107 protein-coding genes and 2 pseudogenes (1 of these 109 running past the window's edge) are annotated in these 114,194 nt (G+C 70.7%); 63 read left to right on the top strand and 46 right to left on the bottom strand.

Annotated features, from left to right (window positions below; translation table 11 throughout):
* The first annotated feature begins 142 nt into the window (after positions 1-142).
* Complete coding sequence (locus OO69_RS25320) at positions 143-1,507, top strand: FAD-dependent oxidoreductase (RefSeq protein ID WP_033283050.1); 1,365 nt, start codon at positions 143-145, stop codon at positions 1,505-1,507.
* 89 nt (positions 1,508-1,596) lie between these two features.
* On the opposite strand, the gene OO69_RS25315 is transcribed toward OO69_RS25320, so the two are convergent.
* Both OO69_RS25315 and OO69_RS25310 read right to left on the bottom strand, forming a co-directional pair.
* A complete protein-coding gene (locus OO69_RS25315) occupies positions 1,597-2,154 on the bottom strand; it encodes a dihydrofolate reductase family protein (protein ID WP_033283049.1) in 558 nt (185 codons plus the stop codon).
* A 74-nt stretch (positions 2,155-2,228) separates the two neighbouring features.
* Positions 2,229-3,149: a sigma-70 family RNA polymerase sigma factor gene (locus tag OO69_RS25310; protein ID WP_033283048.1), complete on the bottom strand. Its 921-nt coding sequence runs from the start codon at positions 3,147-3,149 to the stop codon at positions 2,229-2,231.
* Positions 3,150-3,187: 38 nt separating this feature from the next.
* On the opposite strand from OO69_RS25310, the pseudogene OO69_RS48900 reads away from it, so the two are divergent.
* Positions 3,188-4,073: pseudogene (locus OO69_RS48900) on the top strand (DUF1152 domain-containing protein).
* On the opposite strand, the gene OO69_RS25300 reads toward OO69_RS48900, so the two are convergent.
* Positions 4,012-5,226, bottom strand: a complete 1,215-nt coding sequence (locus OO69_RS25300) for a DUF2306 domain-containing protein (protein WP_234444524.1) — start codon at positions 5,224-5,226, stop codon at positions 4,012-4,014. The pseudogene OO69_RS48900 and the gene OO69_RS25300 sit on opposite strands and share 62 nt — an antisense overlap.
* Positions 5,227-5,314: 88 nt before the next feature.
* Positions 5,315-5,845, bottom strand: a complete 531-nt coding sequence (locus OO69_RS25295) for a PadR family transcriptional regulator (RefSeq protein ID WP_033283047.1) — start codon at positions 5,843-5,845, stop codon at positions 5,315-5,317.
* Positions 5,846-6,106: 261 nt separating this feature from the next.
* Between OO69_RS25295 and OO69_RS25290 the strand changes: the two genes are divergently transcribed.
* From OO69_RS25290 to OO69_RS25280, 3 genes are all read left to right on the top strand, one after another.
* Positions 6,107-6,538 carry a hypothetical protein gene (locus OO69_RS25290; RefSeq protein ID WP_051801192.1) on the top strand — a complete coding sequence of 144 codons (432 nt, stop codon included), beginning with the start codon at positions 6,107-6,109 and terminating at the stop codon, positions 6,536-6,538.
* 274 nt (positions 6,539-6,812) lie between these two features.
* A complete protein-coding gene (locus OO69_RS25285; RefSeq protein WP_234444523.1) occupies positions 6,813-8,006 on the top strand; it encodes a hypothetical protein in 1,194 nt (397 codons plus the stop codon).
* A 162-nt stretch (positions 8,007-8,168) separates the two neighbouring features.
* The gene (locus tag OO69_RS25280) at positions 8,169-9,440 is read left to right on the top strand and encodes an alpha-L-fucosidase (RefSeq protein ID WP_033283045.1); all 1,272 of its coding nucleotides are present in this window, start codon (positions 8,169-8,171) and stop codon (positions 9,438-9,440) included.
* Between the two features lies 1 nt (position 9,441).
* Here OO69_RS25280 and OO69_RS25275 read toward each other — a convergent pair whose 3' ends face one another.
* The gene (locus tag OO69_RS25275; RefSeq protein WP_051801191.1) at positions 9,442-10,239 is read right to left on the bottom strand and encodes an AraC family transcriptional regulator; all 798 of its coding nucleotides are present in this window, start codon (positions 10,237-10,239) and stop codon (positions 9,442-9,444) included.
* A 156-nt stretch (positions 10,240-10,395) separates the two neighbouring features.
* Between OO69_RS25275 and OO69_RS25270 the strand changes: the two genes are divergently transcribed.
* From OO69_RS25270 to tgmB, 3 genes are all read left to right on the top strand, one after another.
* Positions 10,396-10,692: a YkvA family protein gene (locus OO69_RS25270; protein ID WP_033283044.1), complete on the top strand. Its 297-nt coding sequence runs from the start codon at positions 10,396-10,398 to the stop codon at positions 10,690-10,692.
* Positions 10,693-10,856: 164 nt separating this feature from the next.
* On the top strand, positions 10,857-11,048 hold the full coding sequence (gene tgmA / locus OO69_RS25265; RefSeq protein WP_033283043.1) for a putative ATP-grasp-modified RiPP: 192 nt from the start codon (positions 10,857-10,859) through the stop codon (positions 11,046-11,048).
* 16 nt (positions 11,049-11,064) lie between these two features.
* Positions 11,065-12,051 (top strand): ATP-grasp ribosomal peptide maturase, encoded by a 987-nt coding sequence (gene tgmB / locus OO69_RS25260; RefSeq protein ID WP_033283042.1) that lies wholly within the window; start codon positions 11,065-11,067, stop codon positions 12,049-12,051.
* Between the two features lie 43 nt (positions 12,052-12,094).
* Here tgmB and OO69_RS25255 read toward each other — a convergent pair whose 3' ends face one another.
* The gene (locus OO69_RS25255) at positions 12,095-13,252 is read right to left on the bottom strand and encodes a serine hydrolase domain-containing protein (RefSeq protein ID WP_033283041.1); all 1,158 of its coding nucleotides are present in this window, start codon (positions 13,250-13,252) and stop codon (positions 12,095-12,097) included.
* A 201-nt stretch (positions 13,253-13,453) separates the two neighbouring features.
* On the opposite strand from OO69_RS25255, the gene OO69_RS25250 reads away from it, so the two are divergent.
* Entirely contained in the window at positions 13,454-15,493 is a 2,040-nt protein-coding gene (locus OO69_RS25250) for a SpoIIE family protein phosphatase (RefSeq protein ID WP_033283040.1), read from the top strand.
* A gap of 4 nt (positions 15,494-15,497) precedes the next feature.
* Here OO69_RS25250 and OO69_RS25245 read toward each other — a convergent pair whose 3' ends face one another.
* Positions 15,498-15,965, bottom strand: a complete 468-nt coding sequence (locus OO69_RS25245) for a membrane protein (RefSeq protein ID WP_033283039.1) — start codon at positions 15,963-15,965, stop codon at positions 15,498-15,500.
* Positions 15,966-16,109: 144 nt separating this feature from the next.
* Here OO69_RS25245 and OO69_RS25240 point away from each other — a divergent pair, with 144 nt between their 5' ends.
* Positions 16,110-17,078, top strand: coding sequence for a GlxA family transcriptional regulator (locus tag OO69_RS25240; RefSeq protein ID WP_033283077.1), 969 nt, complete (start codon positions 16,110-16,112; stop codon positions 17,076-17,078).
* A 5-nt stretch (positions 17,079-17,083) separates the two neighbouring features.
* Here the strand turns inward: OO69_RS25240 and OO69_RS25235 are convergent, their stop codons facing one another.
* The 4 genes from OO69_RS25235 to OO69_RS25220 form a co-directional block, all read right to left on the bottom strand.
* Positions 17,084-17,326, bottom strand: coding sequence for a DUF5133 domain-containing protein (locus tag OO69_RS25235; protein ID WP_033283038.1), 243 nt, complete (start codon positions 17,324-17,326; stop codon positions 17,084-17,086).
* A gap of 74 nt (positions 17,327-17,400) precedes the next feature.
* Positions 17,401-19,170 (bottom strand): ABC transporter ATP-binding protein, encoded by a 1,770-nt coding sequence (locus OO69_RS25230; protein ID WP_033283037.1) that lies wholly within the window; start codon positions 19,168-19,170, stop codon positions 17,401-17,403.
* Between the two features lie 107 nt (positions 19,171-19,277).
* Entirely contained in the window at positions 19,278-20,135 is an 858-nt protein-coding gene (locus OO69_RS25225) for an aldo/keto reductase (RefSeq protein ID WP_033283036.1), read from the bottom strand.
* Positions 20,136-20,439: 304 nt separating this feature from the next.
* Positions 20,440-20,934 carry an FBP domain-containing protein gene (locus OO69_RS25220; RefSeq protein ID WP_033283035.1) on the bottom strand — a complete coding sequence of 165 codons (495 nt, stop codon included), beginning with the start codon at positions 20,932-20,934 and terminating at the stop codon, positions 20,440-20,442.
* Positions 20,935-21,005: 71 nt separating this feature from the next.
* Here OO69_RS25220 and OO69_RS25215 point away from each other — a divergent pair, with 71 nt between their 5' ends.
* From OO69_RS25215 to OO69_RS25205, 3 genes are all read left to right on the top strand, one after another.
* The gene (locus OO69_RS25215) at positions 21,006-21,581 is read left to right on the top strand and encodes a TetR/AcrR family transcriptional regulator (protein ID WP_033283034.1); all 576 of its coding nucleotides are present in this window, start codon (positions 21,006-21,008) and stop codon (positions 21,579-21,581) included.
* 123 nt (positions 21,582-21,704) lie between these two features.
* Positions 21,705-23,075: an SGNH/GDSL hydrolase family protein gene (locus OO69_RS25210; RefSeq protein WP_234444522.1), complete on the top strand. Its 1,371-nt coding sequence runs from the start codon at positions 21,705-21,707 to the stop codon at positions 23,073-23,075.
* A gap of 293 nt (positions 23,076-23,368) precedes the next feature.
* Positions 23,369-24,256, top strand: coding sequence for a Gfo/Idh/MocA family protein (locus tag OO69_RS25205; RefSeq protein WP_033283033.1), 888 nt, complete (start codon positions 23,369-23,371; stop codon positions 24,254-24,256).
* Positions 24,257-24,281: 25 nt separating this feature from the next.
* Here OO69_RS25205 and OO69_RS25200 read toward each other — a convergent pair whose 3' ends face one another.
* From OO69_RS25200 to OO69_RS25190, 3 genes are all read right to left on the bottom strand, one after another.
* The gene (locus tag OO69_RS25200; RefSeq protein ID WP_033283032.1) at positions 24,282-24,632 is read right to left on the bottom strand and encodes a hypothetical protein; all 351 of its coding nucleotides are present in this window, start codon (positions 24,630-24,632) and stop codon (positions 24,282-24,284) included.
* Between the two features lie 135 nt (positions 24,633-24,767).
* Positions 24,768-25,658, bottom strand: a complete 891-nt coding sequence (locus tag OO69_RS25195) for a GNAT family N-acetyltransferase (protein WP_033283031.1) — start codon at positions 25,656-25,658, stop codon at positions 24,768-24,770.
* A 225-nt stretch (positions 25,659-25,883) separates the two neighbouring features.
* On the bottom strand, positions 25,884-28,301 hold the full coding sequence (locus tag OO69_RS25190; protein ID WP_033283030.1) for a GH92 family glycosyl hydrolase: 2,418 nt from the start codon (positions 28,299-28,301) through the stop codon (positions 25,884-25,886).
* 362 nt (positions 28,302-28,663) lie between these two features.
* Between OO69_RS25190 and OO69_RS25185 the strand changes: the two genes are divergently transcribed.
* The gene (locus OO69_RS25185) at positions 28,664-29,866 is read left to right on the top strand and encodes a beta-1,3-glucanase family protein (RefSeq protein WP_033283029.1); all 1,203 of its coding nucleotides are present in this window, start codon (positions 28,664-28,666) and stop codon (positions 29,864-29,866) included.
* A 44-nt stretch (positions 29,867-29,910) separates the two neighbouring features.
* Positions 29,911-31,026, top strand: coding sequence for a PP2C family protein-serine/threonine phosphatase (locus OO69_RS25180; protein WP_051801190.1), 1,116 nt, complete (start codon positions 29,911-29,913; stop codon positions 31,024-31,026).
* 3 nt (positions 31,027-31,029) lie between these two features.
* On the opposite strand, the gene OO69_RS25175 is transcribed toward OO69_RS25180, so the two are convergent.
* From OO69_RS25175 to OO69_RS25165, 3 genes are all read right to left on the bottom strand, one after another.
* On the bottom strand, positions 31,030-33,279 hold the full coding sequence (locus OO69_RS25175; RefSeq protein ID WP_033283028.1) for an MMPL family transporter: 2,250 nt from the start codon (positions 33,277-33,279) through the stop codon (positions 31,030-31,032).
* A gap of 98 nt (positions 33,280-33,377) precedes the next feature.
* Entirely contained in the window at positions 33,378-33,818 is a 441-nt protein-coding gene (locus OO69_RS25170; protein ID WP_019056942.1) for an Lrp/AsnC family transcriptional regulator, read from the bottom strand.
* A 23-nt stretch (positions 33,819-33,841) separates the two neighbouring features.
* Complete coding sequence (locus OO69_RS25165) at positions 33,842-35,191, bottom strand: transaminase (protein ID WP_033283027.1); 1,350 nt, start codon at positions 35,189-35,191, stop codon at positions 33,842-33,844.
* A 191-nt stretch (positions 35,192-35,382) separates the two neighbouring features.
* Here OO69_RS25165 and OO69_RS25160 point away from each other — a divergent pair, with 191 nt between their 5' ends.
* The 12 genes from OO69_RS25160 to OO69_RS25105 all read left to right on the top strand — a co-directional run bounded on the left by OO69_RS25160 (position 35,383) and on the right by OO69_RS25105 (position 46,454).
* Positions 35,383-36,078, top strand: a complete 696-nt coding sequence (locus OO69_RS25160) for a TetR/AcrR family transcriptional regulator (RefSeq protein ID WP_051801188.1) — start codon at positions 35,383-35,385, stop codon at positions 36,076-36,078.
* Between the two features lie 7 nt (positions 36,079-36,085).
* Positions 36,086-36,877 carry an SDR family NAD(P)-dependent oxidoreductase gene (locus tag OO69_RS25155; RefSeq protein ID WP_033283026.1) on the top strand — a complete coding sequence of 264 codons (792 nt, stop codon included), beginning with the start codon at positions 36,086-36,088 and terminating at the stop codon, positions 36,875-36,877.
* Between the two features lie 20 nt (positions 36,878-36,897).
* On the top strand, positions 36,898-37,938 hold the full coding sequence (locus OO69_RS25150) for an NAD(P)-dependent alcohol dehydrogenase (protein WP_033283025.1): 1,041 nt from the start codon (positions 36,898-36,900) through the stop codon (positions 37,936-37,938).
* A 223-nt stretch (positions 37,939-38,161) separates the two neighbouring features.
* The gene (locus OO69_RS25145) at positions 38,162-39,583 is read left to right on the top strand and encodes an ATP-binding protein (protein WP_033283024.1); all 1,422 of its coding nucleotides are present in this window, start codon (positions 38,162-38,164) and stop codon (positions 39,581-39,583) included.
* Positions 39,580-40,002, top strand: a complete 423-nt coding sequence (locus tag OO69_RS25140) for a roadblock/LC7 domain-containing protein (RefSeq protein ID WP_033283023.1) — start codon at positions 39,580-39,582, stop codon at positions 40,000-40,002. The genes OO69_RS25145 and OO69_RS25140 overlap by 4 nt, the downstream gene beginning before the upstream one ends.
* Complete coding sequence (locus OO69_RS25135) at positions 39,999-40,361, top strand: DUF742 domain-containing protein (protein ID WP_033283022.1); 363 nt, start codon at positions 39,999-40,001, stop codon at positions 40,359-40,361. Before OO69_RS25140 ends, OO69_RS25135 begins: the two co-directional genes overlap by 4 nt.
* Positions 40,333-40,956, top strand: a complete 624-nt coding sequence (locus OO69_RS25130) for a GTP-binding protein (RefSeq protein WP_033283021.1) — start codon at positions 40,333-40,335, stop codon at positions 40,954-40,956. Before OO69_RS25135 ends, OO69_RS25130 begins: the two co-directional genes overlap by 29 nt.
* Positions 40,953-42,179, top strand: coding sequence for a cytochrome P450 (locus OO69_RS25125; protein WP_033283020.1), 1,227 nt, complete (start codon positions 40,953-40,955; stop codon positions 42,177-42,179). The genes OO69_RS25130 and OO69_RS25125 overlap by 4 nt, the downstream gene beginning before the upstream one ends.
* Positions 42,176-43,402 (top strand): cytochrome P450 family protein, encoded by a 1,227-nt coding sequence (locus OO69_RS25120; protein ID WP_033283019.1) that lies wholly within the window; start codon positions 42,176-42,178, stop codon positions 43,400-43,402. Before OO69_RS25125 ends, OO69_RS25120 begins: the two co-directional genes overlap by 4 nt.
* A gap of 199 nt (positions 43,403-43,601) precedes the next feature.
* Positions 43,602-44,222 (top strand): L-threonylcarbamoyladenylate synthase, encoded by a 621-nt coding sequence (locus tag OO69_RS25115; protein WP_033283018.1) that lies wholly within the window; start codon positions 43,602-43,604, stop codon positions 44,220-44,222.
* 123 nt (positions 44,223-44,345) lie between these two features.
* A complete protein-coding gene (locus tag OO69_RS25110) occupies positions 44,346-45,101 on the top strand; it encodes a dienelactone hydrolase family protein (RefSeq protein WP_033283017.1) in 756 nt (251 codons plus the stop codon).
* 216 nt (positions 45,102-45,317) lie between these two features.
* Positions 45,318-46,454, top strand: a complete 1,137-nt coding sequence (locus OO69_RS25105) for a glycoside hydrolase family 64 protein (protein WP_051801194.1) — start codon at positions 45,318-45,320, stop codon at positions 46,452-46,454.
* A gap of 61 nt (positions 46,455-46,515) precedes the next feature.
* Here OO69_RS25105 and OO69_RS25100 read toward each other — a convergent pair whose 3' ends face one another.
* On the bottom strand, positions 46,516-48,699 hold the full coding sequence (locus tag OO69_RS25100; RefSeq protein WP_033283015.1) for a M4 family metallopeptidase: 2,184 nt from the start codon (positions 48,697-48,699) through the stop codon (positions 46,516-46,518).
* Positions 48,700-49,148: 449 nt separating this feature from the next.
* On the opposite strand from OO69_RS25100, the gene OO69_RS25095 reads away from it, so the two are divergent.
* From OO69_RS25095 to OO69_RS50330, 7 genes are all read left to right on the top strand, one after another.
* Positions 49,149-50,453, top strand: a complete 1,305-nt coding sequence (locus OO69_RS25095) for an extracellular solute-binding protein (protein ID WP_033283014.1) — start codon at positions 49,149-49,151, stop codon at positions 50,451-50,453.
* Positions 50,454-50,460: 7 nt separating this feature from the next.
* Positions 50,461-51,372: a carbohydrate ABC transporter permease gene (locus OO69_RS25090; RefSeq protein ID WP_033283013.1), complete on the top strand. Its 912-nt coding sequence runs from the start codon at positions 50,461-50,463 to the stop codon at positions 51,370-51,372.
* Positions 51,369-52,256 carry a carbohydrate ABC transporter permease gene (locus OO69_RS25085; RefSeq protein WP_033283012.1) on the top strand — a complete coding sequence of 296 codons (888 nt, stop codon included), beginning with the start codon at positions 51,369-51,371 and terminating at the stop codon, positions 52,254-52,256. The genes OO69_RS25090 and OO69_RS25085 overlap by 4 nt, the downstream gene beginning before the upstream one ends.
* Positions 52,257-52,335: 79 nt before the next feature.
* Complete coding sequence (locus tag OO69_RS25080; protein WP_199811020.1) at positions 52,336-53,466, top strand: ROK family transcriptional regulator; 1,131 nt, start codon at positions 52,336-52,338, stop codon at positions 53,464-53,466.
* A gap of 34 nt (positions 53,467-53,500) precedes the next feature.
* The gene (locus OO69_RS25075) at positions 53,501-55,027 is read left to right on the top strand and encodes a GMC oxidoreductase (RefSeq protein ID WP_033283010.1); all 1,527 of its coding nucleotides are present in this window, start codon (positions 53,501-53,503) and stop codon (positions 55,025-55,027) included.
* Positions 55,028-55,075: 48 nt separating this feature from the next.
* Positions 55,076-55,687, top strand: a complete 612-nt coding sequence (locus OO69_RS25070) for a nucleoside deaminase (protein ID WP_033283009.1) — start codon at positions 55,076-55,078, stop codon at positions 55,685-55,687.
* Complete coding sequence (locus OO69_RS50330) at positions 55,684-56,610, top strand: sugar phosphate isomerase/epimerase family protein (protein ID WP_078652558.1); 927 nt, start codon at positions 55,684-55,686, stop codon at positions 56,608-56,610. The genes OO69_RS25070 and OO69_RS50330 overlap by 4 nt, the downstream gene beginning before the upstream one ends.
* Positions 56,611-56,714: 104 nt before the next feature.
* Here OO69_RS50330 and OO69_RS25060 read toward each other — a convergent pair.
* Positions 56,715-59,444, bottom strand: a pseudogene (locus OO69_RS25060) (BTAD domain-containing putative transcriptional regulator); the annotation flags it as partial.
* Positions 59,445-59,607: 163 nt separating this feature from the next.
* Between OO69_RS25060 and OO69_RS25055 the strand changes: the two are divergent.
* The 4 genes from OO69_RS25055 to OO69_RS25040 all read left to right on the top strand — a co-directional run bounded on the left by OO69_RS25055 (position 59,608) and on the right by OO69_RS25040 (position 62,835).
* Entirely contained in the window at positions 59,608-59,991 is a 384-nt protein-coding gene (locus OO69_RS25055) for a hypothetical protein (RefSeq protein ID WP_158713417.1), read from the top strand.
* 113 nt (positions 59,992-60,104) lie between these two features.
* Positions 60,105-61,349 carry an MFS transporter gene (locus OO69_RS25050; RefSeq protein ID WP_033283006.1) on the top strand — a complete coding sequence of 415 codons (1,245 nt, stop codon included), beginning with the start codon at positions 60,105-60,107 and terminating at the stop codon, positions 61,347-61,349.
* Positions 61,350-61,430: 81 nt separating this feature from the next.
* Positions 61,431-61,613: an antitoxin gene (locus OO69_RS25045; protein ID WP_019056963.1), complete on the top strand. Its 183-nt coding sequence runs from the start codon at positions 61,431-61,433 to the stop codon at positions 61,611-61,613.
* A gap of 154 nt (positions 61,614-61,767) precedes the next feature.
* Positions 61,768-62,835 (top strand): MHYT domain-containing protein, encoded by a 1,068-nt coding sequence (locus OO69_RS25040; RefSeq protein WP_033283005.1) that lies wholly within the window; start codon positions 61,768-61,770, stop codon positions 62,833-62,835.
* Between the two features lie 70 nt (positions 62,836-62,905).
* On the opposite strand, the gene OO69_RS25035 is transcribed toward OO69_RS25040, so the two are convergent.
* Positions 62,906-65,194: a zinc-dependent metalloprotease gene (locus tag OO69_RS25035; RefSeq protein WP_033283004.1), complete on the bottom strand. Its 2,289-nt coding sequence runs from the start codon at positions 65,192-65,194 to the stop codon at positions 62,906-62,908.
* 87 nt (positions 65,195-65,281) lie between these two features.
* Between OO69_RS25035 and OO69_RS25030 the strand changes: the two genes are divergently transcribed.
* A complete protein-coding gene (locus tag OO69_RS25030; protein ID WP_033283003.1) occupies positions 65,282-66,787 on the top strand; it encodes a metallophosphoesterase family protein in 1,506 nt (501 codons plus the stop codon).
* 72 nt (positions 66,788-66,859) lie between these two features.
* Positions 66,860-67,888 carry an LLM class flavin-dependent oxidoreductase gene (locus OO69_RS25025; RefSeq protein ID WP_033283002.1) on the top strand — a complete coding sequence of 343 codons (1,029 nt, stop codon included), beginning with the start codon at positions 66,860-66,862 and terminating at the stop codon, positions 67,886-67,888.
* Between the two features lie 8 nt (positions 67,889-67,896).
* Here OO69_RS25025 and OO69_RS25020 read toward each other — a convergent pair whose 3' ends face one another.
* Together OO69_RS25020 and OO69_RS25015 are read right to left on the bottom strand one after the other, a co-directional pair.
* On the bottom strand, positions 67,897-68,877 hold the full coding sequence (locus tag OO69_RS25020) for a TauD/TfdA dioxygenase family protein (RefSeq protein WP_033283001.1): 981 nt from the start codon (positions 68,875-68,877) through the stop codon (positions 67,897-67,899).
* A 141-nt stretch (positions 68,878-69,018) separates the two neighbouring features.
* Positions 69,019-69,576 carry a HEAT repeat domain-containing protein gene (locus OO69_RS25015; protein ID WP_033283000.1) on the bottom strand — a complete coding sequence of 186 codons (558 nt, stop codon included), beginning with the start codon at positions 69,574-69,576 and terminating at the stop codon, positions 69,019-69,021.
* A gap of 148 nt (positions 69,577-69,724) precedes the next feature.
* Between OO69_RS25015 and OO69_RS25010 the strand changes: the two genes are divergently transcribed.
* Both OO69_RS25010 and OO69_RS25005 read left to right on the top strand, forming a co-directional pair.
* Positions 69,725-70,555 (top strand): aldo/keto reductase, encoded by an 831-nt coding sequence (locus OO69_RS25010; protein WP_033282999.1) that lies wholly within the window; start codon positions 69,725-69,727, stop codon positions 70,553-70,555.
* Positions 70,556-70,654: 99 nt separating this feature from the next.
* Positions 70,655-71,089 carry a cupin gene (locus OO69_RS25005; protein WP_033282998.1) on the top strand — a complete coding sequence of 145 codons (435 nt, stop codon included), beginning with the start codon at positions 70,655-70,657 and terminating at the stop codon, positions 71,087-71,089.
* Between the two features lie 10 nt (positions 71,090-71,099).
* Here OO69_RS25005 and OO69_RS25000 read toward each other — a convergent pair whose 3' ends face one another.
* From OO69_RS25000 to OO69_RS24990, 3 genes are all read right to left on the bottom strand, one after another.
* A complete protein-coding gene (locus tag OO69_RS25000; RefSeq protein WP_033282997.1) occupies positions 71,100-73,433 on the bottom strand; it encodes a SpoIIE family protein phosphatase in 2,334 nt (777 codons plus the stop codon).
* A 64-nt stretch (positions 73,434-73,497) separates the two neighbouring features.
* Entirely contained in the window at positions 73,498-73,965 is a 468-nt protein-coding gene (locus OO69_RS24995) for a peroxiredoxin (protein ID WP_033282996.1), read from the bottom strand.
* On the bottom strand, positions 73,962-74,342 hold the full coding sequence (locus OO69_RS24990; protein ID WP_033282995.1) for a DoxX family protein: 381 nt from the start codon (positions 74,340-74,342) through the stop codon (positions 73,962-73,964). The genes OO69_RS24995 and OO69_RS24990 overlap by 4 nt, the downstream gene beginning before the upstream one ends.
* Positions 74,343-74,461: 119 nt before the next feature.
* On the opposite strand from OO69_RS24990, the gene OO69_RS24985 reads away from it, so the two are divergent.
* From OO69_RS24985 to OO69_RS24925, 13 genes are all read left to right on the top strand, one after another.
* Positions 74,462-75,079, top strand: coding sequence for an HAD family hydrolase (locus tag OO69_RS24985; RefSeq protein ID WP_033282994.1), 618 nt, complete (start codon positions 74,462-74,464; stop codon positions 75,077-75,079).
* 46 nt (positions 75,080-75,125) lie between these two features.
* Complete coding sequence (locus OO69_RS24980; protein ID WP_033282993.1) at positions 75,126-76,292, top strand: acyl-CoA dehydrogenase family protein; 1,167 nt, start codon at positions 75,126-75,128, stop codon at positions 76,290-76,292.
* The gene (locus OO69_RS24975; RefSeq protein WP_033282992.1) at positions 76,293-77,060 is read left to right on the top strand and encodes an SDR family NAD(P)-dependent oxidoreductase; all 768 of its coding nucleotides are present in this window, start codon (positions 76,293-76,295) and stop codon (positions 77,058-77,060) included.
* Between the two features lie 195 nt (positions 77,061-77,255).
* On the top strand, positions 77,256-78,056 hold the full coding sequence (locus OO69_RS24970; protein WP_033282991.1) for a FadR/GntR family transcriptional regulator: 801 nt from the start codon (positions 77,256-77,258) through the stop codon (positions 78,054-78,056).
* A gap of 82 nt (positions 78,057-78,138) precedes the next feature.
* The gene (locus tag OO69_RS24965; protein ID WP_033282990.1) at positions 78,139-78,939 is read left to right on the top strand and encodes an enoyl-CoA hydratase/isomerase family protein; all 801 of its coding nucleotides are present in this window, start codon (positions 78,139-78,141) and stop codon (positions 78,937-78,939) included.
* A gap of 2 nt (positions 78,940-78,941) precedes the next feature.
* Positions 78,942-79,913 carry an acyl-CoA dehydrogenase family protein gene (locus tag OO69_RS24960; protein ID WP_033282989.1) on the top strand — a complete coding sequence of 324 codons (972 nt, stop codon included), beginning with the start codon at positions 78,942-78,944 and terminating at the stop codon, positions 79,911-79,913.
* Complete coding sequence (locus OO69_RS24955; RefSeq protein WP_051801187.1) at positions 79,910-81,049, top strand: acyl-CoA dehydrogenase family protein; 1,140 nt, start codon at positions 79,910-79,912, stop codon at positions 81,047-81,049. Before OO69_RS24960 ends, OO69_RS24955 begins: the two co-directional genes overlap by 4 nt.
* A gap of 15 nt (positions 81,050-81,064) precedes the next feature.
* Positions 81,065-82,663 (top strand): FadD3 family acyl-CoA ligase, encoded by a 1,599-nt coding sequence (locus tag OO69_RS24950; protein ID WP_033282988.1) that lies wholly within the window; start codon positions 81,065-81,067, stop codon positions 82,661-82,663.
* A 16-nt stretch (positions 82,664-82,679) separates the two neighbouring features.
* Positions 82,680-83,891, top strand: coding sequence for a CaiB/BaiF CoA transferase family protein (locus tag OO69_RS24945; protein ID WP_033282987.1), 1,212 nt, complete (start codon positions 82,680-82,682; stop codon positions 83,889-83,891).
* The gene (locus OO69_RS24940; protein WP_033282986.1) at positions 83,888-84,724 is read left to right on the top strand and encodes an enoyl-CoA hydratase/isomerase family protein; all 837 of its coding nucleotides are present in this window, start codon (positions 83,888-83,890) and stop codon (positions 84,722-84,724) included. Before OO69_RS24945 ends, OO69_RS24940 begins: the two co-directional genes overlap by 4 nt.
* Positions 84,721-85,875: a thiolase family protein gene (locus OO69_RS24935; RefSeq protein ID WP_033282985.1), complete on the top strand. Its 1,155-nt coding sequence runs from the start codon at positions 84,721-84,723 to the stop codon at positions 85,873-85,875. The genes OO69_RS24940 and OO69_RS24935 overlap by 4 nt, the downstream gene beginning before the upstream one ends.
* A gap of 11 nt (positions 85,876-85,886) precedes the next feature.
* Positions 85,887-87,035 carry an acyl-CoA dehydrogenase family protein gene (locus tag OO69_RS24930; protein ID WP_033282984.1) on the top strand — a complete coding sequence of 383 codons (1,149 nt, stop codon included), beginning with the start codon at positions 85,887-85,889 and terminating at the stop codon, positions 87,033-87,035.
* Positions 87,036-87,081: 46 nt separating this feature from the next.
* Positions 87,082-87,807, top strand: coding sequence for an SDR family NAD(P)-dependent oxidoreductase (locus OO69_RS24925; RefSeq protein WP_033282983.1), 726 nt, complete (start codon positions 87,082-87,084; stop codon positions 87,805-87,807).
* A gap of 1 nt (position 87,808) precedes the next feature.
* Here OO69_RS24925 and OO69_RS24920 read toward each other — a convergent pair whose 3' ends face one another.
* Both OO69_RS24920 and OO69_RS24915 read right to left on the bottom strand, forming a co-directional pair.
* The gene (locus OO69_RS24920) at positions 87,809-89,059 is read right to left on the bottom strand and encodes an amidohydrolase family protein (protein WP_033282982.1); all 1,251 of its coding nucleotides are present in this window, start codon (positions 89,057-89,059) and stop codon (positions 87,809-87,811) included.
* Positions 89,053-90,087: a CoA transferase gene (locus tag OO69_RS24915; RefSeq protein WP_234444521.1), complete on the bottom strand. Its 1,035-nt coding sequence runs from the start codon at positions 90,085-90,087 to the stop codon at positions 89,053-89,055. The genes OO69_RS24920 and OO69_RS24915 overlap by 7 nt, the downstream gene beginning before the upstream one ends.
* A gap of 70 nt (positions 90,088-90,157) precedes the next feature.
* Here OO69_RS24915 and OO69_RS24910 point away from each other — a divergent pair, with 70 nt between their 5' ends.
* A complete protein-coding gene (locus OO69_RS24910) occupies positions 90,158-91,147 on the top strand; it encodes an enoyl-CoA hydratase/isomerase family protein (protein WP_051801186.1) in 990 nt (329 codons plus the stop codon).
* Between the two features lie 68 nt (positions 91,148-91,215).
* Here OO69_RS24910 and OO69_RS24905 read toward each other — a convergent pair whose 3' ends face one another.
* From OO69_RS24905 to OO69_RS24875, 7 genes are read right to left on the bottom strand one after another with little or no spacing between them, the layout of a single operon-like run.
* Entirely contained in the window at positions 91,216-91,944 is a 729-nt protein-coding gene (locus OO69_RS24905; RefSeq protein ID WP_033282981.1) for an enoyl-CoA hydratase-related protein, read from the bottom strand.
* Positions 91,941-93,236, bottom strand: coding sequence for an amidohydrolase family protein (locus tag OO69_RS24900; protein WP_033282980.1), 1,296 nt, complete (start codon positions 93,234-93,236; stop codon positions 91,941-91,943). The genes OO69_RS24905 and OO69_RS24900 overlap by 4 nt, the downstream gene beginning before the upstream one ends.
* A 26-nt stretch (positions 93,237-93,262) precedes the next feature.
* Complete coding sequence (locus OO69_RS24895; protein WP_078652557.1) at positions 93,263-93,580, bottom strand: hypothetical protein; 318 nt, start codon at positions 93,578-93,580, stop codon at positions 93,263-93,265.
* Positions 93,546-93,929 carry a hypothetical protein gene (locus OO69_RS24890; protein ID WP_033282979.1) on the bottom strand — a complete coding sequence of 128 codons (384 nt, stop codon included), beginning with the start codon at positions 93,927-93,929 and terminating at the stop codon, positions 93,546-93,548. Before OO69_RS24890 ends, OO69_RS24895 begins: the two co-directional genes overlap by 35 nt.
* Entirely contained in the window at positions 93,926-94,633 is a 708-nt protein-coding gene (locus tag OO69_RS24885; protein WP_033282978.1) for an ABC transporter ATP-binding protein, read from the bottom strand. Before OO69_RS24885 ends, OO69_RS24890 begins: the two co-directional genes overlap by 4 nt.
* Positions 94,630-95,340 carry an ABC transporter ATP-binding protein gene (locus tag OO69_RS24880; protein WP_033282977.1) on the bottom strand — a complete coding sequence of 237 codons (711 nt, stop codon included), beginning with the start codon at positions 95,338-95,340 and terminating at the stop codon, positions 94,630-94,632. Before OO69_RS24880 ends, OO69_RS24885 begins: the two co-directional genes overlap by 4 nt.
* A complete protein-coding gene (locus OO69_RS24875) occupies positions 95,321-97,435 on the bottom strand; it encodes an ABC transporter permease subunit (RefSeq protein WP_033282976.1) in 2,115 nt (704 codons plus the stop codon). Before OO69_RS24875 ends, OO69_RS24880 begins: the two co-directional genes overlap by 20 nt.
* A gap of 210 nt (positions 97,436-97,645) precedes the next feature.
* On the opposite strand from OO69_RS24875, the gene OO69_RS24870 reads away from it, so the two are divergent.
* The 4 genes from OO69_RS24870 to OO69_RS24855 are packed head-to-tail and all read left to right on the top strand — an operon-like array spanning position 97,646 to position 100,764.
* Positions 97,646-98,041 (top strand): nuclear transport factor 2 family protein, encoded by a 396-nt coding sequence (locus tag OO69_RS24870; protein WP_033282975.1) that lies wholly within the window; start codon positions 97,646-97,648, stop codon positions 98,039-98,041.
* Entirely contained in the window at positions 98,038-99,153 is a 1,116-nt protein-coding gene (locus OO69_RS24865) for an acyl-CoA dehydrogenase family protein (RefSeq protein WP_234444520.1), read from the top strand. Before OO69_RS24870 ends, OO69_RS24865 begins: the two co-directional genes overlap by 4 nt.
* Before the next feature lie 2 nt (positions 99,154-99,155).
* Positions 99,156-99,941: an acyl-CoA dehydrogenase family protein gene (locus tag OO69_RS24860; protein ID WP_033282974.1), complete on the top strand. Its 786-nt coding sequence runs from the start codon at positions 99,156-99,158 to the stop codon at positions 99,939-99,941.
* A gap of 19 nt (positions 99,942-99,960) precedes the next feature.
* Entirely contained in the window at positions 99,961-100,764 is an 804-nt protein-coding gene (locus OO69_RS24855) for an acyl-CoA thioesterase (protein ID WP_033282973.1), read from the top strand.
* An 86-nt stretch (positions 100,765-100,850) separates the two neighbouring features.
* Here the strand turns inward: OO69_RS24855 and OO69_RS24850 are convergent, their stop codons facing one another.
* The 3 genes from OO69_RS24850 to OO69_RS24840 are packed head-to-tail and all read right to left on the bottom strand — an operon-like array spanning position 100,851 to position 104,224.
* The gene (locus OO69_RS24850) at positions 100,851-101,612 is read right to left on the bottom strand and encodes an SDR family NAD(P)-dependent oxidoreductase (protein ID WP_033282972.1); all 762 of its coding nucleotides are present in this window, start codon (positions 101,610-101,612) and stop codon (positions 100,851-100,853) included.
* A gap of 55 nt (positions 101,613-101,667) precedes the next feature.
* Positions 101,668-102,816: a thiolase family protein gene (locus OO69_RS24845; protein ID WP_033282971.1), complete on the bottom strand. Its 1,149-nt coding sequence runs from the start codon at positions 102,814-102,816 to the stop codon at positions 101,668-101,670.
* Positions 102,809-104,224: a class I adenylate-forming enzyme family protein gene (locus OO69_RS24840; protein WP_199811015.1), complete on the bottom strand. Its 1,416-nt coding sequence runs from the start codon at positions 104,222-104,224 to the stop codon at positions 102,809-102,811. Before OO69_RS24840 ends, OO69_RS24845 begins: the two co-directional genes overlap by 8 nt.
* A gap of 66 nt (positions 104,225-104,290) precedes the next feature.
* On the opposite strand from OO69_RS24840, the gene OO69_RS24835 reads away from it, so the two are divergent.
* The 3 genes from OO69_RS24835 (at position 104,291) to OO69_RS24825 (ending at position 106,129) form a co-directional block, all read left to right on the top strand.
* Positions 104,291-105,052 carry an SDR family NAD(P)-dependent oxidoreductase gene (locus tag OO69_RS24835; RefSeq protein WP_033282969.1) on the top strand — a complete coding sequence of 254 codons (762 nt, stop codon included), beginning with the start codon at positions 104,291-104,293 and terminating at the stop codon, positions 105,050-105,052.
* A gap of 5 nt (positions 105,053-105,057) precedes the next feature.
* A complete protein-coding gene (locus tag OO69_RS24830; RefSeq protein WP_033282968.1) occupies positions 105,058-105,819 on the top strand; it encodes an SDR family NAD(P)-dependent oxidoreductase in 762 nt (253 codons plus the stop codon).
* A 127-nt stretch (positions 105,820-105,946) separates the two neighbouring features.
* Positions 105,947-106,129, top strand: coding sequence for a hypothetical protein (locus tag OO69_RS24825; protein WP_033282967.1), 183 nt, complete (start codon positions 105,947-105,949; stop codon positions 106,127-106,129).
* Between the two features lie 52 nt (positions 106,130-106,181).
* On the opposite strand, the gene OO69_RS24820 is transcribed toward OO69_RS24825, so the two are convergent.
* The 9 genes in view from OO69_RS24820 to OO69_RS24780 are tightly spaced (at most 35 nt apart) and all read right to left on the bottom strand, a layout consistent with a single transcriptional unit that may run on beyond the window.
* The gene (locus OO69_RS24820) at positions 106,182-107,015 is read right to left on the bottom strand and encodes an SDR family oxidoreductase (protein WP_033282966.1); all 834 of its coding nucleotides are present in this window, start codon (positions 107,013-107,015) and stop codon (positions 106,182-106,184) included.
* Entirely contained in the window at positions 107,012-107,467 is a 456-nt protein-coding gene (locus tag OO69_RS24815) for a VOC family protein (protein WP_033282965.1), read from the bottom strand. Before OO69_RS24815 ends, OO69_RS24820 begins: the two co-directional genes overlap by 4 nt.
* Positions 107,464-108,522, bottom strand: coding sequence for a CaiB/BaiF CoA transferase family protein (locus OO69_RS24810; protein ID WP_033282964.1), 1,059 nt, complete (start codon positions 108,520-108,522; stop codon positions 107,464-107,466). The genes OO69_RS24815 and OO69_RS24810 overlap by 4 nt, the downstream gene beginning before the upstream one ends.
* Complete coding sequence (locus OO69_RS24805; protein WP_033282963.1) at positions 108,519-109,475, bottom strand: LLM class F420-dependent oxidoreductase; 957 nt, start codon at positions 109,473-109,475, stop codon at positions 108,519-108,521. Before OO69_RS24805 ends, OO69_RS24810 begins: the two co-directional genes overlap by 4 nt.
* Positions 109,476-109,506: 31 nt before the next feature.
* Complete coding sequence (locus OO69_RS24800; RefSeq protein ID WP_033282962.1) at positions 109,507-109,905, bottom strand: cobalamin B12-binding domain-containing protein; 399 nt, start codon at positions 109,903-109,905, stop codon at positions 109,507-109,509.
* On the bottom strand, positions 109,905-111,506 hold the full coding sequence (locus OO69_RS24795; protein ID WP_033282961.1) for a methylmalonyl-CoA mutase family protein: 1,602 nt from the start codon (positions 111,504-111,506) through the stop codon (positions 109,905-109,907). Before OO69_RS24795 ends, OO69_RS24800 begins: the two co-directional genes overlap by 1 nt.
* Entirely contained in the window at positions 111,503-112,930 is a 1,428-nt protein-coding gene (locus OO69_RS24790; RefSeq protein WP_033282960.1) for a FadD3 family acyl-CoA ligase, read from the bottom strand. The genes OO69_RS24795 and OO69_RS24790 overlap by 4 nt, the downstream gene beginning before the upstream one ends.
* Complete coding sequence (locus OO69_RS24785; RefSeq protein ID WP_033282959.1) at positions 112,927-114,105, bottom strand: amidohydrolase family protein; 1,179 nt, start codon at positions 114,103-114,105, stop codon at positions 112,927-112,929. Before OO69_RS24785 ends, OO69_RS24790 begins: the two co-directional genes overlap by 4 nt.
* A gap of 35 nt (positions 114,106-114,140) precedes the next feature.
* On the bottom strand, positions 114,141-114,194 hold the final stretch of the coding sequence (locus OO69_RS24780) for an AMP-binding protein (RefSeq protein WP_033282958.1). It continues 1,485 nt past the right edge of the window; the window shows 54 of its 1,539 coding nt (coding positions 1,486-1,539); the start codon falls outside the window, past its right edge; it ends in the stop codon at positions 114,141-114,143.

The raw sequence follows: 114,194 nt of genomic DNA, 5'->3' as shown, positions 1-114,194 counted from the left end.
GACAGCCGACCCATGCGTCAAGCTTCGACACCCCATAAGTCGGCCTTATGAGGTCATAGACCGGACCCGCATACCGACTTAGGCATGCCTTAGTTTAGGCTTCCCGTCGAGTCGCTTGTTTTCGCTCGAAGGGAACCTGATCATGCCGCGCCCCCTGCGGGTAGCCATCGTCGGAGCCGGCCCCGCCGGGATCTACGCCGCCGACGCCCTGCTCAAGTCCGAGGTGGCCGCCGAACCCGGCGTGTCCATCGACCTCTTCGAGCGGATGCCCGCGCCCTTCGGCCTGATCCGGTACGGCGTCGCCCCCGACCACCCGCGCATCAAGGGCATCATCAACGCCCTGCACCAGGTCCTCGACAAGCCGCAGATCCGGCTCTTCGGCAACGTCGACTACCCCACCGACATCAGCCTGGACGACCTGCGCAGCTTCTACGACGCGGTGGTCTTCTCCACCGGCGCCACGGCCGACCGCGAGATGTCCATACCGGGCATCGAGCTCGACGGTTCCTACGGCGCCGCCGACTTCGTCTCCTGGTACGACGGCCACCCGGACGTCCCGCGCACCTGGCCGCTGGAGGCCGAGAAGGTCGCCGTCCTCGGTGTCGGCAACGTGGCTCTCGACGTGGCCCGCATCCTCGCCAAGACCGGCGACGAGCTGCTCCCGACCGAGATCCCGCCGAACGTCCACGAGGGCCTCAAGGCCAACAAGGCGCTGGAGGTCCACGTCTTCGGGCGCCGCGGCCCGGCGCAGGCGAAGTTCTCCCCGATGGAGCTGCGGGAGCTGGACCACTCCCCCAACATCGAGGTCATCGTCGACCCCGAGGACATCGACTACGACGAGGGCTCGATCACCACGCGTCGTAGCAACAAGCAGGCCGACATGGTCGCCAAGACCCTGGAGAACTGGGCGATCCGCGATGTCGGCGACCGCCCGCACAAGCTGTTCCTGCACTTCTTCGAGTCCCCCTCCGAGATCCTCGGCGAGGACGGCAAGGTCATCGGCCTGCGCACCGAGCGCACCGCCCTGGACGGCACCGGCAACGTCAAGGGCACCGGCGAGTTCAAGGACTGGGACGTCACCGCGATCTACCGCGCGGTCGGCTACCTCTCCGACAAACTCCCCAAGCTCCCCTGGGACATCGACTCCGGCACGGTCCCCGACGAGGGCGGCCGGGTCATCCAGGAGACCGGCGAGCACCTCCAGTCGACGTACGTCACCGGCTGGATCCGGCGCGGCCCGGTCGGCCTGATCGGCCACACCAAGGGCGACGCCAACGAGACGATCGCCAACCTCCTCGACGACCACGCCAACGGCCGCCTGCACACGCCCGTTTCGCCCGACCCGGCGGCCGTGGACGCGTTCTTCGCCGAGCGGAACGTCCGCTTCACCACGTGGGACGGCTGGTACCAACTCGACGCCGCCGAGAAGGCGTTGGGCGAGCCGCAGGGCCGCGAGCGCGTGAAGATCGTCGAGCGTGAGGACATGCTCCGGGCGAGCGGCGCGTAAGCCTCACCCCCGCACACGCGTAAGCCTCACTCCCGCACAGCTGACACCGAAGGGCCCGGCGGTACGTACCGCCGGGCCCTTCGCGCACGTCAGCGCGCCGCCCTCCCGTACCGCGCGAACACGGTGTGGGCCGTCCTCTCGATCTCCTGGCACTCCAGGTGGAGGGGCGGACCGCCCGCCGGGAAGAGCCGTTCGCCGGTGCCGAGGACCGTGGGGAAGGTGATCAGGCGGTACTCGTCGACCAGGTCCTCCGCCATCAGCGTGCGGACGACGGGCAGGCTGCCGATGACGATCACATCCCGCTCCTCGCGCTTCACGGCGTCGACGAGGTCGCCGTCGAGGACGCTCGAATTCGCCCACGCCGACACATCGGTGAGGGTGCGGGACGCGACCAGCTTCGCCCCGGCGTTCATCCGCGCGGAGAACTCGTCGTCGCGGGCCGGCCACAGCCGCGAGAACGCCTCCCAGGTCCTGCGGCCGAGCAGCATGACCCCGCCGTCGAGGGCGCTGCCCAGCCGGAACTTGTCGCCGTCGATCTCCTCACGGCCGTAGCGGAAGATCCAGCCGCCGTCCGGGGTGCCGTCGGACCCGTCGGGGTCGGAGACGATCCCGTCCAGGGTGGTGAACTGGATGACGATGACGCTCATGATGGATGTCCTTTCGGTCGGTGCTCACCGGTACGTACCGGTGGCGTCGGCCGGACTCATCGCGGCGAGCGGGGTCAGTTCGAGGAAATCCGTCCTGGCAGGTCGAAGGCGACCAGCACCTGCGGATCGGTGAAGACGACATTGCGGGTGATGCGGTCGCCGGTGACCGCGAAGACCTGGAGGCTGTGCAGCCGATGCCCGCCCGCGGGGTCCTGTGCGTACGCGGCCAGCGTGGGCTGGCCGTTGGCGACCAGGCGCCTCAACACCCAGTCGGTACCGCGGAGTTCGAAGACCCGCCGCATGAACGCGCCGTAGTGCCCGGTACCCCGGAACCAGAGCGGGACCGGCGGCATCTCCAGGACCACGGCGTCGGCCAACAGCCGTACCAGGGCGGGGACATCGGCCGCTTCGAACGCCCTCAGGTAGCGGTCGACGACCTCGCGTGCCCCGGGGTCGTCCGGTTCGGCGATCGCGTCGTCGTCGCCGACGTCCGTGAGGGCGGCGCGGGCGCGCTGGAGCGTGCTGTTGACGGCCGGGACGGTGGTGTCGAGTTGGTCGGCGACCTCGGCCGCGCTGAACTGCAGCACCTCGCGCAGCACGAGCACGGCCCGCTGCCGCGCGGGCAGCCGTTGCAGGGCGACGACGAGGGCGAGCCGCATGTCGGCGCGGGCCTCCACGTCGTAGCGCGCGTCGGGGAAGGGCTGGAGCCAGGGGATGTCGGTCGCGGGCGTGAGCGGTGTTCCGGGGTCCTCGCCCGGTGCGCCGAGGCCGGACGGAAGGGGGCGGCGGGCGCGTCCTTCGAGCGCGGTGAGGCAGACGTTGGTGGCGATGCGGTAGAGCCAGGTGCGCAGGGACGCGCGGGCGGGGTCGTACCGGTCGCGGGCCTTCCACGCGCGCAGCATCGTCTCCTGCACCAGGTCCTCGGCCTCGTGGAACGAGCCCAGCATCCGATAGCAGTACGCCACCAGTTCGCCCCGGTACGGCTCGAAGTCCACCCACCCATCATGGCGTACGGGGCTGCTAGCGTCCCCCGGTGTTCTCCCTCCTCGAACCCCCGTTCCTCAGCCGTCTGCGCGACGCCCGCCGGATCCTCGTCGCCGGTGCGGGCGGTGGCTTCGACGTCTACGCCGGGCTGCCGCTGGCCCTCGCGCTACGTGCGGCCGGCAAGGAGGTCCACCTCGCGAACCTGTCCTTCGCCGACCTGTACGGCCTCGACCAGGACGTGTGGGTGGACCAGGACGTCGCCGCCGTACGCCCGGACACGCAGGCCCGGGGCGACTACTTCCCTGAGCGGTCCCTGGCGCGGTGGCTCGACCTGAACGACATGCCGCCCACGGTGTACGCCTTCCCGCTGACCGGCGTGCAGCATCCTGATGCGCGGTGACGAGCACGGCCTGGGCACGCCGGAGGAGGACATGGTCAGCCTCGCGGCGGTGAACGGGCTCGATGAGGTGCCGGTGCGGCTGGTGGCGTGCCTCGGGTTCGGTGTGGACGCGTATCACGGGGTCAACCACGCACTGGTGCTGGAGAACCTGGCCGCGCTGGATCGCGAGGGTGCCTATCTCGGCGCGTTCTCGCTCCCGCGCGAGAGCCGCGAGGGGCAGCTGTATCTCGATGCGGTGACGCACGCCCAGGAGTCCACGCCGGACCATCCGAGCATCGTCAACGGTTCCGTCGCGGCGGCCGTACGCGGGGACTTCGGCGACGTCCGCTTCACCGAACGCACGCGCGGCGGCGAGCTGTTCATCAATCCGCTGATGGCGCTGTACTTCTGCGTGGACGCGCCCGGCCTCGCGCGCCGGAACCTCTACCTCGACCGGTTGGAGCGGACCGCGCTGATCCGCCAAGTGAGCCCGCTCATCGAGGAGTTCCGCGACGAACTGCCCCGGCAGCGGCCACCGCGCACGTATCCCCACTGACCGAGCCGAGCAGCGGGCGTCCGCCCACGCCCGCGGCGAGGGTGCGGGCGGACAGAACACGCAGGCTCACCACGGTGGTCGCCGCGAACGCGAGCATCCCGCAGCCGATGGCGACCCCGGCCGACAGAGCCGTCAACCGGTCGAGCCCCAGGGTGTGTTGGAAGACCGGAGCCGCACCGACCGACAGCACCGGCGCCAGGCACAGCGCCGTCAGGTGCAGCCGCCATTCCTCCCTGGCCCAGAGCCGACCCTCACGTCCGACGCGTCGGGCGTTGACGGCCATCACGGCGTAACTGACCGCATAGGGAAGGAGATAGGCCCACAGCAGTCGCCGTCCGGTCGCGCCGAAGTCGAGACAGGAGCGCGCGATCCACAACAGGGCGACTGCACCGGCGAGTTGCGCGACGGCGAGCACAGGCAGCGGCGCCCAGGAACCCGATACGCCCTCCACCGTCGTACGCCGGTCCCGTGCCCGCGAGGCGATCAGCGCACCCAACACGACCACCGAGCCCAGGTGCATGATCGCCACCTGGTTGATCTGTTCCATGGTCAGGCCGGGCAACAGCCTTGGCAGGAAGCCCCATTCGAGGCGCAGCAGCGGGGCGGTGAGGAGGAACGCGTAGCAGAGGAGCATCCAGCGCTGGTGCAGGTCGGGGAGGCCGCCGATCGCGGCGAGGATGCCGAGGGTGACGCTCATGACGGTGCCGACCAGGAGGGTGGCGAGCACGATCCAGAACGCGGGGCCGCTGAACGCGTCTTGGGGCGCGGTGCGTGCCAGATAGATCCCGGCGCCGGCCATCGAGACGTACACCGTGACCGCGAAGACCACGCCCAGCGTGCGGTGCAGGCGGGTGCGTCGGCGGGCGGCGGTGAGGAGTTGGGCGGGGCCGAGGAGCATGAGGGCGCCGCCGAGGACCGAGTGCACGATCATCGGGACGAGGCTGTGGCGGTAGGGCGCGACGCGGCCCGCGAGGGCGTCGGTGACGTAGCGCGGATTGACGACGTGGCCCATGACCCATTCACCGAAGGCGGGGGCGCCGGGGCTGGCGTACGGCCAGAGTTCGGTCATCGCGATCGGCGCGTAGGCCAGGCACACGACCGTGACCGCGATCATCGTGGCGCGGCGCCAGGTGCTGTTCGTCGGACGGCGCACGGCGGCCCCCTGCCGGCTCAGGGCCTCGGCCCGGCCCTCGATGGTCTCTTCTGGACTATCGAGACGGTAGAGGCGGCTGCCGTCGGGGTCAACGGTCCTGCGTGCGTTCGTCGCGGTGGCGCACCCACTGCCAGAAGTCGACCATCATCCGCTCGTACCGGATGCCGAACTCGAGCGCCTCGCGCTGTCCCGGGGTCAGCAACTCACCCACGCCGTCGGCGAGTTCCTCGTAGCCCTGGAGGGTCTTCTCGTGTTCGCCGAGCTGGGCCGGGGCGAGGACGTCGGGACGGCCGCCGAACCACAGCTTCAGGATGCCGCGCTCCCTGGCCTCGACCGGTACGAACTCCGGGTCGTCGAGCCAGCTCCGGAGGACGGACCGGCCCTGGCCGGTGAGGGTCAGCACCCGGCGGTTGCGGCCGCTCTCCTGCCGCACCTGGGACAGCAGCCCGGCCTCCAGCAGCCGGTCGCACTGGGCGTACACCTGCGCGTGCGGCACCGACCAGAACGGCGCGACCGTGCGCGCGGCCTCCGTCTTCACGTCGTACGGGCTCGCCTCGCCCAGTTTGTCGATGATGCCGAGGACGAGGAAGGAGGAGGTGGTCAGCCGCGCGTCAGACATGCGCCGACGGTATCGCGGTGTCGAACGAATACTTGGGGTCCGCAAATGATGTGAACTGCCCCACGACGGGTAGTTCTTAACTCAGCTAGCCCTTAACTCAGCGCCTCTTCCGCGTGAACACCTCCACTCAAAGGAACTGTGGTCTTGGCTCTCGCGTACCCTGACGCCCCGTCAGCCCGTCGACCCGGGCGTACCTGGACTATTCGCATCACAGGTCACCGCGACCGTACCGCCTCGGTCAGCTGCTCCTCCGGGTGCGGCATGCCCGCCCGGTCGCGCGACATCGCGGCCCTGCGCCGCTTCGCCGAAGCCCATGCGGCGGCCCACGTCAGAGCGGCGACCGTACGCCCCGACGCGGCCTGCGGCTGCCGTCGCCAGCGGTGCGCGGCGCACGAGGGGACCCGGGTCGACTGCTCGGGCTCGGTGCTGCTCGTGCTGCGCCACGATCCCGCGGTCGGCCAGGTGTGGACCCTGGCCGAGGTCTGCGCGGCCTGCGCCTCGCTGATGACGCACACCCGCGTCGTCGGCAAGCCGCTGCCGCGCACCCGGCCGCCGCGCGAGGAGACGGTCGTACCCCTGCAGGCGCCTCCCCCGACGAGCGCCCGTTCGGTACCGGCCGGCTTCAGCGCGCCCCCGCCCGAACCGGGCGCCCCGTCCCGGCCGGGCGCCGCGAACAGGCGCCGGGGACGGTGAGACCCGGCGGCACACGGAAGGGACCCGCCCCGAGCGGATGGTGGGCGGGTCCCGTCCGCTCCACCATTCTGCGGACAGGTCCACGTCAGAGGCACGCGTGAAACCCGGCCGCCCGGAGTGAACGGATCACACCCCGCGCGTAAGCTCGCGCGGTATCCCTGGAAAAACGGGCATACGAGACTCCACGACCCCTGCTCGACCCCCCGCTTGACCCGCCAAGATCTCCGACGGTGATACTGGTGGGTCAGCACCGCCCCCGCCCGCAGATTGGCCTATGTCGAACTCCTCCACAGCTTCGCCCACGATCCCCCACACGGTGTGGCTGGCTCGCGGCCGCCACGTCGGGTCCGCCGACGCCGCGGACGTCGTACGGCGACAGCTGCAACGGCTCAAGGACCGCGAGGTCATCGACGACCACCTGGAACCCGACGAGGACCAGCACGAGAATCCGCGCGAGCGGGTCTTCGAGGCCAGGTGGCGCGTGGAGGGGACGGTGACCGTGCGGGCGCGCCTGACGTTCCCGCCCGCTCCGGAACCGGGTTCGGCCGCTGCCGCCTCCGTCGCGGCCGAGGAACGGGAGTGGCTCCTGGTCGCGGAGGCCGAGCGGGTCTGGGATCCCCGGTGGCCCTCCCCCGCGACCATGTTCTGGCCCGAGGACGCGGATGCCGGCTGGGACCATGTGGCGGTTCCGGGGCTGCGCTTCGGACAGGTCAATCCGCTGCCGTCCGACGAGAAGGAGCTGCGGCGGCTGTTCCGTGGCTGCGCGCAGGACGGCTGGAGCATCCACGTCGTCGTGCACGAGGCGATGACCCCGGACGCGCACGGCCGGAAGCCCCTGGCCCGGCTGCTGCCCGCGAGCCTCCGGCACTGCGTGGTGGAACACCGGGCCACACCCGACCAACTACGGTCCGTCAACTGGGCGTTGCTGCGCGAGTTCGACTTCCAGGTGCCGCGCGGCGGTGCCGTGATCCTGCCGACCAGTCCGGTGGCCCCCTCCTACGACGTGCGCGAGTTCTCGGTGCGCAGCGTCTTCCTCGACGGCTCCGAACCCACCGAACTCGTGGACGTCCTCTGCCGCTACGCCGCCTCCGCGCGCCCCCTGCCGGACGGCGGCCAGGAGGCCGTCACCGCACTGCGCGAGCAGTGGAAGCTGATGACGATGGAGGAGGAACTGGCCCGCGAGCGCAGGCTCGTGGCCATGTACGCCGAGGCGCTCGAAGCGATGACGAAGTCCCGGGACCTGTACCGGGAGTCCGCGGACCGGGCCAACGAGGCACTGGCCGCGCTGCGCGACTCCGCCGGTGCCGTCGTGCCCGGGGCGCCGTCCCAGCCGGGCGGGTCCCCGTTCCAGCGGACGTTCGGTCGACTGAGGGACGCGACGAAGGCACTGCGCCCGGCCGCACCGCCGACCGACAGCGACCACGCCGATCCGCCGAGTGACGGTGATCGCTCGGCCGAGGAGCGGTAGACGGTCGACCTCGGGGCCGAGGCAAACGTCGTCACGCAGATGACCTCCTGGCCCCTCGGTCGCACCGAAGACCTACGCAGCGCAACGCCGATGGTGAGAATCGACCACCAGTGGTGATCACCGCCCACGCGCCCCCCGCACCCGCCGTCCTAACTTGGCGGCATGCCGATGCAACCCTGGTTCCGCGATGCCAAGTTGGGCATCTTCGTCCATTACGGGATCTACGCCGTCGACGGTGTGCCGGAGTCCTGGTCGTTCTACTCGGGCCAGGTCCCGCACGACCAGTACATGCGCCAGCTCGACGGATTCACCGCCACACGGTACGAACCGCGGTCCTGGGCACGGCTGTTCGCGCGGGCGGGTGCCAAGTACGCGGTGCTGACCGCCCGCCACCACGACGGTGTGGCCCTGTGGGACACGGCCCACGGTGACCTGGACGTGGTCCGCCACACCCCGGCGGGCCGCGACCTGATCGGGCCATACGCGGAGGCGCTGCGCGAAGAGGGGCTCAACGTCGGCCTGTACTACTCCCATTCGGACTGGAACCACCCCGACTACGCCAGCACGGCGCACCCCCAGCCGCCCGACGAGGAGATCCGCACCAACCCGTACGCCTCCGCACAGCCCGGCCACGAGGACCCGGCCGCCTGGGCGCGCTACCTCGCCTACCGCGACGGCCAGGTCGGCGAGCTGGTCGACCGCTTCCGGCCCGATCTGTTGTGGTTCGACGGCGAGTGGGAGCGCAGCGAAGAGCAGTGGGGCATGCGGGAGTTGGCGGAGCTGATCCTCGCCGGGAACCCCGACACCGTCCTCAACGCCCGCATGCTCAGCCACGGCGACTACGCGACGCCCGAGCAGGGGGTGCCACTGCAAGCACCCGACGGACCTTGGGAGTTGTGCCTGACGGTCAACGACTCGTGGGGTTTCCAGCACGGGGACGAGCACCACAAGTCGGTGCGCCAGCTGGTGCGTTACTTCACGGAGACGATCGGGATGGGCGGAAATCTCCTCCTCGACGTCGGCCCGAGGGAGGACGGGACGATAACGCCCGCACAGACGGAGCGACTTGAGGGGCTCGGCGCGTGGATCGCCCGGCACTCCGAGGCGGTCTACGGCACGGTCGCCGGTCTGCCCGCCGGGCACCACTACGGCCCCAGCACCCTCTCCGCCGACCGCCGCACGCTGTACCTGGTGTGCTTCGATCCGCCGCGCGAGTCGGTGTCGGTGCGCGGGCTGCGTACGCCCGTCAAGCGGGTCACCGTCCTCGGTACCGGCGCCGAGCTCGGCCACGACGTCATCGGCGGCCTCGGTGACGTGCCTGGCGTGACGTGGATCGACGCCCCGGGTGCGGCCGACGTGGATGAGTCGGCGACGGTCCTGGCGGTCGAGCTGGACGGGGAGTTGGACCTCTACAGGGGTGCGGGTCGGGACTGACTCACGAGGCACCGGCGCGAACTGCCCTGGGGGAAGCCCCCAGTTCGCGTCGGCACGCCTTGTTGAAGGCCTGGAGGTCGCCGATGCCGACGGCGGCCGCGATCGCCGGGATGGACAGGGTCGACTCGCGCAGCAGGTGCCGGGCGCGTTCCATGCGGCGGTGCCGGAGGTAGGCGACGACCGTGGTGCCGGTCTCGGCTCGGAACAGGCGGATGAGGTGGTTGTGCGAGACGCCGGCCGCGTGGGCGACGTCGGGGACGGTGAGTTGGGCCGCCAGGTTCGACTCGATGTGGGCCACCGCGAGGGCGAACGCCGGGTGGGGGCCGGTGGTTCCGCCCGCCTCCGGGGTCGCCAGGTCTGCCACGCGCCACAGCACCGTCCACAACTCCGCTGCCGCGCGTGCGGAGTTGCGCGGCGCCGCCGCGACCGCACGCCGCATCAGGTCGGTCAGCACGGGCGTCTGCGTACCGGCGTCCTGCATCACGGGCACGGTCAACCGCTCACCGGCGGACGGGAGTTCCAGGTGGGCGAAGAGATGCTCCGAGCGGCCCCGGTAGTGGAACCGCACCAGTGCGCCGGGCGGCACCAGGCTCACATGGCCGGGCCTGATCTCGTGCGCCACGCCGTCGACGGTCAACTCGGCCTCGTAGGCGTACAGATGGAGCTGCCAGAGGTCGGGCAGCCGGAACACGTCGCGCGGGCTCACCGTGCCGTGCACGCCGACCCCCAGACTGGCCACGCGTGGTGGGGCGTCGAGGCCGATCCGTACGTGGGTTCCAGGGCCGTTGATCGCGCTCACGGTGAAAACGTACCAGCGCCTGACAAGGGGTCAACGGCTGTCAAGGCTCTTCGAGGCGTTCGGGTGTGATGTTCCCCTCGTCGGCCATACCGGGGCCGTAACAGGGCATCCGGATAGGGCACATGCCGTGCGGCCGGACCGGGAAAAGGGGCGCCAGTGGACTCGACCACGACCGTGATCGTCATCGTCGCGGTGCTCGCGGTGATGCTGCTCGCCGTGGCCGTCGGAGTGTTCGTGCGGCTCGTCCGTACCCGGCGCTCGATGAAGCGCGCAGGGCTTCCGACCGGCCCCAAATGGGTTTTCTGGGGTGCCGTCCTCTACTTCGTGCTGCCCACCGACCTGATGCCCGATCCCGTGTATCTGGACGACATCGCCGTCCTCCTCCTCGCTCTTCGCACGATGCGCAACTCCCTCGGGGAGCAGGAGAAGGGGCTGCCGGGCGAGCTCGACTGACCCCGGTACGCGTGGCGCGCTCCTTACTTTGACTACGCAGAGTAAGGAAACCATTCACTCGTTCGATTCGTATAAGTCTCTGGAAGCAGACGGAAGTCAGCGGGCCAAGCGACCTCGCAGGGTGGCCACCGCTTGCACGAGGCAGTACCGACGAGGGAGAGACGATGCAACCGTTCGCGCTCAACTACGCTCGCCCGGCAGCACAGTTGGAGCTCACCGCTCCGTACAGCTACGACTCCGGACTGCAGTTGAACGTGCTCGCCGACGGACGGGTCGCCGCCCATGATCTCGCTCTGCTGAGAGAACTGGGGACCACTACGTCCACCGCGGGATCGAAGACTCACTTCGACGACTGAACACGGAACGACGAAAATGACCGTCCTGGTCCTTACCTGCGAAGAGGACGTCACAGCGGACATGGTGGTGGTCCACCTCCACGCGTCCGGCGTCCCCGTGGTCCGGATCGATCCCGCCGACCTCACCGGCGGGGTCGCGCTGTCCGGGGAGTACGTGCACGGAGCCTTCCGCGGTCATCTGTCCGCCGGGGGGCGGCTGGTGAGCGTGAGCGGACTCCGGTCCATCTGGGTGCGCAGACCGGGCACTCCGGCGACCCGCGCGCCCCAGCCCTCCGCGTGGCTGACCGAGGAGGCCTCCCAGGCGCTCTACGGCATGCTCCGCGGCTCCGGCGCCCGCTGGATGAACCACCCCGACGCGTCCCGCCGCGCCCGGCACAAGCCCTGGCAGCTGCGCCACGCCCAGCACAGCGGCCTGCCCGTGCCGGCCACCCTGATCACCACGTTCCCGCAGGCCGCCCGCGAGTTCTCGCGGCGCTTCCCGGACCTGGTGGTCAAGCCGGTCTCCGGCGCCCATCCGCAGGATCCGCCCCGCGCGGTGCCGACGAGCCGGGTCGCGCCGGACACCGACTTCGCCGCCGTCGCGTTCGGCCCGACGCTGCTGCAGCGCCGGGTCGCCAAGCGCGCGGACATCCGGCTCACCGTGGTGGGCGACCGGATGCTCGCCGCCCGTACGGTGACCGCCCCCGACGCCGACCCCGCCGAGGTCGACGTCCGTTTCGCCGCCTCCGCGCAGCCCTGGCGCCCCGTCGAGGTCCCGCCGCGCATCGCCGAGGCCGTCCTGACGTACATGCGCGATGCCGAACTGGCCTACGGCGCCTTCGACTTCGCCGAGGACGGCGACGGCACCTGGTGGTTCCTGGAGTGCAACCAGTCGGGCCAGTTCGGCTTCGTCGAGGCGGAGACCGGCCAGCCGATCGCCCGGACCATCGCGGAGTGGCTGGCCCTGCCCGCCGCCTCGGAACGGGAGGGCCTGGTCAACGGGTCGGACAGCGCGGTCGGTTGAGCAGTAACGGTTCGCCTGAGGCGGAAGGGGCGAGTGCCCCGGCTCAGGAGTGGCGCTCCGCCCCGTATGTCCCCAACAGGCTGCACACGGCGTCCTCTTCGACCGCGCGCACCTTGGCCAGGAGTTCCGGGTTCCCCGCCTGGTTCACCTGAGTTGTCAATGAGAAAGTGAGCGAGCGCCGACCGTCGGGGGTGGCCGCGATCAACTGTGTGTAACCGAGGGTGTTCCCGGTATGTCCGAGTACGACCCCGCACCGGGTGTCGTAGCGGAAGAGCGCGAGTCCGGCGCTGTTGCGGCCGGGCCCGGCCGGTTCGGAGGCGCCGGGAACCCAGTGCCGCTGCTCCCGCACGACCGCCTTCGAGGTGAGGGCCCCGGCGGCGTAGCCACTGATGAACGCCGTCAGGTCGCGGGGCGAGGAGGTGATCCCGCCCGAGGCCCACACACCCGACATGCCGATCGCCTCGCTGACGTCCTCCGGTCCGGACGCTCCGCCGACGACGTATCCGTGCATGTACGGCTCCGGCATCTCGTACCCCTGCGGCAGGCTCGTGTCGCGCAGCCCCAGCGGCTTGTACACGTCCCGGCGCAGCAGGTCCTCGTAGCGCGTGCCGGTCGCCGCCTCCGCCATCAGCGCTACGGCGATGTTGTCGGAGTTGGAGTAGCGGTACTGCGAGCCCGGCGTGAAGCGCAGCGGTTCGCCCGCCACGAAGTCGAGCAGGCGCCGCGAGTCGAAGTGATGGTGCGGGTCGGCCTGGAGGAGGCTGCGGAAGCGGGTGCTCTCGCTGAAGTCCGGGAGACCGCTGGTGTGTTGGAGCAGCTGGCGCAGGGTCACCTTCCGCCAGGCCTTGGGCTGGTGGGGCAGCCGGGCGCCGATCGTGTCGTCGAGGGCGAGCCGGTGCTGCCGTACGAGGCTCAGGGCCACCGCTCCGCTGAACGCCTTGCTGGTGCTCGCGGTCCGGGTGTGGTCGTTCGGTTCGAGCGGGCGGCCGGTGGTGATGTCGGCGGTGCCTGCGCGCAGGACGCGTTGGTGGTCGCCGTCGCGGAGGACGACGATCACGCCGGGCGGACCGTCGGGGGCGGCGACCAGGTCGTCGAGGCCGCGCTGGAGGGAGTGGTCGTCGGCCGCGGCGGGCGAGGCGGGGACGAGGGATCCCACGCAGGTGGCGACCAGGAGGGAGACGAGGCGGAGCGGCAGGGGCATGGAGTGTCCTGGGGGCTGTGGGGTCGGGGCACGACCAGAATCCGGGGGTCCGTCGGCGTCCGCGCGGGCGTGTGCTCCATACGGCCCCCTTCGCCTGTTCACCTCGCGCGGTGTTGCCCCGCGGGGCGGGCTGTGCCGTAATCGGATGACCCGTGGTGCGGATCTTGGCGGCGCCGTGCCGCGCCGGAAGGAGCGGCTGGGATGGACGCTTACGGTGCCGGGGACGGTGTCCCGGCCGCCCCGGGCGGGCTGCTGGACCTGTTGCGGGTCGCGGCGATGGTCCTGGACGCCGGCGGGTACATCGGGCTGTGGAGTCCCGAGGCGGAGCAGTTGCTCGGCTACTCCCCCGAGGAGGCGCTGACCCAGCGCGCGGACCGGCTGCTGGTGTCGCCTGACGACCGGGTCAGGGCGCGCGAGCTGTTCGCGCAGGTCGGTACGGGTGCCCGCTGGGCGGGGGTGTTCCCGCTGCTGCACCGGGACGGCACGGAGCGGCTGGTGGAGTTCCGCACGATGCGGCTGCGCGACAGCCACGGTCAGCCGCACCTCCTAGGACTGGCGGCGGACGCCACGACGGTACGGGGTGTGGAGCGGGACCTGGCGCTCTCCCACAGCCTGGTGCGGCAGACGCCGGTGGGCATCGCGGTGTTCGACACCGATCTGCGGTGGGTCGGGGTCAACCCGGCCCTGGAGCGCATCAACGGCGTACCGGAGGCGCAGGTCGTCGGGCGCCGGGTCGGTGAGGTGCTGCCCGGTCTCGACGTCGCGGCCATCGAAGCCCGGATGCGGCACGTGCTGATCACCGGCAAGCCGCTGCTCGACCAGCAGACCGTGGGCCGGACCGCGGCCGACGTCGTGGACCGGGCGTACTCGGAGTCGTACCACCGCATCGAGGACGCGCAGGGCCGGGTGCTCGGGCTGGCGATGGCCGTCCTGGACGTCACCGAGCGGGAACAGGCGGCGGCCGAGGTCGCGCAGGCGCGCCAGCACCTGTCCGTCGTGGCGGAGGCCGGGGTGCGGATCGGGACGACCCTGGACCTCCAGCAGACCGCGCGGGAGTTGGCCGACGTGGCGGTCCCGCATGTGGCCGACCTGGCCGCCGTCGACGTACTCGAATCGGTCGTCACGGACGGCACGATCACCCCGGTGACCGAGGACGCGCAGGTCGAGTTCCGCGCGCTGGCCGTCGCCGCCGGTTACCTGACCGACGCGATCCACGCGGCGGACCCGGTGGGCGAGTTGGCCACCTACGGCCCCAACCGCATCATCACCCAGTGCGTCCGCGAGGCCGGCCCGATCCTCGTCGAACGGGTCGACCCGCCGACGATGCGCCGCATCGCCCGGGACGGCCGCGCCGCCCAGACCCTGCGCACGGCGGGCGTCCACTCCTACCTGGCCGTCCCGTTGATGGCCCGCGGCGAGGTCCTCGGCACGCTGAGCCTCTACCGCACCGTCAACGAGCGCCCCTTCGACGAACAGGACCGCGTCCTCGCCACGGAACTCGCCGCGCGCGCCGCGATCTGCATCGACAACGCCCGCCTCTACGGCCGCGAACGCACCACCGCGCTGACCCTTCAGCGCAGCCTGCTGCCACCGGCCCCGGCCCGCCAGGAGGGCCTGGACATCGCGGCGCGCTACCTCCCGGCGCTGAGCGAGGTCGGCGGCGACTGGTACGACGTGCTGCCACTGGGACCGGGCCGTACCGGGCTCGTCGTGGGCGACGTGATGGGCAAGGGCGTCCAAGCCGCCGCCATCATGGGCCAGTTGAGCACCGCGACCCGCGCGCTGGCCCGACTCGACCTCCCACCCGCCGAGTTGCTGCACCACCTCGACGACCTCACCGGTTCCCTCGGCGACGCGATCGCGACCTGCGCGTACGGCGTCGTCGACCTCGGGCGCGGCACCTGTGAGTTGTCCAGCGCCGGGCATCTGCCACCCGTGCTGATCCATCCCGACGGCAACGCGGAGCTCCTCGACATCCCCGGCGGAGTCCCGCTCGGCGTCGGCGGCGTGGACTTCGGAACCGCCGAAGTCGACTTCACCACAGGCGCGTTGCTCGCCCTCTACTCCGACGGGCTGGTGGAGAACCGAGGCGAGAACATCGACGTGGGCCTGCACGCGCTGACACGGCTGTTGCAGAGCTCCCGCCGCCCCCTGGAGCAGACGAGCGACATGCTCCTCAACGCGCTGCGCCCGGAGCCCGACGACGACGTGGCGCTCCTCCTGGTCCGCGTCACCGGCTGACCGGTCAGGCGCCCGTGGTCGAGCCCGGGCGAATGATCATGAGGACGGTGACGGTGGCCCACAGGAGGTTGAAGATGCCGGTGAACATGGCGAGTTGAACGGTCCCGGAACGCTCCACGGCCTGCTGTGCGCCGAGTTGCTCCAGGAGTTCGTCCTGGCGGGGCAGCACGAAGGCGATCAGGATGCCGGCCGCCACCGCGGTGAGGGTGATGGAGGCGATGAGCCAGCCGCTGCCCAGGACGCCCATCGCGGAAGCGGTCGCGAAGCCGAAGAGGGGCACCGCCAGCCCGACCGCGCCGTAGACACGGCAGATGCGATGCAGCAGTCGTACGGTCGTCACGCCCGCGTCGGGGCCGTCCGCGCCCGTGAGAGCGCGGCGGGCCGCCGGTGGGAACATGCTGGCGGCGACGGTGACGGGGCCGACCGCGACGATGGCGGCCAGGACGTGCAGAGTGAGAAGGATCTTGGTCACCGGCTCAGATTAAGGACGGTCGGCGCAGGAACACAGGGGCTGAAACGACAGCTTCCAACGGATTTCCGCCAACCCCTCTCAACAGGCAGCTACGCCAAAAGGCCATGCAGAATGCTTGGCGGGAATCCGTCTATCGTGGTGTTCATGCACACCGTCGCGATCCTCGTTCTCGATCATGTGGTGCCGTTCGACATGGCGACCCCGATGGAGGTGTTCGGCCGTACCCGGCTGCCGGACGGGCGGAACGCCTACCGGGTGCGGGTGTGCGGCGAGACGCCGGAGGTGCGGACGGACGGGTTCGCGCTGCGGGTCGATCACGGGCTCGAAGCACTGGCGGACGCCGACACCATCATCGTCCCGGGCCGCTCGGAGCGGGCCGCGCCGCCCTCCCCCCGGGTGCTGGCGGCACTGCGGGAGGCGGCAGCGGCGGGGACGCGGATCGTGTCCATCTGCGTGGGTGCCTTCGTGCTGGCCGAGGCCGGGCTGCTGGACGGGCTGCGCGCCACGACGCACTGGGTCGCCGCCGACGCGTTGGCCCGGTCCTACCCTCTGGTCGAGGTGCAACCGGACGTGCTGTACGTCGACAACGGACAGATCCTCACCTCGGCCGGGGCCGCAGCCGGCCTCGACCTGTGTCTGCACCTCATCCGGCGGGACTATGGCTCGGCGGTCGCCGCGGACGCTGCCCGGCTGTCGGTCATGCCGCTCGAACGCGAGGGCGGGCAGGCCCAGTTCATCGTCCACCAGCACCCGCCGGTCCCGCAGGGCTCGACCCTCGAACCGCTGCTCCGGTGGATCGAGGACAACCTCTCCCACGAGGTCACCCTGAGCGCGCTGGCTTCGCGATCGGGCATGAGCGAGCGGACGTTCAGCCGCCGCTTCCGTGAACAGACGGGCAGCACACCGCTTCAGTGGCTGCTGCGGGCCCGCGTGCGACGCGCCCAGTACCTGCTGGAGAACAGCGACCACACCGTCGAACGCATCGCCCAGCAGGCCGGGTTCGGCTCCCCCACCGCGTTCCGCGAGCGCTTCCGCCGGGTGGTCGGGACCAGCCCGCAGGCGTACCGCTCGGCGTTCCACGGCAGGAAGGTGCCCGAAGTCGCCTTCTCCTGACGGATCTACGCCGCGGCGCGGCCGTCCGCGACGACACCACCCGGTGTGCTGCGCGCCGCCGCCAGCAGGGCGTCCGCCTTGACGATGGCCTCCCGGATGCCGGTGGTGCCCATCATCACGCAGAGCGTGTAGACGACGTCGTTCAACTCGGCGGCCGCCTGCGGCCGGTGGCGCTCCGACTGGGAGATGCGCAGCACCGCGTACCGGGTGAGCAGTTTTCTGACGGCCTTCGGGTCCGGCACCAGCACGAAACGCCCCTCTCTCGCTTTTCGCTCCGTGTGCCCAGCCCGCGCCGATCCAACCAAACGGCCGCGAGATCCGGTCAGGCGACCTGCCCGCTGTGCAGCGCCGTGTACGCCCCGCCCCGGCGCAGGAGTTCGTCGTGCGTGCCGACCTCCAGGATCTCCCCGTCGCCCATCACGACGATCCGGTCGGCGCTCCGGACGGTGGACAGCCGGTGCGCGACCACGAAGGTCGTACGGCCGCGCAGCAGCCGCGCGAGGGCCTGCTGGACGAGGGCCTCCGAGCGGGTGTCCAGGGCCGAGGTCGCCTCGTCCAGGATCAGCACCTTCGGGTCGCGGATCAACGCCCGTGCGATGGCGAGGCGTTGACGCTGCCCGCCGGACAGCCGGGCCCCGCGTTCGCCGACCAGGGTCTCCAGGCCCTGCGGCAACTTCTCTACGAACTCAAGGGCGTTGGCGTCCCGCAGCGCCGCGCGCACCGCCTCCTCGTCGGCGTCGTCCATGCCGTAGGCCACGTTGTCGTGGATCGTGGCGTCGAAGAGGATCGACTCCTGGGGGACGACCGAGACGAAGCGGCGGTACGTGCGCAGGTCGAGGGTGCTCATGTCGGTGCCGTCGAGCAGGAGTTGGCCGGTGGTGGGGCGGATGAAGCCGATGACGAGGTTGAGCACGGTGGACTTGCCGGCGCCGGACGCGCCGACGAGGGCGACCGTCTCGCCGGGTGCGACGGTGAGGGTGAAGTCGTGAACTGCGGGCCGGAGTTGCTCGTCGTAGGTGTGACCGACGTGCTGGAAGGTGACGGCTCCGCGGACCTCGGCGACCTCCACCTTGCCCTCGTTGTCCTCCAACTCGGGGGCCTGGAGCACCTCGCCGACCGAACGGACCGATTCCAGGCCCTTGGTGATGACCGGGGCCAGGGTCGTGAGGGAGGTGGTCGAGTTGGTGAGGGTGGTCAGGAAGGCGCTCAGCATGACGACGTCGCCGGCGGTGACGCCCCAGACGCCGTAGTACGACACCAGGGCCGCGCCGGCGAGGACCAGGACGCCGACGACGTTGAGGACGACCCAAGCGAGCGAGCCGAACCGGCCGTTGAGGAGGTCGAGGCGGTTTCCGGAGGTGAGGAGTCGGCGCAGGGTGCCGTCCATGCGGCGCAGCGCCTTGCCCTCCAGGCCGTGGGCGCGGGTGACCGGGATGAGGCGGGTCATCTCCGTCACGCGGGAGGACAGGGTCTCCACCTCGTGGCGGAAGTGCTCGTTGTGGGTGCGCAGTCGTGCCCGCAGCCGGGACACGAGGAGGGCGGCGACCGGTACGACGACGAGGAAGACGGGCACGAACTCCGGTGTGCGGAAGGCGATGATGACCAGGCCGCCGGTGAGCACGGTGATCGCGCCGAGCCCGGTCTCCGCGGTCTGCTGGACCATCTGCTCGACCGTCTCCACGTCCCGTACGACCTTGGCCTGGAGGACTCCGGCGCTGACCCGGGAGTGGTAGCCGATGGAGAGCTGCTGCATGCGGGTGCACAGGGCCGAGCGCAGGTCGGTGCCCATGCGGCGGACGCTGCCGTAGAGGAGGCGGACGTAGAGCACGTGCAGGGGGTAGTTGATCAGCAGGATGAACAGGATGATGCCGGTGCTCGTCCAGAGTCTGCTGACCGGCTGGTGCTGGACGACGGTGTCGATGATGGACGCGGTGATCAGCGGGAGCAGCCAGATGGGGCTGTGCTTGACCGTGAACACGACGACGGCCAGGGCCAGTTGTCTTCGGTCGGCGTGGAAGAGATAGGCGAGGGTGCGGATCGGGTGTTCGTCGCGGTAGCGGTGGTCGAGCGGTTTCTCCGTGGTCGATGCCATCGGTGGTGGTCCTCCCCCTGTGACCGGTCGGCCCCCTGTGACCAGGTGGCGGGCAAGCGCTTTCTGCCCTTGCCCGCCCCTACTACACCTCAGACATCAGGGTCTTCTCAAACGGCGTCCAGCTCCGCGACCTCGTCGGCGGAGAGGGCGAGTTCCGGTGCGGCGGCCGAGTCGCGGATCGTCTCGGGACGGCTGGCGCCCGGAATCGGTACGACGACCGGGGACTTGGCGAGCATCCAGGCCAGGCAGACGCGCTGCGGGCTGACGCCGTGCTTCTCGGCGATGCGGGCGAACGGGGCGTAGGCGGAGCCGAGTTCACCGGCGCGGGCGATACCGCCGAGGGGGCTCCAGGGCAGGAACGCGATGCCGAGTTCGTCGCAGAGGTCCAGCTCCGGCTCGCTGGAGCGGAAGGCCGGGGAGAACTGGTTCTGCACGGAGACCAGCCGGCCGTCGAGGATCTCGTTCGCCAGCCGGATCTGCTCCGGGTCCGCGTTCGAGATGCCGGCCAGGCGGATCTTGCCCTCGTCGAGCAACTCCCGTACCGCGCCGACCGATTCGGCGTACGGGACCCTCGGGTCGGGGCGGTGGAACTGGTAGAGCCCGATGGCCTCCACGCCGAGCCGGCGCAGGGATGCCTCGCAGGCCTCCTTCAGGTACGCGGGGCTGCCGTTCAGGGTCCAACTGCCGTCCCCGGGGCGGAGATGGCCGCCCTTGGTGGCGACCAGGACGTCCGCGCCCCGGTCGTGGGAGGCGAGGGCCTTGGCGATCAGGGTCTCGTTGTGCCCGACCTCGTCGGCGTGCAGGTGGTAGGCGTCGGCGGTGTCGATCAGCGTCACGCCCGCGTCGAGTGCGGCGTGGATGGTCGCGAGGGAGCGTGCCTCGTCCGGCCGCCCCTCGATCGACATGGGCATACCGCCCAGGCCGATCGCACTGACCTCGACGTCACCGATACGGCGGGTGTCCATGCGGGTGCTCCTCCTCCGGCTGTCACGCGGAAACGTGCCGTCCCGCACCGCTGGAGCCCGAACCCGGATCTCGGATCGGGGTCACGACGGGCAGGACGCGCCCTCCAGCCTGTCCGGCCCGGGTCCGCAGGTCCAATAGAAGAAATCGAACGGATCCAGCAGCGGGACTGCTCAATCGGGAGCGCCGAGTAGGGAGGGGGCGATTCGGGACCGGTCGATTCGGGACCGATCGCTTCGGGACCGATCGACCGGGGACTGGTCGACCGGGGACTGGTCGACCGGGGACTGGTCGATCAGGGACCGCTCAGCGGGCGGCGACCCTGGCGATGAACGTCGTGACGTTGGTGACGGTCCGCTGGATCTTCTCCTCCAGGGTGAGCGACTCGGGCAGCCGTGCGCCGACGCCCGCGTCCTTCTTTCCGCGCACGTACAGCGGGCAGGCGAGGTCGCTGCATATGTAGGCGCCCACGGAGTTGCCTTGCTGCCCCGCCTTGCCCGCCCTCGCGGCGGTCATCAGCGAGACGCCTCCGGTGTGGGTGGTCGTGCACATCGAGCACATGCTGCGCCGCGTCCGCCAGGAAGCGGCGCTGGGAGAGCGCAGGGCGATCGCCGTCGGGCGGCCGTCCAGCTCGATCGCGAGGTAGGCCCGGTCGGGGGCCTGGGGGTCCCGCCAGCCGAGGAAGTCCAGGTCGTCCCACGGCCGTTCGACCAGGTCCCGGGGCACGGACAGGCGCTTGGCCTCGCCCTTGGTGCAGTTCACGAAGGCGGCGCGGATCTCCCGCTCGGTCAGTGGTCTCATGAGCGGCACGCTAGTTTGCCTAAAACCTTTAGGCAAATACATAATATCTATCGTCGAACGGGAGGAAGGTTATGGCCAGAGCAGGACTGACGCCGGAGCGGCTGACACTGGCGGGGGCGGAGCTGGCCGACGAGGTCGGCTTCGACCAGGTGACCGTCTCGGCTCTCGCCCGGCGCTTCGACGTCAAGGTCGCGAGTCTGTACTCGCATCTGAAGAACTCCCAGGAACTCAAGACCAGGATCGCCCTGTTCGCGCTGGCGGAACTCGCCGACCGGGTCTCCGACGCGGTGGCCGGACGGGCCGGCAAGGACGCCCTGGCCGCCTTCGCGGACGCCTACCGCGACTACGCCCGGGAGCACCCCGGCCGGTACGAGGCCGCGCGGCTCCGGCTCGATCCCGAGACGGCGGCCGCGAGCGCCGGGGTACGGCACTCGCAGATGACACGGGCGATCCTGCGCGGCTACGACCTGGAGGAGCCGGACCAGACGCACGCGGTCCGGATGCTGGGCGGCGTCTTCCACGGCTACGTCAGCCTGGAGCTGGCCGGGGGCTTCGACCACAGCGCGCCCGACGCGCGCGAGTCCTGGGCGTGGATCATCGATTCGCTCGACGCGCTGCTGCGGAACCGGGCCGCGCCCCGCATCTGACGTGTTCCTGATCCGGCGTCCTCCGCTGCCGGGTCCGAGCTATTCCAGCTCCAGGTCCGGGCCTTTCCACTTCCGGGTCCGACCCCTTCCGGTTCCAGACATCTTGATCAACAGGCTGAGGCGATGAGCACCGAACACGACACGACCACCACCCCCGTCACCACCGGCATGCTGCGCGGCTTCCTCGACGTGGAGACGACCGCGCACGGTCTGCTCCCGCACCGGCTGCCCGCCCGCGCGCGCCGCCAGATCCCCGACGACCAACTCGCCGTGGCCGAGGCACAGCCCTCCGGTGTACGGCTGGTCTTCCGCACCCGGGCCACCACGATCGAACTGGACACGCTGCCCACCAAGCGCGTCTACGAAGGGTTCCCGGCCCCGCCGGACGGCGTCTACGACCTGCTGGTCGACGGCCGTCTCACCGCCCAGGCCACGGTGGCCGGCGGCAACGTGCGCACGATCACCGACATGATGACCCAGGCCTCCGAGTTCACCGAGGGGCAGCCCGGCACCGCCCGGTTCGCCGACCTGCCGGCCGGTGACAAGGAGATCGAGATCTGGCTCCCGCACACGGAGACCGCCGAGCTGATCGCCCTGCGCACCGACGCCCCCGTCGAGAAGGCGCCGGACAACGGGCGCAAGGTGTGGCTGCACCACGGCAGTTCGATCAGCCATGGCTCCAACGCCACGCATCCGACGGCCATTTGGCCCGCTCTGGCTGCCGCCGAGGGCCAAGTGGAGCTCGTCAACCTGGGGTTCAGCGGCAACGCGCTGCTCGACCCGTTCACCGCCCGGGCGATGCGGGACACCCCGGCGGACCTGATCAGCGTCAAGATCGGCATCAACATCGTCAACGCCGACGCGATGCGGTTGCGCGCCTTCACCCCGGCGGTCCACGGCTTCCTCGACACCATCCGCGAGGGGCATCCGACCACACCGCTGCTGGTCGTGTCCGCCATCCTCTGCCCGGTCCAGGAGGACACGCCCGGCCCTCTGATGCCCGACTTCGACGGCGGGACCCTGCGGTTCAGGGCGATGGGCGACCCGGCCGAACGCCCCCTCGGGCGCCTGACACTCACCGTCATCCGCGAGGCACTCGCCCGCGTCGTGGAACAGCGATCGGCCGACGACCCCAACCTCCACTACCTCGACGGCCGTTCCCTCTACGGCGGGGCTCGGCGGGCTCGGCGGGCTCGGCGGGCTCGGCGGGCTCGGCGGGCTCGGCGGGCTCGGCGGGCTCGGCGGGCTCGGCGGGCTCGGCGGGGCAGGATCGCAGCGGTCGCATGGCGGTTCAACTGGGCGGACGCGAGCGGGACTTCGAGGCGGGTGCGCGGGACCAGCGGCTTTCCTCGCCCTCCAACTGCCGTGCCCCGGCCGGGAACCACGCATTGCGGGCGGCGAGTGATCCGCCGCCAGCGGCCTTGCCATGACGCGGGCCAACTGACCGGGCTCGGCGCCCCCAGCCACGACCACTTCCGCATCCGCGGTCCGTAGGCGGCGCAGTCCACCGACCGCCCCAGGTTGGACCGCCAGAGCCTGTCCAGCGGTTCGTGACCCAGACACGGGGCCTCGCCCGCACATCTACGGCGAGTCGGGCCTCGCCAATTTCCTACGACCCGACCCGCCGGCCGCGCCCCAGCCGCAAGGTTCCCGGTGTACCTCTCGGCGACCCCGGTCACGGTAAGGGCTTGCGCACCCGCCCCGTTCGTATGGCACGCTCACCCGCGACCGGCCGGTCGGATCGGCCCCGGTCGCGTCACCAGGTTCGACCGTGGAAAGGCACCGCTATGCGCATCGGACTGCTCGGCACCGGCCCTTGGGCCCAGATGGCACACGCCCCCGCCCTCAGTGGGCACGACGCGTGGGACTTCGCGGGCGTGTGGGGCCGCCGCCCGGACGCTGCCAAGGAGTTGGCCGACCAGCACGGCGTACCGGCCTACGACGATGTCGACGCCCTGCTCGCGGACGTGGACGCCGTCGCCGTGGCGCTGCCGCCGTCGATCCAGGCCGAGTTGGCGGTGCGGGCCGCGCGGGCGGGTCGGCATCTGCTGCTGGACAAGCCCCTCGCGCCGACGGTGGAGCAGGGGCGGGCCGTGGTCGACGCGGTGCGGGAGGCCGGGGTCGCGTCGGTCGTGTTCTTCACCACCCGTTTCCAGCCGGAGACCGAGGCGTGGATCACCGAACAGGCAGCCGCGGAGGGCTGGTTCACGGGTCGGGCCGAGTGGCTCGGCTCGGTGTTCACCAGTGACAGCCCGTTCGCGGCCTCGCCCTGGCGGCAGGAGAAGGGCGCGCTGTGGGACGTGGGCCCGCATGCCCTGTCCGTGGTGCTGCCGGTCCTCGGTGATGTACGCCGGGTGGCCGCCGCCGTACGGGGTCCCGGCGACACGGTCGTGCTGGTCCTGGACCACGTCGGCGGTGCGTCCAGCACGCTGACGCTGAGTCTCACCGCGCCGACCGCGGCGGCGGGAGCCACGGTCGAACTGCGCGGCGCGGCCGGGGTGACCACCCTTCCGGACAGCTCGGGCGACGCGGTGTCCGCCCTGGTGCGTGCCGCCGACGCGCTGGGCGAGGCCGTACGCACGGGTCGGCCACACTCGTGCGACGCGGTCTTCGGACTGCGGGTCACCGAGATCCTGGCCGAGGCAGAGGCGATGGTGGCCAGCGAGCCTGCCTGATCACTCACTCTGCTCAGTCACCTGATCACTCGCCACCGGGCGGCTCCTCGTCCTCGTCGAACGGCTCGTCGCTCCACCGGAACCAGGCCCGCTCCCCCTCGATGTGCAGCAGGAACTCAGGCACGGGCCCGTCCGGCGAGGTCAGCGTCACCCGTCGGCTGATCTCGTCGTAGGCCTCCTCCCACCGTGCCCAGTGCCCGTCGTCGTCCGCCTTCGTCAGGGCCAGTTCCCGCGCGAACAGCTCCTCCACGTCACCGAACGCCGGACCGGCGGTGAACTTGCCCGACAGCCAAGGGAAGTCGGCGTCGTCGATCAGGATCTCCCCGACCGACTCCTCGCCCGTACGCACCTGCCAGACCTCGCCGACAAACCCCATGCCCGCCTCCATCCCGCCGTAGATCGACCTGCCGCCAGCATGGCACCCGGCACTGACAGTCGGCCCGGAACCGATGACAGCCCGGGCCGACCGCCATATGCCCCTACGGATCTACGGGTCTACGAATCGACGCGCCTACCCGACGAAAGTGAAGCTGGCCCGCTCCCGGAGGACCGGATAGCCGACCTCGGCAAAGTGCGCGGCCATCGGGAAGTTGCCCTGGTCCGTGGCCGCCGCGATGAACTCGGCACCGCGCTCGACGAGGTAGTGCGTGCACTCGGCCAGCAGGTCGCGGGCGTAGCCGTGACCGCGCTGTTCCGGTACGACTCCGATGAAGCCGATGCACGGGCCCGACGGGTTGCGGGCCGGGATGTGGATGCCCGCGAGGTCTCCCTCGGGGGTGCGGGCGACCTGCCACCACTCGCGCGGGGACGGGCACCAGCGGAAGAAGTCGATCTCCTCCTGTGCGGCCTTCTCAACTCCCCCTTCTCTGATGGCCCGTTGGGCATGGGCGTCGAGGGTGACGGAGTGGATGCGGCGGAGGGCGTCGAAGAACACCGCATCGTCCGGTTCGGGGGCGAAGACCAGGCGGCCAGGGCGTTCGGGCAGGCCGCATTCCGGGGTCCACCGGTAGATGAAACGCTCGACCAGGAGGTCGTAACCGGCCGCGCGCAGAGCGGTGAAGCGTGCTTCGGCCGCCGCACGGAGTTCGGGGCTGTCGCGCCACCCTGCGGGCAGGTTCAGTTCCACGTCGACGCGCCAGGGGGCGCCGCGCAGGAGTTCGGCCCCGGCCTCCTCCTCGCCCTCGATCAGGTCGAAGCAGTCGACGGCGAGGGGTTCGGTGTCGTTCGGGCCGCCCCACCAGGCGGCGCGTGCGACGACCGTGCCGTCGCGCAGGGCCACCCGCTGCCAGTCGGGGCGCCAGGTCGTCAGCCGGTGTGCGGCGCGGACGCCGAGGGGGTCGGGAAGGGTGTCGAAAAGATGGGCGTCGCTCTCGTCGAGCGCGCGAATGACCAGATCGGTCATGGGTTTCCTCCGGGAGGGGTACTGCGTGGAGCGCTCCCGGTCAGGTCACATGTGGCACACCGGGTCAACGGGGAGGGAGCGCAGGGGTGTTGTGAACCTCATGGCACTCGCCTCCTTCCGTTGGTCTCAGGGCGTGCACGCACACGGTAGGTGGTTGATCTCCAACCCGTCCAACGTATTTCCGGGCCGGCCCGGCGGAGCGGGACTCCGCCGGGCCGGTGTGCGTCACTTCGGGAGATGTCCCGGGTCGGTCGCCCAGCTCGTGTTGGGTTCGGTGGCGAGCCGGAAGTCCAGCCTGCCGCCCTTGAGGGTCAGCCCGGCGCCGGTCCACGCGCGCGTGAGGTCACGGCCGTCGAGGCGTACGGCGTCGACGTACTGGTGGGTGTCGTCGGCGTCGGGCGCGGTGATGACGATGTCCGTACGGCCCGGTCGGTCGACGACCGCCTTCGGGAAGAGCGGTGCGCCGAGCAGCAAGTCTGCGCTGCCCGGGGTGCGCGGATAGATGCCGAGGGCGGAGAGGACGTACCAGGCGGACATCGTGCCGAGGTCGTCGTTGCCGGGCAGGCCCTTGGGACCGGTCCCGTAGGCCGTGTCGAGGATCTGGCGGACGGTCGCCTGGGTCTTCCAGGGCTGGCCGAGGGAGTCGTAGAGCCAGGGGGCGTGGATGTCGGGCTCGTTGGTGGGGTCGTACCGCAGCGCGTCGCCGCCGCGGACCGACCAGGCGCCGTCGGCGGTGTGGAAGAAGCCGTCCAGCCGGGTCGCCGCCGCCTCGCGTCCGCCCATCGCCTCAGCCAGGCCCTGGACGTCCTGCGGGACCATCCAGACGTACGCGGCGGCCGAGCCCTGCGCGAAGCCTTGATCGCTCGCCGGGTTGAACGGGCCCACCCAGGAGCCGTCGAGGTTGCGGGCCTGGATGTAGCCGGTGGCGGGGTTGAAGACGTTGCGCCAGTAGGCGCCGCGCTCGGTGAAGGTCTTCGCCTCGGCGGTACGGCCCAGCAGCTTGGCCCATTGGCCGAGCGCGGAGTCGGCGACCGCGTCCTCCAGGGTCTCGGCGGCGCCGCCCCAGCAGTGACAGGCGTCCTGGGCGGCGTAGTGGGAGGTCATGTACTGGGCGAGGTTGGGGCGTTGGCCCACGCACTGGCCGGGGCAGCCGGCGTCCGACAGCTCGTCCGGGTTGGGGACGGTGGCCTGGTGGACGAGGGAGTCGAAGGCGCCCTTGTAGTCGAAGTTGCGGACGCCCATGGCGTAGAAGGTGGCCAGGGTCGCGGCGGACGGGTCGCCGGTCATGACGTGGGTGGCGCCGCTGATGTGCACCCAGCGGTCCCAGATCCCGCCGTTCTGTTTCGAGAAGTTGTAGAGCGACTGGGCGAAGTCGCCCGCGACGGTGGGCTTCAGGAGGGCGAGGAGTTGGATCTGGGCGCGGTACTGGTCCCAGCCGGAGAAGTTGCTGTACTGCGCCCGCTGTCCGCGCGCCAGCCGGTGCACGACCTGGTCCATGCCCCAGTAGCGGCCGTCCTCGTCACTGATCAGGTTGGGCTGCATGAGGGCGTGGTAGAGCGCCGTGTAGAAGGTCTGGCGGCGGGCGGGGGTGCCGCCGTCGACGCGTACGGTGCTCAGTTCGCGGTCCCACGCGCGGGCGCCGGCCTTGGCGACGTCGGCCACGCGTGCGTGCGGGGCGATCTCCTGGCGCAGGTTGGACTCGGCGCCCCCGAAGCTGACGTAGGAGATGCCGATCCGCATGCGGACATCGTTGTCAGAGGAGGTGTCGAAGCCGACCCAGCCGCCGGAACCGCGTCCCGCGCGGTCGGCGCCGGTGGCGTAACCCTCGCCTCCGGAGGCGGTCGTCGAGCCGGGTGACACCGTGCTGTCGTGCCAGGTGCCGACCGAGGAGAAGGCGCGGTCGAAGGAGGCGCTGAAGTAGAGCTTGTAGTAGCTCTTGCGGTTGTTGACGCCACCGTTGGCGCGGCGCCCGCAGAAGGCTCCCGTGTAGACCCAGCCGGTCACCTTCTGGTGGGCGGTGTCGATGTCGACGTGCGCGTCCTGGCTGCCGTTGAGGGAGTTGGAGACGCGGAAGAGCAGGTTCGCCGGGTGGTCGGCCGGGAACGTGAAGTCAGCTACCCCGGCGCGCTTGCTGACGGCGAGGTCGGCGGTGGCGCCGGAGGCGAGGCCGAGGGTGTAACGCCCGGGGGTGGCCTTCTCGTCTGCGTGCGAGAAGTTCGACGCGTACACGGCGTCCTTGGTGTCGGCCGAGGGGGACGAGGTGACGTCGCCGACGAACGGCATGATCGGTACGTCGCCCGCCGCGCCCGGGTTGCAGCCGGCGCCGTTGACGTGGGTGAGGCTCAGTCCGCGGATGCGGGTGGCGCCGTACTCGTACCCGTTGGCGGCTCCCGTGCTGGTCTGGTCGCCGGTGGTGCTGGTCGGGGACCAGGCGATCATGCCGTACGGGAGGGTGGCGCCGGGGTAGGTGTTGCCGCCGTTGCTGGAGCCGATCAGCGGGTCCACGAGCGAGGACGGCCGGACGGACGGGGCGGTCGCCGCGACGGCGGGGAGCGGGGCGGACGCGGCGAGCGCGGAGGTGACCGCCACGGCCGCGACTCTGACACCGAACCGTCTTGCCGTGCCGAGGAGTTGGTGACGCATGCGTCAGGTCGCCTTTCGAGGAGGGGACGAGGAAGGGACATGGAGACGGAAAAAGACAGGGGGCGTCGCGAGGCTAGGAGGCCGTGCGATGGGAGGGAAGAGGCGCCCGGATACGGGTGATGAAGCACGGGTGAACGCTTCGCCGTGCGCTTAAGTGGCCCTTAAGTGGGGGTTAAGCAACCCATCTCACCACGTCCGCGCAGGTCAACGCGGTGACGGCTTCGTGCAGAACCGTTGGCTCAGCCCCTGGCCGTGCGTAACATCGGGCCTCGGCGGCGGTGTCGACGCACGCTGTGAGAGCGCTCTCAACGCGTCGGCACCGTCCGCTCCGAACAGCCCGACTCGCCCGGAGGTCCCCCCACATGACTCCCCGTCACCAGCGCACGCTCGGCCGCCGCAAGCTCCTCTTCGCCCTCGGCGGCGCGGCGGTGGCCGCTCCCGCCGTCGCCGCGCTCGCACCGCACGCCCTCGCGGACACCAAGTCCATGGAGACCAGCGCGGCTCAGGCGGGCGCCCTCCCGCTGACGCTGGTCAACAACAGCGGCTCGTTCGACAACGCCAACGTGCACGTCTACGTCGTAGGAAACGTGGACGGCAAGCAGGTGCGGGTCACCCCCGACGGGACGATCGCGCCGATCGCGCTCTCGGACAACGGCGCCGACGGTTTCACCGACTACGCGATCAGCCTCAACTCCGGTGCGGAGACGACGATTTCGCTCCCGTACCTGTCGGGCCGCATCTACGTCTCGCTCGGCGCGAAGCTCAAGTTCAAGGCCGTGGCGGACGGCAACGGCAACCCGGCGCTGCAGTACCCGGCCGGCTGGGTGACCTCCGACCCCAACTACGGGATCCTGCACGACTGCGCCGAGTTCACGCACAACGCGTCCGGCATGTTCTGCAACACCACGATGGTCGACATGTTCAGCGTGCCCCTGAGCATCCGGCTGACCGGCGCCCAGGACCAGACGACGGGCACCCTGCGCTCCGGCGGCCGGACCTCGGTGTTCGACGCCGTACGGAAGGTCGAGGCGTTCGCCCCGCTGATCGTGGGCGACACACGGGTCATCGCGCCGGGACACGGCCTGGACGCGGGCCTGTTCTCCGCGAACTACTTCCAGCCCTACATCGACGAGGTGTGGAGCACGTACACCGGCAAGGACCTCACCGTCACCACGAACGCGGGCGCCTTCACCGGGCGGGTGCGCGCCGGCCAATTCACCTTCACCGGACCGGCCTCGGTCTCGTTCGCCAAACCGTCCACCCGGGACGTGCTGTTCTGCGACGGCAATCTGGCCGCCCCGAACGACGGCACCACGGGCCCGGTCGCGGCCGTCCTCGGCGCCGGTTTCAACCGCTCGACGCTCCTGTCGAACCCCGCCCAGCCGACCACCGACGCGTCGAGCTTCTACGCCACCGACCTCACCAACCACTACGCGAATGCGGTCCACGCGGCCACCGCCGACGGCAAGGCGTACGGCTTCGCCTTCGACGACGTGGCGGACTTCGCGTCGTACGTCCAGGACACGGCGCCCACGGGGATACGCCTGACGCTCACGCCGTTCTAGACGCTCGGCGTGCGGGGCCGGTCCCGCCGTAGGAGCGTGGTGGTGTGGCAAAGGTGCGCGTGCCGTCGTTCCGCCGGGTCCGGGAGCCGGCCCGGCGGGGGTGGCTTCGGGGCGCGCCGGCGCCGCGGTGGGTGCGGGTGCTGCCGGGGGCGCTGGTGGTGGGGGTGGGCGTGGCGACGCTGGTCAGCCCGCACTCGCTCGACATCGGCTTCCTGCTGGGCGCCATTCCGCCGCTTGCGGGGCTGTCGTACGGGCCGCTCGCGACCGCGCTGATGGGCGCCGCCACGGTCTGCCTGCTGACCGTCCCGGCGTTCCACCTCAACGATCCCGGCGAGACCGATCTGCTGACCGTGCTGTTCGTCGCGGTGCTGAGCGTGTTCGTGTCCTTCGTGCGCAGTCGCCGTGATGCCCAGCTGGACCTGGAGCGGACGGTCGCCGAGGCGGCGCAGTGGGCCGTCGTGCCGCCGCTGCCGGAGCGGGTGGGGCCGGTGGGGTGCGCGGGGCTGTACCGGGCGGCCCAGCGCGGGACGCTGGTCGGCGGGGACTTCTTCGACGTGCGGGCCGGGCCGTACGGCGTGCGGGCGGTCATGGGCGATGTGCAGGGGCACGGGCTGTCGGCCGTCGCTACGGTCGCGTCGCTGCTCGGGGCGTTCCGGGAGGCGGTGCTCGACCTACCGGACCTGGAGGCGGTCGCCGCGCGCCTGGACCGCAGGCTCGTGGTGGACTCGGCGCGGTCGGCGCACGCGGAGTTGTTCGCGACCGCCGTACTGCTGGAATTCTCGGCGGACGCGGGCGCGGTGCGGATCGTGGCCTGCGGGCATCCCTCGCCCGTGCTGCTGCGCGGCGGCCGGGTCACGGAGATCGACGTCGAGGCGTGGACGCCGCTGGGTCTCGGGCTGTCCGACGCCGGTCCGCTGAGCGGGGTGACCGTCCAACTGCGGCCGGAGGACCAGCTGTTCCTCGCCTCGGACGGGGTGTGGGAGGCACGGGACACGGACGGTTCCTTCTATCCGTTCGTCGAGCGGCTGGTCCAACTCGCCGACGAAAACCCGGCGTTGATGGCGGAGCGGGTGTGGGCCGACCTGCTACTGCACTCCCCGGAGATCCGGGACGACGTGACGATGCTGGTGCTCACACCCCAGGAGCAGTACGGGAGTTGAGGCTCACGCCTGCTGTTCGTGGTCGCCCTCGGCGTCGATGTGCGGCAGGATCCGGTCCAGGAACCGTGGAGTCCACCAGGCGCGGCTGCCCAGCAGGGTCATCACCGCCGGAACCATGAGCAGCCGTACGACAGTCGCGTCGATCAGCACACTGACGGCCAGCCCGAGCCCGAGCATCTTGACCACGATGTTGTCGCTGACGACGAAGGCCGCGAAGACGCTGACCATGATGAGCGCGGCGCAGGTGATGACGCGCGCGGTGATCTCCAGGGCGTGGGCGACGGACGCCTCGGCGTCGCCGGTGCGCAGCCAGGCCTCGTGGACGCGGGAGAGCAGGAAGATCTCGTAGTCCATGCTCAGGCCGAAGATGATCGCGAACATCATCATCGGGACGTAGCTCTCGATGGGGACCTTGCCGGAGACGCCCAGCGCTGGGCCGCCCCAGCCCCACTGGAAGACGGCGACGACGACGCCGTAGGAGGCGGCGATGGAGAGCACGTTGAGGACGGCGGCCTTGAGGGCGACGAGGAGGCCGCGGAAGACGGCGAGGATGATCAGGAAGGCCAGGGCGACCACCACGCCGATGATCAGGGGCAGCCTGCTCGACACGATGTCGCGGAAGTCGACCTGAGCTGCCGTGGTGCCGGTGACGTAACCCTTGGCGGAGGTCCCGGAGACCGCGTCCGGGAGGGTGTTGTGGACCAGGCGGTTGGTGAGGTCGGTGGTGTCGGCGCTCTGCGGGGACTGCTTGGAGTAGACGGTGCCGACGAGGACGTCACCGTCCTTGGTGGTCGTCAGAGGGGTGACCTTGGCGGCGCCCTGCACCCCGTCGAGCGTTTTCTGGGCCTGGCTGGAGAGGTCCGCGCGCTGGGAGGTCGGGACGCCCGTCTGGTCGATGACGATGGTGAGCGGGCCGTTGGAGCCGGGGCCGAAGGCGTCGGTCATCAGGTCGAAGGCGCGGCGGTCCGTGAACGAGGTGGGGTCGGCGCCGTCGCCGATGTGGCCGAGTTGGAGGGAGAACACGGGGATCGCGAGGACGACGACGGCCGCGACACCCGCCGCGAGGAACGTCCACGGCCGGTGTTCCACGCGCTGCGCGTACCGGTGCCAGGTGCCCGTGGGTTCGGTGCCCGGCGCGGCGTCGGTCTCGGCGACCGGGCGGCGCACCCGGTAGCGGTCGATCCGCTTGCCGAGGAGCCCGAGGAGGGCGGGTACGAGGGTGAGCGCGCCGATGACCGCCGACACGACCGTCACGGCCGCCGCGAGCCCAAGTTTGCCGATGAAGGGCACCCCGGAGACGAAGAGTCCGGCGAGCGCGATGATCACCGTGCAGCCCGAGACGAGCACCGCCCGGCCGCTCGTCGCCGTGGCCTGTCCGGCGGCGCGCACGGGATCGGAGCCGTTCATGAGGTTCTGCCGGTGACGGGTGATCAGGAACAGGGCGTAGTCGATGCCGACGCCGATCCCGATCATCGTCGCGAGGGTCGGTGACACGGTCGCGAAGGTGAAGGCCGCCGCCAACAGCCCGAGGCAGGCGAGTCCCCCGATGACGCTGATCAGCGCGGTCACCAGGGGCATGGCGGCGGCGATGACGCTGCCGAAGCCGATCAACAGGACGACGATCGCCACGGCGAACCCGATGAGTTCGCTGATCCGGTCGTCGGCGGTGGGCCGGGCGAGTTCGCCGAGCGGTCCGCCGTACTCGACCTGGGCGCCGGCCGCGCGCAGCGGCTTCACGGAGGTGTCGACGCCGTGGAGGTAGCCGTCGCCGAGGGTGGACGGCTGCACGTCGAAGCGGATGGTGATGTACGCGGTCTTCGCGTCGGAGGAGAGGGGGCCGACGTTCGGGCCGGTGGACGTCGGTGTCTGCGCTCCGGGCTGGGGCAGCGGGTTCTGCACCGACAGGACGTGCGGGAGTTTCTGGAGGTCGCCGACCGTCTCGGACATCTGCGAGTTCAGCGAGGTGAGCTGTTTATCCTTGTCGTGCAGGACGATCTGGCTGCTGTAGCCACCGGCCGCCGGGTCGTGCTCCTTGAGCACCTGCAACCCGTGCTGGGACTGCACGCCGGACAGCGAGAAGTCGTCCGAATAGTCGCCCCCGAAGGACCTGTTGAGGACCTGGAGCGCGGCCAGCGCGACGAGCCAGGCGACGATGACGATCACGAAGTGCCGGGCGCACCACTCCCCCAACCGCCGCAGCACGCCCTTCGCGGCGGTTCCGCCGCCCCCTGCACTGGATTCCGTGGGCGCCATGGCCTCGGCCTTTTCCGCCGGGGGACACATCCGACATCCCCATTAGACGCCCGTGCGATCACCCCGGCATCTCGGGCATGTCGTGACTGCGGCCGAGGTCAGCCCACGTCCCACAGGAACCGGTGCGTGTGGATGCCGAAGTACGGGAACGACCGCACGCTCCGCACCCCTTCGATCGGCCGCACCACATCGTTCACGAAGTCCAGCAGATCCCGGGGTCCAGGGGTGACCACCTCGGCGAACAGATCGAAGCCGCCGGAGGTGAGCACCGAGTACACCACCTCGTCGCGCAGGGCGAGTTGATCGGCCACGGCACGCGGGTCGCCGTCCACCTCGATGCCGAGCATCGCCATGGCCTGCCCGCCCATGGCCATCGGGTCGGTCACCCCGACGACCTGAACTGCCTTGGAATCCAACAGCCGTTGGAGCCGCTGCCGGGCGGCCGACGCGGACAGGCCGACCTTGGGTCCGAGGTCGGCGTAGGCGATACGGCCGTCGGTCTGCAGCTCGCGCAGGATGGCGCGGTCGATGTCGTCCACGTGCGTGTCTCCAACTCCCTGTGTCAGGCGGCCAGTTCGGCGAGCGCGTCGGCGAAGACCCGGGTGTGGGTGTCGACGTCCTGCTCGGTGGTGTCGGGGCACATGAGCGCCATGCTGTGGAACGGGGTGAGCAGGATGCCCCGGTTGGCGAGGTAGAGGTGGAGGAAGTCCTCCAACTCCGGGTCACCGGCGGCCTCGGACTCGGTGCCGGTGCGCGGGGCCGGGTCGGCGAAGCGGTACTCGCTGCGGGCGCCGAGGCGGCTCACCGTCCAGGGCAGCGCGTGGGCGTCGATGCCCTCCTGGACACCGGCCGCGAACCGCTCGGACAGCTTCGCCATGTGCGCGAACGCCCCGTCGGTCAGGACGTGTTCGAGGGTTGCGCGCATGGCGGCGACGGAGAGCGCGTTGCCCGCGAGGGTGCCGCCGACGCCGCCCATGTCGACCAGGTCCAGGTCGGCACGGCCGAGCAGCCGGTCGGCGAGTTCGGCGGAGAGGCCGTAGGCACCGGCCGGGATGCCGCCGCCGATCGCCTTGCCGATGGTGAGCAGATCGGGTTCGAGATCCCAGGCCGCGGTGCAGCCGCCGGGGCCCGCGGAGAAGGTGTGGGTCTCGTCGTTGATGAGCAACGTGCCGTATTTCCTGGTCAGTTCGCGTACGGCGGCCAGGTAACCGGGCTCGGGCAGCACGATGCCGATGTTGGTGAGCGCCGGTTCCATCAGGACGGCGGCGACGTCGCCGTGCGCCAACTCCCTTTCCAGCTGGGCGGGATCGTTGAACTCGGCGACGCGGCTGGTGAGCGTGACGTCGCAGGGGGCGCCGACGTTGCCGGGGCGGGCGGTGCCGTGGCCGTCCGGTCCGACGACGATGAGCGACTCGTCGACGCTGCCGTGGTAGCTGTAGCTGTTCACCAGGATCTTGGGGCGGTCGGTGACGGCCCGGGCGAGCCGGATCGCCCAGCGGTTGGCGTCCGTCGCGGTCAGCGCGAAGCTCCAGCGGGCGAGCCCGAACCGGCGGGTGAGTTCGGCGCCGACCCACTCGGCGTCCTCCGTGGGCAGCATCGCCGTAGCACCGCCCTGTTCGGCGAACCGGCGTTGCACGGCCTCCGCGACGACGGCGGGCGAGTGGCCTGCCATCGCTCCGGTGTCGCCGAGGCTGAAGTCGACGTACTCGTGGCCGTCGATGTCGGTGACGCGGGCGCCCCGGGCGGTGTCGAGGTAGCGCGGGAAGGCACCGGCGGTCTTGTTCATCCAGGTCATCGGCACCCGCCCGAAGAGGTGCTCGGCGCGCGCGTAGGCGGCCTTCGAGCGCGGGTTGAGCCGCTCGGCGTCGGCGCTCTCGCGGGCGAGGAGGTCCTGCAGGCGGGTGCGGTCCATGGGATTCCTCGGTGGCATCGGCGACGGAATGTCCGGACTCTACGGCCGAAAGTGGCGAGTGGACAAGAGATGGCCGCTGAATCGATTGCAGAGACGATCGATTCACGCTCATGTCCCGTTGGGACACAAGTCTCATCGGGTCTCATGTCCCCATGGGACATCACGGGTGTACGGTCGAGGACATGAAGGCAATGGAGTCTCCCGCCGAGCTTGCTGGTGTTCCTGCCGAGCCCGTCGGCACCGCCTCGGTGGACCGCCGGCAGCGCAAGGCGCGGCAGACCCGCAACGCACTGGCAACCGCCGCCGTGGACCTGATCCTGGAGCACGGTCTGGCCGCGACCACGGTCGAGGCGATCGCGGAGCGCGCGGACGTCACGCGGCGCACCTTCAGCCGGCACTTCACCGGCAAGGAGGACGCGGCACTCGACTTCGTCCGGGGCGACGGCGACCGCATCAACGCCCTGCTGCGGACCCGCCCGGCCGCCGAACCGCCGCTGCTGGCCTACCGCAGGGCGGTGCGCGACTGGCTCGCCGACCGGGAGAACCCGGCCTGGCACCTGCGCCCGCGGATGCGGCGGCTGCTGGCCCTGGTGGACCGCGAGCCCGCCCTGTTCGCCGCGTACGAACGCATCCGGGTCGACGCCCAGGAGGAGTCGATCCGCATCCTCGCCGACCGGCTCGGCACCGACGACGTGCGGGATGTCCGCCCGGCCGTCGTGGTCGACGCCGCCGCCGGAGTCCTCACGGCCGCCCTGCGCATCTGGGCGCGCCGCACGGACGAGCACGACTCGGGAGCCGCAGACCTCGCCGCCCTGGTGGAGCGGGCCTACGACGCCCTGATCGGGGAGGCCGCGGACGCGGCGTCCCGGAGCACTACCGAAGAGTGAGCACATCATGAGCACCATCCCCGCCACCGCCCAAGTCACCGACTACGCAACCGAGTTCGCCGGCCGGACAGCCCTCGTCACCGGCGCCGCCTCCGGCATCGGCCTGGCCACCGCCCGCCGACTGGGCGCGGGCGGCGCGAACGTCGTCATCGCGGACTACAACGCCGAGGGCGCTGAGAAGGCCGCCGCCGAACTGAAGGCGGAGGGCGTCAAGGCCGCCGCCGTCGCGCTGGACGTGACGAGCCCGGAGTCCGTCGAGGCGGCCGTGCGCTTCGCCGTCGACACCTTCGGCGGCCTCGACCTGGCCGTGAACAACGCCGGTATCGGCGGCCCGAGCGCGCCGACGGGCGCGTACGACATCGAGGCCTACGACCGGGTCGTCCGCACCAACCTCGACGGCGTCTTCTACTCGCTGCGCCACGAACTCCCGGTCATCGAGGCCGCGGGCCGGGGCGGCGCGATCGTCAACGTCGCCTCCATCCTCGGCTCGACGGGCTTCGCCGGCTCCTCCGCCTACGTCGCCGCCAAGCACGGCGTGGTCGGCCTGACGAAGACGGCCGCCGCCGAGTACGCGTCGAAGAACATCCGCATCAACGCGGTCGGCCCCGGCTTCATCGAGACCCCGCTCCTCCAGGGCATGGACCGGTCCGCCTACGACGGCCTGGTCGCCCTGCACCCCGCGGGCCGCCTCGGCCGCTCCGAGGAGGTCGCCGAGCTGATCGTCTTCCTGCTCTCCGACCGCGCCTCGTTCGTGCACGGCAGCTACCACCTGGTCGACGGCGCCTACACCGCCGTCTGACCCCGGGAAGGAGCCCGACCATGAAGGCACTTCAGTACCGCACGATCGGCGCCGCCCCCGAGGTGGTCACGGTCCCCGACCCCGAACCAGGCCCCGGCCAGGTCCTGTTGAAGGTCACCGCCGCCGGCGTCTGCCACTCCGACATCGCCGTGATGAGCTGGCCCGCCGACAGTTTCCCCTACGACCTTCCGCTCACCCTCGGCCACGAGGGCGTGGGCACGGTGGCCGCGCTCGGCGCGGGAGTCACCGGCGTCGAGGAGGGCAACTCCGTTGCCGTGTACGGCCCTTGGGGCTGCGGCACCTGCGCGAAGTGCGCCGAGGGCAAGGAGAACTACTGCCTGCGGGCAGCCGAGTTGGGCATTCACCCGCCGGGCCTCGGCGCACCGGGTGCGATGGCCGAGTACCTCCTCGTGGACGACGCCCGGCACCTGGTCCCGCTCGACGGCCTGGACCCGGTCGCGGCGGTCCCCCTCACCGATGCCGGCCTGACCCCGTACCACGCGATCAAGCGGACGCTGCCCAAGCTGGTGCCGGGTTCGACGGCGGTCGTCATCGGCACGGGCGGACTCGGCCATGTGGCGATCCAGTTGCTGCGCGCACTGACGTCGGCGCGGGTCATCGCGCTGGACGTGAGCGAGGACAAGCTCCGGCTGGCGCGCCAAGTCGGCGCCCACGAAACGGTGTTGTCCGACGCGCACGCCGCGCAGGCGGTCCGTGATCTCACCGGCGGAATCGGCGCCGAGGCCGTCTTCGACTTCGTCGGCGCGGACCCCACCGTGCGAACGGCGGGCGCGGTCGCGGCCGTCGAGGGCGAGGTGGCGATCGTCGGCATCGGCGGCGGCGCCCTGCCCGTGGGCTTCGGCCACCTGCCCTTCGAGGTCTCGGTCAACGCCCCCTACTGGGGCAGCCGCAGCGAACTAACCGAGGTCCTGGCGCTGGCCCGCTCCGGCGCGGTGTCGGTCCACACGGAGACCTTCACCCTGGACGAGGCTCCGCTCGCGTACGAGCGGCTGCACGCCGGGAAGATCAACGGGCGTGCGGTGATCCTGCCGAACGGCTGACGTACAGCGGCCGACCTCTCAACTCGCTTTCCCCACCCGCCATTTCAGACACATGCCACAGAAGCGAACAGAGGCCGGTCAGTTTCGAAGGGAACTCCTGTTACACCGTGCGAGAGCGGTCGATGACGGTGTGTACTGTGCTCCGGGCACCCCGCCGAGGGGCCCGGACCAAGGCTCGAAGGTCCCAACTCAGCCCTGCCCGACTTCGCTTGGACTCGATTCGATGACCGAATTACCGGACCTGGTGACCGGTGCTCTCGCCGCCGGCACGCTGTCCGCGCTGGCGCTCGGTGCCGGGCTGTTGCGGTCCCGGCGTCAACGCGCCCTGCAGCGACAGGAGATCACCGAGCTGCGGGACCGACTGGACGGTGTTCAGGCGGCGTTGGCGGCCGAGGTCGAGCATCTGGCGCTCCAGCGGATACCGGCCGCCGCCCGGCAGCTCACCCATCCGCGGGTCGCCGTACCGGGGCCCGCGCAGCCGCAGTTCATCGGTTCGCCCATCGGCATCGCCCTCGAAAGCGTGCTGACCTCGGTGCGTTCGGAGCTCACCGCACAGCGCACCCGCATCGACGCCGCCGCGCAGGCCGGGATGCGTGGGGCCACTCGTGAGATCCAGGCCGCGTTGTACCGGTTGCAGGACGCCTTGCGCTCGCTCCAACAGCGTTACGACGAACCCGAGTTGGCGCAGACCCTGTTCATGCTGGACCACGAGAACGAGCAGTCGCTGCGCCGGGCGCAGGTCGCGGCCGTCGTCTGCGGGGCCTGGGTCGGGCTCGCTCGTGAGGAGTCGCACCTCGTCGAGGCGGTCACCGGCGGGCAGGCGCGGCTCGCCGGGTATCACCGGGTGCGGGTGCACAACCACCTCGAAGCCGGTACCGCGCTCGTCTCGCACGCCGTCGAACCGGTCGCGATCATCGTCGCCGAGCTCCTCGACAACGCGCTGCGGCACTCCGCGCCGGACACCGACGTCGTGGTCAACCTGGAGCACGTCCATCACGGTGTCTGCGTCACCGTCGACGACGCGGGGCTCGGGATGACGCAGGACGAGCGCGACCAGGCCGGGCGGATGGTGGCCGGTTCCGGCCCGATCCTGCTCACCGATCTGGGCGACCCGCCGCGCATGGGGTTCGCCGCGATCGGGCGCCTGACCAGGCAGTTCGACCTGAGCGTCGACGTGTCCTCGCCCTCCCCCTACGGCGGCGTCCGCGCGGTCCTGCGCGTCGACAGCCACCTCCTCAGCCGTATCGACCCCGAGCGGCGGCCGCCCGCGGCCGGCGCCCCGCGCTCGACCCGCCGGGCCCCCGCACCCACCCGCACGCCCGCCCCCGCCCACTCCTACGGCTCCGACCGCGACGAACGGGCCGTGGCCGACGCTGCCGGGCATCAGGCCGTACCCGATGCGGGCGGCCTGCCCCGGCGCCGTCGCCGGACCCCGGCCGCCGCACCGGCGGCACCGCTCGCGCCCGAGACACGCCGACCGGAGCGCGGCCCGGAGCAGGCCGCCGCCGCGCTCGGCGCCCTCCAGTCCGGCACCGCCGCCGCGCGCGCCGCGAGCGAGGGCGCCGTAGCCGATGAATCCGTAGCGCTCGACACAGCGGCGCACGACACACATCAGACCGATCACGAGGGGGGAGCGGCCAGATGACCAGCCGCGATGGGGGCGACACGGCATGGGTGCTGGATCCGATCCTGGAGGTGCCGCATGTGGTGGCGGCGGTGCTGCTGACCCGGGACGGGCTGGTGCGGGGGTACACCGACGCGCTGTCCCAGGCCTCGGGCGAGCGGGTGGCCGCGATCACCAGCACGGTGCAGGGGGCGTGCCGGACCGCCGCGGCGGCGTTCGCCGACCGGGAGCGGGCCGAGATCCGGCAGGTGGTCATCGAGTCGGACCTCGGCTATGTGCTCATCGTGCCCACGGATCACGGGACGTGTGTGGCGGCCTACGGCGACACCGAGGTACGGCTGGACCTGCTGGCTCACCGGGTGCACTCGCAGGTGGCGCGGCTGGGTGAGAAGGCGATGGCCGCCGCTCCGCGGGGAGTTGACGGCGGCGCACCGGCATGACGGGCCGCCGCGGCGGCCGTCCTCTCGTTCCCGCGTATCTGTCGACCGGCGGTGTGGCCCGGCCCAGCCGCCCGCACCTGGAGCGGCTGACGGTGCTCAGCGGCAGCGGCGAGCCCGCCCCGGCCGACCTGCCCGCGGCCCAACTCGCCCTGCTGGACGCCCTGTACGGCGGTTCGCTGACGGTGCTGGAGGCTGCGGCCCTGCTGGAGCTGCCCGTGTCCGCGGTGCGGGTGCTGGCCGCCGGTCTGCTCGACCGGAGCCTGGTGCTCGCCCGTGCCCCGATCCCGCCCGCCGAACGCTTCGACCCCGACCTGCTGAAGAGAGTCGCAGATGGCCTACGCGCCCTCAAGCACCACTAGCGGCAGCCCGGCCGGCGGCCTCCATCTGCCGGACACCGCCCGCGAGTTGGTCAAGATCCTGATCGCGGGACCCTTCGGGGTGGGCAAGACGACGCTCATCGACTCCGTGTCGGAGATCCGCCCGCTGCACACCGAGGAGCGGCTCAGCGAGGCGTCTGTCCAGGTGGACGATCTCGACGGGGTGCGGGAGAAGTCGACGACGACCGTCGCGATCGACTTCGGGCGGATCAGCCTCCCGGGCGGGATCGTGCTGTACCTGTTCGGCACACCCGGGCAGGAGCGGTTCCGGGCGCTGTGGGAGGACATCGCGCACGGCGCGCTCGGGGCGCTCGTGCTGGTCGACAGCCGGCGCGTCGACGCCTCGTTCGACGTGCTCGGGCTGGTGGAGGAGAGCGGGCTCCCGTACGCCGTCGCCCTCAACACCTTCCCGGACGCGCCCCGCCACCACACCGAGCAACAGCTGCGCGCCGCCCTGGACTTGGCGCCCGGCACGCCGCTGGTGACCTGTGACGCCCGGGACGCGGACTCGTCCCTCGACGCGCTGCTCGCCCTGGTCCAGCACCTGATCGACCGCGACCCCCCGGAGCACCGGTGACCACTGCTTCCCCCGTCGGCCCCGCCCGTCCCGTCCGGCTGTGGGAGGACGGCTTCGCGCTGGATCCCTACGGCTACTACGCCGCCCTGCGCGCCCAGGGTCCGGTCGGCCGGGCCGAACTCGCCCCGGGCGTACCGGCGTTCGTCGTCACCGAGCGGCGGGCCGCGCTGGAGCTGCTGCGGGACACCGCCACGTTCTCGCACGATCCCCGGCCGTGGGAGACGACGGTCGCCGAGGACTCGCCGGTGCTCGGGATGATGCGCTGGCGGCCCAACTCCCTGTTCGCGGACGGCGCGGCGCACGTCCGCTACCGTGGCGCGCTGATCGACGCCTTCGAGCGGATCGAGCCGCACGACCTGCGCGCCCGGGTGCACCGGGCGGTGCATGTGCTGGTGAGCAGGATCGGGCCGCGCGGACAGGCCGATCTGGTGGGCGAGTTCGCCCGGCCGCTGATGGCGCTGGTCTTCAACAGCCTGTTCGGGCTGCCCGACAGCCAGAGCGAGCGGCTGGACCGGGCGCTGGGCATGATGATGGAGGGCGGCGCCCAAGCGGCCGAGGGCGAGGCCGAGTTCGGCGGTTACGTCCTCGAACTCATCGCCGCCAAGGCGCAGGCGCGCGGCGACGACCTCCCGAGCTGGCTCCTCGACCATCCGGCCGGACTCACCCCGGAGGAGGTCACCTGGCAGGTGTTCCTCACCCTGGGCGCGGGCCACGAGCCGACCGCGAACCTGGTGTCCAACGCCCTCTCCCGCATCCTCGGCACCTCGGTCTACTACTCCACCCTGACGAGCGGCGCCCGCCCGGTCATGGACGCCGTGGTGGAGGTCCTGCACCACGAGACCCCGCTCGCCAACTACGGGATCCACTACGCCCGTTCACCCGTGACGTTCCACGGCGCGTGGATCAGTCCGGCCGTCCCGGTCGTCGTCTCGTACGGCGCGCTCGCGCACTTCGCCGAGCAGGAGGTCGTCACCGGACGGCATCCCAAGGACGCCTCGCACCTGTCGTGGTCGGCGGGTCCGCACGCCTGCCCGGTCAAACAGCACACGCTGCTCATCGCGACGGAGGCGATCGAGCGGCTCACCCTGTGGCTGCCGGACCTCGAACCCGTCGTACCGCGCGCGGAGTTGACCTGGCGCCCCGGCCCCTTCCATCGCTCGCTCACGTCGCTGCCCGTGCGGTTCAGCCCCCGCTCCCCCGACCAGCCAGGAGACCTGTCGTGACCGTGTCCGACCGCATCGCCCTCGACCCGTTCGGCGCCGACATGGCCGCCGAGAGCGCCAAGCTGCGTGCCCTCGGCCCGATCGTGCCCGTCGAACTGCCCGGCGGCATCCCCGCCTGGGCCCCCACCGGCTACGACACCCTGAAGGAACTGATCCTCGACCCGCAGGTCAGCAGGGACCCCCGGCTGCACTGGAACCTGTGGTCGGAGATGGGCGAACACCCGTCCTGGGGCTGGGTGTTGGGCTGGATCGGCGTCGTCAACATGCTCTCCACCTACGGCACCGACCACACCCGCCTGCGCAAACTCGTCGCGCCCAGCTTCACCCACCGGCGTACCGAGGCGATGCGCACCCGGGTCGAGACGATCACCGTAGAACTGCTCGACGCGATGGCGGCCGACGACGCCGAGATGGTCGACATCAAGGCGGCGTTCGCACATCCGCTGCCGATGCGGATCATCTGCGAACTGTTCGGCGTGCCGGACGAGTTGGTGGACGACACGGGTCGGCTGATCGCGGCCATCATGGACACCTCGGACCCGTCCCCGGAGCACGCGGCGTTCGTCCAGCAGCAGATCGGCACGGTCCTGCCCGCGCTGATCGCCCACCGCAGCGAGCACCCCGGCGACGACCTCACCACCGAACTGATCCGGGTCCGCGACGAGGACGGCGACCGGCTCAGCGACGAGGAACTGCTGTACACGCTGCTGCTGGTGATCGGCGCGGGCTTCGAGACGACGGTCAACCTCATAGGCAACGCGATCGTCGCCCTGCTCAAGCGCCCCGAGCAGCTGGCGGACGTACGCGCCGGGAAGATCGGGTGGGACGCGGTCGTCGACGAGACCCTGCGCGTCCACCCGTCCATCGCCTCACTGCCGCTGCGGTTCGCGGTGAGCGACCTCACCGTCGGCGACATCACCGTCCCCGCCGGGGACGCCATCATCACCACGTACGCCGCGGCCGGGCTCGATCCCGCGCACTACGGCCCCGACGCGGACGTCTTCGACGCGGCCCGCGGAGCCGACGACCACCTGTCCTTCGGCATCGGCGTGCACCGCTGCATCGGGGCGCCGCTGGCCCGGGTGGAGGCCCTGACCGCGCTGCCCGCGTTCTTCGACCGCTTCCCGGACGCCCGGCTCGCCGTGGAGGCGGACGAGCTGCGCCAGGTGCCGTCCTTCATCGCCTTCGGCTGGCAGGAGGTGCCGGTACGGCTGCACGGCTGAGCCCCGCACAAGGGTGGAACCGCCCCGCCGCGGCCACGGGGGATGGGCCGCGGGCGGAGCCGGTCCTGCCCGGGTTCGGGGGAGAGACCCGAGCGCTCTCGTCGGATTCCCCTGATTCGCCGGGGTACACACCCGCCGGGCAGGCCGCCCGCACCGTGCCCGCGCGGCGACCCGCGCGGGCACGGCATAAGCTCGGCGGGTGGCCAAGTACTTCGACGTGCATCCGGACAATCCGCAGCCCCGCACCATCTCCCAGGTCGCGGACAGTGTCCGCTCGGGTGCGCTGATCGCGTACCCGACCGACTCCTGCTACGCGCTGGGCTGTCAGCTGGGCAACCGTGACGGCATGGAGCGGATCAAGACGATCCGGCATCTGAACGACCGGCACCACTTCACGCTGGTGTGTCAGAACTTCGCCCAGCTGGGCCAGTTCGTGCACATCGACAACGACGTGTTCCGCGCCATCAAGGCCTCCACGCCCGGGAGTTACACCTTCATCCTCCCGGCGACGAAGGAGGTGCCGCGCCAGCTGCTGCACGCGAAGAAGAAGACCGTGGGCGTGCGCATCCCCGACCACGTCGTCACCCAGGCGCTGCTGGCCGAGCTGGGCGAGCCGCTGCTGTCCAGCACCCTCCTCCTGCCCGACGAGGAGGAGCCGATGACCCAGGGCTGGGAGATCAAGGACCAGCTCGACCACGTGGTGGACGCGGTGGTCGACTCCGGGGACTGCGGCACGGAACCGACGACCGTCATCGACTTCTCGAACGGCGAGGCCGAGATCGTCCGCAAGGGCGCGGGGGACGTCTCCCGCTTCGAGTGACCCCGGTTCCGCTTCGGGTGACCCCGGCGGAGGGGCCGTGGGCAGGCGTGCCACGATGATCGGAACACGCCGCGCCGGGCCGGCTGTCGGCCCGGTGCCCATCCGCAGGGAGGCACCCCCACCATGACCGCCGTACAGGGCACAGCCGTGGACATCCCCACCGAGGACGGCATCGCGGACGCCTATCTGGTGCATCCCGGTGACGAGAGTCCCCGTCCGGCCGTGCTGCTCTACCAGGACGCCTTCGGGCTCCGCCCCCACCTCGAGTCGATGGCCGACCGGCTGGCCGAGGCCGGTTACACGGTCCTGGTGCCGAACGTGTTCTACCGGCACGGTCGCGCGCCGGTGGTGGAGCTGCCCGAGTTCATCGACCCGCACGAGCGACCGGAGATCTTCGAGAAGGTCGGCCCGCTGCTCATGAGCCTGACGCCCGACCTCGTCGAGCGGGACGCCGGCGCGTACCTGCGCTGGCTGGCCGAGTCCCCGTTCGTCGCGGACGGACCGGTCGCGATCACCGGGTACTGCCTGGGCGCCCGGCTCGCGCTGTACACCGCCGGTGCCTACCCGGACCGGGTGGCGGCCGCGGCCGGTTTCCACGGCGGACGGCTGGCCACGGACGACCCGAACAGCCCGCACCTGGCCGCCGAACACATCACCGCAGAGCTGTACTTCGGCCACGCCGACCAGGACTCCTCGCTGCCCGAGGAGCAGATCAAGCGGTTCGAGGACGCGCTCACCGCGGCCGGTGTCCGGCACCGCTGCGAGGTCTACGCGGGCGCGCAGCACGGCTACACGCAGGCAGACACCTCCTCGTACAACGCGGAGGCCGACGAGCGTCACTGGGTCGCGCTGCTCGACCTGCTGGACCGTACGTTCTGACCGTCGGACCGCTTTCACTGATTCAATCCAGGTGCCCACGGCGCGAGTTGCCGTGGGCACCTTTCGTTCAACTCATTGACATGCCCGCGCCTCGGCGCGACCCTGAGAGCGCTCTCACACAGGTACGGACCAATTTTTCGTACACCCCCCACACGGAGGTGAGTAGTGCTCGCCAGACTCCTGCGTCGACTGGGCTCCGCGACCGCGGTGGCCACGATGATCGCGCTGGCCACACCGGTGACGGCGGACGCCGCGGTGCCCGCCACGATCCCGCTGAAGATCACCAACAACTCGGGCCGCGGCGACGCGGTCTACATCTACGACCTGGGCACCAACCTGACCACCGGCCAACAGGGCTGGGCCGACGCCAACGGCACGTTCCACGCGTGGCCGGCCGGGGGCAACCCGCCCACTCCGGCGCCGGACGCGTCGATCGCGGGTCCCGCGTCGGGGCAGTCCACGACCATCCGGATCCCCAAGTTCTCGGGCCGCCTCTACTTCTCGTACGGCCAGAAGCTGGTGTTCAAGCTGACCACCGGCGGTCTGGTGCAGCCGGCCGTGCAGAACCCGACGGACCCGAACCGCAACATCCTCTTCAACTGGTCCGAGTACACGCTCAACGACTCCGGACTGTGGATCAACAGCACCCAGGTGGACATGTTCTCCGCGCCGTACGCGGTCGGGGTGCAGCGGTCCGACGGGTCCACGGCGACCACCGGGCATCTCAAGTCGGGTGGCTACACCAACTTCTTCAACGCGCTGCGCGGACAGCCGGGCGGCTGGGCCAACCTGATCCAGACCCGGTCCGACGGCACGGTTCTGCGAGCGCTCTCACCGACGTACGGGATCGAGACGGGCGCCCTGCCGAGCACGGTGATGGACGACTACATCAACCGTGTCTGGTCGAAGTACTCGTCGTCGACGCTGACCGTGACGCCGTTCGCCGACCAGCCGAACACGAAGTACTACGGCCGGGTGTCGGGCAACGTCATGAACTTCACCAACAGCTCCGGGGCGGTCGTCACGACCTTCCAGAAGCCGGACGCGGCCAGCATCTTCGGCTGCTACAAGTACCTCGACGCCCCCAACGACCTTGTGCGCGGCCCGATTTCGCGCACGCTGTGCGCAGGCTTCAACCGGTCCACGCTCCTGGTCAACCCCAACCAGCCGGACACCACCACGGCGAACTTCTACGTGGACACGGTGACCAACCAGTACGCGCGCAAGATCCACGCGCAGATGGCCGACGGCAAGGCGTACGCGTTCGCGTTCGACGACGTCGGCGCCCAGGAGTCCCTCGTCAACGACGGGAACCCGCAGCAGGCCTATCTGACGCTGGACCCGCTGAGCTGAGAGAGACCGGAACACCCCGCACGCCTGGGGGCGCGTGCGGGGTGCCGGACTTACGGACTGATCAGCTGGTCGTGACGGCGGTGTCGTCGATGACGAAGCTGGTCTGGAGCGAGGAGTCCTCGACTCCGCTGAACTTCAGGGCGACCGTGGTGCCCGCGAAGGCCGACAGGCTGAAGGACTTCGCGACGTACCCGGTGGCCGCGTTGAGGTTGGAGTAGGTGGCGAGGGTGGTCGATCCGGCGGTGACCGTCAGCTTGTCGTAAGCCGTGCTGGTGGTGGTCTCAGCCGTGTCGACGTGGATGTAGAAGGTGAACGTCGTCCCCGTGCAGCCGCTCGGGACGGTCACCGACTGGGACAGCGTGTCGGTGTGGGTCGAGCCGTAGCCGTCGAGCCAGGCCTTGTACGAACCGGTGCGGGCCGCCTCACCGGTGTCGGTGGTGATGACCCCGCTGGTCGCGGTCCAGGTGGTGGCGCCCGACTCGAAGCCCGGGTTGCCCAGCAACTGCGTCGAGGTGCAACTGCCGCCCCCGCCGCTGGAACTCACGGTCCAGGTGAAGGACGCGGTCCCCGTCGCTCCCGTGCTGTCGGTGACGGTCACGGTGGAGCTGTAGGTGCCCGCGGTCGTCGGGGTGCCGGTGATGGCGCCCGTGGAGCTGCTGATCGACAGACCGGCCGGCAGTCCGGTCGCCGCGTACGTCAGCGAGCCGCTGTTGGTGGAGCTGGCCGAGACCTGCAGGCTCACCGCCGTGCCGACGGTCGAGGACTGGCTGCCCGGGTTGGTCACCGTGACACCGCTGGTCGGCACGGTGATGTGGCTGCCGACGTTGATGCCCGCGAAGGCGTTGCCGACTCCCGCGTACTGCGCGGACGTTGTGCCGTACAGGGCACCGGCGGCACTGAGCGCGGCGGTGCGGGCGGAAGCGTAGTTGGTGCTGGACGTCATGTACGTCGTACTGTCCGCGGAGCCGCCGTCCTTGCTCGGCTTGTCCATGTAACGCAGCGGCGTGCCGTCGCCGTTGATGTCGATCTTCTCGCCGATGAGGTAGTCGCCGACGTCGCTGCTGTTGTTGGCGTAGAACTCGACGCCCGTGCCGAAGATGTCGGAGGTCGCCTCGTTCAACCCGCCTGATTCACCGGTGTAGTTGAGCCCGGCGGTGTTGGAGGTGACGCCGTGGCTCATCTCGTGCCCGGCCACGTCCAGCGAGGTCAGCGCGTGGGTGCTGCCGCTGCCGTCGCCGTACGTCATGCAGAAGCAGCTGTCGTCCCAGAAGGCGTTGACGTACGCCGTGCTGTAGTGGACGCGCGAGTAGGCGGCGACGCCGTCGTTCTTGATGCCGCTGCGGCCGAAGGTGTTCTTGTAGAAATCCCAGGTCTCCTGGGCGCCGTAGGCCGCGTCGGCGCCCGCGGTCTGGGTGTTGGAGCCGGCGCCGGTGCCCCACACGTCGTCCGCGTCGGTCATCAGGGTGCCGGTGCCCGACGTGGCGTTGTTGAGGCTGTACGTCTTGTGGCCGCCGCGCGTGGTGTCGTACAGCTGGTACGTCGAACCCGACAGCGTGGTGCTCAGCGAGACCGTGCCGCTGTACTGGGTGTTGCCCGTGCCGGTCTGGATGCCCTCGAAGCGGGAGAGTTCCTTGCCGGTGGTGGCGTCGGTGATGACGTGCAGCTGGCTGGGGGTGCCGTCGTCCTGGAACCCGCCGACGACCGTCTCCCAGGCGAGCTTGGGAGTGCCGGTGCCGGCCCAGATGACCTTGCGGGCGCTGTCGGTGCTCGGCGCCTTGGCGTCGAGGGCCTTCGCGGTCGTCAGGGCCTTGGTCTCGGCGGCCGACTTGGCGACGGACGCGGTGGTCGAGGGGACCGTCAGGGTGTGCTTGTTGTTGAAGGTGGCGCTCACGGTCCCGGTCGCCTCGGCGGCGGGCGGGGTGTGCACCACGAGGTCGCCGCCGAGGACGGGAAGACCGGCGTACGTGCGCTCGTAGCGGGTGTGGACGGTGCCGTCGTTGTCCTTGACGACGTCCTTGACGACCAGCTTCTCCTTGGCGCCGAGGCCGAGGGTGCGCGCGGTCGCCGTGCTGTTCTGGGTGGCGCTCTTCACCAGGGCGGAGCGCTGGGCCGGGGTGAGCTTCGCCTCCAGGCTTCCGGTGAGCAGCGGACTCGGGTGGGGGGAGGCGGGCTTCGCGGTCGCGGGCACCGACTGGATGCCGACGGCCAGGAAGGCGGCGGTGGAGACCAGGGCTCCAACTGCCATCCGCTTACGGGGAATGCGTCTCACTCGTACTCCTCCTGCGACGGCCGCGGGCGCGGCCGGTGACAGACCGGACAGCCGGGTCTGCTGTCCGGGAAGAGCTGAGCTGTGCGGGACCGACCGAACCTTGACCGATCCGTGGAGGATCCGTGGGGGTGGTGCGTGGAGAATGGCAGCATTGACCCGTCCATGTCACGCAGGTCAGGGGCACTCAAGGGTTTTCCCTCTGTCAGGGATTTCGCTACAAGTTCCGAAATTATTCGTGACGGCCGAGCCACGCCGGCGAAACAGACCCTTCCTAACGTCGCAGTCAGCCACAGAGGTCCCATCAGCCGCATTACGGCCGTCGGACCGATAACGCTGCTTTCCCCGAAAATCCCGGAACCCGAAAACGGCGGGGTTCCGGAATTCCCTCCACTGTCCTCAGCGCCCCATGAGACAGGAGCCCCCGAGTGTCCGATCCCTCCCGCCGCGGCGTCCTCAGACTGTCCGCCGGCACCGCCCTGCTCGGCACCCTGGCCCTCGCGGGCTGTGGGCGCGGCGACACCGCGACCGCCACCGCGAAAGCCACGGCCAAGTCGATCGACGACAAGCCGGCCACCGGTACCGTCAGCGTCTGGGCCGCCCAGGGCGACGCCGATGTCCTCGACAAGGTGATCAAGCCCTTCAAGGCCGCGAACCCGGACGTCACCGTGAAGTTCACGCTGATACCGAACTCCGAGTACTACACGAAGCTCCAGGCGGCGATCGCGGCGGGCAAGGGCCCCGATGTGGCCCAGTTCTTCCCCGAGTCGCAGGCGCAGTTCCTCGACCCGTCGATCCTCCGGCCGGTGCCGGACGGACTGGTCGACTCCGGCGCCTTCTTCACGAGCCTCTGGGACGCGGGCCTGGTCAAGGACGTCGCCTACACGGTGCCCTGGTACGCCTACACGTACGCCCTCGTCTACCGCGCCGACCTCGCCAAGAAGGCGGGCGTCACGGTACCCACCACCTGGGCCGAAATGGTGCCGTTCTTCAAGGCGTTGAAGGGCGCCGGAGCCGTGCACGGCCTCGGGGCGGACAACGGCTGGGACATCTTCAACGGCCAGGACGTCGCGATGTACGCCTGGCAGGCGGGCGGCAACCTCCTCTCGTCCGGCGGGAGTTGGACCCTCGACACACCGGAGATGGTCGACGCCCTGAAGTACAACGCGTCGTTCTTCACCTCGGGTTCGGCCGACACCGCGACGCCCACCTTCCTCGACGCGCAGCCCTACTTCGTGTCCGGCAAGACGGCCACGATGATCACCGGTCCATGGGTGCTCGGGCAGCTCGACACCGCCGCGAAGAAGACCGGCTGGACGGCGGCCCATGTCGCCACGGCTCCTCTGCCGGCCGGTTCCTCGGGCAGCGTCTCCTTCTCCGCCGGGGGCACTTGGGGCGTCCTCGCGGACAGTGGGAACACGGACGCGTCGTGGAAGTTCGTCCGCTACGTCTCGAAGCCCAGCACACAGGTCGCGCAGTACTCGGCGTACGGCTCGCTGCCCGCGGTGGTCTCCGCCTGGGACGCCCCGGCCGTCAAGAAGCAGCCGCTCCTCGACGCCTTCCTCACCCAGCTGAAGAACACCAAGGCCTTTCCCCAGGTGGGCACTTGGCAGCAGGTCGCCACCCGGCTGGGCAAGGAGATGGAGACCGTCGCGAAGGGCACACAGACCGCGGAGAAGGCCGCCGCGAGCATCCAGGCGTACGCCAAGAGCCTCGGCACGGGCGCGGAGTGAGCCGCGGATGACCACCACGCTCGTCCCGGGAGCGCGGCGCCGGGCACGCAACTCCCGTCGTACGGCGGTGGCTTGGCTGTTCCTCGCGCCGTTCGCCGTCGTGTTCCTGCTCTACACCGCGATCCCCACGGTGGCCGCGCTCGGCTTCAGCCTGACCGACCTGCGGGGCTCGGACCTGCGCCACCCGCTCGCGGTCGACTTCACCGGCCTGGACAACTACCTGCGTCTGTTCCAGGACCCGACCTTCCTGCGGGACATCCTGAACACCGGCGTCTTCGTCGCCGTCGGTGTGCCGCTGACGATGGCGATCGGCTTCGCGCTGGCGGTCGCGCTGAACTCCGGGATCCGGCGGCTGCGCGGGGTGTTCCGTACGGTCTTCTTCGCGCCGGTCGTCAGCAACGTCGTGGCGGTCGCGCTGATCTGGCAGTACGCCTTCAACGCGGGCGGCACCGTCAACAAGGCGCTGGGCTACGTCGGTCTCGCCGGGCCGAACTGGCTGGACGATCCGCACCTCGCGATGCCCGTGGTGATCCTGCTCGGCGTCTGGCGGAACTTCGGCACCGCGATGGTTCTCTTCCTCGCCGGGCTGCAGGCCGTACCGGAGGACGTGTACGAGGCCGCCGCACTCGACGGGGCAGGCCGCTGGCGGCAGTTGAGGCACATCACGCTCCCCCTGCTGCTGCCCACCACCCTCATGGTGTCGGTCCTGCTGACCGTCTTCTACCTCCAGGTCTTCGACGAGCCCTATCTCCTCACGGACGGCGGCCCGTTGGGGTCGACCGAGTCCGTATCGCTGTACACCTACCACCAGTTCGGGTCCGGCCAGCTGGGCATGTCCTCGGCCGCGTCGTTCGTGATGCTGCTGCTCGTACTGCTGGTGAGTGTCGTCCAGTTCCGACTGCTGAGGCCGCGCACATGACCGCCGTCACCGCGTCCTTGAAGGACACCGAGCTCACCGCCACCGACCGGATCGCTCTCCGCCCCCGGTCCGTCGGCCGCCCCCTGCTCTACGGCGCGCTGGTGCTGTGCGCGCTGCTCACGCTGCTGCCCTTCTTCTGGGTGCTCAGCGGTTCGCTGCGCGGTCTCGACGAGATCCGCTCCGACCCGGGCGCGTGGCTGCCGCGGCACGTCACGCTCGACAATTTCGTCCGGCTGTTCCGGACCGAGGGCTTCGGGCGCTTCCTCACCAACAGTGTCCTGGTCGCCCTCATGGTGGTGATCGGCAACATCGTGGCGGCCTCGGCGGCCGGATACGCCCTGGCCAAGCTGGAGTTCGCGGGCAAGCGGCTCGCGTTCGGGGCGGTGATGGCGGCGATGATGGTGCCGTTCACAACGGTGTTCGTCACCCAGTTCGTGATCACCGTCGACATGGGTCTCGCCGACACCCTCACCGGGATCGCGCTGCCCGGTGTGGCGCTGCCGCTCTCGGTGTTCATCATGCGGCAGTACGCGCAGTCGGTGCCCGACGAGTTGCTGGAGGCGGCACGCATCGACGGCGCGGGCGAGTTCCGGATCTTCTTCCGGATCTTCCTGCCGCTGGCCGGTCCCGCGGTCGCGACGATCACGATCATGTCGTTCCTGAACTCGTGGAACAACTTCATCTGGCCGCTCATCGTCGCCCAGACCACGGCGAGTTACACCCTCCCGGTCGGCCTCGCCGCCACCAGCCAGGCGGCCCAGCACGTCACCGACTACGGTCTGGTCCTCGCCGGCGCGATCGTCGTGATGCTGCCGGTCCTCGTGCTCTTCCTGTTCCTGCAGCGGTACTTCGTGCAGGGCATCGCCGGATCGGGGATGCGGTGACGCGAGTGACCGAGACCTGTGGGTTCACGCTCGTCGCACGGGGCAAGTCCGAGGAGGCGAAGGGGTGTTGATGTCGGGGATGAACCAGAGCGCCGTGCGGCGCGTCAACACCTCGGTCGTCCTGCGCGCGCTCGCGGTGTCCGCGGGGCCCACGACGCTCACCGCGCTCGCCGAGCGGGCCGGACTGTCCCGCCGTACGATCGAGCTGATCCTGGACTCGCTCGTCGAGGCGGGCTGGGTGGCCGAGTTGGAGCGGATCCCGACCAGCGGCTCGGCCGGACGACCGGCCCGACGGTACGAACTGCGCGCGGAACACGCCCTGTTGGCGGCCGTCTACATCAACACCGCCGACGCCTCGGCCGTGATCGCCGACGTACGCGGCCGTATCGTCGGCCGGGCGCACCGCCCACTGCGCGCCTACCAGGACCCCCAGGCCACGCTCGACGACGCGGCGGCCCTGGTCCGGGAGGCACTCGACGACGCGGGCGGATCGCTCGACCGGCTGCGCGCGGGGGCGGTCGCGGGCGGTGGCGCCATCGACGACGAAGGGGTCGTACGACGGCTCGTGCACACCACGCGCTGGGAGGGCGTGCATCTGCCCAAGGAGCTCGGGCGGCGCATTGGGGTGCCGTGGTTCGCGGACAACGACTCCAACCTCGGTGCGCTGGCGGAGCGTTGGCGAGGTGTGGCCGGTGACCACGACAACGTGGTGTGGGCGATCCTCGGCAACCGGACCGGCCTCGGCATCCTGATCCGAGGGGCCGTGCACCGGGGCCTCGACGGCGCGGCGGGCGAGATCGTCGAGGCGCGGTCGATCCCGACCGGCACGGTCCAGGACCGTCCTGTGGCCCTGCTGAGTTCACCGGAGGCGGCGCAACGCGAGGTGGCGCGGGAACGCTTCGACGCCGCCCGGGCCGGAGACGCTCACGCGCTCGCCGAGGTCGACGAGTTCGTCGAGAACATCACCTCCATCCTCACCACCCTGTCGTGGACGGTCGCGCCCTCGCTCATCGTGCTCGGCGGCGGTCTGGAGGACGCGGCCGATGTGCTGCTCCCCCGGGTGCGCGAGGCGATGCGCGTCGCCCGGACCCCCGCGATCGAACTGCGCGCCACCGGCCTGGGCCGCGACGCCGCGCTGATCGGCGCGGTGAAACTGGCCCTCGACCGCATGGACACCGAGTTGTTCGGACCGCTGGTCCCCAGCTCTTAACTCCCCCCACAGCACACGACTTTGGAGCCTCCCTGTGACCGACACCCCGCACACCGACGTCCTCATCGTGGGCAGCGGCATCATGGGCTCCGTGGTGGCCCGGCTGCTGCGGGAGAGCGATCCGGGGCTGGGCATCACGATGGTCGACGGCGGCAGCGCGATCGGTGAAACGCCCGGACTGCACCTGCACGATGTCTCCGATCCGGCCGTCTGGTCGCGGTACAACGAGCGGGTCGAGTCCGGTATCCAGGGCATGTACACGGGCGCCGAGGTCGTGCGCGAGGTCGCGGACAGCCTGGCCGGTCTGACGCCCGGCATGTTCCACGCGCTGGCCTTCGGCGAGGACGCCGAGGCGATGCCCGCGACCGCGCTCGCGTGGAACGCCGGCGGCATGGGCGTCCACTGGACCGCCGCGACGCCGTGGCCGGCCGGACCCGAGGTCTTCGACTTCGGCGACCCGGCCCGCTGGGACGCCGACTTGGACACAGCGCGCCGCCTCCTCGCTGTCTCCCCCTCCCCCATCGGCCCGACCGCAGTCGGCCGGACCGTCCTGGACGTCCTGCGCCGCCGCTACGACGACACCGCACCCGCCGACCGACGGCCGCAGCCGATGCCCATGGCCGTCACGGCGACGGACTCGGGCCCCATGCCACGCACGGCGCCGGGCACGATCTTCCCTGCGATCGCGACGGGCGGCGACCCGACGTTCACGCTGCTCACGGGGACCCTTGCGACCCGGTTGCTCGTCGCGGACGGCCGGGTCACCGGTGCCCGGCTGCGCCGCGTCACCGACGGCACGGAGACCGAACTCCACGCGGACACCGTGATCGTGTGCGCCGACGCCCTGCGCACCCCGCAACTGCTGTTCGCCTCGGGCATCCGCCCCGAAGCGCTGGGCCGTTACCTCAACGAGCACGCGTTCATCACCGCCCAAGTCCTCCTGGATCTCGACCGGTTCGGGATCGACATCGACGACCTGCCGCTCCCGCGCACCGGCGAGTTCAGCACGGACTCGCTGTGGCTGCCGCAGAACGGTTCGGCCCAGCCGTTCCACGGCCAGATCATGAACCGGACGTACGTCGACGAGCACGGCCGCCCCCTCGCGCACGCCATAGGCCTGTCGCTGCTCATCCCGGTCGAGTCGCGCCCCGAACACCGGCTGGTCTTCTCGGAGTTGGAGACCGACCTCGCCGGACTGCCTCGCATCGGCGTCGAGTTCGCCTACACGGACACCGATCGTGCGCTGATCGACCGGGGACTGGCCGAAGTCCGTTCACTGGCCGAGGAGTTCGGCCCCTTCGACCCCGCGACCGAACTCGCCCTGCTCCCGCCCGGTTCATCCCTGCACCTGACCGGCACCGTCCGCTCGGGCACCGCCGACGACGGGACCAGCGTGTGCGACCCGGACGGCCGGGTGTGGGGGTACGACAACCTGTACGTCGCCGGTACCGGTGTGATCCCCACACCGATGGCCGCCAACGTGACGCTGACCGGTGCGGTGACGGCCGTACGGACCGCCCGGGCCGTCACCACCCGCACCACGCCGCTCGCCGCGCGCTGAGAGGAAGCCCGAACGTGAAGGAAGCCCGAACATGAAGGATGTCCGAACGTGATCGACATCGTGAAGGAATACCGCGTGGCGCTGCCTGCGTGGATCGACGACGAGCTGGCCGACGTGCCCGCCGTCGTCCCCGGCCGCGAGGACCGGATGCGCCTCGTGCACCGGCTCGCGGACCGCAACTGGCGTGAGGGGAACGGCGGTCCGTTCGCGGCCCTCGTCGCCGAGCGCGACACCGGCCGGATCGTCTCGGTGGGCGTGAACGTCGTGCTCGCCTCCGGAGTCTCCAGCGCACACGCGGAGGTCATGGCCCTTGGCCTGGCCCAAGTGGCCACGGGCGGCTGGGACTTGGGCGCCACCGGCCTCCCGACCCACGAACTCGTCGTCAACTGGCGCCCCTGCGTGCAGTGTTACGGCGCCGCCCTGTGGTCCGGGGTGCGCGGTCTGGTGGTCGCGGGCGAGGGTCCGGAGCTGGAGGAGATCACCACGTTCGACGAGGGCCCGCTCGGCGCGGACTGGGCCGAGCAGTTCGAGGCGCGGGGCATCGAGGTCGTAGGAGATGTGCTCCGGGACGAGGCGCTGACCGTGTTCCGGAACTACCGCGAGGCCGTCGACGAGGCGGACGGTGTCGTCGTCTACAACGCGCGCGGAGGTGCCGAGTGACCCCGCGTTTTGCGACCGACGTCGTCACCTTCTACCACCCGGACTTCTGGGGTCTCCCCTCCGCGGACGCGGTACGCGCGTGGGCGTTGGTGCATCCCGAGCAGTTCTGGGAGCGGGTGATGGACGCGCTGGACGAGGCCGGCGTCACGGGCATCGAACTCACCTTCACGCCGGGCGACATCGAGTCGGCGCTACGGGCGTTCGGCAGCGCGCAGGGCTTCCGGCGCGAGCTGGTGGGCCGTGGGCTGGCCGTCGTGAGCGCGTTCGTCGCCGGGGAGGACAGCCCCGACTGGCTGGACCCGGACAACCTGCCCGCGATCGTCGCCGACGCCGAACGACGCGCCGCCTTCCTCGTCGACGTGGGGGCCGAACTCCTCGTCACCGGGCTCCCCATGCGCACGACGTTCGGGACCCACCCGCCCCTCTTCGTCGACGCCCCGTACATGACCCGCATGGCCGACATCGCGCACGCGGTGGGCGAGGCCGTCTCCCGGCAGGGCGTGCGGCTCGCCGTCCACACGGAGTCCAACAGCACGCTCTGGTACGAGCGCGACATCGACCTGTTCATGGCCTTCACGGATCCGCGCTACGTCTGGCTGTGCCCCGACTCCTGCCACATCGCGCTCGGCGGAGGCGATCCGGTGGCCGTGGCACGCCGTCACGCGCAACGCGTCGCGCTGGCGCACTGGAAGGACGCGGTCAGACCCATCGACGTGGAACTCACCATCGACGAGACCGTCTTCGCCCAACAGCGGCCCTACATGGCCGAGTTGGGCTCGGGCATCGTCGACTGGAAGGGCTGGGCCGACGTGATGTCCCGTACGCCAGGCGCCGACACGGTGCTCATCGAACTGGACGAGGCGGCCGATCCGGTCGCCGCGTTGCTGGCGGGGCGGGCGGTGGCGTCGTCGGTGCTGCCGTGACCGGTGTCGCCGCGGTGTGACGGAAGCTCGTCGAGGCTGTGCAGGATCTTGGCGCGCAGGGGTGCCGTGCCCAGCAGGCTGATCTCGTCGATGATGGTCAGGGCCTCGATCCAGGCGTCGCGGGCCGCGTCGGAATCGGCCGCGGCACGGTGGGTGTCGCCGAGGTCGGCGAGGCTGGTGGCCTCGTGGAAGCGGTCGTCGGTCTTGTGGAACAGGTCGATGGCCTGCCGGTAGCACTCGACGGCCTGCGCGTACTCGCCGAGGTGCTGGTGGATGTAGCCGAAGCTGCCCCAGGTGTAGGCCTGCCCGTTGAGGTCCCCGATCTCCTCGACCAGCGCGAGGGCCTGCCGGCTGTGGTCGAGAGCCGTCCGCGCCTGGTCGCCAAGCCTGACCTGGTACCGGCCGATGTGGTCGAGGGCGACGGCCTGCCCGAGCCGGTTGCGCACGGCCCGGTAGTGGGCGAGCGCCTCGCGGGCGTGACCGAGCGCCTCCCGGTACTCGCCCCGGTCCGAGGCCACCCGGCCGAGGTGCTTGTGGATGCGGGCCTGCCCGGTGTGGTCCCCGAGTCGCTCGAACAGGTCCAGCGCGAGCGCGTAGTGGGCGCGGGCGTCCTCGGGATGGTTCAACTGGGTGTGGGCGAGGCCGAGTCCGCGATGGGCCTGAGCCTGTCCCTTCTTGTCGTCCTGTCGCCGCGCGGCGTTCAGGGCGGTCGTGTGCGCGGCGGCCAGCGCGGGCCAACGCCCCTGCCGGTTGAGGAACGTGGCGACGGCCGCGGCGAGTTGCCAGGTGTACGCCTCGAAACCATCCCGAGCCTGCTCTACGGCGGCCAGGACGACGGAGTGCTCGACGGTGAACCAGGCCAGCGCCTCCCGGCGATTGCCCAACTCCTCGGGCCTGGCTCCCGGTTGGGCGGGGTCCAGCGCGATCGGGTCCTGTCTGCGGGTCAGCAGCGCGTCGGCGGCATGCGCGGTGTGGAGGTAGTGGTCCAGCATCCGGTGGGTCGCCGAGCGCCTGGTGCTGTCGCCGTCGTGCGTGGCGATCAGTTCGGTGGCGTAGGCGCGCAGCAGGTCGTGGAAGGTGTAGCGGCCCGCGGTGTGTTCGGTGAGCAGGTTGCCGCGGATCAGCTCGGTCAGCAGCGCGCGGGTCCGGGCGGGCGGCAGTCCGGCCAGCGCTACGACGGCGGGCAGGGCTGCGTCGGGTCCGGGATGCAGCCCGAGCAGCCGGAAGAGCCGGGCAGCCTCCGTGCCCAGTGCCTGGTACGACCAGGAGAGGACGGCCCGTACCTGCGTGGCCGGGTCCCCGTCCCCGCCGTCCAGGGCGTCCAATCGGCCGTCGGCAGCGCGGAGTTCGTGGGCGAGGGTGCCGAGCGGAATGTGCGGCCGGTCGGCGGCGCGGGCGGCGACGATCGCCAGCGCCAGGGGCAGTCCGGCGCACCGGATGACGATCTCGTCCACGGCGTCGGGCTCGGCGGCGGTCCGACGGGCGCCGAGGCGGCCGGTCAGCAACTCCCGTGCCTGGACTGTGGTCAGCAGGTCCACGGCCAACAGGTGCGCGCCCTCGGTCGCGGCCAGGCCGGCGAGCCGGTTGCGGCTGGTGACCAGCGCCAGACAACCGGGCGCGCCGGGCAGCAGCGGGCGGACCTGCGCGGCGTCACGGGCGTTGTCCAGCACCACCAGCACCCGGCGACCTGCCAACAGGCTCCGGTACAGGCCGACTTGGGCGTCCAGGCCGTTCGGGATGCGGGCCGGTGGCACCCCGAATGCGTCCAGGAAACCCCGGACCGCTTCGGCCGGGTCCACCACGGAACCGCCGGGGTCGAAACCCCGCAGGTTCACGTACAACTGCCCGTCGGGGAAGGCATTCCGGACCCGGTGGGCCCAGTGCACGGCGAGCGCCGTCTTGCCGACCCCGGCGGTTCCCGACACCGCCGAGATGACCACTGCGGCCTGCGGCGCCGGGTCGGTGTCATCCGTAGCGGGCAAGAGGGCGTCCAGTTGGGCGAGTTCGCCGTCACGTCCGGTGAACGCCGCGACCGCCAGAGGCAGTTGGGCGGGGACCGCGCAGGGCGACGCCGACGGTCCGGGCGGCGGGGCGAGGGCCGCGTCCTGGCGCAGGACAGCTGTCTGGATGTCCCGCAGCGCGGGGCCGGGTTCGATGCCCAGCTCCTCCCCCAGCCGGCCGCGTGTGCGGTGGAAGTGGTCCAGCGCTTCGGCGGAACGGCCGCACCGGTGCAGCGCGAGCATCAACTGGCCGGCCAGCCGCTCGTCCAGGGGGTGTGCTTCCGCGCGGGCCGACAGTTCCGGCAGCAGCGCGGCGTGCTGTCCGAGCCGTAACCGCGCTTCATCCAGGTCGAGTTGGGCCGCGAGCCGTTCCTGGACGAGCGTGTCGCGCAGGGCGTTGAACCAGGGTGTGTCCAGAGCGGCGAAGGGCTCCGCGCGCCATAACTCCAGGGCCTGTTCGAGGAGGGTCGCGGCACGGGCGTCGTCGCCGGTGACGCGGGCCTCGGCGGTCGTACGGCGGAAGGAGTGCAGGTCGACGGTCACGGCGTCGGAGGTGGTGAGGACGTAGCCGCCCGACTGCCGTGCGATGACCGCCTCGCCGGTGGCGGCCAGGGCCTGCCTCAGTCGGGAGAGGTAGCTGTGCAGGGTGGTGCGGGCCCGGCGGGGTGCGTGAATTCCCCATACTCGTTCGGTGAGTTGGCCGGTCGTCACCGGACGGTCGACATCGACCAGGAGTACCGCCAGGACCCCCCGCTGCCGGGTGTGGCCCAACACCAGCGGCCGGCCGTCGATGTGGGCCTCGACGCTGCCCAACACCCCGAATTCCACCGTCATCCCGACCGCCTCCCCCGCGATTCAAGAATTGTCCAACGTTTGTCCCTGCCCCGCCCGACACCTTGGTGCGTGGCGGCGGTCGACCACTGATCGAACAACTCGACTGCCCGCCAAAGGACTTGACCTCGGTCGAAGAACTCGGCCAAGCATTCAGGAGGCAGACATGAGACGCACGATACGACGCCGTGGCGCCATGATCGCGGTGACCGCGGCACTCAGCGCCGGCGGGCTGATGCTGGGAACGGCGGCGAGCGCGTCCGCGAGCGCGCTGATCCCGCTGACCACGGGCAACGGGGCGGCTCTCTTCAACGGCACCACCATCGCCTCCGGAACGGTCGGCGTCCCGGATCTCTGGCCCGGGGACACGATCCTCGCCACCTGCTGGAGCCGGGGCGACAACCTCGGCGCGGGCAACGTCTGGTACCGCACCGTCGACGAGCGCTACGCCCACCTCAACGGCCTGGAGTTGACCGCCACCGGGTGGACCTACGGGGCGTACGTCGACACCAACACGGCCTTCCACAACGGGAGCATCCCGCAGTGCTGACCGGACGGTGACATCGGAACCGTCCACGGCGTCGAGCCCCCGGTCGTCATGGCCGGGGGCTCGACGCCGCCTCCAACCGCCCCGAGAAAACGCTTGCTTGCTACCATCCGATCATGCCGCGCCTGGTCGATGTCCCTGGGTACGTACGCTTCTGGACCGCCTCCGCGATCTCGTCGTTCGGCTCCCAGATCACCGGGCTGGCGCTGCAGATCCTCACCGCCGTCACGCTGAGCGCGTCCGCCACGGAGGTGGGCCTGGTCAGCGCGGCCCGCTGGGCGCCGTATCTGCTCTTCGGGCTCGTGGCCGGGGTGCTGGTGGACCGCTGCCGGCGCAAGCCGGTCATGGTGGCCATGGACCTCGGCAGGGCCGTCCTCCTCGGCGCGATCCCGCTGCTGTACGCGCTGGACCGGCTCAGCGTCGCCGCACTGTGCGCGTGTGTCTTCGCCTTCGGGGTGCTCTGTCTGTTCTTCGACGCGGCCAACCACTCCTACGTCCCGCAGCTGGTCCCCAAGGAACTCCTCCACGCGGGCTACGCCCGGGTGGGGCAGGCCGACGCGGTGGCCGGGTCGACCGGGCCGCTGATCGCCGGAGTGCTGATCAGGCTGGTCGGCGCGCCGCTCGCCGTGCTCGTGGACGCCGTCAGCTATCTGGTGTCCGGCCTGCTGCTCACCTCGGTACGCGCCCACGACCCGGTTCCCGATCGGGGCGGGCGGCGCAGTCTGCTCACCGAACTGCGCGAGGGGACGGCCTGGGTCTACCGCCATCGGATCCTGGCGCCCATCGCGCTGACCTCGCACCTGATGCTCCTCTTCAACACCGTCGTCAGTACGGTCTTCGTGGTCTTCGCGCTGCGCGACCTCAAGATCGGGGACTTCGGTCTGGGCGTGACGTACGCCTGCGCGGGCCTGGGCGGAGTCCTCGGCGGCGCGTTCTCCGCACGCGCGGCGCGGAGATTCGACGTCGGCGCCGTCCTGATCGCGGGCCGTCTCCTCGCCGCCGTCGGCTGGCTGCCGCTGGTCCTCGCCCAGCGGGGACCGTGGGCCCTGCTCTCGGTGTCGCTGGCCTTCTTCGTGGTCTCCGGCGCCATCTCACTCTCGAGCCCGGTCGAGATGAGCTACCGGCAGGCGGTCACGCCCGAGCGGCTGCGGGGACGGATGAACGCCACGATCCGCTCGTTCAACTGGGGGATGGTCGCGATCGGCGCACCCGTGGGCGGTCTCCTCGCGGACCGGGTCGGCTACCGGTTCGCCCTGTGTGTGGGCCTGTCCGGCGCCGTCCTCCAGGCACTCCTGCTCGCCGGGTCCCGCACCCGGGAGGCCCGCGACACCGACGGGGCCGAGCCTCTCGTACGCGCCTGAACCCGGGATTCACCCGAAATGCGGCATTCGGAAAGCCGGGGGATGCTGGGAGGGCCAACGCACGTCCGAAGGAGGACAGCCATGTCGTTCATGGACAAGGTCAAGGGAATGCTGGGCCAGCACCCCGACCAGGCCAAGCAAGGCGTGGAACGGGCGGGAGACATGGTCGACAAGCGCACGGGCGGCAAGCACGCCAAGCAGGTCGACATGGCCCAGGACAAGGCCAACGACTTCATCGACCGCGAGAAGCCGCAACAGCCCTGACCGCTTCTGTCCCCGTATCGACCTCGATGCGACCCAAGTGCACCCCGGAAAGCACAGAGTTAATCGACTGCTGATGTGAAAGGGTTGCGCGCCCCGGGCCCGATCCATACATACTCCCCCCACAAGAAGCCACAACTCTGGGGGGAGTTGGCTCATGCAAGGCACGATCGACGGGTTCCGCTACGGTGCGGTGACCCCGGTGGCGGCCTATCTCATGGCCTGCCTGGGAGGGGCTCTGGGACTGCGCTGCGTGGTGCGGTCCCTGCACAACAAGCAGTCGTGGAAAGCGGGTTGGCTCGCGCTCGGCGCGACGTCGATCGGCAGCGGCATCTGGACGATGCACTTCATCGCGATGATGGGCTTCCAGGTCGAGGAGACCCGGATCGGCTACGACGTCGGCCTCACGGTGCTGAGTCTGGCCGTGGCGATCGTCGTGGTCGGCATCGGCGTCTTCGCCGTGGGCTACCGCGGCGCGACCGCCAGCACACTCTCCGCGGCCGGCGTCATCACCGGGTTAGGAGTCGCCGCCATGCACTATCTGGGCATGGCGGCCCTGAAGTTGAACGGCGACATCGAGTACCGGACCAGCACGGTCGTGCTCTCCGTGGTGATCGCGATCGTCGCCGCGACGGCGGCCCTGTGGGCGGCCGTCTCCATCCGCGGCTTCCTGGCGAGCCTGGGCGCCAGCCTGGTGATGGGCGTGGCCGTCTCCGGGATGCACTACACGGGCATGGCCGCCGTGAGCGTCCATCTGCACGGCACCGGCGGCGCGTGGACGGGCGACTCCGCCAACTCCATCCTGCTTCCCATGCTGTTGGGACCGGCGATCTTCCTGCTGCTGGCCGGGGTCGTCGTGATGTTCGACCCGCTGCTGGTGATGGGCGAGGGCGACTGGGACCGTTCCTTCGCCCGCCACCCGATCGGCCCGGACACCGGCGGCAAGAAGTCCGCCCCACGCCCCGACTCCCTCTTCGACACGGCGAACCGCCCGGCGGCCGGCCGACCAGGCGGGTACGAGAGCCCGCCCGCCCCACCGGGCAGCCGCCGGAGCCGAAGCCGGTACACCCGCAAGAATCCCCCGACGCCGAACCGACAGACCTCGTACGGCAGCCCCGCGATCCCGTCGCCGCCGAAGCCCCGCGACGCCTACAACACCCCGGCCACACCCGCACGCGGCCGCCCGGATCCGCACGGCACCCCGCAGCGCCCCGGGGAGTGGTGACCAACACCGCCCACCACGGCCCGACTTGAGCCACCCGCTGCCGTAGCGGCCAAACATCCCTACGGCAGGCTCAGTTGGGCGCGCCCGGCGGCACCCGGGGCAGTGGATCGACCCGCACCGACCCGGCGTCGGCGAGGTACACCCGGATCAACTCGGCCGCCTCACGCGCCTGTTCGTCGGTCTGGCACCGCAGTTCCGCCCCGAGCCGTCGGACGGCGCCGCGCAGGGTCATGCGTGCCGGTGCGTGGAGAGCCGTGTCGTCGAGCAGGGTCAGCAGGTGGTTCAGGAGGGTCCAGTCCGCCGCGTGCTGTACGGCGGCCCCACCGGGCAGGTCGGCGGGTACCGGTTCGGTACGGAGCCAGGTCGTGGCGAGGAGGGCGTCGACGAGGTCGGTGACGCCGGGCACCTCGGAGTCGGCGGCATGCTGCCAGGCCACCCGGTTGAGCCGGGCCGGGTCCAGCAGGTGCTCCGTGACCAGGGCGGTCGCGACCCGTACGGCCTCGAAGGGGTCGAAGATCCGCCCGGCGCCGGTGTCGAGGTACTGCTCCGTGCGTCCGTAGCGGATCGCGGGCGGGGTGAGGGTGTCCACCACCGAGCTGGGCAGGGCGAGTTGCTCGGCACTCAGCAGTTCGGCGAGTCGATCGAGTGCCGTGTGCTGGGTGGCCGCGTCGACGGCCTGCGCGCCTCGGCCGTCCTCTCCGGCGAGGCCGTACGCGTAGCGCACCCCGCCCACCAGCCGGGCCACGGCCGTCACCTCGTGCCGGTGCAGGAGGTGCAACAGGACGGCCCGTTCCTCCAGTTCGCCGGTCTGCCGGTCGGGCGGCAGCACGGCGCGCGAGAAGCCGTCCAGCGCGATACGGCGGACCCGCAGCATCGTCTCCAGCGCCTGGAGGGCGTCCGGTCCGCTGACCCAGGTCACGGCGTCGGCGTGCGCGGCGTTCGGGCCCTGGGCGTCCTCGTCGGAGAGGTAGGTCAGGCCCGACTCGGCTGCCTCGGCGCGCAGTTGGGCGAGCGCGGTCTCCTCCGCGCCTTCGCCGAACCGGCCGTAGGCGTGCGCGACCAGGAAATGGTCCCACGGTCCAAGTCCCGTGCCGTACGCGGCGGACAGGTCGAGGTCGCCCTTCTCCGTGACGCCGATCCGCGCGTGCGGGTAGTCCATGACGGACGGCTCGGGGTGCTGCGTACTGGCGAAGTTGTGCATGAAGCCGAGCGCGTGGCCGATCTCGTGGGCGGCGAGCTGGCGCAGCCGGGCGAGCACCAACTCCTCGACGGCGGCGAGCCGTTCGACCTCGTCCGGGTGGCCGTAGGGGGCGAGGAGGGACTCGCCGAGCGCGCGGACCTGTTCGACGCGCTGGGAGCCGAGCCGTACCCGGGCGTGCAGGATCTCGCCGGTTCGGGGGTCGGTCAGGCCCTGGCCGAGGGACCAGCCGCGGCCCGCCCGGTGCACCCAGACCACCCCGTTGACGTCGGGGTCGTACGGGTCGAAGCCGTCACCGGCGGGCTCGACCCGGTAGGCGTCGGGGAGTCCGATCCGGGCGAAGGCCTGCTGCCACCAGTTGCAGCCCTCGACGACCGCCGAGCGGAAGGGTTCGGGGACGGCCGGGTCGACCCGGAAGACGATCGGGGCGCCGCCGGGTTCCGCGCGGAAGCGGGGCTGGAGCTTGACCTGGGTGCTCGCCCGGCCGACGAGGCCGTGGTCGGCGTAGCCGATGCCGTAGCCGCCCGAGGCGGGGTGGTAGCGGCGTGCCGGCAGCGGGGACGCGGGCAGGCGCAGCAGGTTCAGCTGCTGGACGACGGTGAGGGCGCGCGGGTCGGCGGCGACGGCCCGGACCGCCTGGCCCCGGCCGGGTCCGCGGAAGGTGAGCAGCGCGGGCAGCCGGACGGCGGCGGGTCCGGTGCGGCTGTCGGCGACCAGCGGGAGACTCGTGGACGCGTCGATCGTGTAGTCGCCCTGCTCGAACGCGTGCAGATGCTCGGCGATCAGGTCGTGGTCGGCGAGGACGAGCCCGGTCGCGTCGACGACCGCCGCACCGTTCTCCTCGCGCAGCACGGGCGCACTCCACACGACGGACAGCGCGAAGGACTCGTCCACGGCCCGTACGGCCGCCGCGTCGCCCGACGTGAGGAAGTGCTTGTTGCGTACGGCGAACAGGACCCGGTCGCCGACCCGGCGGAACTCCGCCAGCCGCGCCTTCCCCGCCCTGCCCCGGTCCAGCCAGAGGTCGCTGGAGCCGAGGCCCTGGGAGAGGGAGACGGTGAGGAGGAAGGGTTCGTCGAAGTGGCGGATGCCCAACAGCAGCCGGTCCGAACGGAGTTCGGGGTCGGGGACCAGATCGATGAAGTCGGCTTCGCCGGGCATGCGGGGCCTTTCCGTTGAGCAACGTCGAGTTGATGTTGCCAGGCCCCTGCCTCTCGTACCGCGTTGGCTCGTTGTTACGGTTCCCCGGTGTCTGAATCTTCACGCGATACTCCCGAAGGCGCCGGTTGGGGCACCGCGGAGCGCGGCGCGTATCAACAGCTCATGCCGTCCCACGTCGAGAAGGTCTCGTGGCTCAGCCCGAAGACTCTCTGGGCCGCGCGCAACGGCGTGTTGGCGTCCTGGTTCGGGGACCCGACCGGTGACACCCGCGGCCGTTGGGTGGCACAGCGCGCGGCTGCCGGGGCGCCCGCCGACAAGGTGATCCGGCGCGACGATCCGGACACCTTCTCGTTCATGGTCATCGGTGACACGGGCGAGGGCGACGATCCCCAATACGCCGTCGTACCGGGCTTTCTGAAGGCCAGTCAGGAAACGGCGTTCGCGGTCGTCGCCAGTGACGTCATCTATCCCGTCGGCACCGCGGACGACTACGAAACGAAGTTCTTCCGCCCGTACCAGGCCTATCCGGCGCCCATCTACGCGATACCCGGCAACCACGACTGGTACGAGGGCCTCGGCGGTTTCATGCGCGTCTTCTGCGACGACGCGCCCGCGCTGCCCGCACCGAAGGCGCCCCGCCCGCTGACGCGCGCCTGGTGGCGCTCGCTGCTGTGGCACCACCCGCGTCCGTCCGATGGCGAACACCTGGACAAGGCACGGCAGTTGCGCTCCTCGCCGGACCAACAGGCCGTGCAGCCGGGCCCGTACTGGGCGATCGACGCGGGACCGGTGCGCATCATCGGTATCGACACGGGCCTGTTGGGCACGATCGACGCCGAACAGGGCGCCTGGCTGCGCGAGGTGTCGAAGGGGTCCACGCCGAAGATCCTCATCACCGGTTCGCCGCTGTACGTGGACGGCGAGCACCACCCGTGCGCCATCGAGGGCGGTGGCACGGTCGACGACATCGTCAGTGACCCGGCCCACCACTTCGTCGCCGCGATCGGCGGTGACATCCACAACTACCAGCGCTATCCAGTGCAGTTGGCGGACGGCCGTACGCTCCAGTACGTGGTCTCGGGCGGTGGCGGCGCGTTCATGCACGCGACCCACACCGTGCCGCGCGTCGACATCGCGAACGTCACCGAGCAGGACTTCCGCTGCTACCCGCTGCGCGGCGACTCCCTCGCCTTCTACAGCAGGCTGTACGGGCGCCGCCTGCACCTGCGCCGCTTCTTCACCCTCACCGAGGCCCAGGCGTCGGCCGTGATCTGCGAGCGCCTCGGCATCCCGCCGACCCGCACGCCGGGCCCGCCCGTCCGGATCACCCGGCGCGTCCGTCTGGTCGCGAGCCTGCTGGGCGCCGGGAGCCGCCCCGACCGTCGCTCGCGCTTCCGCCTCCCGGTGCGCAAGATCTACACGCAGCTCTTCTCGCCCAGCTCGGTGACGTACAGCCCGCCGTTCTTCAAGTGCTTCCTACGGCTGGACGTCACTCCGGAGGCGGTCCGGCTGCGCTGTTTCGCGGCCACCGGCAACCGCGCCCAGGAGATCGACCCGCCGGTCGAGGACGAGATCACCATCCCGCTGCGCTGATCACACGCGCGCAATGTTCGCCTGTCACAATCGGGACAGAACAGAACTGACGTACGACCGCCGGAGGAGCCCGTGCCGCCCATCTCACGCCCGCTGCGGAAGCTGGGCTTCCTCACGATCGGCCTCTTCGACGAGGCCGATCCGCGCCGGGGCCACGAGTCGACGCTGGAGATCATCGAACTGGGCGAGCGCCTCGGCTTCGACAGCGCGTGGCTGCGCCACCGCCATCTCCAGTACGGCATCTCCTCCCCCGTCGCGGTCATGGCGGCGGCCTCCCAGCGCACCAGCCGCATCGAACTGGGCACGGCGGTGATCCCCCTCGGCTGGGAGAACCCACTGCGGCTGGCGGAGGACCTGGCGACCGTCGACATCCTCTCCGGGGGCCGCATCAACCCGGGCGTCAGCGTGGGGCCGCCGATGCACTTCGACCAGCTCAAGGAAGCGCTGTACCCCGACACGGCCGACGTCGAGGACTTCAGCTACGAGCGGGTGCGGCGGCTGCTGGACTTCGTGCGGGGCGAACCGGCCACGGACTTCAGCGGGGTCGAGGGCTTCGAGGTGTTCTCCGACCGGGTGCAGCCGCACTCCCCCGGTCTGGGGCGTCGTCTCTGGTACGGCGGCGGCAGCGCGGGCTCGGCGAAGTGGGCCGGCGAGCACGGGATGAACTTCCTGACGAGCAGTGTGGTGAAGGCCGAAGGGCCGGACGAGTCAAGGGACTTCGCGGAGATCCAGCTCTCCCACATCCGTACGTTCCGCGCCCACCACCCCGACGGCGAGGCAGCCCGGGTCTCCCAGGGGCTGGTGGTCATCCCGACCGACTCCGCGTCGCCCGAACAGCGCGCGAAGTACGAGGAGTTCGCCCGCAAGCGCACTCCCCGTACGACGTCACCGCAGGGTCCGGCCCGGCTGATGTTCGCGCCGGACATCGTCGGCACCTCGGAGGAGATCGCCGAACTCCTGCACGCGCACGCCGCGTTCAGGGAGATCGACGAGGTGGCGTTCGCGCTGCCGTTCACCTTCGAGCACGAGGACTACGTGCAGATCCTCACGGACATGGCGACGAAGCTGGGACCGGCGCTCGGGTGGAAGCCAGCCGTCTGACCCCGGTTTCACCAGCGGCGGGGCTCGGTGCCGACGATCGGTTCCGAGGGCTTGCCGTCGACGCCGACCGGTATGTCGCCGGTGAGCATCACCCGGTGCATGGTGCGCGGGAAGCCGAGGTGGGCGTTGTCGCTGGGGGCGAGGTGGATGGTGGCCCGGTTGTCCCAAAAGGCCACGCTGCCCGGCTCCCAGCGGAACCGCACCGTGTACTCGGGCCGGGTCGCCTGCGCGAGCAGCATCTCCAGGATCGCGGCGCTCTCCGCGCGGGAGACATCGGTGATCTGCTCCAGGTAGTAGCCGTTGACGAACAGCACCCGCTCCCCCGTCTCGGGGTGCACCCTCACCAGCGGGTGCACCGAGGCGACCTGATGGTCCAGGAGGTGTCGGACGTACGCGTCGTCGCCGGGGCGCGGCTGATAGCCGACACCGAGCCGGTGCTCGGCCCGCAGCCCGTCCACGAACTCCCTTACCGGCTGTGAGAGTCCGGCGTACGCGGCGGCCAGATTGGACCAGGTGGTGTCGCCGCCGTAGGGCGGGACGGTCTCCGCGCGCAGGATCGTCGCGGCGGGCGGATCGACGCGGGCGCCGTGGTCGCAGTGCCAGCCGCGCAGGAGAGTGTGCCTGCGGCGCTCCAGCCACTCCTCGTGCTCCATGCCGAACCGGCCGCCCAACTCCAGCCGGTCGGCGGTCGTTTCGACCTCGGGGAAGCCGGCCGGTGACGCGCCGCCGCGCCGCCCGAGCACAACGGGTTCCCCGAAGCGGCGCGCGAACGCCACATGCCCGGTGTGGTCGAGCCGTTGGTCCCGGAAGAACACGACCTTCCAGCGCAGCACCGCCGCCCGGATCGCGGCGACCACGGCGTCGTCGAGTTCACCGGCCAGGTCGACACCGGTGATCTCGGCCCCGATGTGCCCGGAGGCCGGCCGCACCTCCATGCCGTCCACCCGCGCCGTCTCGTCCGTCGTCGTTCCGCTGCTGTCCGTCGTCATGCCCGCTCCGTCGTCGTACGTGCCCGGCCGGTCGTCCGCACCAGGTCCTCCCACCGGGTCGTACCCAGGTCGTACGGGTTCCAAGGAAGATCGTGTCAGCGATCCCCGTGCGGGGCGACAGGGCCCCCGGCCGGCCTCGGCTCAGCGCCTCGCGGCGCGCGCGGGCCTGGGCGCTGTGCGGCGGTGGATGGGGCCACCGGGTGTGTACCACCCGGCCTTCTTGCGGACGAGCGGGGACGGGTCGTCAGCGTGCGCGCGGTCAAGTGCCGCGAGGGCGTCGGGGCGGCTGTGCACCCACAGTCCGACGAGTTCGACGGCCCTGGCCCGCACCTGCGGGTCCGGGTCCTGTTCCAGGAGCCGGATCGCCCGGGGCAGCAGCGCGACACGGTCCGGGAAGCAGGCCGCCGCGTCCGGCTTGCAGCGGTCGCAGGACAGGGCGTGCACGGCCGCGATCCGCACCCGTGCGTCGGGGTCGTCGAGCCGGGCGGTCAACTCGCCCACGGCGTCCGGGACGAGCAACTCGTCCAGCAGCCTGCAGCACTGCTCGCGCACCAGCGGGTGGGCGTGGTCGAGCCCCTCGCGGATGGCGGGCACGGCGGCCGCTCCGCGCCGGAGCAGCTCACGGAAGGCTCCGGGACGGCGGGGCTCACTGCCCAGCGCGTCGACAAGTACCTGTTCGGGAGCATCGACGGGTGACATGGGGACCCCCTTCCACCGCTGCCGAGTCTGCTCCGGCGGATGCGAAGGTCACAAAGTCTTTTCCACCGGGCGGGAACGCCCTGGTCCGGCGTGCGTGGGACTGCTCGCCCATACTGGCCGTACCGCACAGCCAAGGGAAGGTCCGACCGTGATCAGCACCCCGACGCACACGCTCAACGACGGCACGAAGATCCCCGCCATCGGCCTGGGCACCTGGCCGATGGACGACGCGACGGCCGAGGAGGCTGTCGAGGGTGCGTTGCGCATGGGCTATCGCCTGGTGGACACGGCGACGAACTACCGCAACGAGACGGGCGTCGGCCGTGGCCTCGCCCGCAGCGGTGTGCCGCGCGAGGAGATCGTCGTGACGACGAAGCTGCCGGGCCGCCACCACGGCTACGAGGAGACCCTCGCCTCCTTCGAGGAGTCACGGGCGCGGCTCGGTGTGGAGTACGTGGACCTGTATCTGATCCACTGGCCGCTGCCCCGCGTCGGCAAGTTCGTCGATTCCTGGAAGGCGATGATCAAGCTCCGCGAGGAGGGTCTCGTCCGGTCGATCGGCGTCTCGAACTTCACCCCCGGGCACATCGAGCAGTTGGAGAAGGAGACCGGCGTCCTGCCCTCCGTCAACCAGATCGAGCTGCACCCGCTGTTCCCGCAGGACGAACTGCGCGCTTTCGACACCGAGAAGGGCGTTCTCACCGAGAGCTGGAGTCCTCTCGGGCGCGGTTCCGAGTTGCTGAACGACCCCACTGTCGTGACCGTCGCCGAGGCGTTCGGGGTGACGCCCGGCCAGGTGGTGCTGCGCTGGCACACGCAGCTCGGCGCCGTCCCGATCCCCAAGTCGGCGGATCCCGGCCGGCAGCGCGCGAACCTCGACATCTTCGGCTTCGAACTCGGCCCGGCCCAACTGGCCGCCATCGCCGATCACACGCCGCAGCGGCTGGGCGGGGACCCGGAGACGCACGAGGAATTCTGAGAGTCCCGGGGGTGGAACTTGCGTGTTTCCGCCCCCAACTCGCCTTCCCTGCCTCTATGTTCACGGCGGAGTTTCACGATCTCACCGGAAGGTTCTCGTATGCGCACCGCGTTCCGTACCGCCGTGACCGGATCGGTGGCCGCCGCCGCTCTGCTGGTCGGCGGCACTGCCCAGGCGACTCCGGCAGGCCCCGGAGTCACCGCCACGCTGATCAGCCAGACCACGATCGGCGACACCGACTACACCCTGCGCGAGATCACCATTCCGCCCGGCCAGGCCACGGGCTGGCACTACCACGACGGCCCCCTCTACGGCATCGTCAAGCAGGGCACGCTCAGCCACTTCGACTCCAGCTGCGCCTCCGACGGCGTGTACCGGGCGGGCAGCCCCATCCAGGAACCGGCCGGTTCGGGCAACGTGCACATCGGGCGCAATCTGGGGAACGTCCCTCTCGTCCTCGACGTGCTGTACGTCCTGCCGCACGGATCACCGTTCTCGGAGGACGCGCCGAACCCCGGGTGCCCCTTCCAGTAAGGCTCTCCGGTCAGTCCGGCGGCAGCGGCTGTTCCGCCCAGATGGTCTTGCCGCTGCCGGTCTGCCGGCTGCCCCAGCGCTGGGTGAGCTGCGCGACGAGGAGGAGTCCGCGTCCGCCCTCGTCGTAGGCGTGGGCGCGCCGCAGGTGCGGTGAGGTCGAACTGCCGTCGGACACCTCGCAGATGAGGGCACGGTCACGGATCAGGCGGAGCTGGATGGGCGGTTCGCCGTACCGGATGGCGTTGGTGACGAGCTCGCTGACGACGAGTTCGGTGACGAAGGCCTCCTCGTCCAGCCCCCACGCGGTGAGTTGCTCGGTGGCGGCCTGCCGGGCCCCGGCCACGTGCGCGGGGTCGGGTTCGATGTCCCAGGTGGCGACGCGGTCGGCGCCCAGCGCCCGGGTGCGCACCAGCAGCAGGGCCACGTCGTCGCTGGGCTCATCCGGCATCACGGCCTTCAGCACCGCGTCGCACAGCGCGTCCAGCGACTCGACGGACGTGGTGAGCGCGCGGCACAGTTCGGCGGTGGCGTGGTCGACGTCGCGGTCCCGGTCCTCGATCAGGCCGTCCGTGTACAGGGCGACGGTGGCGCCCTCGGGCAGCTCCAACTCCACTGCCTCGAAAGGGAGTCCGCCGACGCCGAGCGGTGGTCCCGCGGTCATGGGGACGAGGCTCGCGGTCCCGTCGGGCAGCACGACGGCCGGCGGCGGATGCCCGGCGGCGGCCATCGTGAGGCGGCGCGAGACCGGGTCGTAGACGGCGTAGAGGCAGGTGGCGCCGAGTTCCGCGACCTCGTCGGCGGTGTCGTCCGTGGCGAGGTGGGTGACCAAGTCGTCGAGGTGGGTGAGGAGTTCGTCGGGCGGGAGGTCCACGTCGGCGAGGGTGCGGACGGCCGTGCAGAGGCGGCCCATGGTCGCCGAGGACGGGATGCCGTGGCCGACGACGTCGCCGACGACCAGGGCGACCCGGCTGCCGGACAGCGGGATCACGTCGAACCAGTCGCCGCCGATGCCCGCGAGCGACCCCGAGGGCAGATAGCGGTGGGCCACCTCGACCGCCGCCTGCCCGGGCAAGTCCCTTGGCAGCAGGCTGTGTTGGAGGGCGAGCGCGGTGGAGCGCTCGCGGGCGAAGCGGCGCGCGTTGTCGATGCAGACGGCGGCCCGGCTGGCCAACTCCTCGGCGAGTACGGCGTCGTCGGCCGCGTAGTCGTCCGGGTGGGCCATGCGGACGCCCACCGCGACACCGAGCGTGGTGCCCCGCGCCCGCAAGGGCACGGCGATCATCGAGTGGACGCCCTTGCGGTGCGGAATCCCTTCGGGAGAGCGGGCGTTGCGGTCCTCGACCCAGCGCACGAAGTCGGGTTCACCGGCCTGACTGCGCACCGCCCGTCCCTCGCGCAGGGCCCGCACGGGCGGCGAGGACGGCTCGTAGACGTCCGTCTGTCCCAGGCGTACGACGGCGCCCGGTGTGCCCTCGGCGACGGAGCCGTGGGCGACCCGCCGCAGCACGATCTCACCGTCGGGGGTCGGTGGTTGTTCGTCCGCGCCGAGTACCCACGGGAGCAGGTCGACGCTGGCGAAGTCGGCGTAGCGCGGCACGAGGATCTCCACGAGTTCCTCGGCGGTGCGGACCACGTCGAGGGTGGTGCCGATGCCGGCGGCCGCCTCGTTCAGGAGGGCGAGACGCTGCTGGGCGAGGTACTGCTCGGTGCTGTCGAACGCCGCGAGGGCGACCCCGGTCACCCCACCGGAGTCGTCCTTGAGGGGCCACATCTCGATGCTCCAGGCGTGCTCCCGGTTCAGGGCCGGAGCGCCCGCCCAGCTGTTGTAGCGGACCGGTCTGCCCGTCTCGGCGACCAGGCGCAGGTTGTTCAGGAAGCTGTGGCTGTGCTCGGCGTCCTCGACGCTCTCCGGGAAGAACCGGCCGATCAGGACGTCCTCGGGAACGCCCATCACCCGGCAGGCGACGTCGTTGAGACGGAGGTAGCGCTGCCCGGTGTCGAAGACGGACAACGACATCGACGCCTGCTGGAAAGCCTGCTCCGCCAAAGAGGGCGCGGTCACGGGTTCGGCGGTAAGGACGTATCCGTCCGGTGTGCCGTCCGCGCCGAGCACCGGGCAGGCCTTCACCGTGAGCGGGAGCGGGGTTCCGTCCCGGTGTCGTAGCACCAAGGGGCCCGCGAGGGCGGCCAGGGCCGTGATGGAGGGGGGTTCGGCGAGCAGTGCCGCCACCGACCGGCCCACGGCCTCCTCGGCCGGGTATCCCGTCAGTGTCCGGGCACCGTCGCTCCACCCCGTCACGATGCCTCGGGCATTGATGACCGCCGTGGCGGAGGCCTGCTCCATATCGTCCAGGATGGTCCCTATACCGCGCGGCAACAACCGCGGTACGGCATTTGTGACCCCCGGATCACTTCCGGTGGGCGCGGAGGGCGGCGAGGGCGCGGTCGGCGTGGGTGTTCATCCGCAGTTCGCTGGAGACGACCTCCAGGATCGTGCGGTCCTCGCCGATGACGAAGGTGGCCCGCTTGGTGGGCGCGAGCGAGAACCCGCGCTTCACTCCGAACCGCTCCCGGATCGTCCCGTCGGTGTCCGAGAGCAGCGGCATGCCGAGGGTGTGCTTCCCGGCGAACTCCTGCTGCTTGTCGACGGAGTCGCCGCTGATTCCGACCGGCCGCGCGCCGACGGCCGCGAACTCGGCGGCCAGGTCCCGGAAGTGGCAGGCCTCGGCGGTGCACCCGGCGGACAGGGCGGCCGGGTAGAAGAACAGCACCACGGGCCCCTCGGCGAGCAGTTCCGTGAGGCTGCGTTCGGCGCCGGTCTCGTCCGGCAGCGTGAAGTCCTCGACCTTGTCACCGACGTTCAGGCGTCCCGTCATGACCGTCCCTCCCCATTCTTCGCGACATTGCGTGCCCACAGTACGAGAGGCACCTGCAGGGGCAGCCGCCCGTATGCCGCCGCCTTCTGCGGGGTCGGCCGGTCCCGCCAGTCCAGCGCCATCTTCACGTTGGCGGGGAAGACGCCCACGAAGAAGCCCGCCGCGGCCAGCGCGGCCGTACGCCGGGTGCGCGGCACCGCGATCCCGGCGGCCAGCGCCAGTTCGACGACACCGCTCGCGTACGTCCAGGTCCGGGGCGACCCCGGCAGGGCACGCGGGATCGTCGCGTCGAACTGCTTCGGCGAGGCGAGATGGGCGACCCCCGCGGTCGCCAGCAGACCGGCGAGCAGCAGCGACGAGCGTTCGGACCGTGGCACGGTTCCTCCTCATGGTGACCTGCCGCGCGATGTTACTCCACGGTAGGCGGGCGGTGGCGGTTGACCTTGCCCAAAGGTGAGACCCGACGGTCGTGCGGAGACGAACGAGAGGAACCCGCATGAACGCGCGCTGTCTGATCCTCGACATCGGCGGTGTCCTGGAACTGACGCCCCGGACCGGCTGGCTCACCCGCTGGGACGAGCGCCTCGGACTCCCTCCGGGGACGGCGGACGAGCGGCTGACCGACGTCTGGGAGGCCGGAGAGATCGGGGCCATCACCGAGAACGAGGTGCGCGAGCAGGTCGCCGCCCGGCTCGGCCTCGGCCCGGTGGACACCGAGTCGTTCCTGGCGGACCTGTGGGGCGAGTACCTGGGCACCCCGAACACCGAGCTCATCGACTACGTGGCGGGGCTGCGCCCGGGCTGCCGACTGGGCATTCTCAGCAACAGTTTCGTGGGCGCCCGCGAGCTGGAGACGGCGGCGTACGGCTTCGACCGGCTGGTCGACGAGGTCGTCTACTCGCACGAGACCGGCGTCCGCAAGCCCGACCCCCGGGCCTTCGCCATCACCTGCACCCGGCTCCAAGTGCGGCCCGGCGACTGCCTGTTCGTCGACGACTTCGCCCCCAACGTCGAGGCCGCCCGCGCCGCGGGGATGCGGGCGCACCTGTTCGAGGACAACGCCGGCACGATCGCGCGGATCACCGCACATCTGGACCCTACAGTTTCGGTCTGACCTTTGATATGTTTCGCAACCGGAACCGGAGAAGGGTCCGCATTCCATGGACTTTGAGCTGACCGAGGACCAGGAAACGATCCGCAAGTCCGTCGCCGGACTGCTGCGCGACTTCGACGACCAGTACTGGATGGAGAAGGACCAGGCGCACCAGTTCCCGACGGAGTTCTACGACACCGTCGCGGGCGGCGGCTGGCTCGGGATCACGATCCCGGAGGCGTACGGCGGCCACGGCCTCGGCATCACCGAGGCCAGCCTGCTGCTCGAAGAGGTGGCGCGGTCGGGCGGCGGCATGAACGCGGCCAGCGCGATACACCTGTCCATCTTCGGCATGCATCCGGTGGTGGTGCACGGCTCAGAGGAGCTGAAGCGCCGCACCCTCCCGCGCATCGCCGACGGCGACCTGCACGTCTGTTTCGGCGTCACCGAACCGGGCGCGGGACTCGACACCGCGAGCATCACGACGTACGCACGACGCGACGGCGACCACTACGTCGTCAACGGCCGCAAGGTGTGGATCTCCAAGGCGATGGAGTCGGAGAAGATCCTGCTGCTGACCCGCACCAGCAAGACCGACGAGGTCGCCAAGAAGACCGACGGGATGACCCTCTTCCTGACGGACATCGACCGCGACCGGATCGACATCCGCCCGATCACGAAGATGGGCCGCAACGCCGTCACCTCGAACGAACTCTTCATCGACGACCTGCGCATCCCGGTCGAGGACCGCGTCGGCGAGGAGGGCCAGGGCTTCCGCTACCTCCTCGACGGCCTCAACCCGGAGCGCATGCTGATCGCCGCGGAGGCCCTCGGCATCGGCCGCGCCTCGCTCGACAAGGCGGTGCGGTACGCCAAGGAGCGTGTCGTCTTCGACCGCCCGATCGGCATGAACCAGGGCATCCAGTTCCCCCTCGCGGACTCCCTGGCCCACCTCGACGCCGCCGAACTCGTGCTGCGCAAGGCGACATGGCTGTACGACAACGGGAGGCCCTGCGGGCGGGAGGCGAACACGGCCAAGTACCTGTGCGCAGACGCCGGGTTCACGGCCGCGGACCGGGCCCTGCAGACCCACGGCGGCATGGGCTACTCCGAGGAGTACGGCGTGTCGCGCTACTTCCGCGAGGCCCGCCTCATGCGCATCGCACCGATCAGTCAGGAAATGATCCTGAACTACCTGGGATCACACACGCTGGGACTCCCGAGGAGCTACTGAATGACCGACAGCACAGGGCTGTTCGACCTCACGGGCCGGTCGGCGCTGGTCACCGGCGCCGGGGGCGGCATCGGTTCCGCGGTCGCCGAGGCGCTGGCGCGCGCGGGAGCCGCGGTGCTGGTGACCGACGTCGACGAGTCGGCCGCGGCGGCCGTCGCGGGGAAGATCAACGCCGCGGGCCTGACGGCGGGCAGCGCCGCACTCGACGTACGGGACCGGCCCGCGGCCGACGCGGCGGTGGCACGCGCGGCGGCGCTCGCCGACGGGACGCTGCACATCCTCGTCAACAACGCCGGGGTCATCGCCCCGGCCATGTTCGACAAGCTGGAGGAGGAGGCGTTCCGGCGCGTCCTCGACATCCATGTGATGGGCACGTTCCACTGCGCGCAGGCCGCGCTGCCGTTCCTGCCGGACGACGGCACGGGGCGGATCATCAACGTCACGTCGTCGGCGGGTCTGGTCGGCACGCTCGGGCAGGTCAACTACTCGGCCGCGAAAGCCGGGATCATCGGCCTGACGAAGTCCCTGGCCCGCGAACTGGCGCGCCGGCGCGTCCTCGTGAACGCCCTGGCTCCGCTGGCCGCCACGCCCATGACGGAGACCATCCGCACCAACGAGAAGTTCTCGGCCCAGATGCTCGCCCGTATTCCGCTGGGCCGGTGGGCCGAGCCGGCGGAGATCGCGGGCAGCTTCGTGTTCCTCGCCTCGGACGCGGCCTCCTTCATCACCGGGCAGGTCCTGCCGGTGGACGGCGGCATGGTGATGTGAGGAGCGGGGCGCGGGGAGTACGGCGTGGTGATGTGCCGACGGCCGTGCGGGCTGTGCGGGCTGTGCGGCGCGGTGATGAGCCGGGCGCCGTACCGCCTGCGCGGCACGGTGATGTGACAGGCGGCGCGCGTGCTGTGTTGAATGGTTCAGCCAAAGAGGCCGAAGAGCGCGGCCTGCGACGAGAGGCCTGAACCTGTGCAGAGCGCCGAGCACCCTTCCCGCACCCTCCGAGGGCGCGCTACGGCCGGTGAGCCCCGGCCGCGCTTCGACACGCTCACGGTCCCGAAGGCGTCGGACGTGCTGGCGGCGGAGGTGCGGGAGCGCATTCTCTCCGGGGAGTTCACGGAGGGCACCGCGCTGCCGCCGGAACGGCAACTGGTCGAGCAGACGGGACTGAGCCGGGCGACGGTGCGCGAGGCGCTGCGCATCCTGGAGGTCGAACGGCTGCTGGAGATCAGGCCGGGGCGCGGGGGCGGCGCCTTCGTGCACCGGCCGGGGCGCGAATCCCTCGCGAACACCGTGCGGTTGGTGATCCGGGGGCAGCGCATCCGGCTGGAGGACCTGCACGAGACCCGGGAGGCGATCGAGCCCGCGTGCGCGGCACTGGCGGCCAGGCGCCGCACGGACGCCGATCTCGCGGAGTTGGACGACGCCCACACGGACCTCGTCTCGGCGGGCGAGGACATCCAGCGTTTCCTGCGCGCCAACATCCGCTGGCACAACGCCGTGGCGCGGGCCGGCGAGAACGAGCTTCTCATCGGGTTCATGAGCGCTCTCTCGCAGTCGATCCACGCGGCCACCAACATCGAGCAGTTCATGGACGCGGACATCCGCAAGCTCACCGCCCGAGCGCACGCCCGGATCACCGAGGCGATCCGGGACCGCGACAGCGAGGCGGCGACGCGCCGGATGACGCGCCATGTGTGCGGCTTCGCGCGGGCCGCCGCCGAGGTGGACCACCGGGACGGCGTGGAGCTCACCGATCCCGAGAACTGATCCCATCGAGCGCGAGAATGTGATTCTCTTCTTCGTGCAACACCATTGACAGTATCGGTCTGACCTTTAATACCATCCCGGTATGAGCAAGGTGCCTCCCGTGCTGACCGTGGCCGCCGACGGAGACGTCCGCATCGTCACCCTGAACCGCCCCGACCGGCTGAACGGCGTGTCCGAGGAACTGCACCGCCGCCTGTCGGAGGTGTGGCGCGAGTTGGCGGACGACACCAAGGCCAGGGCAGTCGTCCTCACGGGCGCGGGCCGCGCGTTCAGCGCGGGCGGCGACTTCGACCATCTCCTACGGCACCACACCGACCCGGAGCTGCGGGAGCGGTCGATCCGCCTCGACCGCACCATCCAGACCGAGATGATCCGCTTCCCGCTGCCGGTGATCGCCGCCGTCAACGGCCCCGCGGTGGGCCTGGGTTGCAGCCTCGCCCTGGCCTGCGACCTGGTGCTGATAGCCGAGGACGCCTACTTCGCGGACCCGCACATCTCGGTGGGCCTGGTGGCCGGCGACGGCGGGGTCACCCTGTGGCCGATGCTCACCAGCCTGCTGCGCGTGAAGGAGTACCTCTTCACCGGGGACCGTATCCCCGCCCCCAAGGCGGTCGAACTCGGCCTGGCCAACCGCACAGTCCCGCCCGACGACCTGATGGGCGAGGCGCTCACCCTGGCCCACCGCCTCGCGGCACAGCCCGCCGAGGCCCTCCGCGCCACCAAGCTGGCCCTCGCGGCGGTCGTCGAGCAGGTGTCACGCGGCGGCATGGAGGCCGCGCTGATGGCCGAGCGGGCCACGATGACCAGCCCGGACCACATCCGCATCATCACCGAACTCGCGGCCCGCGCCGAACGGCGCGCCAACCCCCCTGAGGAGAACTGAGCGTGGACCGCGAGGAGTTCGTCCTGGTCCGCGACATGGTGCGCTCACTCGCGACCCGGTCCGGCGTGACCTCGGCGGACGAGGTGAAACCGTCCACCCGAACAGCCGCCCAACAGGCCCTGGACGACATGGGTTTGGCGGATCTACGGCGCACCTCTCCCCCGGCGGCGACCGCCCAGGAGTGCGCGCTGCTCGCGGAGGAACACGGCCGCCGCCCCCTCACGACGTCGCTGCTCGGCACGGTCCTACTGGCCCCGGAGTTGCTCCGCCTGCTCGGCGCCGACACCTCACCCGGGACTCCCACCATCGCGCTCACCCGCGAACTCCGCTTCCCGGGGCGGACACCGACAGATCTCGCCGCCTGGGACAGCGAGGGAGCCGACAGCGCGCTCTGCGTCACCGCCGAAGGGACGGTCACCCGGGCCGAGTTGGGCCCGCCGGCACCGAGCGCGGACCTCGTGCGCTCAGTGCGTGCTGTGCCGCCCGACGCCCCCGTGGAGTCCGTCGGCCGTCTCGCCCCACCCGACCAACTCCGCTGGCAGGCCTACGCACTAGTCGTCGTGACCGCCGAACTCGTCGGCGCGGCGGGCTCGTTCGTGGAGCAGGCGGTCGAATACGCCCGCGTCCGCCGCCAGTACGGGCAGGCGATCGGCTCCTTCCAGGCCGTACAGCACCTCCTCGCGGACGCGACCGTCCTGGTGGAGGCGTGCACCAGCGTCACGCGCTACGCGGCCTGGTGTCTCGACAACGAGCCTCCGGAGCGCGCCCTGACGGCGGCACGTGTTGCGAAGGCGGAGGTCAACTCCTCGGCGCTGGAGGCGGTTTACGCGGGGATGCAGGTGTTCGGCGGTATCGCCCAGACGTGGGAGCACATCGCGCACCTGTATCTGCGCAAGGTGCGGCTGGGCGCGACGCTGCTCGCCACGACGGACGAACTGCTCGCCGCGCTGGCCGTACCGGAGGTGACGCGATGACCGACACCCCTCTGGACTTCGGCGACCCGGCCGATCTGGACCGACTGCGGCGGGAGTTCCGCGCCTGGCTGGCCGAACACCCGCTCCCCGAACGGCAGTCGGGCGAGCCGGTACCGGTCTTCCTGCGCCGCTGGCACCGGTTGCTGCACTCCGGCGGCTGGGTCGGCCTCGACGTCCCGGAGCGCTACGGCGGCCGGGGCCTGACCGCGCTGCACCAGGTGGCGATCAGCGACGAACTGGGCGCCTGCCGGGCCCCGGGCGTCCCCCGGATCGGCTATCTCGCCCACGCGCTGCTGGAGTTCGGCTCGGAGGAGCAGCGACTCCGGTTCCTGCCACGGATGTTGGCGGGTGACGAGGTGTGGTGCCAGGGCTTCAGCGAGCCGGGTGCCGGTTCGGACCTGGCGGGCATGAGCACCTTCGCCGCGCGACACGACGGCTTCTACATCGTGCGCGGACAGAAGCTCTGGACGAGCTACGCCCAGTACTCCGGGCTGTGCCTGCTGCTGGCCCGCACGGACCGCGCGGCACCGGCCCACAAGTCGATCTCGGCGTTCGTCCTGCCCCTGGACCGACCCGGCGTGACCGTACGGCCGCTGCGCGCGGCCAACGGCGACGACGAGTTCTGCGAACTGTTCCTGGACGACGTCCGCATCGAGGAGTCCGAACGCATCGGCGCCGAGGGCGTCGGCTGGGCGCTGGCGATGACGACGGTGTCGTACGAGCGCAACGCCCTCGACACCGGGCACATCTCGAAGTACGGGCTGCTCGTCGAACGGCTGCGGCGCCACGCCGCGGAGCATCAAGGGAGCCTGCCCGAGGGGCTGTTGTCGCGGATCGGCCGGTGTGTCGTGGACTACGAGGTGCTGGTGGCGCACGCCCGCCGCCGTACCGCCGAACGTCTCGCCGGGCAGGTCGCGGGACCGGAGTCGTCCGTGGACAAACTGCTGATGACGAGGACCGAACAGCGGCTCTACGACACGGCGCTTGAGGTGTTCCCGGCCGAACTGTCCGGAGTGGGGGGCGAGTTGTTCAGCGACTACCTGTACTCCCGAGCGGCCTCCGTCTACGGCGGCACCTCCCAGATCCAGCGGAACATCATCGCCAAGCGGATCCTGCATCTGCCCTTGAACGGTTAGCCCTGGAGCCAACTGATGCGCTACGACGACGAATTCCTGAGCATCCCGAACGTCATCAGACTGGCCGCCCGGCGCTTCGGCGACGCCACGGCGCTCATCGACGGTGACCGCCGGTGGACGTTCCGGGAGCTGGAGGAGCAGATGGTCGGCTCGATCCGCGCCGTCATGGCGCTCGGCGTCAAGCCGGGTGACCGGGTCGGGCTGTGCGCCCCCAACTCGGCGGAGTGGATCTTCGCCGCGCTGGGCATCCACGGCGCCGGAGCGATCCTGGTTCCGCTCAACACACGGTTCAAGGCGCAGGAGATCTCGTACATCCTGCGGAAGTCGGAGGCGGCGGCCGTGTTCGCCTCGCCCTTCCTGGGCAACGACTACATCGGCGAACTGCGGAAGGCCGATCCGGAACTGCCGGCTCTGCGGAAGACGGTGTCCGTGCTCGGTCCGCAGGGCGCGGCGGAACTCGCCTGGAACGACTTTCTCGGCGCGGGAGAACGCGTTTCCACGGCTGCGGCCCACAAGTCGATCGACCGGTTGACGCCGGACGACGTGTCCGACGTGATGTTCACGTCCGGCACGACCGGCCACCCCAAGGGCGTGATGCTCACTCACGGCCAGTCTCTGCGCGCTTACGGATGGATGGCGAAGGAGTACACCTTCGAGGCCTCCGACACCTTCCTGGTGATCCCGCCGTTCTTCCACTGCTTCGGCTACAAGGCGGGCTGGCTGGCCTCGCTCATGCACGGCGTGACCGTCATCCCCATGCCCGTCTTCGACGCCGGGCGCGCGCTGGACCTCATCGCACGGGAGGGCGTGAGCATTCTCCTCGGGCCGCCGACGATCTTCCACGACCTGGTCAACCACCCGGACCGTGCCGCGCACGACCTGTCGTCGCTGCGGGTCTCCATGACGGGCGGCACGACGATCCCGGAATCGCTGATCCGCGCCATGAAAACGGAGTTGTCGTTCGACATCGTGATGAGCGCCTACGGCCTGACCGAGTCGACGGCACTGGTGACCACGACCCGCGTAGGGGATTCCGAGGAGACGGTCGCCCACACCACGGGAAGCGCCATTCCCGGTGTCCAGGTGCGGATCGTCGCCGCCGACGGTCTCGACGTCCCGATCGGTCTCGACGGCGAGATCCTCGTCCGCGGCTTCAACGTCACCCGGGGCTACTGGGACGACCCTGACGCCACCGCCGCGACGATCGACGCCGAGGGCTGGCTGCACACCGGGGACATCGGGCGGCTCGACGACGACGGCAATCTGGCCATCGTCGACCGCAAGAAGGAGCTGTACATCGTCGGCGGCTTCAACGCCTATCCGGCGGAGATAGAGAAGCTGCTTCTCGGCTGCGAGAACGTCCAGCAGGTCGCCGTGATCGGGGTTCCCGACGAACGGCTCGGCGAGGTCGGCTGCGCCTTCGTCGTCGCGCCCTCGGGGCGGGCGCCGACCGAGCCCGAGGTCATCGCCTGGGCCCGCGAGCACATGGCCAACTTCAAGGTCCCCCGGCATGTCCGCTTCGTCGACCAACTCCCGCGCAACGCGAGCCAGAAGGTGCTGAAGGACGAACTCCGGGCACAGTTCACGGCCGCGAGCCGAGACGCGACGATCTGAGATGACGAGTTCTGACATGCCGCGTTCTGGAACGACGACGACAGGGCCGCTGGCCGGAATCACCGTGGTCGCGTTGGAGCAGGCGATCTCGGCTCCCATGTGCACCCGCACACTCGGTGACTTCGGCGCCCGTGTGATCAAGGTGGAGAACCCCAAGGGCGGCGACTTCGCCCGCCACTACGACGACGTGGTCAAGGGCCTGGGAGCGCACTTCGTCTGGGTCAACCGCGGCAAGGAGTCGGTCGCCCTGGACCTGAAGACACCCGGCGGCATGGGCGTCCTGCACCGCCTGCTGGAACGCGCCGACGTCCTCGTCTCCAACCTCACACCAGGCACCACGGCCAAACTCGGCATCTCTCCGGCCGACTTGACGACCCGTCACCCCGACCTCATCGCCGTCGAGATCGACGGATACGGCCCCGGCGGCCCCCTCTCCCACAAGCGCGCCTACGACCTCCTCGTACAGGCCGAGTCGGGCGCCTGCGCGGTTACGGGCCACCCCGGAGCGCCGGCCAAACCGGGGCCGCCGATGGCCGACGTGTGCAGCGGCCTGTACGCCGCCCTGTCGATCGTCGCGCTGCTCTGCGGCAGGGAACGCGGGGTGGGGCCCGCGGCCTCGTCCGTCGCGGTGAGCCTGTTCGACACGATGACGGAGCTGATGGGATATCCGCTCACCTACACCCAGCACTCCGGCATCGAGCAACAACCGCTCGGCATGAGCTCCCCCGCCGTCGCACCGTACGGCGCCCACCGCACCGCCGACGGCCACACCGTGGTCCTCGGCACCACGAACGACCGTGAATGGCAGCGCCTGGCACGGGAGTTGATCGACCGGCCCGACCTGGCGGACGACCCGCGCTTCCGGAGCAACGCCGGACGGGTGGAACACCGTGCCGAGTTGGAGCCGGGGATCTCCGCCTGGTGCGCCCGGCACGACCTCGCCGAGGTGCAGGACCGCGCGGACGCGGCCGGGATCGGCAACTCCCGCTACAACACGCCCAGCGACGTCATAGCCCACCCTCATCTGCAGGCCCGTGATCGCTGGCGCGAGATCGACACGCCGTCGGGTCCGGTCCCGGCGCTGCTGCCGCCCCCGGTCATCGCCGGGTACGACCCTCCGATGGGCGCGATTCCCGCTCTCGGCCAGCACACGGACGCCGTACTGGCCGAACTCGGCCTGGCGGACGAGGAGATCGCCGTTCTCCGGGCGCAGGGAGCCGTACGATGACCGCGCAGCCGGTGCTGCTGACGAGTGACGCCGAGGGCGTCCGGACACTCACCCTGAACCGACCCCACCGCAAGAACGCGATCGACGCCGAACTGTGGGACGCCCTGAGAACGACACTCTCCGCGGCGGGCGGCGACCGTACGGTGCGTGCGCTGGTCCTGACCGGTGCCGGGGACGCGTTCTGCTCCGGGGCCGACATCCGCAAGGGCGTCAGCAGCGAGCATCCCCTGTACCGGATGCGGACCCTGAGCGAGGTCACGCTGCTGCTGCACGAGTTGCCGATCCCCACCATCGCCAAGGTCAACGGCGTGGCGGTCGGGGCGGGTTGGAACCTCGCCCTGGGTTGCGACTTCGTCGTAGCGACTCCGGACAGCACGTTCTCGCAGATCTTCGCGCGGCGTGCCCTGTCCATGGACTGCGGCGGCTCGTGGCTGCTGCCGAAGCTGGTGGGGTTGCAGCAGGCGAAGCGGCTCGTGCTACTGGCCGAGACAATCGACGCCGAGGAGGCCCGCGCACTGAACCTGGTGACGTGGGTCGTGGACGCCGACAAGATCGACGCTTTCGTGGACGATCTCGCCGCCCGGCTGGTGGCCGGAGCGCCGGTCGCGCTCGCGCAGAACAAGGCGCTCCTCAATGAGAACGCGGATCGCACCCTGCGCGAGGCCCTTGCCGGTGAGGCGCGGGCGCAGGCCATGAACTTCGCCACGGCAGACGTCCCGGAGGCGTACGCCGCCTTCGTGGAGAAGCGTCCGCCGCTCTACACGGGGAGCTGGGCGGTGCCGGGAACAGCGGTGCCAGGAACAGGCGTCCCGACAGCTACGGAGGACACGTGACGCGTGAGGCAGTGGTGGTCGAGGCGGTCCGTACCGCCGTCGGCAAACGGAACGGCGGGCTGGCCGGAGTGCACGCGGCGGACCTTTCCGCCGTCGTCCTTCGGGCCCTTGTCGACCGCACGGGTCTCGACCCCGAGGTCGTCGACGACGTGGTGTGGGGCTGCGTCGGCCAGTTGGGCGACCAGTCGAGCAACATCGGCCGCTACGCGGTGCTGGCCGCGGGCTGGCCCGAGAGCATCCCGGGGACCACGGTGAACCGGGCCTGCGGATCCAGCCAGCAGGCACTGGACTTCGCCGCCCAGGCGGTCATGTCCGGCCAGCAGGACGTCGTGGTCGCGGGCGGCGTCGAGGTGATGAGCCGGATACCGCTCGGCGCCTCGCGGGCCGGCGGGATGCCGTACGGCCCTCAAGTCCTCGCCCGTTACGAGGGGTTCTCCTTCAACCAGGGCATCTCCGCCGAGAAGATCGCGCAGAAGTGGGGACTGGGCCGGGGTGTCCTCGACGAGTTCTCCGCGCTGTCGCACGAGCGCGCGGCGGCCGCGCAGGACGGCGGGGCGTTCGAGGCGCAGATCGTGCCGGTGCCTGTCGAGGGGAGTGCTGATCCGGTGACCGCCGACGAGGGCATACGGCGCGGCACCAGCGTCGACACTCTCGCGAGGCTGAAACCGTCCTTCCAGGAGGACGGGGTGATCCACGCGGGCAACTCATCCCAGATCTCCGACGGAGCCGCCGCCCTGCTGGTCACCACCCCCGAAAAGGCTCGGGAGTTGGGGCTGACGCCGATCGTCCGCTACCGCGCGGGCGTGGTCACCGGGTCCGACCCGGTCCTCATGCTGACGGGGCCGATCCCGGCGACGGAGAAGGTGCTCCGCAGGGCAGGCATCGGCCTGTCGGAGGTCGGGGTCTTCGAGGTGAACGAGGCCTTCGCGCCGATCCCGCTCGCCTGGCTGGCCGAGACCGGCGCGGACCCGGCGCTGCTCAACCCGCTCGGCGGCGCCATCGCGCTCGGGCACCCGCTCGGCGCGTCGGGCGCCGTCCTGATGACCCGGATGATCCACCACATGCGGGACCAGGGCATCCGCTACGGCCTGCAGACCATGTGCGAGGGCGGCGGCACCGCCAACGCCACCGTCGTCGAACTCGCTTCCTGACAGGGGATGTTGTGCGCCGAGACGTCTTCACCGACGACCACGAGGCGTTCCGCCGGCTCGCACGGGACTTCATCGCCAAGGAGGTGGTCCCCCACTACGCCGAGTGGGAGGAGGCCGGCCGGCTCCCCCGCGCCCTCTTCGAACAGCTGGGCTCGCTGGGCCTGTTGGGCACGGCCGTCCCCGAGGAGTACGGCGGCACGGGCCTCGCCGACTACCGCTACAACGTCGTCCTCCAGGAGGAATCGGCCCGCGCCTTGGTGACGTTGGGGACCGTGCGCACCCAACTGGACGTCGTTCTCCCGTACTTCCTCACCTACGCCGACCGGGATCAGCGCGAGCGCTGGTTCCCCGGCCTGGCCTCCGGGAAGCTGCTCACCGCCATCGCGATGACCGAGCCGGGCACGGGCTCCGATCTCGCGGGGATCCGTACGACGGCCGTACGCGACGGGGACTCATACGTTCTCAACGGCGCGAAGACGTTCATCACCGGCGGGCTTCTCGCCGACCTGGTGATCGTCGTGGCGCGTACGTCGACCGACCCCGACAACCGCCGCGCCGGGCTCACCCTACTGGTCGTCGAGGACGGTATGCCCGGCTTCACGCGCGGCCGGGTGCTGCACAAGATAGGCATCAAGGTGCAGGACACAGTGGAGTTGGCCTTCGACGACGTACGGGTCCCGGTCGCCAACCGGCTCGGCGAGGAAGGCGCCGCGTTCGGCTATCTGGGCAACAACCTGCCGCAGGAGCGGATGACGGTGGCGGTCGGCTCGGTCGCACAGGCACGAGCGGCCCTGGACACGACGATCTCGTACGTGAAGGAGCGCAAGGCGTTCGGCAAGACGGTCGCCTCCTTCCAGAACACCAAGTTCGAACTCGCCGCCGTGGCAGCCGAGATCGAGGCCGCGCAGGCGATGCTGGACCGCGCGGTGCTCGAACTCGTCGCGGGTGAACTGAGCGGATCCGACGCGGCCAAGGTCAAGCTGTTCTGCACCGAGATGCAGGCCCGCGCGGTCGACCGCTGCCTGCAACTGTTCGGCGGCTACGGCTACATGCTGGAATACCCCATCGCCCGGCTCTACGCGGACGCACGCATCACCCGCATCTACGCCGGGACCAGCGAGGTCATGAAGGTCATCATCGCCAAGTCCCTCGGATTGTGAGGCGGTTACGGTGCCGGACTTCTCCAGCAGGCCAGGTGTCGCGTTCGTGGCGGGCGGCTCGGGCGGGATCGGGGCGGCGATCGTCCGGCTCCTCGCCGAGCGAGGCAGCGACATCGTGTTCACCTACCGGGCCAACCAGGAGGCGGCCGACGCGGTGGCCGCCGAGGTCACGAAGCTGGGCCGTCAAGTCCGGTCGCTGTGCGTCGACTTGACCGACGAGTCCGCCACAGCCGAGGCCGTGTCGGAGGTGGGCGGTGGCATCCACACCCTCGTGTACGCGGCGGGCCCGCATGTACCGATGCGGCACCTGAGCAAGGTGACCCCGAGCGAGTACCGCGCCCAACTCGAGGGCGACGCCGTGGCGTTCTTCAACCTGGTGCATCCCGCGCTGCCGTTGCTGCGCGAGAGCCGGGGCAACATCGTCGCCGTCACGACCGTCGCCACCCGCCGTTTCCCGGTACGGGACGGGCTGTCGTCGGGCGCGAAGGGCGCGGTCGAGGCGGTCGCACGGGCTCTCGCCGCCGAGGAGGGCCGCTACGGCGTCCGCGTGAACTGCGTGGCACCCGGCATGCTCAACGACGGTATCGCCGGCCGTCTGATCAGCTCCGGCGAACTGGACGAGGCCGCACTCGCCGTCACCCGGCGCAACATCCCCATGCGCCGCTTCGGCGATGCGACCGACATCGCGGAGGCGGTCGCGTTCCTCGCCTCGGACCGGGCGGGGTTCATCACCGGGCAGGCGTTGGGAGTTGACGGCGGGTACAGCGTGTAGGTCACAGGGCGTCGATGCGCCGCCCGGCCACGTAGGCGGCGCGGACCAGTTCCCCGGACAGCGTGCGAAGGGCGTCGCGGAGCGGTACGTGGAGCAGGCACAGGTCGGCGGCCGACCCGACCGTCAACCGGCGTGTCCGCGCCGGGTGTCGGGGCTCACCGGTGAACAGCCGCAGCGCCGCCCGGGGTTGGAGTCGTTCCGCCTCGTCCCGTTCGGTCGCGGCCCGCATGACCGCCCAGGGGTCCGAGGTGCCGTACGGCGCGTCGGTGCCGGCGGCGAGCGGGACGCCCGCCTCGGTCAGGGTCCGGCAACGGTAGAGGTGGGGGCGGTCGTCGGCGTCCACGTCGGTGGCGTACGCGGCGCCCCGCTCGACCGGGAAATGGGGCTGGCTCACGATCGTCACCCCGAGCCGCCGTAGCCAGGGAATCGTCTCGGCCGGGATCACCGACCCGTGCTCGATCCGGTCTCCGTCGGCCGGTCCCACCTCGTCCAGGGCGAGCAGCGTCACCAGCAACTGCACCCGGGTCACACAGTGCACGGCGACCGGCCGGGGTCTGATCTCCCCTATGGTGCGGGCTAGTTGGGTGGGAGTGGGGAGTGTCGGATCGTCGAGCATCAGCTTCACGGGCTCGTCGACGCCCATCACCAGGAGCCGTTGCGGAAGGACCGCCAGCATCTGGGTGAGCCCGCTCGCGGGGTGCGGATCGGCGTTGGTGAACCCGGTGACGCCGAGCGCCGCGGCCCGCCGCCCAACACCCTCCAGATCCAACCGCGTTGGCGGCACAAGCCCCCGCAGCCGCTCGTCCTCGCGCCAGAACCGGCCGTCGCCATTCAGCCCGACCGCCCGCAGCGCGGCACTGTTCCACACCCAGAGCGCACCGGTCCGATGCTGCACCCGCACCGGCCGGTCCGGCGCGAGCGCGTCCAGCGCCCACCGGTCCAACTCCCCCGCGACGCTCTCGTGATAGCCGACCGCTCGTACCCACTCCCCCGACGACCCACCAACCAGGGCCGCCGCAAACGCCGTTCGGTCCCGCACGTCACTCGGCCCGACCCGCACGGAGGCGGCGTCGGCGGCCAGTGCCGCAAGGTGTACGTGGTGGTCGTGCAGGCCCGGCAGCAACGCAGCGCCCCGACCGTCCACGTCACCCGGTCCCGGCAGCCCGGTCCCGATCTCGGCGATCCGCCCGCCGTCGATCCGTACGTCCACCGCCGCCGCGTGGCCCTCGACCTCCACGTTTCTGATCAGCACGGCGGCTGGACCCCGGCCCGGGCGTCCGCGAGCGTCGCGGCGCAGGCCGCCATGGAGACGCAGAGCAGTTCTCCGCCTCCCGCGGCGAGGGAACGGGCCACGGCCTGGGCGGCGAACACGCCGGTGACGGGATCGGCGAGCGCGTCCCCGAGGAAGAGGGGGTCACCGTTCGGGTCGACTCCGGTCAGACCGCCGGCCGCGGAAGCGTCGTCTCCAAAAGCGATGCGGTCGTTCTCGCGTCCGTATCCGGTGATGCCGACCCACACCCTGCCGGGGCGGGCGGCGAGGAACTCCTCGGCGCGCAGGCCGAGTCGGCGCAGCGCGCGCGGCCGTGACGCCTCGATGACGACGTCGGCCTCGGCGACGATCTCGTCCAGCGCGCCGGGGGCGAAATCGACGACCAGGTTGTCGTGGCCGTCGTGCAGCCAGCGGTAGAAGGCGGGCGTCCCGAAGCGCGCACCGTCCGGTCGCGTCGCGCTCTCCACCTTCAGCACCCGAGCGCCCGCCAGCCCCAGCAACCGCGCGCACAGCGGCCCCGCCCAGAGCGCGGAGAAGTCGACGATCCGTATCTCCGCCATCGCGCGAGAGACACCCTTTTCGCCCCACCTCTCGGCGCGAACAGCAGGCCGTGCGCCTTGGGCCGATCCCGGTACCGCGGCGGCGATGCCGAGCAACTGTGCGGCCTCGACCACTTCGGCCGCCGTGACCCGCCGTACCGCCGCCTGCAGGCCCCCGCACTCCCCAGGCGAACCGAGCAACGCCAGCAGTGCCGGTACAGCGGCCAGGTCGTCGGGGCGGGCCAGGTTCACGGCGGCCCAGCCGTCAGCGGCCTGGAGGAGGTGGCAGGAACCGTTGGCGGAGGTCCTGGACGGACGCTCCAGGCCGGCCAGTTGGGCCCGTAGGAAGAGAGCCGTCGGCAAGTCGACCGGCACGCCCGTCAGATCCGTGAACGAGCGTGCGATGTCGGCCAGCGGGGTCAGGAACGGCTCGACGGAGTCCATCCAGTCGCGGAGAACGTGATTCTCCATGAGTCGAACCCCCTTCTCTCCCGAGGTGATCTCAAATTACACTCCGGTCCACGCCTGGAGGGAGATCACTGTGGAGTCGCCCTTCGTGATCGTCGACCTGAACCACGCCCCCGACGACCGATCCCCTGCGCATGAAACAGAACCGCCGGACCGGGACCGCGTCGTGATCGGCGTGGCGGCGAAACCCACCGATGCGGTGGCGGGCTTCGACATCCTGCTCACCGGGGTTCCCGATCCACCCAGGCCCTGGGTGGGGTGCGCGGATCCTCATGCCGCGGCCCGGCAGCTGGGTCACATCGTCGACAGCCGGCCCGCCGCAGCCGTCACGCTGGTGCAAGTGCTGCGGATGGGGAGCGGGCTCTCGATCCCCGACAGGCTGGTTCTCGAATCCCTCGCGTACTCGACGCTTCAGGGCGGAGCGGACTTCCGTTCCTGGCTGGCGGCTGCGCCCCGGCGTGCCCACCGCCCCGCCGAGAGTCCCGTACGGCTCGACCGTGACGGTCAGCGGCTGTCCATCACGCTGCACCGGCCTTGGGTGCGCAACGCGTTCGACGCGGCGACGCGGGACGCGCTGTGCGAGGCACTTCAGGTGGCCGTGGCTGACCCATCGATCAGCCGGGTCGACCTGTACGGCAACGGGCCGGCCTTCTGCAGCGGCGGTGACCTCGCCGAGTTCGGCACATCGCGTGATCCGGCGCGGGCTCATCTGGTGCGGGTGCATCGGAGTCCGGGTGCGCTGCTGCACCGTTGTGCCCCACGGGTGACGGCTCATCTGCACGGTGCGTGTGTCGGCGCGGGGATCGAACTCGCGGCGTTCGCGGGGCGGGTGGTCGCCGCGCCGGACACGGCGATCCGGTTGCCGGAGGTCGGGATGGGGCTGATTCCGGGCGCGGGCGGCACGGCGAGCATCCCGGTCCGGGTCGGCCGGGAGCGGACGGCGTATCTCGCCCTGTCCGGGGCGGAGTTGAGCCTCGGGGAGGCGCTGCGCTGGGGGCTCGTCGACGAGATCAGCGACAGGGAAGACGCGGCTACGGACCCTCAGCGCGCCTTCCACCGCTAAGGCACCGCGCGCTTCGCACCGGTGTTCCCGAGACCATCCCGCGGCCTCGGGGGAACACCGGAGTCGCGTTACCTCCCCGTCCAAACCGGGCTACGGCGTTCGGCGAAGGCTCGCGCCCCCTCCACCGCGTCGGCGCTTCTGAACACAGACTCGACCTCTTCCGGTTCGGCCCAACGGCGTTCTCGCATCAGCTTCTTGGTCATCGCGACGCCGAGAGGGCCGTTCTCGGCGATGCGTCCGGCCAGGGTCAGTGCCGTCTCCCGTACCTCGTCGGCCGGGACGGCGCGATTCACCAGGCCGAACTGCTTGGCGTCCGCCGCGGTGACGAGGTCGCCGGTCAGGCCCATCTCCAGGGCGACGGCCAGCGGGACCCGGTCGGCGAGGGTCGTACCGCCTCCGGCCGCGAACAGGCCTCGCTTCACCTCCGCGATACCCAGCTTGGCGTCCTCCGCGGCGACCACCAGGTCGCAGGCCAGGGCGAGTTCGAAACCGCCGGCGAGTGCCGAGCCGTTGAGGGCGGCGATGACCGGTGTGGTGATGCCCTCGCGGAAGAACCAGACCAGTCCGTCGAACTTGCCGCCGCCCTTCGCGAACGCCTTGAGGTCCATGCCGGCGCAGAAGACCGTTCCGGCACCCGTGAGGACGATCGCCCGGACCGCCGGGTCGGTGTCCGCTTCCCGGAGCACAGCTGACAGTTCGTCAATCAGTTCCGGGTTCAGGGCGTTTCGGGCCTCCGGACGGTTCAGGGTCGTCACGAGGACGGCGCCGACCCGTTCGGTGAGGACCAGGTCGCTCATCGGGCCGCCGCCACGGCCGCCCGGGCCTTGGAGCGGAACGCCTCCAACTTCTCGGCGGGCTCGATGAGTTGGTGGCTGCGGGAACGGGTGCTGACGTCGTGGCCCTCGGCCGCCTTGCGCAGGGCGCCCACGGTGGCCTGTTCGCGCGGGATGTGCGCGAAGGGGTCGAAGGAGTACCAGCGCATCGCGTTCTCGTAGGTAATCTTCCTGGCCTCGTCGTCGGGGACGTCACAGCTCGCCAGCACGTCGTGCAGTTGCTCGGGGGCGTCGGGCCACAGGGAGTCGCTGTGCGGATAGTCGCCCTCCCAGCAGATGTTGTCGATGCCGATGTCGTGGCGCAGCCGTACGCCCAGTTTGTCGGTGATGAAGCAGGTCAGGAAGTGCTCGCGGAAGACCTCGGAGGGGAGCTTGCCGCCGAAGTCCTGGAGGGTCCAGGTGGAGTGCATCTCGAAGGTGCGGTCGAGGCGCTCCAGGAAGTACGGGATCCAGCCCGTTCCGCCTTCCGAGAGGGCGATTTTCAGATTCGGGAACTGCTTGATCGGGGGCGACCAGAGCAGGTCCGCCGCGGCGGAGACGATGTTCATCGGCTGGAGCGTGATCATCACGTCGGGCGGCGAGTCGGCGGCCGGGACGGCGAGCCTGCCGGAGGAGCCGATGTGCACCGACATGACGGTGTCGGTGTCGGACAGCGCGCGCCACAGCGGGTTCCAGTACGGGTCGTGGAAGCTCGGGTAGCCGAGGACAGCGGGGTTCTCGGTGAAGGTGAGGGAGTGAACGCCCTTCTCGGCGACCCGGCGCACCTCCGCCGCGCACAGCTCCGCGTCCCAGATGGCGGGCAGCGCCATGGGGATGAAGCGTCCCGGGTAGGCGGCGCACCACTCGTCGATGTGCCAGTCGTTGTAGGCCCGTACGAGCGCGAGGGAGAAGTCCACGTCCTTGGTCGCGAACAGGCGGGCCGAGAACCCGGGGAAGGACGGGAAGTTCATCTGGGCGAGGATGCCGCCCGCATTCATGTCCTTGATCCGCTCGTGCACGTCGTAACAGCCGGGGCGGATCTCGTCGAGGCCCTGCGGTTCGACGCCGTACTCCTCCTTGGGCCGGCCGGCCACCGCGTTGAGTGCCGAGTTGGTGATGGTCGCGCCGCCGAACTGCCATACGTCGGTGCCGTCGTCCCGGTGGACCAGTTGGGGCGCGTCTTTCTTGTAGCGCTCGGGAAGGTGGTTCACGAACATGTCGGGGGGTTCGATGATGTGGTCGTCGACGCTGATGAGGATGAGGTCGTCGCGGTCCATGACGGCTCCTTACGGGGGTGGGTCGGTCAGTCGGAGGCGGGCAGCGGCTTGGCCGCCTTCAGGGTCATGGGGGCGCCGTCACAGGTGAGTTCGCCCGCGCCGGAGGCGGTGCAGAGCAGTTCGAGCGTCCCGGTGGTGTCGACGTACCGCTTGCCGATGAGGGTGGTGGTGCCGGCCGGTCCGGGCTTCGCCGGGGATGCGTCGGCCGCGCGGACCAACGGGCTGCCGCCGCAGGCCAGTTGGGGTTGTGCGGCGGCGGGAGCGCGGATGACGACCACGCGGGTGCCGCAGACGGTGCTGGCGAGTTGGTCACCGGGGCGCAGCGTCGGTGCCGGTGGGGTCATGGCGGAGGTCCCTTTCGAGCAGGCGGTCGGCGAGGAGTTCCACGTCGTAGGACTGACGGGCCATCCAGTACCGCAGGAAGCCGGTGAGCGAGTACCGCAGGAAGAGTGCGGAACCGACGACGCTCCCGGCGACCGCGGCCAGGCCGAGCGTGAGAGCGTCGTTCTGCACCAGCGGGTCGCTGGTGTCGTGCGAGATGAAGTAGGCGCACACGCCGAGGACGACGCCGATCGTCATGAGGGCGGCGCCCGCGCGCAGCCAGAGAACGGCCCTTCCGGCGGCCGGGTCCGGGATTTTCAGGACGGTGAGTTCGCGGACGAAGCGGTCCGCTCGCGTCTCGGTGGACGTCATGTGGAACTCCCCAGGTAGAGAGCGGACAGTTCGGCACGCAGGCCCCCGTCGGGGTGGCCCTGCCGTTCGACCCGGCCGCGTACGAGGACGGCGGCGTGGTCGCAGATGTCGAGGACTGCGGCAGCGAACTGCTCGACGACGAGCACGGCGACACCTTGGCGGGCGATCTCGCCGACCTGTTCGTAGAGCCGGCCGACGACCAACGGGGCCAGTCCCATGGAGAGTTCGTCGAGCAGCAGGACGGCGGGGTCGGTGGCGAGGCCGCGGGCGAGGGCGAGCATCTGCTGTTCGCCGCCGGAGAGGGTGCCCGCGGCCTGTCCGGCGCGCTGGGTCAGGACGGGGAAGCGGGCGAACGCGATCTCCTCGATCTCCTCGCGGCTGCGGCCGGTGAAGGTCATCATCAGGAGGTTGTCGCGGACGGACAGGTTCGGGAACACGCCTCGTCCTTCGGGGATGAGGCAGACCCCGGCGCGGGCCAGGTCGCGGGGGTCGGCGCCGGTCATGTCCCGCCCGCCGAGGACGAGTTGGCCGGATTCGACGGGGTGGACTCCTGCGGCTACGCGCAGGGTGGTGGTCTTTCCAGCGCCGTTCGGGCCGAGCAGCGCCACCACCTGTCCGGCGGCGACGTCGAGGTCGACGCCGTGCAGGACGGTGATGCGTTCGTGGGCGGCGCGGATGCCGCGCAGTTCGAGAAGTGCGCTCACGCGTCCCCCAGGTAGGCGGCGAGAACCGTTTCGTCGCTGCGGATCACCTCGGGCGGGCCGACGGCGATGATCTTGCCGAGGTCGAGGACGTACACCTCGTCGCAGACGGCCATCACGAGGCTCATGTCGTGTTCGACGAGGACGACGGCGGTTCCGTCGTCGGTGAGGGCGCGCAGGAGTTCCGCGAAGCGTTCGGTCTCCTCCGCGTCCTGTCCGGCGGCGGGTTCGTCGAGGAGAAGCACCTTCGGGCGGATCGCGAGCGCCCTTCCCACTTCGACGAGGCGGCCAACTCCCGTGGGGAGCGCGTCGGGTGAGGTGTCGGCGAGGTCGGTGAGACCGAGGCGGTGCAGGATCTCCGTGACGAGCCGGTCGGCGCGGCGGCGTTCGGGGCCGAGTTCGGCGGCGACGAGGAGGTTGTCGCGCACGCTGAGCCGGCCGAACAGTTCCAGGCGCTGGAAGGTACGGGCGAGTCCGTGCCGGGCGCGGGCGGAGGGCCGGGCCCGGGTGACGTCCCGGCCGTCCAGGTGGATCTGTCCCGAGGAGGGCCTGCGCAGTCCGGAGGCGACGTCGAACAGGGTGCTTTTCCCTGCCCCGTTGGGGCCGATGAGCCCGGTGACCCGGCCCCCCTCGGCGGTCAGGGCGACCCCGTCGAGAGCCCGGTTCCCGCCGAAGGAGACGGTCACTCCACTAACCTGCAGCGACGCCACGGGCCAGCACCTCCTCGTCCTCGGGGCGCCAGTCACGCCGTAGGCCCCACCACTCGACGGGGATCTCCGGTTCGACCGGAGCGGCCTGCCGGGCGCTCGCCCAGGCGCGGAGCGCGACGGCGAGAACGAGTGAACCGCCGTAGTACGTCCAGTCGTTGATGACGTCGGTGAAGCGCAGGGCCCAGGCCAGGGCGAGGGCGCAGAGCAGGGTCCACAGGGCGACGCGGTCGCGGGCGAGTGGTTCCCACTGGCGGCGGAAGCGGGAGACGATGCCGTCGGGATTGTGGCCGAGGCCGACGCCGGCGAGGCCGGGGAGCAGGGCGACCAGGTTCGCGGTGCCGGGGACGACGGCGATCAGGGCGTTCGTCGGGCCGACGAACGCGGTTCCGGCGAAGAGCCCGTTGCCGACCGCACCGAGTCCGCCGACCACGGCGACGAGGAAGATCGGCAGTCCTGCCACGAGGCTGAACTGGTCGGCGGTGACGGTGCGTTGCTGCATTCCGTACAGCGCCCCGCCGAGTCCGGCGATGCCGGAGGCGAGGGCGAACACGGCGACCTTGGCGACCAGCAGGTTGCCGCCGAGGGTGGCGTACGCGGCCTCGCTGTCGCGCAGGGCGATCAGCCGTCGGCCGAAGCGGCTGCGGCGCAGGGCCGCCACACCGATCGAGGCGAGCGCGAGGCAGACGGCGGCGAACACCATCAACTCCCGTCCGCTGTCGAGCCGGAGGCCGAACAGGTCGGGTCCGGTGGCGTCGACCGAGCCCTGGTCGAAGAGGGCGATCCGCACGCCGAGCACGTGGAAGGCGGGCAGGGTGAAGATCCATCGGTCGAGGATGACCGCGAACGCGGCGGTGCCCAGGGCGAGATACACGCCGGAGAGCCGCAGCGCGGGCAGGGCGACCAGGGCTCCGGCCACTGCGGAGACGACAATCGTGGCGCCGAGTGCCCACAGTTCGCCGTGGGCACCGAGGTGTGCCCAGACGACCGCGCCGATGCCGGCCATGCTCAGCTGGCACAGGGAGACCTGCCCGGCGTACCCGGCGAGCGGAACGTACGAGAGCGCCACCACGCCCAGCGAGAAGATCGCTCCGTAGGTGATCAGGTCGGCTTCTCCGAGCAGAGAGGCCAGTACCGCGCCGAAGGCGACGACCACCGCGGCGAACACGAGCGTGCCGCGCGCGCTCGGCACCGGGACGCGGGCCAGCCGTCGTTCACGGCCGCGCAGGCGTCGGTGCGGGAAGACCAACAGAGCGAGGAAGAGCAGCAGGGCGGGAGCGGCGAGCCGCAGTCCGGGAAGGTACTCGTTCTGCGGGAGGTAGCCGGTCAGGTAGCTCTCCATGCAGCCGACGACGACGGCGCCGAGGAAGGTGAGCGGCAGGCTGCGGAGCCTGCCGAAGACGGCCGCGGTGTAGGCGCTGACGATCAGCAGGGAGAGCTGGGCGGCGTCGAGGGTGACGGTCGGGGCGATCAAGATGCCGCCGATCGCGGCGAGTTGGGTGCCGAGGATCCAGGAGACGCGGCCCGCCCGGACCGGGTCGGCGCCGGTGAGACCGACCAGTGCCCGGTCGTCGACGGCCGCGCGCATCTCGGCTCCGGCGCGGGTGCGGTAGAGCAGGATGCGCAGGCCGACGGCGACGGCGACGGCCACCGCCATGGTGATGGCCTGGTGCCAGGTGATGACGGCCGGGCCGAGGTGGATGGGCTTGCGCGCGGCGAAGAACATCGGCAGGGGCCGCGCCACGTTGGGGTCCCAGATCCAGCGCGCGGCCGCGATGAGACCGCTGAGCAGCGCGACCGTCATCACCAGCCGTTCGGCTTCGCCGAGAGCCTGGACGGGCCGCAGCACGAACCGCTCCACGAGCAGTCCGAAGCCGGGGGCGAGCACGAGCAGCACCACGACCAGGGCGACCGGAACGGGCCAGCCCCAGCCGACGGTCAGCTGCCAGTACATGAACGCGGACAGCATGCCGGCCGCGCCGTGCGCGAAGTTGAACACGCCGGTGGTGGTGTAGGTGAGCACGAGCCCACTGCCGATGACGGCATAGATCGCGGCCGTGCTCAGGCCGACGATCCCGAAGGTGAGGAACTGGTCCATCGCGTCGGATCTCCCCTCTCCATCGCTGGAAACTAGCTTCTCATCTACGGAGAATCAACCATTCAGACAGAGACTGTTGACGTCGCCTCACCCACCATGGAAATCTGCCACTCATCTGAGAGAATGCCATTCTCACTCATGGTGAAGGGTGGAAAGTCCTTGTCCTCCTTGCCCGTTCCGGCTCCTCCCCCTGGTCCGACCGACGACCTGATGGAGATCCAGCAGCTCCTCGCCCGCTACGCGGTGTGCATCACCCGCGGTGACCTGGACGGGGTGCTGGGCGTCTTCACGCCCGACGGCACGTACAGCGCCTTCGGGGACTCCTACGGCCTCGACGAGTTCCCGGCGCTCGTGGCCGCCGCGCCCAAGGGGCTGTTCCTCACGGGTACGCCGGCCGTCGACCTGTCCGGCGACACCGCGACCGGCACCCAGCCGCTCTGCTTCGTCGACCACGCCACGCACGACCTGCGGATCGGCTACTACAACGACACCTACGTCCGCACGGACGAGGGCTGGCGGCTGCGCACGCGGGCGATGACGTTCATCCGCCGCAGCGGAGCGCACGACTCGGGCCGCCCGCACGCCTATCAGCGCCCGGGAACATGAACGCCGCCTCGGCGCCCGGGGACATGAACGTCGCCGGCTTCCGCACGGGCCTGCGCACGTGGCTGGACGAGCACGACCTGTCCCCCGGCCCCGACCACTCCCTGGACGCCCAGGTCGCTCAACTGGCGCGGGTCCGCCGGGCGTTGTACGACGCGGACTGGATGCGGTACGGCTGGCCCGCCGAGGTGAGGGGGCTCGGCGGGCCCGCGGTGCTGAGGGCGGTGCTCGGCGAGGAGGTCGCCACAAGGGAGTTGGCCGAGCCGGGGATCTACTCGATGATCGAGGTCCTCGCCCCGACGATGATCTCTTACGCCCCTCCCGCGCTGGCCGCCGAGATGGTCCCGCGGCTGCTGAGCGGGCGCGAACAGTGGTGCCAGGGCTTCTCCGAACCCGGCTCCGGCAGCGACCTCGCCTCCCTCACCACCCGGGCGGTCCCGCGCGGCGACCACTGGGAGATCAGCGGCCAGAAGGTGTGGACGAGCCTGGCCCAATTCGCCGCCCGCTGCGTCCTGTTGACCCGCACCGCGCCGGGCCACAACGGGATCACCGCGTTCTTCGTCGACATGGACACCCCCGGCATCACCGTCCGGCCGCTGCGCACGATGCACGGTGTGGACGAGTTCGCCGAGGTGTTCTTCGACGATGTGATGGTGCCCGCCGACCGGATGCTCGGCCGCCCCGGCGACGGCTGGCGCCTGGCGATGGACCTGCTCCCGCACGAGCGCTCCACCTGCTTCTGGCACCGGATCGCCCATCTCTACACGCGACTTGACCGCCTGCTGGCCGAGACAAACGTCCCTGACGACGCCGAACTCGGCGCCGCCTACCTGGCGTTGCACACCGTCCGCTGCCGCTCCCACGCCACACAGCGCCGCCTGGCAGCGGGTGAGCGCCTGGGCGCCGAGACGTCGGTCGACAAAGTGCTGCTGGCCACCGCCGAGCAACAGCTCTTCGAGACCGTGCGCGATCTCCTGCCCGGCGTACTGGAGTTGACGGACACACCGTGGTGCTCGGAGTACCTGTACGCGAAGGCGGCGACGATCTACGGCGGTACGGCCGAGATTCAGCGGAACATCATCGCGCGCCGACTGCTCGACCTCGGGAGGGAGTAGCCGTGGACGCCGCCGAAGAACACCTGCTCGCCGAGACACTCCGCAAGACGATGACGGCGACCTCGGGACAGGCGCTGGACGCCGCCCTGGCCGACCTCGGCTGGGCCGAACTCCTCGCGGAGCAACCGAACATCGCCGTCCCGCTCACCTTCCGCCTGTTGGGCGAGACGGGTGCCCACGCGCCCCTGCTCAACGACGTCCTGTTGAGCACGGCGGGCCGACCGACCGGGGGCACGCTGCCGCTGCCGTTCACGGGTGGCGCGTGGGTGGTCTGGGAGCGCGACGACGCTGCCGCCGGAACGGCCCTGGACGCCGAACTTCCCTTGCACACCGTGCCCGTTGGAGCTCCGGTCCCCCTCGCCGCGGGCCGTATCGCGCTCGGCTGGTGGCTGCTCGGGACCGGCCGTGCCATGCTCACGCTGGCCCGCCAACACGCCGTGGACCGCGTGCAGTTCGGCCGTCCGCTCGCCTCCTTCCAGGCCGTACGGCACCGGCTCGCCGAGACTCTCGTGGCGCTGGACGGCGCCGAGGCGACCCTGGTGGCCGCCAACGACGAGTTGGGCGCGCTGCTGGCCAAGGCAGCGGCCGGGAAGGCCGCGCTGACAGCCGCCCGGCACTGCCAGCAGATCCTCGGCGGAATCGGCTTCACCGCCGAGCACGATCTGCACCGGCACGTCCGGCGGGCCATGGTGCTGGACGGACTCCTGGGCAGCGCACGGGAGTTGACGCGCGAGGCGGGGGCACTGCTGCGGGCCGGAGGGTCCGCGCCACGGCTCGTCCACCTGTGATCGACCGAGGAGTGAATCAGTGACCGATCTGTGGAGCGACCTGCTCTCCTGCCTGGACCTCGACGCCCGGCCCCATGACGTGTTCGAGGGCGCCAACCAACACCTCGGCTACCACCGCATCTTCGGCGGTCAGTTGCTCGCCCAGAGTGTCCGAGCCGCCCAACTGGCCTGCCCTGACAAGGCGGTCAAGAGCCTTCATGTGCAGTTCGCACGGGCGGGACGGCCGCAAGAGCCGGTGCGGTACGAGGTGACGCGCCATCATGAGGGCGGCTCCTTCGCCACGTTGACGGTAGTGGCGAAGCAGACTCAGGGCGTCGCGGCCGTAGCCGCGGTGTCCCTGCACTCCCACGAGGACGGTCCCGACCAGCAGATAGCGTTCCCGATGCCCCCGGTGCCGGGAGCCGAGCACGACGTGGATCTCTCCCTGCTTCCCTGGGACACCCGGGCCACCGTCGACGTGGACTCGCCGAAGTCGGAGCCGCCCGAGTACGACCTGTGGATGCGGACACCGACCGTCGCGTCGGAGCTGGCCTCGGCGTTGACGGCGTACGCGAGCGACCTCAGCCTGATCGGTACCGCGCTTCGGCCGCTCGAAGGAGTCACCCAGCACGATTCGGGAACGGCGTTCTCCTCCGCCGTCACCGCGCACACGGTGTGGTTCCACCGCCCTTTCACCACGGACGACTGGCTCCTCCTGCGCCACCGGAGCCCGCTTCTCGCCCACGGCCGCTGCTACGGCCGGGGCGATGTGCTCACCGCGCAGGGGTCCCTGGTCGCGTCGTTCGCGCAGGAGGCGCTGTTGCGCTTCCGTACGATCGCGTGACGGGCCGTATCCGCGAGGACGCTCGGCGCACAACGGCCCACCTGCTCACGGCACTTGACGTCTGACGTCCCGCCCTCCGGGCCCGTTCAGCGCATGACGGTGCCGCCGTCGACGTTGATGACCTGGCCGTTGATCCAGGCTCCGTCGGCGGACATGAGGTGGGCCACCATGCCGGCGATGTCGTCGGCCCGTCCGTGCCGGGTGCTGCGGGTGCGGGCGAGCAGCGCCTCCAGCAGGTCGGGGGCCGCGCCCTCCTGGATGGCCTGCGTCAGGATCAGGCCCGGTGCGACCGCGTTGGCGCGGATGCCCTCTCGACCCCAGCGGGAGGCGACATGGCGGGCGAGGGCGTTGATGCCCGCCTTGGTCGCCGAGTACGCGGGGCGCGCGGCCTCGCCGGTGAAGGCCGCGATGGACGAGGTGTAGACGATCGCCCCGCCGCCCCGGGCCAGGAGCTCGGGAACGGCGTACCGGGTGACGAGCATGTGGCCCCGCAGATTGACGGCGAACGTCCGGTCCCACACCGCGAGGTCCATGTCGACGACGTCGGTGTCCTGGGAGACCGCGCTCATGTCGCCCGCGTTGATGTGCACGGCGTCGAGACCGCCGTACGTCCGCACGGCGGCCCGCACGAGTTCGGCGATCGAGGCCTCGTCGGCCATGTCGAAGCCGACTGCAACCGCCTGGCCACCGGCGTCACCGATGGCCGTGGCGGTCCGCCGGGCCCCGTCGAGGTCGAGGTCGCCGACGACGACCCGGGCGCCCTCGTCCGCGAGCCGTAGGGCGGAGGCGGCGCCCAGCCCGGTGGCCGCGCCGGCGACGAGAACGACCTTCTCCTTCAAACCCTCCACGATGTTCCCTTCACGTCGTCGACACTCTCCACCACCGGAACCGGCTGCTGACGGACTACTGAGCGGGTACTTCGATGACCGTGGCCGAGCCCATGCCGCCGCCCGCGCACATCGCGGCGACGCCGATGCCGCCGCCGCGTCGGCGCAGTTCGTGCACGAGCGTGACGAGCATCCGGGCGCCGGTCGCGGCGACGGGGTGGCCGAGGGAGCAGCCGCTGCCGTTGACGTTGACGCGGTCGGGGTCGAGGCCGAGCAGTTTCACCGCGGCGACGGGCACGGCGGCGAAGGCCTCGTTGATCTCGAAGAGGTCGACGTCGGAGGTCGAAAGTCCGGCGCGGGCAAGGGCTTTGGGGATCACCTTCACCGGGGTGAGGCCCGTCTCGGCGGGGTCTGCGCCGACCGAGGCCCACGAGCGGACGACGGCGAGGGCGGGCAGGCCCAGCCGGTCGCTGGCCACCACCAGGGCGGCGGCACCGTCGTTGGCGCCGCCCGCGTTCCCGGCCGTGATGGAGAAGCCGTCTATCTCCGGGTGGAGCGGCTTGAGCGAGGCCAGCTTCTCCAGGCTCGTGGTGCGGCGGGGGTGTTCGTCTACCGAGAACAGTCCGTGCGGTGTGTCGATGGGCACCAACTCCGCGTCGAAACGGCCCTCGTCGATGGCGCGAATGGCGTTCTGGTGGGAGCGCAGCGCCCATGCGTCCATGTCGGCGCGGGTCAACCCCGCCCGTACGGCGGTGTTCCAGCCGACCGTGATCGACATGTCCAGGTTGGGGGCGTCGGGCCGGTCGGGGTGTGTGGGCGGGCTCCAGGGTTCGACCCACTCCCCGTCGACACGGAAACGCTGTTTCGGGGAGGTGGAAGCCGAGTTGACGCCGCCGGCGATGACGAGTTCGTCCATGCCCGCGCGGATGCTCCCCGCCGCGCTCTGCACGGCGGCGAGACCGGCGGCGCAGTGGCGGTTGTGGGCGAGGCCGGGTACGGAGGTGAGGCCGACGGTCAGTGCCGCGTGCCGGGCCACGACCCCGCCGCCGTACAGACCCTCGCCGAGGATCACGTCGTCGATGGCGTCCGGGTCGAGGCCGTCCGTGGCGGCCGCGGCGGCGACGATGTGGTGGGCCAGGTCGAACGCGGTGGTGTCGCGCAGGGTGCCCTTGACGGCGGTGCCGACGGGGGTGCGCAGGGCGGACACGAGGACTGCTTCAGGCATGGGTGGTCTCCAACTCGGCCAGCAGGGTGCGGCGCAGCAGCTTTCCGGTCTCGGTCTTGGGGAGTTCGGCGCGGAACACGATCGCGTCGGGGGTCTTGGAGGAGCGCAGCCGGTCCTTGACCCACTGGCGGACCTCCGCCGGATCGCCCTCGCCGACCACGACGGCCACGATCCGCTGCCCCCACTCGGGGTCGGGCACGCCGATCACCGCCGCCTCGACGATGCCGGGGTGGGCGACGAGAACGTCCTCTATCTCGGCGGGAGCGATGTTCTCGCCGCCGCGAATGATGGTGTCGTCGGCGCGTCCCTCGATGAACAGATAGCCGTCGGCGTCCAGTCGGCCCCGGTCCCGGGTGGGGAACCAGCCGTCGGCGTCGAGGGCGCTGCGTCCGCCGTACTCGCCGGAGATCTGCTCGCCGCGCACGAACACGAGCCCGGTCTCCCCGGCAGGAGCCAACTTCCCGTCGTCGTCGCGGATCTCGATCTCGACGCCGGGCAACGCCCGCCCCACGGAGCCGAGTCGGTCCCGTACGGCCGGGTCGTCCGCCGCCAGTGCGTCGCGGTGGTCGTCGGGTCCGAGGACCGCGACCGAGGAGGCCGTCTCCGTGAGGCCGTACGCGTTGACGAAGCCCGTTCCCGGAAAGATCTGCAACGCCCTTTCCACCACGGGTCGCGGGGTCCTGGCGCCGCCGTAGGCGAGGCTCCGGAGGGTGGGTGTGCCGGCGTCGTCGGACGGGACCTCCGCGACGATGCGGGCCAGCATGGTGGGAACGACGAGGGCGTGGGTGACCTGTTCGCGGCGCGCGGTCTCCAGCCACTCCCCCGCGTCGAAGGCGGACAGGTAGACCAGGCGGCGGCCGGAGTAGAGGTTCGTGAGCAGGTTCATCAACCCGGCCACGTGGTACGGCGGTACGGCCACGAGTGCCGCGTCGCCCTCCTCCGCGGAGGCGAACTCCTGGGTGTTGAGGACGTAGGCCAGCAGGTGCCGGTGACGCAGGAGTGCCGCCTTGGGCTCGGCGGTGGTGCCGCTCGTGTAGAGGACCACGGCAACGGAGTCCTGGTCCTGGGGCAACTCCTCCGCGCCGGCGTCCTCTTCGGCGCTCAGCAGGTCGTCAAGGTCCGCTGGGTGCAGCACGAGGGCACCGGGGTGGCGGGCCAGGAGGCGGGCCAACTGGTGTTCGCCGAGCCGGTAGTTGAGGGGGATGAACGGGATGCCCGCCAGGGCAGCGCCGAACAGGGCCACCGGGTAGGCGAGGTGACTGGGGCTCAGATACAGCACGGCCGGATGGCCCCGGAAGCGGTGCGCGGCGGCGCGGGCGCGGGCGAGCAGGTCCGAGGCGGTCAGGGAGCGGCCGTTCGCCGTGACCACCGGTCGGTCGCCGCCCGCGGCCACCATCTCGAGAATCATGGTTATATTCATGAGAATGCTATTCTCGTCTCACTAGAGCGCTGTTCGCAAGAGAGGAAATCCTTGATGCAGATCAGTGGGAGCTCCGCGGTGGTCGTCGGCGGTGCGGGCGGCCTGGGCGAGGCCACCGTCCGTCGACTGCACGCGGCGGGAGTGAAGGTCGTCGTCGCCGATCTGGCCGACGAGAAGGGCAAGGCCCTCGAGCAGGAGCTGGGGGTGCGCTATGTGCGTACCGACGCCACCTCCGAGGACGACGTCCAAGCGGCCCTGGCCGAGGCCGAGTCTGCGGGACCGCTCCGGATCTCGGTCGACGCGCACGGTGGCCCGGCGAGCGGTGGCCGGCTCGTCGGCAAGGACGGCTCGCCCCTCGACCTCGCGGGCTTCCGCACGACGATCGACGTGTATCTGACCGGCGTCTTCAATGTGCTGCGCCTGGCCGCCGCCGCGATCGCCCGTCAGGAGCCGCTGGACGGCGGCCGGGGTGTCATCGTCAATACGGCCTCGATCGCCGCGTACGAGGGCCAGATCGGCCAACTCCCTTACGCGGCAGCCAAAGGCGGGGTCGTCAGCATGACCCTGGTCGCCGCCCGCGACCTCTCCCCACTCGGCATCCGGGTCGTCACGATCGCGCCGGGCACCTTCAACACGCCTGCCTACGGCAAGGCGGGCGACCAGTTGGAGGCCTACTGGGGGCCGCAGATCCCGTATCCGAAGCGCATGGGGCTGCCGGTCGAGTACGCGGGTCTCGTGCAGCACATCGTCGAGAACGACTATCTCAACGGCGAGGTCGTGCGTCTCGACGGCGCCCTCCGCTTCCCGCCGAAGTAACCGGCATGAGTCAAGTGACCGGTGTGGGCGGACAGTTGAAGGGCAAGGTCGCGTTCGTCGCGGGCGCCAGCCGGGGCATCGGCCGTACGGTCGCGGTGGCGCTCGCGGAGGCGGGCGCCTCGGTGGCCGTGGCCGCGCGGTCCGAGCAGGAGGGTCGGCTGCCCGGGACCATTTACTCGGTCGCGGACCGGATCACCGCGGCGGGCGGACGCGCCCTGCCGGTGCCCTGTGACGTGAGCGACGAGGCGTCGGTGGAGGCGGCGGTCGCCGCCACGGTCGCGGAGTTCGGCGGAATCGACATTCTCATCGCCAATGCCGGGGTGCTGTGGCTCGGCCCGGTCGAGGCGACGCCGCTCAAGCGCTGGCAGTTGTCGCTGGACGTCAATCTGACCGGGGTGTTCCTGGTGACCCGGGCGGTGATTCCGCACGTACGGGCGCGTGGCGGTGGCTCGTTGGTGGCCGTGACGACCGGCGGGGTGGGCATGACGGACCGGGGCGCGAACGCCTACTGGGTGTCCAAAGCGGCGGTCGAGCGCCTCTACTTGGGGCTCGCCGCCGATCTGCGGAAGGACAACATCGCGGTCAACTGCCTTGCTCCGTCACGGGTGGTGCTCACGGAGGGCTGGCAGGCGGGTGGCGGGGGCCGGGAGATCCCGCCGGAGATGGTGGAGCCGCCGGAGGCGATGGCGCGGGCCGCGGTCCTCCTCGCGGGCCAGGACGCCACCGGTCTCACGGGGACCGTCCAGCGCTCGGAATCCCTTGCCTGAAAGGCAGTTGGCCTGCGGACGCCCCGGGATGCGCATGACTGTTCGGCATCTTCCTGGGCACTCGGGAGACAACGGCGCAGCCACCGGGATCACTGGTGGCTCGCCGTCTATCCGTAGGGGTTAACAGATGCTTGCATTCGTGGCGGCCGCGCTCTTCTTCATCGCCTTCATCATCCGTGTCACCGAGACATCGACGCAGATCGTCTTCAGCTCGACGAGCCTCATGCTGCTCGGGCTCGCCTTCCTCGCCGCGCACTCGGCCGGTGTGGGGTCCGGCTGGTCCCCCCGGCGCAGCGGCCGTCGGCGCTGAGGAAGCGGCGCGCTCCCTCGGCAGCGCGCCTCCTTGGACGGCCGCCGACCGGTCACCGCCCGGCGCGTTCTCGCACCGCCGCACAGACCCCACCGTCGACGAGAACGTCGATTCCGGAAACGAAAGCGGCCTCGTCCGACAACAGGAAGGCCACCGCAGCCGCGACGTCCTCGGCCCGGCCCACCCGCCCGAGTGGCGTCTGCTCCACCAGAGCAGCCATGGCGGGCTGGGCCGAGGCCTCCTGTTGTCCCTGAGGGGTGTCGATGACACCCGGCGAGACGGAACACACCCGGGCGCCGTACGGCCCGAGCCGCACCGCCTCCTGCCGTACGAACCGGTGCACCCCGTGCTTGGCCCACGCGTACGCGAGACCGGTGTTCTCAACGGCGGGCCCGAGGGCCTCGCGCAGCCGGTCGAGAAAGTCGTCCCGGAGCGGCTCGTCGAGGATCGCCGCCACGGCGGGATCCGCCTCCAGGTTGCCGAGGAGCGGAGCCATCGAGGCGAAGCACACCAGCGCGGTCCCCTCAGTGGCAAGTGGGCGGAGCGCCTCGGCCAGGCGAGCGGTGCCGACGAGGTCGACCTCGAAGATGCGCCGCCAGTCGGCCATCGTGGGCGAGATCCCGGCGGCGTGGGAAACGGCCCTCAGCGGGCCCAACTCGGCGACGCGGGCGGTGAGTCGGGACAGTCCGGCCCTGTCGGTGATGTCGAGGACGAAGGGTTCGACCTCGATCTCCCCGTGCGCGGCGGCCAGTTCCTTCGCCGCGGCGGTCACGGCCAGCTCGTCGCGGTCCACCAGCAGCAGCGTGTCCACCAGTCCGGTGAGCCGCCGCGCGCAGGCCAGTCCCATGCCGCGCCCGGCACCCGTCGCGATGCCTACGGCCGTCATGCGTCTCCTCCTCCGTGACCCCAGAACTTCTCCAGCCCCGGCCGCGCCACCCGGTCGACGAGTTCCACGAGCAGTCCGCTCGGGCCGCGCAGGAAGGCGAAGGGCGCGCCGCCGGAGCCGGACCGGGTCGCCTCGGTCACGAAGCCTTGTCCGGTGAGTTCGGCCGCGTCCGCGGCGACGTCGTCGGACCAGTAGCCGACGTGGTGCACACCGCCGCCGGCCACCGGTTCCCACAGCGTTCCCGGGATACGGCGGACGATCTCCAGCCGGGGCACCGTCCGGGAGTAGGCGCAACTGATGTCGAGAACGGCGTTTCCGGTCGGCAGCGTCAGCGGAACCGCCCCGCCGATCTCGGCGCACCACTCGTACCCGAACGCGGCCGAGAACTCGGCCAGCGTCCCCTCGAAGTCCTCGACGACAAACCCGAGATGGAACTGGTCCCCCGCCCTCACGACTCCCCCACCACCCCGGAAACGTCATGCTCACCCAGCCGGGGCGGCGGCCCGTACTCCGGCTCGTACCCCTCGACCCGCACGGAACTGCGCACCAGCCGGAAGTCCCCGGCCCGCACCACGGCCTCCGGTGTCGCCGCCAGCGCCTGCGGCAGCGTGCGTACGGCGGCGGCCGGCACCCCGAGCGGACGCAGCCGCGCCTCCCAGGCCGCGGCGGTATCACCGGCCAGGGCGTCGGTCACGGTGGCCAGCACCTCCTCGCGGCGGTCCGCCCGTTCGGCCATGGTGGGGAATCCCTGGACGCCGGCCTCGGTGGCGAAGGACTTCCAGAAGCCGTCGTGGGTGATGAAGAGCGCCAAGTAGCCCTCGGCGGTGGGAAAGAGCTGGGCCGGCACGTAGTAGGAGTGCGCGCCGAGCGGGAGGCGACGTGGTTCAACGCCCTCGTTGAGGTAGGCGGAGGCACGGTAGTTGAGCTGAGACAGCATCACATCCCGCAATGACACCTCCACTTGGCCACCCCGCCCCGAGACGATCTGCGCGAGCAGCCCCAACGCGGCTGTCAGGCCTGAGGAGTTGTCGGCCGAGGAGTAACCGGGCAGCGTCGGCGGGTCGTTGGGGGCGCCGGTGAGGGCGGCGACCCCCGTGGCCGCCTGGACCACGTAGTCGAAGGCGGGCTTGTCGCCCGCGTCCAGGCCGTATCCGGTGAGTGCGACGCACACGATCCGGTCGTTCCACTTGCGCAGCACGTCGTACGTCAGGCCCAGTCGGTGGATGGCCGACGGTTTGAGGTTGACGAGCAACGCGTGGGCGTCGGCGACGAGTTCACCGAGCCGGGCCTGTCCCTCGTCGGTCGTGAGGTCGAGGCAGATGCTGCGTTTGCCGCGGTTGAGGCTGGCGAAGTAGGCGTCGCTCACCTGGCGGGAGATGTCCCCGCCGGGCGGTTCGATCTTGGTGACCTCGGCGCCGAGGTCGGCGAGCATCATCGTGGCGTAGGGGCCGGCCAGCATGTGGCCGACCTCCAGGATGCGGATGCCGTCGAGCGGTCCGGTGCTCATCGCAGGTCCGCGGCGAGGGCGGCGAGCATGTCGCGGGTGCGGTACTTGGAGGCGACCAGTTCGTCGCGGTTGTCGCCGATGGGCAGCAGCCGTACGGAGAGATCGGTGACCCCGGCGTCCGCGAACCGCTTGAAGCGAGCGGCAATGGCGTTCTCGTCACCCGCCGCGCACAGGTCGCCGACGTCGCGGGCGTCGCCGTATTCGAGAACCCGTTGGTAGTTGGGCGAGATCTCGGCCTCGCCAAGGATCCGGTTGGCGCGTTCGCGGGCCTCGTCGACACGGTCGGGGCTGCACAGGCAGACCGGGATGCCCGCGACGATCCGCGGTGCCGGGCGTCCGGCGCTCTCGGCGGCCTTGGTGATGCGGGGGACGACGTGTTCGGCGACGGCGCGTTCGTCGGCCATCCACAGCACGGTCCCGTCGGCCCGTTCCCCGGCGAGGCGCAGCATGACCGGCCCGAGGGCCGCGATCAGGACCGGCAGCGGGGAGACCGGGGCGAGGGTGAGCGGGTTGTGGACGGTGAAAGTGTCGTTCTCGACATCGACCATGTCCGTTCCGCCGAACGCGGCGTCCAGGACGTCCAGGTAGTCGCGGGTGAAGGCGGCCGGTTTCTCGTACGGCAGTCCCAGCATGTCCCGGATGATCCAGTGGTGGGAGGGGCCGAGGCCCAGCGCGAGCCGTCCGCCCGCCGCGGCCTGGGCCGAAATCGCCTGCCGGGCAAGGGCGATGGGGTGCTGGGCCTGCAACGGGACTACGGCGGTGCCGAGTTCGATGCGCTCGGTGCGCGCGCCCATCAGCGCGATCGCGGTGAGCGCGTCGAAGTCGGTCGGGATCTGCGGCACCCACACGGTGTCGAAGCCCGCCTTCTCGGCCCATGTCACGTCGTCGATCATCCGTGTGACCTTGCGGACCGAGTCCCCGCGCTCGGGCCCGATCATCACTCCGATACGCACGCTGCCTCCAGGTGTTCGGGTCGCCGCCGGGTCATGGCGAGGTGACGGATGTCAGGGCGCGCATCTCGGCCACGAGGGCGTCGAGCGGTGTGCCCGTGGGGAAGACCGCGGCGGCTCCGGCACCGAGCAGCTTCGGTACGTCGGCCGGTGGGATGGTGCCGCCCACCACGACGGCGATGTCCTCGGACCCCGCCGCGCGCAGGGCCTCGATCACGCGGGTGGTGAGAGCGAGGTGTGCGCCGGAGAGAATGCTGAGGCCGACGACCGCCACGTCCTCCTGGACGGCGACGGCGACGATGTCGTCGACGCGCTGCCGGATCCCGGTGAAGATGACCTCGAAGCCCGCGTCGCGCAGGGTCCGCGCGACGATCTTGGCGCCGCGGTCGTGTCCGTCGAGGCCCGGTTTGGCGACCAGTACACGGGCTTTCATCAGAACACCACCGGCTGCTGGAACTCGCCCCAGACCGCCTTGAGCGCGGCCACCATCTCGCCGACCGTGCAGTAGGCGTTGGCGCAGTCGATCAGGATGGGCATGAGGTTCTCGGTACCTTCCGCGGCGCGGGCGAGTTCGGCGAGGCGCTGCCGTACGAGAGCCGCGTCTCGGGTGGCCTTGACGTCGGCGAGCCGTTTCAGCTGCCGGTCGCGGCCTTCCGCGTCGAGTTCGTACGTGGCGAGGTCGGGCGGCGGTTCGTCCGCGACGAAGCGGTTGACGCCGACAACCGGGCGGGTGCCCGCCTCGACCTCGCGGTGCAACTGGTAGGCCTCGTCGGCGATGAGGGTCTGCAGATAGCCGTCCTCGATGGCGCGGACCATGCCGCCGTAGCGCTCCAGGTCGTCCATGATCTCGACGATGCGCGCCTCGGTGGCGTCGGTAAGCGCCTCGACGAAGTACGAGCCGCCGAGCGGGTCCGCGACCCTGGTGACGCCTGTCTCATGAGCGAGAATCTGCTGGGTGCGCAGGGCGAGCGTCGCCGACTCCTCGCTGGGCAGCGCGAACGGCTCGTCCCAGGCTGCCGTGAACATCGACTGGACGCCGCCGAGGACCGAGGCGAGTGCCTCGTAGGCCACGCGGACGGTGTTGTTCTGCGCCTGGGGCGCGTACAGCGAGGCGCCTCCGGCCACACACCCGAAGCGGAACATGGCCGCCTTGTCGCTGTCCGCACCGTACCGCTCGCGCACGATGGTCGCCCAACGCCTGCGTCCGGCACGGTACTTGGCGACCTCCTCGAAGAAGTCGCCGTGCGTGTAGAAGAAGAAGGAGACCTGCGGGGCGAACTGATCGATCGTCATACGGCCCCGGGCCAGCACCGTGTCACAGTAGGTGACCCCGTCCGCGAGCGTGAAAGCCATCTCCTGTACGGCGTTGGCGCCCGCGTCGCGGAAGTGCGAGCCGGCGACCGAGATCGCGTTGAAGCGCGGTACCTCGGCCGCGCAGAACTCGATGGTGTCCGCGATGAGTCGGAGCGAGGGCTCGGCCGGCCAGATCCAAGTGCCCCTGGACGCGTACTCCTTGAGGATGTCGTTCTGGATCGTCCCGGTGAGTTTCACTCGGGGCACGCCCGCCCGTTCGGCGGCGGCGACGTAGAAGGCGAGCAGGATCGCGGCCGTGCCGTTGATGGTGAAGCTGGTGCTGATCTTGTCCAACGGGATGCCCTGGAAGAGGACTTCGGCGTCGGCGAGGGTGTCGACGGCGACGCCCACCCGGCCGACCTCCTCGGCCACTTCGGGGTCGTCGGAGTCGTAGCCGCACTGGGTGGGCAGGTCGAGCGCCACGGAGAGTCCGGTGCCTCCCTGTTGGAGGAGGTAGTGGTAGCGGAGGTTGGAGGATTCGGCGGTGCCGAAGCCGGAATACTGACGCAGCGTCCACAGCCGTCCCCGGTAGCCGGTGGCGTAATTGCCGCGCGTGAAGGGGAAGTTGCCCGGCGCGGGCGGTGCGGCGTGGACGTCGTCGGGGCCGTAGACCGGTTTGAGGGGCAGGCCGGACGCGGTCCGGACGAGGTCGTCGCCCTGGGGCGGTGTGGGAGGCGTCATCGCAGGAGGTCCTTCATCACTTTTCCGGTGGCGTTCAGTGGCAGTTCCGTGCGGAACTCCACGGTCCGGGGCACCTTGAACCCAGCCATGCGGACCCGGCTCCACTCGATCAACTCGTCGGCGGTCAGCGGCTGTCGGAGGACGACGAAGGCCTTGCCGACCTGTCCCATCCGTTCGTCGGGGACGCCGATCACGGCGGCCTGGGCGACCGCCGGATGTTCCATCAGGAAGCCCTCGATCTCGGCCGGATAGGCGTTGAAGCCGCCGACGATGAACATGTCCTTCTTGCGGCCGACGATCCTCAGGTAGCCGCGGTCGTCGAGCGTGCCGAGGTCTCCGGTGTGCAGCCAGCCGTCCTGGTCGATGGCTTCGGCGGTGGCGTCGGGGTCGTTGAAGTAGCCGTGCATCACGCTGTAGCCGCGGACCAACACCTCGCCGTCGTCGGCGACTTGGACCTCGACGCCGTCGCAGGGGGTGCCGACGGTGGTGGCGATGTCCTCGAAGGAGTCGCCGGGCCGGGTGGCGGTGGCGGTGCCCGCCTCGGTCAGGCCGTAGCCGGTCATGATCGAGGTGAAGGGCAGTTCGGTCATGACGCGGCGGATCAGTTCGACGGGGATGTCGGCGGACCCGGTGACCGCAACTCGCAGTGAGGACAGGTCTCTTGTGCCTCGGGCGGTGAGCAGGGAGTGGTAGAGCGTGGGCGGGCCTGGCAGGACCGTCACCTTCTCGCGCTCGACCAGGTCGAGGACGGTGTCCACGTCGAAGACGGGCACGGGGAGGATGGTCATGCCGCGGATGAGCGAGGCGACCAGGCCCGCCTTGAAGCCGAAGATGTGGAAGAACGGGTTGACGATCAGATAGCGGTCGCCCTCCCTGACCCCGGCCAGGTCGCACCACTCCGCGTACAGGCGGAGCGTCTGGGCGTGGGTCATCAGGACGCCCTTGGGCCGGCCGGTGGTGCCCGAGGTGAAGACGATGTCGCTGACCTGGTCGCCGGTCACCTTCCGCTCGAAGGGTGAACCGCTCGCCAGGAACCCGGACTTGAGGTCGATCACCGGCACGCCGGGCGGCGCTTTGAAGTCCAGGCCGAGGAAACCCTCCTGGACGAGAACGGCCTTCGCACCACTGCGGACGATGATGTCGTGCGCCTCGTCCGCCTTGAAGCGGGTGTTGACGGGCACCACCACACCGCCCGCGGTCATGAGACCGAAGGCGGCGACGATCCACTCGGCGGAGTTCGGCGCCCAGATCGCGACCCGGTCGCCCTGCTCCACCCCGGCCGACGCGAACGCACCCGCAGCCACACGCACCCGCTCGACCAGCTCGGTGAACGTGAGGCGGAGCGGGCCGTCCACCACGGCTTCGGCATCACCGAAGCGGTCGGCCGCGCTCAGCACCATCTGCGGGATGCTCTCCCAGGTCATACGCCGATCAACCGGGCGAGGTTGCCGCCCATGATCTTGGCCTGGTCGGCCTCCTTCATGCCCTGGAGCGCGTCGATGTAGGAGACCGGGTCGGCCAGCCCCTCGGGGTGCGGGTAGTCGGACCCGAACAGGACACGCTCGACTCCGACGACCTCGGAGAGCGCGGCCATGTCCTCCTCCCAGAACGGGCTGATGTGGATCCGCTTCCTGACCTCCTCGACCGGGTCGCCCAGGAAGCCCTTCGGCTGCTTCTTGTAGGTGCTGCCCAGTTGGTCGAGGAGCGGCAACAGCCAGGAAGAGCCGTTCTCGATGACCGAGACCTTCAGTTCCGGGAAGCGGAACAGGGCTCCATGACAGACCCAGGAGGCGACCGCGTCGGTGACCGGGCGCCACTCGGACATCATCCGGAAGACCTGCGCCTGGAACGGCGTCATCTCCTGGCTCTTGCCCTCCCAGTCGCTGGAGTAGCGCGAGTAGCCGCTGTCGGAGGAGTGCATGGCCACCAGCACGCCCGCCTCCTCGACCCGCTTCCAGAAGGGGTCGAACTCCGGCAGCGCGAAGGACCGCGATCCTCCGTAGCCCGGGACCGGGGCGGGCCGGATGAGAATCGCCCTCGCTCCGCGCTCCAGGCACCACTCCAGTTCGGCGATCGCCTTGTCCAGGATCGGCAGGCTGATCACCGGGGTGGTGAAAATGCGGTTCTTGTAGTTGAACTGCCAGGTCTCGTGCAGCCATTGGTTGAGGGCGTGGACGACGACGTGGATCAGCTCCGGGTCGTCCCGCATCCGTTCCTCGACCAGGCTGGCGAGCGTCGGGAACATGAGGGTCTGCTGGATGCCCAGGTCGTCCATGAGCGCCAGGCGGGGCCCGGGTTCGCGGAACGCGGGGATCGACCGCATCGGCTCGCCGAACAGCTCCCGGTGGGACTTGCCCTCCGGGTTCCCCTCACGGAAGTAGTCCTCCCACGCGCCGGGCCTGGCTACGACCTCGAAGGTGGGGTTGGGGATGTAGTCGCTGATCTGACCGCGGATGGCGATCTTCGTACGGCCCTTCACCTGCACGTACTGGATGGCGCTCGCGTACTGCTTGGGCAGGTACCGGGTGAGCGCATCCTCCGTCTCGTACAGGTGGTTGTCCGCGTCGAACAGTGGATACGGCGGCACGCGCGATGGCATGAGATCCTCCTTCGCAGATTGCGAGAATCCTATTCTCACTCTTGATGAGCGGCAATATCCTTGCGGAGAACGAACTTCCGGACCTTGCC

The organism is Streptomyces sp. NRRL F-525 (genome assembly GCF_000716605.1).
Taxonomy (GTDB): domain Bacteria; phylum Actinomycetota; class Actinomycetes; order Streptomycetales; family Streptomycetaceae; genus Streptomyces.
The sequence above is the reverse complement of the archived record's forward strand: the minus strand, read 5'-3'. Positions and strand labels throughout refer to the sequence as shown.

Coding starts and splice junctions, on each gene's coding strand:
- OO69_RS25045 (WP_019056963.1), top strand. CDS start 61,431: ATGTCGTTCATGGACAAGGTCAAGGGAATGCTGGGCCAGCACCCCGAC.
- OO69_RS25250 (WP_033283040.1), top strand. CDS start 13,454: ATGGACGCTTACGGTGCCGGGGACGGTGTCCCGGCCGCCCCGGGCGGG.
- OO69_RS24900 (WP_033282980.1), bottom strand. CDS start 93,236: ATGGACCGCGACGACCTCATCCTCATCAGCGTCGACGACCACATCATC.
- OO69_RS25210 (WP_234444522.1), top strand. CDS start 21,705: ATGAGCACCGAACACGACACGACCACCACCCCCGTCACCACCGGCATG.
- tgmB (WP_033283042.1), top strand. CDS start 11,065: ATGACCGTCCTGGTCCTTACCTGCGAAGAGGACGTCACAGCGGACATG.
- OO69_RS25105 (WP_051801194.1), top strand. CDS start 45,318: ATGATCGCGCTGGCCACACCGGTGACGGCGGACGCCGCGGTGCCCGCC.
- OO69_RS25200 (WP_033283032.1), bottom strand. CDS start 24,632: ATGGGGTTTGTCGGCGAGGTCTGGCAGGTGCGTACGGGCGAGGAGTCG.
- OO69_RS25240 (WP_033283077.1), top strand. CDS start 16,110: ATGCACACCGTCGCGATCCTCGTTCTCGATCATGTGGTGCCGTTCGAC.
- OO69_RS25205 (WP_033283033.1), top strand. CDS start 23,369: ATGCGCATCGGACTGCTCGGCACCGGCCCTTGGGCCCAGATGGCACAC.
- OO69_RS25090 (WP_033283013.1), top strand. CDS start 50,461: ATGACCACCACGCTCGTCCCGGGAGCGCGGCGCCGGGCACGCAACTCC.
- OO69_RS24820 (WP_033282966.1), bottom strand. CDS start 107,015: ATGACGGCCGTAGGCATCGCGACGGGTGCCGGGCGCGGCATGGGACTG.
- OO69_RS25080 (WP_199811020.1), top strand. CDS start 52,336: ATGAACCAGAGCGCCGTGCGGCGCGTCAACACCTCGGTCGTCCTGCGC.
- OO69_RS25195 (WP_033283031.1), bottom strand. CDS start 25,658: ATGACCGATCTGGTCATTCGCGCGCTCGACGAGAGCGACGCCCATCTT.
- OO69_RS25130 (WP_033283021.1), top strand. CDS start 40,333: ATGGCCTACGCGCCCTCAAGCACCACTAGCGGCAGCCCGGCCGGCGGC.
- OO69_RS24995 (WP_033282996.1), bottom strand. CDS start 73,965: ATGACGGGACGCCTGAACGTCGGTGACAAGGTCGAGGACTTCACGCTG.
- OO69_RS25295 (WP_033283047.1), bottom strand. CDS start 5,845: ATGTCTGACGCGCGGCTGACCACCTCCTCCTTCCTCGTCCTCGGCATC.
- OO69_RS25165 (WP_033283027.1), bottom strand. CDS start 35,191: ATGGACCGCACCCGCCTGCAGGACCTCCTCGCCCGCGAGAGCGCCGAC.
- OO69_RS24840 (WP_199811015.1), bottom strand. CDS start 104,224: ATGATTCTCGAGATGGTGGCCGCGGGCGGCGACCGACCGGTGGTCACG.
- OO69_RS25150 (WP_033283025.1), top strand. CDS start 36,898: ATGAAGGCACTTCAGTACCGCACGATCGGCGCCGCCCCCGAGGTGGTC.
- OO69_RS24940 (WP_033282986.1), top strand. CDS start 83,888: ATGACCGCGCAGCCGGTGCTGCTGACGAGTGACGCCGAGGGCGTCCGG.
- OO69_RS24785 (WP_033282959.1), bottom strand. CDS start 114,105: ATGCCATCGCGCGTGCCGCCGTATCCACTGTTCGACGCGGACAACCAC.
- OO69_RS24830 (WP_033282968.1), top strand. CDS start 105,058: ATGAGTCAAGTGACCGGTGTGGGCGGACAGTTGAAGGGCAAGGTCGCG.
- OO69_RS25290 (WP_051801192.1), top strand. CDS start 6,107: ATGCCCGCCCGGTCGCGCGACATCGCGGCCCTGCGCCGCTTCGCCGAA.
- OO69_RS24845 (WP_033282971.1), bottom strand. CDS start 102,816: ATGCCTGAAGCAGTCCTCGTGTCCGCCCTGCGCACCCCCGTCGGCACC.
- OO69_RS25225 (WP_033283036.1), bottom strand. CDS start 20,135: ATGGACACCCGCCGTATCGGTGACGTCGAGGTCAGTGCGATCGGCCTG.
- OO69_RS25015 (WP_033283000.1), bottom strand. CDS start 69,576: ATGTCACCCGTCGATGCTCCCGAACAGGTACTTGTCGACGCGCTGGGC.
- OO69_RS24790 (WP_033282960.1), bottom strand. CDS start 112,930: ATGACCTGGGAGAGCATCCCGCAGATGGTGCTGAGCGCGGCCGACCGC.
- OO69_RS25160 (WP_051801188.1), top strand. CDS start 35,383: ATGGAGTCTCCCGCCGAGCTTGCTGGTGTTCCTGCCGAGCCCGTCGGC.
- OO69_RS24955 (WP_051801187.1), top strand. CDS start 79,910: ATGACCGACACCCCTCTGGACTTCGGCGACCCGGCCGATCTGGACCGA.
- OO69_RS24795 (WP_033282961.1), bottom strand. CDS start 111,506: ATGACGCCTCCCACACCGCCCCAGGGCGACGACCTCGTCCGGACCGCG.
- OO69_RS24905 (WP_033282981.1), bottom strand. CDS start 91,944: ATGAGCGACCTGGTCCTCACCGAACGGGTCGGCGCCGTCCTCGTGACG.
- OO69_RS25145 (WP_033283024.1), top strand. CDS start 38,162: ATGACCGAATTACCGGACCTGGTGACCGGTGCTCTCGCCGCCGGCACG.
- OO69_RS25280 (WP_033283045.1), top strand. CDS start 8,169: ATGCCGATGCAACCCTGGTTCCGCGATGCCAAGTTGGGCATCTTCGTC.
- OO69_RS25040 (WP_033283005.1), top strand. CDS start 61,768: ATGCAAGGCACGATCGACGGGTTCCGCTACGGTGCGGTGACCCCGGTG.
- OO69_RS25215 (WP_033283034.1), top strand. CDS start 21,006: ATGGCCAGAGCAGGACTGACGCCGGAGCGGCTGACACTGGCGGGGGCG.
- OO69_RS25255 (WP_033283041.1), bottom strand. CDS start 13,252: ATGCCCCTGCCGCTCCGCCTCGTCTCCCTCCTGGTCGCCACCTGCGTG.
- OO69_RS24975 (WP_033282992.1), top strand. CDS start 76,293: ATGACCGACAGCACAGGGCTGTTCGACCTCACGGGCCGGTCGGCGCTG.
- OO69_RS25000 (WP_033282997.1), bottom strand. CDS start 73,433: ATGGAGCAGGCCTCCGCCACGGCGGTCATCAATGCCCGAGGCATCGTG.
- OO69_RS24870 (WP_033282975.1), top strand. CDS start 97,646: ATGGAGATCCAGCAGCTCCTCGCCCGCTACGCGGTGTGCATCACCCGC.
- OO69_RS24945 (WP_033282987.1), top strand. CDS start 82,680: ATGCCGCGTTCTGGAACGACGACGACAGGGCCGCTGGCCGGAATCACC.
- OO69_RS25055 (WP_158713417.1), top strand. CDS start 59,608: ATGAGACGCACGATACGACGCCGTGGCGCCATGATCGCGGTGACCGCG.
- OO69_RS25155 (WP_033283026.1), top strand. CDS start 36,086: ATGAGCACCATCCCCGCCACCGCCCAAGTCACCGACTACGCAACCGAG.
- OO69_RS25320 (WP_033283050.1), top strand. CDS start 143: ATGCCGCGCCCCCTGCGGGTAGCCATCGTCGGAGCCGGCCCCGCCGGG.
- OO69_RS25100 (WP_033283015.1), bottom strand. CDS start 48,699: ATGGCAGTTGGAGCCCTGGTCTCCACCGCCGCCTTCCTGGCCGTCGGC.
- OO69_RS24800 (WP_033282962.1), bottom strand. CDS start 109,905: ATGAAAGCCCGTGTACTGGTCGCCAAACCGGGCCTCGACGGACACGAC.
- OO69_RS25005 (WP_033282998.1), top strand. CDS start 70,655: ATGCGCACCGCGTTCCGTACCGCCGTGACCGGATCGGTGGCCGCCGCC.
- OO69_RS25220 (WP_033283035.1), bottom strand. CDS start 20,934: ATGAGACCACTGACCGAGCGGGAGATCCGCGCCGCCTTCGTGAACTGC.
- OO69_RS24980 (WP_033282993.1), top strand. CDS start 75,126: ATGGACTTTGAGCTGACCGAGGACCAGGAAACGATCCGCAAGTCCGTC.
- OO69_RS25140 (WP_033283023.1), top strand. CDS start 39,580: ATGACCAGCCGCGATGGGGGCGACACGGCATGGGTGCTGGATCCGATC.
- OO69_RS25020 (WP_033283001.1), bottom strand. CDS start 68,877: ATGACGACGGACAGCAGCGGAACGACGACGGACGAGACGGCGCGGGTG.
- OO69_RS25085 (WP_033283012.1), top strand. CDS start 51,369: ATGACCGCCGTCACCGCGTCCTTGAAGGACACCGAGCTCACCGCCACC.
- OO69_RS24825 (WP_033282967.1), top strand. CDS start 105,947: ATGCTTGCATTCGTGGCGGCCGCGCTCTTCTTCATCGCCTTCATCATC.
- OO69_RS25135 (WP_033283022.1), top strand. CDS start 39,999: ATGACGGGCCGCCGCGGCGGCCGTCCTCTCGTTCCCGCGTATCTGTCG.
- OO69_RS24915 (WP_234444521.1), bottom strand. CDS start 90,087: ATGGAGAATCACGTTCTCCGCGACTGGATGGACTCCGTCGAGCCGTTC.
- OO69_RS25230 (WP_033283037.1), bottom strand. CDS start 19,170: ATGGCATCGACCACGGAGAAACCGCTCGACCACCGCTACCGCGACGAA.
- tgmA (WP_033283043.1), top strand. CDS start 10,857: ATGCAACCGTTCGCGCTCAACTACGCTCGCCCGGCAGCACAGTTGGAG.
- OO69_RS24895 (WP_078652557.1), bottom strand. CDS start 93,580: ATGACCCCACCGGCACCGACGCTGCGCCCCGGTGACCAACTCGCCAGC.
- OO69_RS25035 (WP_033283004.1), bottom strand. CDS start 65,194: ATGCCCGGCGAAGCCGACTTCATCGATCTGGTCCCCGACCCCGAACTC.
- OO69_RS24835 (WP_033282969.1), top strand. CDS start 104,291: ATGCAGATCAGTGGGAGCTCCGCGGTGGTCGTCGGCGGTGCGGGCGGC.
- OO69_RS24810 (WP_033282964.1), bottom strand. CDS start 108,522: ATGAGCACCGGACCGCTCGACGGCATCCGCATCCTGGAGGTCGGCCAC.
- OO69_RS25190 (WP_033283030.1), bottom strand. CDS start 28,301: ATGCGTCACCAACTCCTCGGCACGGCAAGACGGTTCGGTGTCAGAGTC.
- OO69_RS24950 (WP_033282988.1), top strand. CDS start 81,065: ATGCGCTACGACGACGAATTCCTGAGCATCCCGAACGTCATCAGACTG.
- OO69_RS24965 (WP_033282990.1), top strand. CDS start 78,139: ATGAGCAAGGTGCCTCCCGTGCTGACCGTGGCCGCCGACGGAGACGTC.
- OO69_RS24875 (WP_033282976.1), bottom strand. CDS start 97,435: ATGGACCAGTTCCTCACCTTCGGGATCGTCGGCCTGAGCACGGCCGCG.
- OO69_RS25315 (WP_033283049.1), bottom strand. CDS start 2,154: ATGAGCGTCATCGTCATCCAGTTCACCACCCTGGACGGGATCGTCTCC.
- OO69_RS25110 (WP_033283017.1), top strand. CDS start 44,346: ATGACCGCCGTACAGGGCACAGCCGTGGACATCCCCACCGAGGACGGC.
- OO69_RS25285 (WP_234444523.1), top strand. CDS start 6,813: ATGTCGAACTCCTCCACAGCTTCGCCCACGATCCCCCACACGGTGTGG.
- OO69_RS25050 (WP_033283006.1), top strand. CDS start 60,105: ATGCCGCGCCTGGTCGATGTCCCTGGGTACGTACGCTTCTGGACCGCC.
- OO69_RS24890 (WP_033282979.1), bottom strand. CDS start 93,929: ATGACGTCCACCGAGACGCGAGCGGACCGCTTCGTCCGCGAACTCACC.
- OO69_RS25185 (WP_033283029.1), top strand. CDS start 28,664: ATGACTCCCCGTCACCAGCGCACGCTCGGCCGCCGCAAGCTCCTCTTC.
- OO69_RS25175 (WP_033283028.1), bottom strand. CDS start 33,279: ATGGCGCCCACGGAATCCAGTGCAGGGGGCGGCGGAACCGCCGCGAAG.
- OO69_RS24865 (WP_234444520.1), top strand. CDS start 98,038: ATGAACGCCGCCTCGGCGCCCGGGGACATGAACGTCGCCGGCTTCCGC.
- OO69_RS24985 (WP_033282994.1), top strand. CDS start 74,462: ATGAACGCGCGCTGTCTGATCCTCGACATCGGCGGTGTCCTGGAACTG.